This is a genomic window from Pseudomonas sp. R25(2017) (genome assembly GCF_002112565.1).
Lineage (GTDB): Bacteria > Pseudomonadota > Gammaproteobacteria > Pseudomonadales > Pseudomonadaceae > Aquipseudomonas > Aquipseudomonas ekonensis.
Genome location: NZ_NEHZ01000003.1, coordinates 225,915 through 341,257, shown reverse-complemented (window position 1 = coordinate 341,257; position 115,343 = coordinate 225,915). Strand labels below are relative to the sequence as shown.

Annotated in this window: 100 protein-coding genes and 1 pseudogene (2 of these 101 cut by a window edge); 45 read left to right on the top strand and 56 right to left on the bottom strand. The window is 65.5% G+C overall.

Annotated features, from left to right (window positions below):
* Together ptsP and nagE are read left to right on the top strand one after the other, a co-directional pair.
* Positions 1-103 carry the final stretch of a phosphoenolpyruvate--protein phosphotransferase gene (ptsP, locus tag CAG31_RS06020; protein WP_085578868.1) on the top strand. 2,414 nt of this gene lie to the left of the window's left edge, so the window shows 103 of its 2,517 coding nt (coding positions 2,415-2,517); the start codon falls outside the window, past its left edge; its stop codon occupies positions 101-103.
* Positions 104-126: 23 nt separating this feature from the next.
* A complete protein-coding gene (gene nagE / locus CAG31_RS06015; RefSeq protein WP_085578866.1) occupies positions 127-1,842 on the top strand; it encodes an N-acetylglucosamine-specific PTS transporter subunit IIBC in 1,716 nt (571 codons plus the stop codon).
* A 25-nt stretch (positions 1,843-1,867) separates the two neighbouring features.
* Here nagE and CAG31_RS06010 read toward each other — a convergent pair whose 3' ends face one another.
* From CAG31_RS06010 to purL, 3 genes are all read right to left on the bottom strand, one after another.
* A complete protein-coding gene (locus CAG31_RS06010; RefSeq protein WP_085578864.1) occupies positions 1,868-2,164 on the bottom strand; it encodes a hypothetical protein in 297 nt (98 codons plus the stop codon).
* Between the two features lie 292 nt (positions 2,165-2,456).
* The gene (locus CAG31_RS06005; RefSeq protein WP_085578862.1) at positions 2,457-2,768 is read right to left on the bottom strand and encodes a YqfO family protein; all 312 of its coding nucleotides are present in this window, start codon (positions 2,766-2,768) and stop codon (positions 2,457-2,459) included.
* Between the two features lie 4 nt (positions 2,769-2,772).
* Positions 2,773-6,669, bottom strand: a complete 3,897-nt coding sequence (gene purL, locus CAG31_RS06000) for a phosphoribosylformylglycinamidine synthase (RefSeq protein ID WP_085578860.1) — start codon at positions 6,667-6,669, stop codon at positions 2,773-2,775.
* A 286-nt stretch (positions 6,670-6,955) separates the two neighbouring features.
* Between purL and mltF the strand changes: the two genes are divergently transcribed.
* Positions 6,956-8,416, top strand: a complete 1,461-nt coding sequence (gene mltF / locus CAG31_RS05995; protein WP_085578858.1) for a membrane-bound lytic murein transglycosylase MltF — start codon at positions 6,956-6,958, stop codon at positions 8,414-8,416.
* Between the two features lie 243 nt (positions 8,417-8,659).
* Here mltF and pdxJ read toward each other — a convergent pair whose 3' ends face one another.
* The 8 genes from pdxJ to lptF form a co-directional block, all read right to left on the bottom strand.
* A complete protein-coding gene (gene pdxJ, locus CAG31_RS05990; RefSeq protein ID WP_085578856.1) occupies positions 8,660-9,403 on the bottom strand; it encodes a pyridoxine 5'-phosphate synthase in 744 nt (247 codons plus the stop codon).
* 47 nt (positions 9,404-9,450) lie between these two features.
* Positions 9,451-10,140: a DNA repair protein RecO gene (recO, locus tag CAG31_RS05985; RefSeq protein WP_085578854.1), complete on the bottom strand. Its 690-nt coding sequence runs from the start codon at positions 10,138-10,140 to the stop codon at positions 9,451-9,453.
* 167 nt (positions 10,141-10,307) lie between these two features.
* The gene (era, locus tag CAG31_RS05980; RefSeq protein ID WP_085578852.1) at positions 10,308-11,210 is read right to left on the bottom strand and encodes a GTPase Era; all 903 of its coding nucleotides are present in this window, start codon (positions 11,208-11,210) and stop codon (positions 10,308-10,310) included.
* Positions 11,203-11,892, bottom strand: a complete 690-nt coding sequence (gene rnc / locus CAG31_RS05975; protein WP_085578849.1) for a ribonuclease III — start codon at positions 11,890-11,892, stop codon at positions 11,203-11,205. The genes era and rnc overlap by 8 nt, the downstream gene beginning before the upstream one ends.
* Before the next feature lie 182 nt (positions 11,893-12,074).
* Positions 12,075-12,929, bottom strand: a complete 855-nt coding sequence (gene lepB, locus CAG31_RS05970; RefSeq protein ID WP_085578847.1) for a signal peptidase I — start codon at positions 12,927-12,929, stop codon at positions 12,075-12,077.
* 9 nt (positions 12,930-12,938) lie between these two features.
* The gene (gene lepA / locus CAG31_RS05965; RefSeq protein ID WP_085578845.1) at positions 12,939-14,735 is read right to left on the bottom strand and encodes a translation elongation factor 4; all 1,797 of its coding nucleotides are present in this window, start codon (positions 14,733-14,735) and stop codon (positions 12,939-12,941) included.
* Between the two features lie 172 nt (positions 14,736-14,907).
* Complete coding sequence (gene lptG, locus CAG31_RS05960) at positions 14,908-15,969, bottom strand: LPS export ABC transporter permease LptG (RefSeq protein ID WP_085578843.1); 1,062 nt, start codon at positions 15,967-15,969, stop codon at positions 14,908-14,910.
* Complete coding sequence (lptF, locus tag CAG31_RS05955; RefSeq protein ID WP_085578841.1) at positions 15,962-17,083, bottom strand: LPS export ABC transporter permease LptF; 1,122 nt, start codon at positions 17,081-17,083, stop codon at positions 15,962-15,964. Before lptF ends, lptG begins: the two co-directional genes overlap by 8 nt.
* Before the next feature lie 310 nt (positions 17,084-17,393).
* On the opposite strand from lptF, the gene CAG31_RS05950 reads away from it, so the two are divergent.
* From CAG31_RS05950 to rlmF, 5 genes are all read left to right on the top strand, one after another.
* Positions 17,394-18,884, top strand: coding sequence for a leucyl aminopeptidase (locus CAG31_RS05950; protein WP_085578839.1), 1,491 nt, complete (start codon positions 17,394-17,396; stop codon positions 18,882-18,884).
* 60 nt (positions 18,885-18,944) lie between these two features.
* Positions 18,945-19,373 carry a DNA polymerase III subunit chi gene (locus tag CAG31_RS05945; protein ID WP_085578837.1) on the top strand — a complete coding sequence of 143 codons (429 nt, stop codon included), beginning with the start codon at positions 18,945-18,947 and terminating at the stop codon, positions 19,371-19,373.
* A gap of 8 nt (positions 19,374-19,381) precedes the next feature.
* Positions 19,382-19,792, top strand: a complete 411-nt coding sequence (locus tag CAG31_RS05940) for a DNA polymerase III subunit chi (RefSeq protein ID WP_085578835.1) — start codon at positions 19,382-19,384, stop codon at positions 19,790-19,792.
* A gap of 194 nt (positions 19,793-19,986) precedes the next feature.
* Positions 19,987-22,833, top strand: a complete 2,847-nt coding sequence (locus tag CAG31_RS05935; RefSeq protein ID WP_085578833.1) for a valine--tRNA ligase — start codon at positions 19,987-19,989, stop codon at positions 22,831-22,833.
* A gap of 264 nt (positions 22,834-23,097) precedes the next feature.
* Positions 23,098-24,129, top strand: coding sequence for a 23S rRNA (adenine(1618)-N(6))-methyltransferase RlmF (gene rlmF, locus CAG31_RS05930; protein ID WP_085578831.1), 1,032 nt, complete (start codon positions 23,098-23,100; stop codon positions 24,127-24,129).
* A gap of 71 nt (positions 24,130-24,200) precedes the next feature.
* Here rlmF and CAG31_RS05925 read toward each other — a convergent pair whose 3' ends face one another.
* Complete coding sequence (locus tag CAG31_RS05925; RefSeq protein WP_003221909.1) at positions 24,201-24,482, bottom strand: HU family DNA-binding protein; 282 nt, start codon at positions 24,480-24,482, stop codon at positions 24,201-24,203.
* A gap of 396 nt (positions 24,483-24,878) precedes the next feature.
* Here CAG31_RS05925 and yejK point away from each other — a divergent pair, with 396 nt between their 5' ends.
* Both yejK and CAG31_RS05915 read left to right on the top strand, forming a co-directional pair.
* Positions 24,879-25,883 (top strand): nucleoid-associated protein YejK, encoded by a 1,005-nt coding sequence (gene yejK / locus CAG31_RS05920; protein WP_085578829.1) that lies wholly within the window; start codon positions 24,879-24,881, stop codon positions 25,881-25,883.
* On the top strand, positions 25,883-26,233 hold the full coding sequence (locus CAG31_RS05915) for a glutaredoxin family protein (protein WP_085578826.1): 351 nt from the start codon (positions 25,883-25,885) through the stop codon (positions 26,231-26,233). Before yejK ends, CAG31_RS05915 begins: the two co-directional genes overlap by 1 nt.
* Positions 26,234-26,320: 87 nt before the next feature.
* Here the strand turns inward: CAG31_RS05915 and CAG31_RS05910 are convergent, their stop codons facing one another.
* From CAG31_RS05910 to CAG31_RS05870, 9 genes are all read right to left on the bottom strand, one after another.
* Positions 26,321-27,256 (bottom strand): glutathione S-transferase family protein, encoded by a 936-nt coding sequence (locus tag CAG31_RS05910; protein WP_085578824.1) that lies wholly within the window; start codon positions 27,254-27,256, stop codon positions 26,321-26,323.
* A gap of 84 nt (positions 27,257-27,340) precedes the next feature.
* Entirely contained in the window at positions 27,341-27,643 is a 303-nt protein-coding gene (locus CAG31_RS05905) for a GIY-YIG nuclease family protein (protein WP_085578822.1), read from the bottom strand.
* A 40-nt stretch (positions 27,644-27,683) separates the two neighbouring features.
* Entirely contained in the window at positions 27,684-28,154 is a 471-nt protein-coding gene (locus CAG31_RS05900) for a nuclear transport factor 2 family protein (protein WP_085578820.1), read from the bottom strand.
* Between the two features lie 248 nt (positions 28,155-28,402).
* Positions 28,403-29,707 carry a CynX/NimT family MFS transporter gene (locus CAG31_RS05895; protein WP_085578818.1) on the bottom strand — a complete coding sequence of 435 codons (1,305 nt, stop codon included), beginning with the start codon at positions 29,705-29,707 and terminating at the stop codon, positions 28,403-28,405.
* Complete coding sequence (locus CAG31_RS05890) at positions 29,697-30,356, bottom strand: FadR/GntR family transcriptional regulator (protein ID WP_085578816.1); 660 nt, start codon at positions 30,354-30,356, stop codon at positions 29,697-29,699. The genes CAG31_RS05895 and CAG31_RS05890 overlap by 11 nt, the downstream gene beginning before the upstream one ends.
* A gap of 323 nt (positions 30,357-30,679) precedes the next feature.
* A complete protein-coding gene (locus tag CAG31_RS05885) occupies positions 30,680-31,444 on the bottom strand; it encodes an amino acid ABC transporter ATP-binding protein (RefSeq protein ID WP_085578814.1) in 765 nt (254 codons plus the stop codon).
* Positions 31,445-31,457: 13 nt separating this feature from the next.
* Positions 31,458-32,555 carry an amino acid ABC transporter permease gene (locus CAG31_RS05880; protein ID WP_085578812.1) on the bottom strand — a complete coding sequence of 366 codons (1,098 nt, stop codon included), beginning with the start codon at positions 32,553-32,555 and terminating at the stop codon, positions 31,458-31,460.
* Between the two features lie 10 nt (positions 32,556-32,565).
* Complete coding sequence (locus CAG31_RS05875; protein WP_085578810.1) at positions 32,566-33,747, bottom strand: amino acid ABC transporter permease; 1,182 nt, start codon at positions 33,745-33,747, stop codon at positions 32,566-32,568.
* Between the two features lie 66 nt (positions 33,748-33,813).
* On the bottom strand, positions 33,814-34,845 hold the full coding sequence (locus CAG31_RS05870) for an amino acid ABC transporter substrate-binding protein (protein ID WP_085578808.1): 1,032 nt from the start codon (positions 34,843-34,845) through the stop codon (positions 33,814-33,816).
* Positions 34,846-35,314: 469 nt separating this feature from the next.
* Between CAG31_RS05870 and CAG31_RS05865 the strand changes: the two genes are divergently transcribed.
* From CAG31_RS05865 to CAG31_RS05845, 5 genes are all read left to right on the top strand, one after another.
* Positions 35,315-35,971: an alpha/beta hydrolase gene (locus CAG31_RS05865; protein ID WP_085578806.1), complete on the top strand. Its 657-nt coding sequence runs from the start codon at positions 35,315-35,317 to the stop codon at positions 35,969-35,971.
* A 136-nt stretch (positions 35,972-36,107) separates the two neighbouring features.
* Complete coding sequence (rhlB, locus tag CAG31_RS05860; protein ID WP_085578900.1) at positions 36,108-37,559, top strand: ATP-dependent RNA helicase RhlB; 1,452 nt, start codon at positions 36,108-36,110, stop codon at positions 37,557-37,559.
* A gap of 124 nt (positions 37,560-37,683) precedes the next feature.
* On the top strand, positions 37,684-38,628 hold the full coding sequence (locus CAG31_RS05855) for an ornithine cyclodeaminase family protein (RefSeq protein ID WP_085578804.1): 945 nt from the start codon (positions 37,684-37,686) through the stop codon (positions 38,626-38,628).
* 110 nt (positions 38,629-38,738) lie between these two features.
* A complete protein-coding gene (locus tag CAG31_RS05850; RefSeq protein ID WP_085578802.1) occupies positions 38,739-39,866 on the top strand; it encodes an FAD-binding oxidoreductase in 1,128 nt (375 codons plus the stop codon).
* A 93-nt stretch (positions 39,867-39,959) separates the two neighbouring features.
* Entirely contained in the window at positions 39,960-40,601 is a 642-nt protein-coding gene (locus tag CAG31_RS05845; RefSeq protein WP_085578800.1) for a transcriptional regulator, read from the top strand.
* Between the two features lie 126 nt (positions 40,602-40,727).
* On the opposite strand, the gene CAG31_RS05840 is transcribed toward CAG31_RS05845, so the two are convergent.
* From CAG31_RS05840 to CAG31_RS05815, 6 genes are all read right to left on the bottom strand, one after another.
* Positions 40,728-41,504: an ABC transporter substrate-binding protein gene (locus CAG31_RS05840; protein ID WP_085578798.1), complete on the bottom strand. Its 777-nt coding sequence runs from the start codon at positions 41,502-41,504 to the stop codon at positions 40,728-40,730.
* 406 nt (positions 41,505-41,910) lie between these two features.
* Positions 41,911-42,363, bottom strand: coding sequence for a molybdopterin synthase catalytic subunit MoaE (gene moaE / locus CAG31_RS05835; protein ID WP_085578796.1), 453 nt, complete (start codon positions 42,361-42,363; stop codon positions 41,911-41,913).
* Positions 42,364-42,366: 3 nt separating this feature from the next.
* Positions 42,367-42,609 carry a MoaD/ThiS family protein gene (locus tag CAG31_RS05830; protein WP_085578794.1) on the bottom strand — a complete coding sequence of 81 codons (243 nt, stop codon included), beginning with the start codon at positions 42,607-42,609 and terminating at the stop codon, positions 42,367-42,369.
* A complete protein-coding gene (gene moaC, locus CAG31_RS05825; RefSeq protein ID WP_085578792.1) occupies positions 42,606-43,079 on the bottom strand; it encodes a cyclic pyranopterin monophosphate synthase MoaC in 474 nt (157 codons plus the stop codon). The genes CAG31_RS05830 and moaC overlap by 4 nt, the downstream gene beginning before the upstream one ends.
* Positions 43,080-43,399: 320 nt before the next feature.
* The gene (locus tag CAG31_RS05820; RefSeq protein WP_085578790.1) at positions 43,400-44,794 is read right to left on the bottom strand and encodes a PhoH family protein; all 1,395 of its coding nucleotides are present in this window, start codon (positions 44,792-44,794) and stop codon (positions 43,400-43,402) included.
* A gap of 350 nt (positions 44,795-45,144) precedes the next feature.
* Entirely contained in the window at positions 45,145-46,269 is a 1,125-nt protein-coding gene (locus CAG31_RS05815; RefSeq protein WP_085578788.1) for a polysaccharide deacetylase family protein, read from the bottom strand.
* Positions 46,270-46,434: 165 nt separating this feature from the next.
* Between CAG31_RS05815 and yaaA the strand changes: the two genes are divergently transcribed.
* From yaaA to CAG31_RS05745, 13 genes are all read left to right on the top strand, one after another.
* Entirely contained in the window at positions 46,435-47,214 is a 780-nt protein-coding gene (gene yaaA / locus CAG31_RS05810; RefSeq protein WP_085578786.1) for a peroxide stress protein YaaA, read from the top strand.
* Between the two features lie 808 nt (positions 47,215-48,022).
* Positions 48,023-49,339, top strand: coding sequence for a nucleotide sugar dehydrogenase (locus CAG31_RS05805; RefSeq protein WP_085578784.1), 1,317 nt, complete (start codon positions 48,023-48,025; stop codon positions 49,337-49,339).
* 65 nt (positions 49,340-49,404) lie between these two features.
* Positions 49,405-50,886 (top strand): mannuronan synthase, encoded by a 1,482-nt coding sequence (alg8, locus tag CAG31_RS05800; RefSeq protein ID WP_170929985.1) that lies wholly within the window; start codon positions 49,405-49,407, stop codon positions 50,884-50,886.
* A gap of 35 nt (positions 50,887-50,921) precedes the next feature.
* A complete protein-coding gene (locus tag CAG31_RS05790; protein ID WP_085578780.1) occupies positions 50,922-52,091 on the top strand; it encodes an alginate biosynthesis protein Alg44 in 1,170 nt (389 codons plus the stop codon).
* A gap of 15 nt (positions 52,092-52,106) precedes the next feature.
* Positions 52,107-53,612, top strand: coding sequence for an alginate biosynthesis TPR repeat lipoprotein AlgK (algK, locus tag CAG31_RS05785; RefSeq protein ID WP_085578777.1), 1,506 nt, complete (start codon positions 52,107-52,109; stop codon positions 53,610-53,612).
* Positions 53,609-55,090 (top strand): alginate export family protein, encoded by a 1,482-nt coding sequence (locus CAG31_RS05780; protein ID WP_085578775.1) that lies wholly within the window; start codon positions 53,609-53,611, stop codon positions 55,088-55,090. Before algK ends, CAG31_RS05780 begins: the two co-directional genes overlap by 4 nt.
* 26 nt (positions 55,091-55,116) lie before the next feature.
* Positions 55,117-56,688, top strand: a complete 1,572-nt coding sequence (algG, locus tag CAG31_RS05775; protein WP_085578773.1) for a mannuronan 5-epimerase AlgG — start codon at positions 55,117-55,119, stop codon at positions 56,686-56,688.
* A 10-nt stretch (positions 56,689-56,698) separates the two neighbouring features.
* Positions 56,699-58,147, top strand: coding sequence for an alginate O-acetyltransferase (locus CAG31_RS05770; RefSeq protein ID WP_085578771.1), 1,449 nt, complete (start codon positions 56,699-56,701; stop codon positions 58,145-58,147).
* A gap of 8 nt (positions 58,148-58,155) precedes the next feature.
* Positions 58,156-59,280 (top strand): mannuronate-specific alginate lyase, encoded by a 1,125-nt coding sequence (locus tag CAG31_RS05765; RefSeq protein WP_085578769.1) that lies wholly within the window; start codon positions 58,156-58,158, stop codon positions 59,278-59,280.
* A gap of 225 nt (positions 59,281-59,505) precedes the next feature.
* Positions 59,506-61,071: an MBOAT family protein gene (locus tag CAG31_RS05760; protein ID WP_085578767.1), complete on the top strand. Its 1,566-nt coding sequence runs from the start codon at positions 59,506-59,508 to the stop codon at positions 61,069-61,071.
* A gap of 10 nt (positions 61,072-61,081) precedes the next feature.
* Complete coding sequence (locus tag CAG31_RS05755) at positions 61,082-62,257, top strand: alginate O-acetyltransferase (protein ID WP_085578765.1); 1,176 nt, start codon at positions 61,082-61,084, stop codon at positions 62,255-62,257.
* 14 nt (positions 62,258-62,271) lie between these two features.
* A complete protein-coding gene (locus CAG31_RS05750; protein WP_085578763.1) occupies positions 62,272-62,928 on the top strand; it encodes an alginate O-acetyltransferase AlgF in 657 nt (218 codons plus the stop codon).
* Positions 62,929-63,137: 209 nt separating this feature from the next.
* Positions 63,138-64,589 carry a mannose-1-phosphate guanylyltransferase/mannose-6-phosphate isomerase gene (locus CAG31_RS05745; RefSeq protein ID WP_085578761.1) on the top strand — a complete coding sequence of 484 codons (1,452 nt, stop codon included), beginning with the start codon at positions 63,138-63,140 and terminating at the stop codon, positions 64,587-64,589.
* A gap of 92 nt (positions 64,590-64,681) precedes the next feature.
* Here CAG31_RS05745 and CAG31_RS28070 read toward each other — a convergent pair whose 3' ends face one another.
* A complete protein-coding gene (locus tag CAG31_RS28070) occupies positions 64,682-66,205 on the bottom strand; it encodes a hypothetical protein (RefSeq protein WP_139831350.1) in 1,524 nt (507 codons plus the stop codon).
* Between the two features lie 349 nt (positions 66,206-66,554).
* On the opposite strand from CAG31_RS28070, the gene CAG31_RS05735 reads away from it, so the two are divergent.
* Both CAG31_RS05735 and CAG31_RS05730 read left to right on the top strand, forming a co-directional pair.
* Positions 66,555-67,019: a multidrug transporter gene (locus tag CAG31_RS05735; protein WP_085578759.1), complete on the top strand. Its 465-nt coding sequence runs from the start codon at positions 66,555-66,557 to the stop codon at positions 67,017-67,019.
* 45 nt (positions 67,020-67,064) lie between these two features.
* Positions 67,065-67,889: an SDR family oxidoreductase gene (locus CAG31_RS05730; protein ID WP_085578757.1), complete on the top strand. Its 825-nt coding sequence runs from the start codon at positions 67,065-67,067 to the stop codon at positions 67,887-67,889.
* Between the two features lie 181 nt (positions 67,890-68,070).
* On the opposite strand, the gene CAG31_RS05725 is transcribed toward CAG31_RS05730, so the two are convergent.
* The 4 genes from CAG31_RS05725 to CAG31_RS05710 form a co-directional block, all read right to left on the bottom strand.
* On the bottom strand, positions 68,071-68,934 hold the full coding sequence (locus CAG31_RS05725; RefSeq protein WP_085578755.1) for an HlyD family secretion protein: 864 nt from the start codon (positions 68,932-68,934) through the stop codon (positions 68,071-68,073).
* Positions 68,935-68,959: 25 nt separating this feature from the next.
* The gene (locus tag CAG31_RS05720) at positions 68,960-69,160 is read right to left on the bottom strand and encodes a DUF1656 domain-containing protein (RefSeq protein ID WP_003221811.1); all 201 of its coding nucleotides are present in this window, start codon (positions 69,158-69,160) and stop codon (positions 68,960-68,962) included.
* The gene (locus CAG31_RS05715) at positions 69,150-71,342 is read right to left on the bottom strand and encodes an FUSC family protein (RefSeq protein WP_085578753.1); all 2,193 of its coding nucleotides are present in this window, start codon (positions 71,340-71,342) and stop codon (positions 69,150-69,152) included. The genes CAG31_RS05720 and CAG31_RS05715 overlap by 11 nt, the downstream gene beginning before the upstream one ends.
* 138 nt (positions 71,343-71,480) lie before the next feature.
* The gene (locus CAG31_RS05710) at positions 71,481-72,980 is read right to left on the bottom strand and encodes an efflux transporter outer membrane subunit (RefSeq protein WP_085578751.1); all 1,500 of its coding nucleotides are present in this window, start codon (positions 72,978-72,980) and stop codon (positions 71,481-71,483) included.
* A gap of 284 nt (positions 72,981-73,264) precedes the next feature.
* Here CAG31_RS05710 and CAG31_RS05705 point away from each other — a divergent pair, with 284 nt between their 5' ends.
* From CAG31_RS05705 to CAG31_RS05690, 4 genes are all read left to right on the top strand, one after another.
* Positions 73,265-74,233: a LysR family transcriptional regulator gene (locus CAG31_RS05705; protein WP_085578749.1), complete on the top strand. Its 969-nt coding sequence runs from the start codon at positions 73,265-73,267 to the stop codon at positions 74,231-74,233.
* A gap of 297 nt (positions 74,234-74,530) precedes the next feature.
* A complete protein-coding gene (locus CAG31_RS05700) occupies positions 74,531-74,893 on the top strand; it encodes a DUF6124 family protein (protein ID WP_085578747.1) in 363 nt (120 codons plus the stop codon).
* Between the two features lie 1,009 nt (positions 74,894-75,902).
* Positions 75,903-76,877, top strand: a complete 975-nt coding sequence (locus CAG31_RS05695; RefSeq protein ID WP_085578745.1) for a D-glycerate dehydrogenase — start codon at positions 75,903-75,905, stop codon at positions 76,875-76,877.
* Between the two features lie 195 nt (positions 76,878-77,072).
* A complete protein-coding gene (locus tag CAG31_RS05690) occupies positions 77,073-77,576 on the top strand; it encodes a DUF2165 domain-containing protein (protein ID WP_085578743.1) in 504 nt (167 codons plus the stop codon).
* A gap of 10 nt (positions 77,577-77,586) precedes the next feature.
* Here the strand turns inward: CAG31_RS05690 and CAG31_RS05685 are convergent, their stop codons facing one another.
* Positions 77,587-78,489 (bottom strand): DMT family transporter, encoded by a 903-nt coding sequence (locus CAG31_RS05685; RefSeq protein ID WP_085578741.1) that lies wholly within the window; start codon positions 78,487-78,489, stop codon positions 77,587-77,589.
* Positions 78,490-78,627: 138 nt separating this feature from the next.
* On the opposite strand from CAG31_RS05685, the gene CAG31_RS05680 reads away from it, so the two are divergent.
* Positions 78,628-79,503, top strand: a complete 876-nt coding sequence (locus CAG31_RS05680; RefSeq protein ID WP_085578739.1) for an AraC family transcriptional regulator — start codon at positions 78,628-78,630, stop codon at positions 79,501-79,503.
* Between the two features lie 60 nt (positions 79,504-79,563).
* Here CAG31_RS05680 and CAG31_RS05675 read toward each other — a convergent pair whose 3' ends face one another.
* The 8 genes from CAG31_RS05675 to CAG31_RS05640 form a co-directional block, all read right to left on the bottom strand.
* Positions 79,564-81,993, bottom strand: a complete 2,430-nt coding sequence (locus CAG31_RS05675) for a TonB-dependent receptor (RefSeq protein WP_085578737.1) — start codon at positions 81,991-81,993, stop codon at positions 79,564-79,566.
* Positions 81,994-82,362: 369 nt separating this feature from the next.
* Positions 82,363-83,352 (bottom strand): FecR family protein, encoded by a 990-nt coding sequence (locus tag CAG31_RS05670; protein WP_085578735.1) that lies wholly within the window; start codon positions 83,350-83,352, stop codon positions 82,363-82,365.
* Complete coding sequence (locus tag CAG31_RS05665) at positions 83,349-83,909, bottom strand: RNA polymerase sigma factor (RefSeq protein WP_085578733.1); 561 nt, start codon at positions 83,907-83,909, stop codon at positions 83,349-83,351. The genes CAG31_RS05670 and CAG31_RS05665 overlap by 4 nt, the downstream gene beginning before the upstream one ends.
* A 1-nt stretch (position 83,910) precedes the next feature.
* The gene (locus tag CAG31_RS05660; RefSeq protein ID WP_085578731.1) at positions 83,911-84,237 is read right to left on the bottom strand and encodes a DUF3325 domain-containing protein; all 327 of its coding nucleotides are present in this window, start codon (positions 84,235-84,237) and stop codon (positions 83,911-83,913) included.
* Positions 84,238-85,827 (bottom strand): PepSY domain-containing protein, encoded by a 1,590-nt coding sequence (locus tag CAG31_RS05655; protein ID WP_085578729.1) that lies wholly within the window; start codon positions 85,825-85,827, stop codon positions 84,238-84,240.
* Positions 85,824-86,129, bottom strand: coding sequence for a DUF3649 domain-containing protein (locus tag CAG31_RS05650; protein WP_085578727.1), 306 nt, complete (start codon positions 86,127-86,129; stop codon positions 85,824-85,826). The genes CAG31_RS05655 and CAG31_RS05650 overlap by 4 nt, the downstream gene beginning before the upstream one ends.
* Positions 86,130-86,420: 291 nt before the next feature.
* Entirely contained in the window at positions 86,421-86,828 is a 408-nt protein-coding gene (locus CAG31_RS05645) for an HPF/RaiA family ribosome-associated protein (protein ID WP_085578725.1), read from the bottom strand.
* Positions 86,829-87,029: 201 nt separating this feature from the next.
* Positions 87,030-87,977 carry a LysR substrate-binding domain-containing protein gene (locus tag CAG31_RS05640; protein ID WP_085578723.1) on the bottom strand — a complete coding sequence of 316 codons (948 nt, stop codon included), beginning with the start codon at positions 87,975-87,977 and terminating at the stop codon, positions 87,030-87,032.
* A gap of 135 nt (positions 87,978-88,112) precedes the next feature.
* Here CAG31_RS05640 and CAG31_RS05635 point away from each other — a divergent pair, with 135 nt between their 5' ends.
* The 3 genes from CAG31_RS05635 (at position 88,113) to CAG31_RS05625 (ending at position 91,411) form a co-directional block, all read left to right on the top strand.
* Positions 88,113-89,489 carry an L-serine ammonia-lyase gene (locus CAG31_RS05635; RefSeq protein WP_085578721.1) on the top strand — a complete coding sequence of 459 codons (1,377 nt, stop codon included), beginning with the start codon at positions 88,113-88,115 and terminating at the stop codon, positions 89,487-89,489.
* Positions 89,490-89,575: 86 nt separating this feature from the next.
* Positions 89,576-90,877, top strand: a complete 1,302-nt coding sequence (locus CAG31_RS05630; RefSeq protein WP_085578719.1) for a serine/threonine transporter — start codon at positions 89,576-89,578, stop codon at positions 90,875-90,877.
* A 216-nt stretch (positions 90,878-91,093) separates the two neighbouring features.
* On the top strand, positions 91,094-91,411 hold the full coding sequence (locus CAG31_RS05625; RefSeq protein WP_085578717.1) for a DUF3509 domain-containing protein: 318 nt from the start codon (positions 91,094-91,096) through the stop codon (positions 91,409-91,411).
* Here CAG31_RS05625 and CAG31_RS05620 read toward each other — a convergent pair.
* Together CAG31_RS05620 and CAG31_RS05615 are read right to left on the bottom strand one after the other, a co-directional pair.
* Positions 91,408-91,908, bottom strand: a complete 501-nt coding sequence (locus CAG31_RS05620) for a phosphate-starvation-inducible protein PsiE (RefSeq protein WP_085578714.1) — start codon at positions 91,906-91,908, stop codon at positions 91,408-91,410. The genes CAG31_RS05625 and CAG31_RS05620 overlap by 4 nt on opposite strands.
* 485 nt (positions 91,909-92,393) lie before the next feature.
* Positions 92,394-93,077 carry an autoinducer binding domain-containing protein gene (locus CAG31_RS05615; RefSeq protein WP_256575505.1) on the bottom strand — a complete coding sequence of 228 codons (684 nt, stop codon included), beginning with the start codon at positions 93,075-93,077 and terminating at the stop codon, positions 92,394-92,396.
* 190 nt (positions 93,078-93,267) lie between these two features.
* Between CAG31_RS05615 and CAG31_RS05610 the strand changes: the two genes are divergently transcribed.
* From CAG31_RS05610 to CAG31_RS05590, 5 genes and pseudogenes are all read left to right on the top strand, one after another.
* On the top strand, positions 93,268-93,822 hold the full coding sequence (locus CAG31_RS05610) for an acyl-homoserine-lactone synthase (protein ID WP_085578710.1): 555 nt from the start codon (positions 93,268-93,270) through the stop codon (positions 93,820-93,822).
* Positions 93,823-93,948: 126 nt separating this feature from the next.
* Positions 93,949-95,187, top strand: a complete 1,239-nt coding sequence (locus CAG31_RS05605; protein ID WP_085578896.1) for an AfsA-related hotdog domain-containing protein — start codon at positions 93,949-93,951, stop codon at positions 95,185-95,187.
* Positions 95,184-96,332 carry an NADH:flavin oxidoreductase gene (locus tag CAG31_RS05600; protein ID WP_085578708.1) on the top strand — a complete coding sequence of 383 codons (1,149 nt, stop codon included), beginning with the start codon at positions 95,184-95,186 and terminating at the stop codon, positions 96,330-96,332. Before CAG31_RS05605 ends, CAG31_RS05600 begins: the two co-directional genes overlap by 4 nt.
* 10 nt (positions 96,333-96,342) lie before the next feature.
* Positions 96,343-97,113, top strand: coding sequence for an SDR family NAD(P)-dependent oxidoreductase (locus CAG31_RS05595; RefSeq protein WP_085578706.1), 771 nt, complete (start codon positions 96,343-96,345; stop codon positions 97,111-97,113).
* Positions 97,114-97,288: 175 nt separating this feature from the next.
* Positions 97,289-97,546 (top strand): annotated as a pseudogene (locus CAG31_RS05590) (YebG family protein); the annotation flags it as partial.
* 170 nt (positions 97,547-97,716) lie between these two features.
* Here CAG31_RS05590 and CAG31_RS05585 read toward each other — a convergent pair.
* Positions 97,717-98,736 (bottom strand): Glu/Leu/Phe/Val dehydrogenase dimerization domain-containing protein, encoded by a 1,020-nt coding sequence (locus tag CAG31_RS05585; RefSeq protein WP_085578702.1) that lies wholly within the window; start codon positions 98,734-98,736, stop codon positions 97,717-97,719.
* A 184-nt stretch (positions 98,737-98,920) separates the two neighbouring features.
* On the opposite strand from CAG31_RS05585, the gene CAG31_RS05580 reads away from it, so the two are divergent.
* Positions 98,921-99,724, top strand: a complete 804-nt coding sequence (locus CAG31_RS05580) for a SirB1 family protein (RefSeq protein ID WP_085578700.1) — start codon at positions 98,921-98,923, stop codon at positions 99,722-99,724.
* A 66-nt stretch (positions 99,725-99,790) separates the two neighbouring features.
* Here the strand turns inward: CAG31_RS05580 and CAG31_RS05575 are convergent, their stop codons facing one another.
* The 4 genes from CAG31_RS05575 to hmgA form a co-directional block, all read right to left on the bottom strand.
* Positions 99,791-101,161, bottom strand: coding sequence for an aromatic acid/H+ symport family MFS transporter (locus tag CAG31_RS05575; RefSeq protein ID WP_085578698.1), 1,371 nt, complete (start codon positions 101,159-101,161; stop codon positions 99,791-99,793).
* A 163-nt stretch (positions 101,162-101,324) separates the two neighbouring features.
* Positions 101,325-101,960, bottom strand: a complete 636-nt coding sequence (gene maiA, locus CAG31_RS05570; RefSeq protein ID WP_085578696.1) for a maleylacetoacetate isomerase — start codon at positions 101,958-101,960, stop codon at positions 101,325-101,327.
* Between the two features lie 12 nt (positions 101,961-101,972).
* The gene (fahA, locus tag CAG31_RS05565; protein WP_085578694.1) at positions 101,973-103,277 is read right to left on the bottom strand and encodes a fumarylacetoacetase; all 1,305 of its coding nucleotides are present in this window, start codon (positions 103,275-103,277) and stop codon (positions 101,973-101,975) included.
* A 3-nt stretch (positions 103,278-103,280) separates the two neighbouring features.
* Positions 103,281-104,576, bottom strand: coding sequence for a homogentisate 1,2-dioxygenase (hmgA, locus tag CAG31_RS05560; protein WP_085578692.1), 1,296 nt, complete (start codon positions 104,574-104,576; stop codon positions 103,281-103,283).
* Between the two features lie 163 nt (positions 104,577-104,739).
* Here hmgA and CAG31_RS05555 point away from each other — a divergent pair, with 163 nt between their 5' ends.
* Complete coding sequence (locus CAG31_RS05555; RefSeq protein ID WP_085578690.1) at positions 104,740-105,534, top strand: IclR family transcriptional regulator; 795 nt, start codon at positions 104,740-104,742, stop codon at positions 105,532-105,534.
* Positions 105,535-105,581: 47 nt separating this feature from the next.
* Here CAG31_RS05555 and CAG31_RS05550 read toward each other — a convergent pair whose 3' ends face one another.
* From CAG31_RS05550 to CAG31_RS05520, 8 genes are all read right to left on the bottom strand, one after another.
* Positions 105,582-108,137 (bottom strand): LuxR C-terminal-related transcriptional regulator, encoded by a 2,556-nt coding sequence (locus CAG31_RS05550; protein WP_085578688.1) that lies wholly within the window; start codon positions 108,135-108,137, stop codon positions 105,582-105,584.
* Between the two features lie 139 nt (positions 108,138-108,276).
* Complete coding sequence (locus CAG31_RS05545) at positions 108,277-109,644, bottom strand: DUF1329 domain-containing protein (protein WP_085578686.1); 1,368 nt, start codon at positions 109,642-109,644, stop codon at positions 108,277-108,279.
* Positions 109,645-109,668: 24 nt separating this feature from the next.
* The gene (locus tag CAG31_RS05540) at positions 109,669-111,462 is read right to left on the bottom strand and encodes a DUF1302 domain-containing protein (protein WP_085578684.1); all 1,794 of its coding nucleotides are present in this window, start codon (positions 111,460-111,462) and stop codon (positions 109,669-109,671) included.
* 34 nt (positions 111,463-111,496) lie between these two features.
* Positions 111,497-111,643, bottom strand: coding sequence for a hypothetical protein (locus CAG31_RS28395; RefSeq protein WP_170929984.1), 147 nt, complete (start codon positions 111,641-111,643; stop codon positions 111,497-111,499).
* Positions 111,644-112,218: 575 nt separating this feature from the next.
* Positions 112,219-113,130, bottom strand: a complete 912-nt coding sequence (locus CAG31_RS05535; RefSeq protein ID WP_085578682.1) for an SDR family oxidoreductase — start codon at positions 113,128-113,130, stop codon at positions 112,219-112,221.
* Between the two features lie 175 nt (positions 113,131-113,305).
* Positions 113,306-114,208 (bottom strand): alpha/beta fold hydrolase, encoded by a 903-nt coding sequence (locus CAG31_RS05530; protein WP_085578680.1) that lies wholly within the window; start codon positions 114,206-114,208, stop codon positions 113,306-113,308.
* Positions 114,208-114,990, bottom strand: a complete 783-nt coding sequence (locus CAG31_RS05525; RefSeq protein ID WP_085578678.1) for a class II aldolase/adducin family protein — start codon at positions 114,988-114,990, stop codon at positions 114,208-114,210. The genes CAG31_RS05530 and CAG31_RS05525 overlap by 1 nt, the downstream gene beginning before the upstream one ends.
* 131 nt (positions 114,991-115,121) lie before the next feature.
* Positions 115,122-115,343 carry the 3' portion of an LrgB family protein gene (locus CAG31_RS05520; RefSeq protein ID WP_085578676.1) on the bottom strand. The gene runs 465 nt beyond the window's last position, so the window shows 222 of its 687 coding nt (coding positions 466-687); its start codon lies beyond the right edge, outside the window; its stop codon occupies positions 115,122-115,124.

The following is a 115,343-nucleotide window of genomic DNA, read 5'->3' as shown; positions in this document are numbered from 1 at the left end:
GGTGCAAGAAACCGAATGCCGACGCCTCGCCCACGACCTGCTCAAGCTGAGTAGCGCCGCGGCGGTGCGCCATGCCTGTCATCAACATTGGCCGCTGCGCTGACAACAACAAAAAGGACAAACGCCATGTACCAACTCTTCATCGAAGGCCTGCAACGCCTGGGCCGCGCCCTGATGCTGCCGATCGCGATCCTGCCGATCGCCGGCCTGCTGCTGCGCCTGGGCGACACTGACCTGCTGAACATCGCGATCATCCACGACGCCGGCCAAGTGATCTTCGCCAACCTGGCGATGATCTTCGCCATCGGCATCGCCGTCGGCTTCGCCCGCGACAACAACGGCACGGCGGGGCTGGCCGGGGTCATCGGCTATCTGGTGATGGTCTCGACCCTCAAGGTGCTCGACCCGAGCATCAACATGGGCATGCTTGCCGGGATCGTCAGCGGCCTGATGGCCGGCGCGCTGTACAACCGCTTCAAGGACATCAAGCTGCCGGAGTACCTGGCGTTCTTCGGCGGACGGCGCTTCGTGCCGATCGTCACCGGGTTCGCGGCGGTGGGCCTGGGCGTGCTGTTCGGCTATATCTGGCCGCCGATCCAGCACGGTATCAACGCCTTCGGCAGCCTGATGATGGAAAGCGGCAGCTTCGGCGCGTTTGTGTTCGGCGTGTTCAACCGCCTGCTGATCGTCACCGGCCTGCACCACATCCTCAACAACATGGCGTGGTTCGTGTTCGGCAACTTCACCGACCCGGCCACCGGGGCGCTGGTCACGGGCGACCTGTCGCGCTACTTCGCCGGCGACCCGAAGGGCGGCCAGTTCATGACCGGCATGTTCCCGATGATGATCTTCGGCCTGCCCGCCGCGTGCCTGGCGATGTACCGCAACGCCCTGCCGGAGCGGCGCAAGGTGATGGGCGGGATCTTCCTGTCGATGGCCCTGACCTCGTTCCTGACCGGCGTCACCGAGCCCATCGAATTCGCCTTCATGTTCCTCGCCCCGCTGCTGTACCTGCTGCATGCGCTGCTGACCGGGCTGTCGATGGCGATCACCAACGCGCTGAACATCCATCTGGGCTTCACCTTCTCCGGCGGCTTCATCGACATGGTGCTGGGCTGGGGCAAGTCAACCAACGGCTGGCTCGTGGTGCCGGTAGGGCTGGCGTATGCGGTGGTGTACTACGCCGTGTTCGATTTCTGCATCCGCCGCTTCAACCTGAAGACGCCGGGCCGTGAGGACGCGGTCGCCACGGACAAGGCGGCGATCGGCGAGAACGAGCGGGCCGGGGCCTACATCAAGGCGCTCGGCGGCGCTGCCAACCTGCTGACCGTCGGCGCCTGCACCACCCGCCTGCGCCTGGAGATGGTCGATCGCGACAAGGCCTCGGACGCTGACCTGAAGGCGCTGGGCGCCATGGCCGTGGTGCGTCCGGGCAAGGGCGGCAGTCTGCAGGTGGTGGTCGGGCCGCTGGCCGACAGCATTGCCGATGAGATCCGCCTGGCGATGCCGGCCTCCGGCTCTGGCCGGATGGCCGCTGCGGCAGCGGCCGTCGAGGCCCCTAGGCCCGTGGCCGTGGCCCCCGCTGAAGCCCTGCAATGGCTGGATGCCGTGGGCGGCAGTGACAATGTGCTGCAGCTGGACTGCATCGCCCTGACCCGGATCCGCCTGCAACTGGCCGACGGCAAAGGCTTGTCCGAGATCCGCCTGAAGGAACTGGGGTGCCTCGGGGTCAGCCAGTTGGAGGACGGCGTCTGGCATTTGCTGGCCGGGGAACGGGCGCCGGGCTTGAGCAAGGCGATCGAAGCGCTGGTCAGCCGCAGCGAGGTCAGCGCAAGGGTCTGAACCGGCGGCACTCAGGTGCGGTGCATCACGGGGAAGCCTTGACGACGAACGGCCTGGCCGGCGAGGCGCCCGTCGCGCTTTTCGCGGTCACGCTGTGCCGCCCCGCATCGAGCCCGGACAGACGGCACGACCACAGCCCGTTGATGCCGGCAAAGGCTTTCCCGGCCAGCACCTGGTTGTCGAAGATTCTGATGAGTTCGCTTCTGGCGCCGGTGCCATGGACGGTCACCACCGAGCGCAGGACTGCGTCCCCGTGCCCGATCTCATTGCCGTTGACGTCCTTCACCGACGTGATGGTGGGTGCCGAATGATGTGAAGCCATCACAGAGCTCCTTCTGGCCGACGTAGAGGAACGTCCATCAGACACGCTAACCGGCGAATGCGCCACTGTCAGAAATTACAGGTCGCCGGCTGAAACCGGCCGCCGCGTCGCGATTTCAATCTGGGCATCGCCTTCGCCAGACAGATCCATGAGGGCCCGATGCGCCCGCAACCTGAACCTGAGAGGCCTGACAGCCTTACGCCAGCCTCCATGGGGATCCGACCTTTGCCGCAGCAACAAAAAACCCGCTGAACGGACGTTCAGCGGGTTTTTCGTTTCGACCGCCAGAGGATCAGAAATCCTCCAGCCGCCACACCTCATAGGCCGGTGTCTCGTAGGGATGGCTGCCCTTGAGCGCCGCGACTGCGGCGTGGATCAGGTCATCCGCCACCACCAGCTCGACTTTCCATTCCTCGACCGTTTCGACCTGGCCCACCTGCCCGATGAACGGCCGGCTGCCGTCCAGCGCACGGAACTGGCCCCGGCCCAGCACTTGCCAGGCGCAGCTGTCGTACTGGCCGATGCGCCCGCCGCCGGCTGCGAAAACGGCGGTTTTCACCGTTTCCACATGGCTGTCGGGCACAAAGAAGGCGAGCTTGTGCACGGCCTCAGTTCACCCAGACGCGGGCGTTGCGGAACATGCGCATCCATGGCGCGTCTTCGTTCCAGTCGTCCGAACGCCACGAGTTCTGCACGGCGCGGAACACGCGTTCCGGGTGCGGCATCATGATCGTCACGCGGCCGTCGCGGCTGGTCAGGCCGGTGATCCCGCGCGGCGAGCCGTTCGGGTTGGCCGGGTAGGCTTCGGTGACCTTGCCGTGGTTGTCGACGAAACGCATGGCCACGCAACCGGACAGGTCGGCTTCGAGCAACGCCTCTTCGCTTTCGAATTCGGCATGGCCTTCGCCGTGGGCGATGGCGATCGGCATGCGCGAACCGGCCATGCCCTGCAGGAAGATCGAGTTCGACTCCTGGACCTGGACCATGGCCACCCGCGCCTCGAACTGCTCGGAACGGTTGCGCACGAAGTGCGGCCAGAACTCGCTGCCCGGAATCAGCTCGTGCAGGTTGGACATCATCTGGCAACCGTTGCACACGCCGAGGGTGAAGCTGTCGTTGCGCTCGAAGAAGCCCTGGAACGCGTCGCGGGCGCGGCTGTTGAACAGCGCCGACTTGGCCCAGCCTTCGCCGGCGCCCAGCACGTCACCGTAGGAGAAGCCGCCGCAGGCCACCAGGCCCTTGAACTCGTTCAGGTCGACGCGGCCGGCGAGGATGTCGCTCATGTGCACGTCGATCGCGCTGAAGCCGGCACGGTCGAACGCCGCCGCCATCTCCACCTGACCGTTGACGCCCTGCTCACGCAGCACGGCGACTTGCGGGCGGATGCCTTTCTTGATGTAAGGCGCGGCGATGTCCTGGTTGACGTCGAAGCTCAGCTTGACGCTCAGGCCCGGGTTGTCCTCTTCCAGCAGCGCGTCGAATTCCTGGTCGGCGCAGTCGGCGTTGTCGCGCAGGCGCTGGATCCGGTGGCTGGTCTCGGCCCACTGGCGCTGCAGCAGGCGGCGCTGGCCTTCGAACACGGTCTGGCCGTTGAACACGATGTTGACCTGGCCGTTGTTGATCGGCTGGCCGATCACCGACACGCAGTCGCCAAGGCCCGCGGCGCTGAACTGGGCGAGGATGTCGGCGGTGGCGTCCTGGCGCACCTGGATCACGGCGCCCAGCTCTTCGTTGAACAGGATCGCCGGGATTTCCGCCGCGGATTCGGCGACGCTGTCCAGGTTCAGGTTCAGGCCGCAGTGGCCGGCGAAGGCCATTTCCATCACGGTGGTCAGCAGGCCGCCGTCGGAGCGGTCATGGTAGGCCAGCAGGTGACCGTCGGCGTTGAGGCCCTGGATCACCGCGAAGAAGGCCTTGAGGTCTTCGGCGTCGTCGACGTCCGGCGCCTGCTTGCCGAGCTTGGCGTGCACCTGGGCGAGGATCGAGGCGCCCATGCGGTTCTGGCCGCGGCCGAGGTCGATCAGGATCAGGTCGGTGGTGCCCTTGTCCATACGCAGCACCGGGGTCAGGGTCTGGCGGACGTCGAGCACCGGGGCGAAACCGGTCACGATCAGCGACATCGGCGAGGTGACGGTCTTGTCTTCGCCGTTGTCCTTCCAGCGGGTGGCCATGGACATGGAGTCCTTGCCCACCGGGATGGTGATGCCCAGCTCAGGGCACAGCTCCATGCCGACCGCCTTCACGGTGTCGTAAAGGCGGGCGTCTTCGCCCGGATGGCCGGCGGCGGACATCCAGTTCGCCGACAGCTTGATGTCGGACAGCTTGCCGATGCGCGAGGCCGCGAGGTTGGTCAGGGTTTCGCCGATGGCCATGCGGCCCGACGCCGGAGCGTCCAGCAGGGCCAGCGGAGTGCGCTCGCCCATCGCCATGGCTTCGCCGGTGTAGACGTCGAAGCTGGTGGCGGTGACGGCCACGTCGGCCACCGGCACCTGCCATGGGCCGACCATCTGGTCGCGGGCCACGAGGCCGGTGATGGTGCGGTCGCCGATGGTGATCAGGAAGCTCTTGCTGGCCACGGCCGGGTGATGCAGGACGCGCTCGATGGACTCGGCGACGTCGAGGGTCGACGGATCGAAGTCATCGCCCAGCTCAGCCTCGCGGGCCACCGAACGGTGCATGCGCGGCGGCTTGCCCAGCAGCACTTCCAGCGGCATGTCCACAGGGCTGTTGCCGAAGTGGCTGTCGGTGACGGTCAGTTGCGGTTCGGCGGTGGCTTCGCCGACCACGGCGAACGGGCAGCGCTCGCGCTCGCAGATCGCCTGGAAGCGATCGAAGTCGGCAGGGCCTACGGCCAGCACGTAACGCTCCTGGGACTCGTTGCTCCAGATTTCGTGCGGGGCCATGCCCGGCTCGTCGTTCGGGATGTTGCGCAGTTCGAAGCGGCCGCCGCGGCCGCCGTCGTTGACCAGCTCAGGGAAGGCGTTCGACAGGCCGCCCGCGCCGACGTCGTGGATGAAGCTGATCGGGTTCTTGTCGCCCAGTTGCCAGCAGCGGTCGATGACCTCTTGGCAACGGCGCTCCATTTCCGGGTTTTCCCGCTGCACGGAAGCGAAGTCCAGGTCCGCCGAGCTGGTGCCGGTGGCCATGGAAGAGGCCGCGCCGCCGCCCAGGCCGATCAGCATCGCCGGGCCGCCGAGCACGATCAGCTTGGAGCCGACCACGATCTCGCCCTTCTGCACGTGCTGCTCGCGGATGTTGCCCATGCCGCCGGCCAGCATGATCGGCTTGTGGTAGCCGCGCACTTCGTCGCCGTGAGGCGTGGCGATCGACTGTTCGAAGGTACGGAAGTAGCCGGTCAGGGCCGGACGGCCGAATTCGTTGTTGAACGCGGCGCCGCCCAGCGGGCCTTCGATCATGATGTCCAGGGCGTTGACGATGCGCTCAGGCTTGCCGTACGGCACTTCCCACGGCTGTTCGAAGCCCGGGATCTGCAGGTTCGACACGGTGAAGCCGGTCAGGCCCGCCTTCGGCTTGGCGCCGCGGCCGGTGGCGCCTTCGTCGCGGATCTCGCCGCCGGAGCCGGTGGACGCGCCCGGGAACGGGGCGATCGCGGTCGGGTGGTTGTGGGTCTCGACCTTCATCAGGATGTGCACCGGCTCCTGCACCGCGCCGTAGCGGCGGGTCTCAGGATCGGGGAAGAAGCGGCCAGCCACGCTGCCGACGATCACCGAGGCGTTGTCCTTGTAGGCCGACAGGACGCCTTCGCTGTGCATCTGGTAGGTGTTCTTGATCATGCCGAACAGGCTTTTTTCCTGGCTCTCGCCGTCGATGTCCCAACTGGCGTTGAAGATCTTGTGACGGCAGTGCTCGGAGTTGGCCTGGGCGAACATCATCAGTTCGATGTCGTGCGGGTTGCGCTTGAGGCCGACGAAGGCGTTGACCAGGTAGTCGATCTCGTCTTCGGCCAGGGCCAGGCCCAGCTCGGTGTTGGCTTTCTCCAGCGCGGCGCGGCCGCCGCCGAGGATGTCGACGGCGCTCAGCGGCTTGGGCTCGGCGTGGCTGAACAGACCGGCAGCCTGCTCCAGGTTGCCCAGGACGATCTGGGTCATGCGGTCGTGCAGGGCGTCCGAGATCAGCTGCGCCTCGGCGTCGTTGAACTGGCCGGCCACGTAGAACGCGATGCCGCGCTCCAGGCGCTGGACCTTGCCCAGGCCGCAGTTGCGGGCGATGTCGCTGGCCTTGCTCGACCAGGGCGAGATGGTGCCGAAACGCGGCAGCACCAGGAACAGACGGCCGGTCGGCTCTTGTACCGGAACGCTTGGGCCGTATTTCAGAAGGCGCGCAAGCACCTGCTGTTCGTCGCCGGTCAGGACGCCGGTGACTTCGGCGAAGTGAGCGAATTCAGCATACAGGCCACTGACAGCCGGAACCTTCTGGCTCAGTTGCTCAAGGAGTTTGCTGTGGCGAAAGGCAGAAAGGGCAGGAGCGCCGCGCAGGATCAACATCTTCGGGACAGCCTCGGGAAGGGGTGTGCTTTGAGGCCGTGCATTCTAGCCTAAAACCGCCTCCAACATCACCCGAAACGCTACACACGGTAGCACCCGTGAAAAGCCCGCCGTTCCTGCCTTCGAGGTCAAATTCCGGCATGGCGGGACACGCCCCCACCCATGCTGTAACAAATTGCCGCAAGAGCCCGTTCCCGTGGGGCTGCGGGCGGTTTTCAGGGCTCTATCAGACAACCCTTCGACTGTCGAGATATGGCGCTCACGGTCCTTTGCGTATACTGCGCACATGTTTTTCCCAACGGCTTTGCGTCCGCGATACGCCAAATGGCTGATCGCCACCGGACTCTTCCTGATGCTCAGTGGCTGTGTTGACAAACCCAACACCCTGGAGCGCGTAAAGGAGGACGGCGTGCTGCGGGTCATCACCCGTAACAGCCCCGCCACCTACTTTCAGGATCGCAGCGGTGAAACCGGCTTCGAATACGAGCTGGTGAAGCGCTTCGCCGACGATTTGGGGGTCGAGCTGAAGATCGAGACCGCCGACAACCTCGACGACCTGTTCGACCAGGTCGGCAAGCCCAACGGCCCGGTGCTGGCCGCCGCCGGCCTGGTCAGCAGCGAACAGCGCACCAAGCAGGTGCGGTTCTCCCATCCCTATCTCGAAGTCACCCCGCAGGTCATCTACCGCAACGGCCAATCGCGCCCCACCGAACCGGGCGACCTGGTCGGCAGGAAGATCATGGTGCTCAAGGGCAGCACCCACGCCGAGCAATTGGCCGAGCTGAAGCGCAAGTACCCCGGCATCGAATACGAAGAGTCGGACGCCGTCGAGGTGGTCGATCTGCTGCGCATGGTCGACGAAGGCCAGATCGACCTGACCCTGGTCGACTCCAACGAAGTGGCGATGAACCAGGTGTACTTCACCAACGTGCGCGTGGCCTTCGACCTGGGCGACGCCCGCAGCCAGAGCTGGGCGGTGGCGGCCGGCGAAGACAACAGCCTGCTCAACGAGATCAACGCCTACCTCGACAAGGCCCAGAAGAACGGTACCCTGCAGCGCCTCAAGGACCGCTACTACGGCCACGTCGACGTCCTCGGCTACATGGGCGCCACCACCTTCGCCCAGCACCTGCAGCAGCGCCTGCCCAAATACGAACAGCACTTCAAGACCTACGCCAAGAAAGAGAAGGTCGACTGGCGCCTGCTGGCCGCCATCGGCTATCAGGAATCGCTGTGGCAACCGGCGGTCACCTCCAAGACCGGCGTGCGCGGCCTGATGATGCTGACCCAGAACACGGCCCAGGCCATGGGCGTGTCCAACCGCCTGGATCCCAAGCAAAGCATCATGGGCGGCGCCAAGTACCTGGCCTACATGAAGGACCAGCTCGACGAATCGATCCAGGAACCGGACCGCACCTGGTTCGCCCTGGCGGCCTACAACGTCGGCATCGGCCACCTCGACGACGCGCGCAAGCTGGCCTCCCGCGAGGGCCTGAGCCCGGACAAATGGCTGGACGTGAAGAAGATGCTGCCGCGCCTGTCGCAGAAGCAGTGGTACAGCAAGACCCGCTACGGCTACGCCCGGGGCGGCGAGCCGGTGCACTTCGTGGCGAACATCCGCCGCTACTACGACATCCTCACCTGGGTGACCCAGCCGCAGCTTGAAGGCACGCAAGTGGCCGAGGGCAACCTGCACGTGCCGGGCATCGACAAGTCCAAGCCGGCGCAGGAACCTGCGCCGCTCTGACCCCAATCTGATGCGACAGCGGCGCCTCGACTGACGCAATCGCCTGCAGGCTGGCTCCCACCTTGTCTTGCTGTCACCGCAGACTCTGCATCCACCCTAGCCCCCCTGTAGGAGCCAGCCTGCTGGCGATTGCAGCCACCTTGTCTTGCGGCTACCGCAGACTCTGCCTCCACCCTAGCCCCCTGTGGGAGCCAGCCTGCTGGCGATTGCGGCCAGCGCAAGACAAGGCAGGAACGGCGGTGCTCAGGCCTTGGCGGCAGCCAGGATCAGCGCCTTCATTTCGGACACGGCGGACTTGAAGCCGACGAACAGCGCATGGGCCACCAGCGCATGGCCGATGTTCAGCTCGTTGATGCCCTTGATCGCCGCGACCGCCTCGACGTTGTGGTAGTGCAGGCCGTGGCCGGCGTTGACGATCTGCCCCTGGGCCAGACCGAACGCTACGCCGTCGGCCACGCGCTTGAGCTCCTCGGCCACATCCGCCGGGGTTTCGGCGTCGGCATAGCGCCCGGTGTGCAGTTCGATGGCCGGTGCGCCCACCCGCTTGGAGGCGGCGATCTGCCGCTCGTCGGCGTCGATGAACAGCGACACTTCGCTGCCGATCTTCGACAGGCGCTCCACCGCCGCCTTGATCCGCGCCTCTTGCCCGGCCACATCGAGGCCGCCTTCGGTGGTCAGTTCCTGGCGGGTTTCCGGCACCAGGCAGATGTGCGCCGGACGGATGCGCTCGGCGAACGCCATCATTTCCTCGGTGACGCCCATTTCGAAGTTCATGCGGGTCTGCAGCACGTCCTTGAGCAGCAGCACGTCGCGCTCCTGGATGTGTCGGCGGTCTTCGCGCAGGTGCACGGTGATCCCGTCGGCGCCCGCCTCTTCCGCGTCCAGCGCCGCCTTGACCGGATCCGGGTAACGCGTGCCCCGGGCCTGGCGCAGGGTGGCGACGTGGTCGATGTTCACGCCGAGAAGAATGCGATTGCTGGTGGTCACGGATGCGCTCCTGAATTGAGGGATTCGGCGCACAGCATACGGGCTGATCAGGACTTGCGAAACAGCTCGCGGCTGACCAGGGGACGGCCGCCCAGGTGAACGGCCAGGGCCTGGCGCATCAGGCGCTTGGCGGCCGACAGCGCACCGGGCGCCGACCAGTCGGCGTCGGCCATGGCCAGCAGTTCGGTGCCGTTGAACAGCCCCGGCTGCAGCAGGTGCACCTGTTCGAGACCGGCGTCCACCTGCAGGCGGTAGAGCCCGTCCGGGGCGATAGGCTCGCCGTGGATGTCGGTGTTCAGCGCGAAGCCGTAGCCCAGGTCATCCAGCAGGCGCCACTCGAACGAACGCAGCAGCGGCTCCAGCGGCCGGCCTTCGGCCAGGGCCAGCAGCGTGGCGGCGTAGTGATCGAATACCGACGGATGCGGGTCTTCGGCGGGCAGCAGGCGGATCAGCAGCTCGTTGAGATAGAGGCCGCTGAACAGCGCCTCGCCGTTGAGCCAGACGGCGGTGCCGGCGCTCTCCATGCGTCCGACGTTCTTCAGCTCACCGCGCCCGCGGAACTCGACCTCCAGCGGCACGAACGGCCGCGCCAGCGTGCCGGCCTTGCCCCGCGCACCGCGCAGCACCGCCCGCAGCCGGCCTTGCGGCGTGAGGAAATCCACCAGCGCGCTGGTTTCGCGGTAGGCGCGCGAATGCAGGACGTAGGCAGGCTGGGCGGGAGGCGGAGTGTGCGACATGGGGACCTTATGCGAAAACGCGGTTGTTCACATGGCCAAAATCACTGTGGGAGCGAACTCGCCCGCAAATGCAGCGTATCAGTCGACCGACGCTTTGACTGATCCATCGCATCCGCGGGCAAGCCCGCTCCCACAGAAGGGGTTGCGGCGCAGCGCAAGCCCAGGGCTTACAGGTCGCCGTAGCCCAGCGAACGCAGTGCGCGCTCGTCGTCGGACCAGCCGCCCTTCACCTTCACCCACAGGTTGAGCATGACCTTGGAGTCGAACAGCAGCTCCATGTCCTTGCGCGCCTCGGTGCCGATGCGTTTGATGCGCTCGCCCTTGTCGCCGATGATGATTTTCTTCTGGCCGTCGCGCTCGACCAGAATCAGGCCGTGGATGTGCAGGGTCTTGCCCTGCTGCTTGAACTCTTCGATCTCCACGGTGATCTGGTACGGCAGCTCGGCACCCAGCTGACGCATGATCTTCTCGCGGATCAGCTCGGCGGCGAGGAAACGGCTGCTGCGGTCGGTGATCTGGTCTTCCGGGAAGAAGTGATCGTTTTCCGGGAGGTGGTCGGCGATGACCTTTTCCAGCGCGTCGAGGTTGTGCCCGTGCTGCGCCGAGATCGGGATGATCTGCGCATTCGGCAGCTGTTCCTGCAGCCAGGACAGGTGCGGCATCAGCTCGGCCTTGTCCTCGATGCGGTCGGTCTTGTTCAGCGCGACGATCAAGGGGCCGGTCACGAACTGCACGCGTTCGAGCACCATCTGGTCCTCTTCGGTCCACTTGGTGCGGTCGACCACGAAGATCACCACGTCGACGTCTTTCAACGCCGCCGAGGCGGTCTTGTTCATGTAGCGGTTCAGGGCCTTTTCGCCGCCCTTGTGCATGCCGGGGGTGTCGACGTAGATCGCCTGCACGTCACCCTCGGTCTTGATGCCGAGCATGTTGTGGCGGGTGGTCTGCGGCTTGCGCGAGGTGATCGCCAGCTTCTGGCCGAGGATGTGGTTGAGCAGCGTGGACTTGCCCACGTTGGGGCGGCCGACGATGGCGACATAGCCACAGCGTGTTGCGGTTGATTCAGTCATTGCCATTCTCCACGCCCAGGGCGATCAGTGCGGCGGCGGCGGCCACCTGTTCGGCGATCCGGCGGCTCACGCCTTGCCCGCGGCTCTTTTCGTTCAACAGGACAACTTCGCACTCGACGAAGAAGGTTCGGCAGTGCGGCTCGCCCTGGATGTCCACCACCTCGTAGCGCGGCAGTTCGCAGCTGCGCGACTGCAGGAATTCCTGCAGACGGGTCTTGGGATCCTTGTTGGTGTCCACCAGCGTCAGGCCCTCGAACTCGCCGGCCAGCCAGGCCAGCACGCGCTCGCGGGCCGTTTCCATGCCGGCGTCGAGGTAGATCGCGCCGATCAGGGCTTCGAGGGCGTCGGCCAGGATCGATTCGCGGCGGAACCCGCCGCTCTTCAGCTCGCCGGAGCCCAGGCGCAGGTAGTCGCCCAGGTCGAAGCCGCGGGCCAGCACGGCCAGGGTCTCGCCCTTCACCAGCCGGGCGCGAAGACGCGACAGCTGGCCTTCACGGGCCAGCGGGAAGCGCTCGAACAGCGCCTCGCCTGCGACGAAGTTGAGGATCGCATCGCCGAGGAATTCCAGACGCTCGTTGTTGCGTCCGGCAAAGCTGCGGTGCGTGAGGGCCAGGACCATCAGTTCCTGGTCCTTGAAGGTGTATCCGAGCTTGCGCTCCAGACGGCTCAAAGAAACGCTCACGGTTTACCCACGCTGAGTTCGTGGCTGGACTCCACCGCCATCGCCGGATTGCGGCGCAGGCCTGGAACAATTAACGCTGTGTTCAAATATAACGTCCTGACTATCGTTGGCTTCATGCCCCGGGCCGATTGTGCCGGCGCCAGAAATGCATTCGGCGCTGTGGTCAACAGCGCCGTGTGTGATTACTTGATCAGGCCGACCCGCGAGAAGTTCGGCAGGTGGCTGAGTTTCGGTTCCGGCCAGCTCATCCAGACCGCGAAGGCCTTGCCGACGATGTTGCGGTCGGGGACCATGCCCAGGAGATCCTTCGGAATGCTCGGATCGTCCCAGTAGCGGCTGTCGTTGGAGTTGTCGCGGTTGTCGCCCATCATGAAGTAGTGCCCGGCCGGCACGGTCCACGAACGGTCCGGCGTGGCGCGGTAACGGCTCATTTCCTTGCGGATCAGGTGCTCGGCGGCACCGAGCTTTTCCTTGTACAGCTCGGCGCTGCCCAGGGTGCCCGGCTCGGAGCCGACCAGTTGCTCGGCCACCGACTCGCCGTTGACGAACAGGCGCTTGTCGGCGGTGTAGCGCACCGTGTCGCCCGGCAGGCCGACCACACGCTTGATGTAGTTGACGTTCGGGTCGCTCGGGTAGCGGAACACCATCACATCGCCCCGCTGCGGGTCGCCGACCTCGATGACCTTCTTGTCGATCACCGGCAGGCGGATGCCGTAGGAGAACTTGTTCACCAGGATGAAGTCGCCGACGTCCAGGGTCGGTTTCATCGAGCCGGACGGGATCTGGAACGGTTCCACCAGGAACGAACGCAGCACCAGCACGATGAACAGCACCGGAAAGAACGACTTGCCGTACTCGACCAGCAGCGGCTCCTTGTTCAGCTTCTCCAGCACCACACCGTCAGGCTGGCTGACGCTGCCCTGGTAGGAAGCGATGGCAGCACGCCGACGCGGTGCCAGGATCAACAGATCGAGCAACGCCAACAGGCCGCAGACGAACACGGCGATGACCAGCAACAGCGGGAAATTTAGTGACATAGGACCTGATTATTCCAACCTGAGCACGGCGAGGAAGGCATCCTGCGGAATCTCCACGTTGCCGACCTGTTTCATGCGTTTCTTACCGGCCTTCTGCTTCTCCAGCAGCTTCTTCTTACGGCTCACGTCACCGCCGTAGCATTTGGCCAATACGTTCTTCCTGAGTGCCTTGACGGTTGTCCGGGCAACGATCTGGCCGCCAATGGCGGCCTGGATGGCCACGTCGAACATCTGCCGCGGGATCAGCTCTTTCATCTTCTCGGTCAACTGGCGACCTTTGAAGTGCGAATTGTCACGGTGCACGATCAGCGCCAGGGCGTCGACCTTGTCGCCGTTGATCAGCACGTCCAGCTTCACCAGATTAGCCGATTGGTAACGATCGAAATGGTAGTCCAGCGAAGCATAGCCGCGGCTGGTGGATTTCAGGCGGTCGAAGAAGTCGAGCACCACTTCGTTCATCGGCAGGTCGTAGGTCACTTGCACCTGGTTGCCGAGGAACAGCATGTCGACCTGCACGCCGCGCTTTTCGATGCACAGGGTGATGACGTTGCCCAGGTGCTCCTGCGGCACCAGGATGTTGGCCCGCACGATCGGCTCGCGCATGTCTTCGATGGCCGAGACGTCCGGCAGCTTCGACGGGTTGTCGACGTAGATCGTTTCGCCGGTCTTGAGCACCAGCTCGAAGATCACCGTCGGCGCCGTGGTGATCAGGTCCAGGTCGTATTCGCGCTCCAGGCGCTCCTGGATGATCTCCATGTGCAGCATGCCGAGGAAGCCGCAACGGAAGCCGAAGCCCAGGGCGTCGGAGCTTTCCGGGGTGTACTGCAGCGACGAGTCGTTGAGGGTCAGCTTCTGCAGCGCTTCGCGGAAATCCTCGAAATCGTCGGAGCTGACCGGGAACAGACCGGCGTAGACCTGCGGCTGGATGCGCTTGAAGCCCGGCAGCACTTCGACGTCCGGGGTCGAGCTGAGGGTCAGGGTGTCGCCGACCGGGGCACCGTGGATGTCCTTGATGCTGGCGATGATGAAGCCCACTTCGCCGGCCTTCAGGTCCGCGGTGGCGGTGTGTTTCGGGTTGAACACGCCGACGCTGTCGACCAGGTGCACCTTGCCGGTGGATTTCACCAGGATCTTGTCGCCCTTCTTCACGCGGCCGTGACGCACGCGCACCAGGGAGACGACGCCCAGGTAGTTGTCGAACCAGGAGTCGATGATCAGCGCCTGCAGCGGCGCGTCGATCTCACCGGTCGGCGCAGGGATGGTGTTCACCAGGCGTTCGAGCACGTCGTCGACGCCCAGGCCGGTCTTGGCGCTGCAGGTGACGGCGTCGGTGGCGTCGATGCCGATGATCTTCTCGATCTCGTCCTTCACGCGCTCAGGCTCGGCCTGCGGCAGGTCGATCTTGTTCAGGACCGGCATGACCTCCAGGCCCTGCTCGATGGCGGTGTAGCAGTTGGCCACGGACTGGGCCTCGACGCCTTGGCCGGCGTCGACCACCAGCAGCGCGCCTTCGCAGGCCGCCAGGGAACGGCTGACTTCGTAGGTGAAGTCGACGTGGCCCGGGGTGTCGATGAAGTTCAGCTGATAGGTGACGCCGTCTTTGGCCTTGTAGTACAGGGTGACGCTGTGGGCCTTGATGGTGATCCCGCGCTCACGCTCCAGATCCATGGAATCCAGCACCTGGGCTTCCATTTCGCGGTCGGCCAGGCCGCCGCACATCTGGATGAAACGATCGGCCAGCGTCGACTTGCCATGGTCAATGTGGGCGATGATGGAGAAATTGCGGATATGACTCAAATCACTCACGGATCAACACTCAAAAAGGCTGCAGGCTTGGCCCGCCGAAAAATAGCCGGGAATTGTACCTGATACACGGCGCAAGCGTCACGTTCGCCTGTCACTCCGATTGCATGCAAAAACGCCCCGGTCTGTCGACCGGGGCGTCCTCTTGGCTAAAGCGCGGATGAAACCTCGTTCATCAACCGGCCCGACGCAGCAGCCAGACGCCCGCCAGGGCACACACGCCCGCCGGCACCAGCACCGCGAACAGCGGCGAGAAACCGAACACCAGGCTCGACGGGCCCAGCAGGTCCTGCACGATGCGGAAGGTGAAGCCCACCAGCACGCCGGTGAACACCCGCTGACCGAGGGTCACCGAACGCAGCGGGCCGAAAATGAACGAGATCGCCATCAGCACCAGCGCGGCGGTGACCAGCGGCTGCAAGACCTTGACCCAGAACGCCAGCCAGTAACGGCCGTTGCTCAGCCCCTGCTCGGCTAGGTAGTGGATGTAGCCCCACAGGCCGGAGATCGACAGCGATTCCGGCGCCATGACCACGGTGCTCAGCAGTTGCGGGCTCAGGGACACGTCCCAGCGTTCGGTCGGCGTGTTGACGACTTCGGTGCTGCGCTCGTGGAACAGCGTGGTGGTCACGTCGGTGAGCTGCCAGTGGTCGCCGTCGAAATCCGCACGCTTGGCGAAGCTGGAGCTGAGCAGGTGGCGCTCCTTGTCGAAGTGGTAGCGCGTCACGCCATACAGCAGACCGTTCGGCTGCACGGCGTTGATGTGGATGAACTCATCCCCCTGACGGTGCCACATGCCGTGCTTGGCGCTCTGCGCGTCGCCGCTGCCCTGGGCCAGGGAACGGTTGGCCTGGGCCATGCTTTCGGTGGCCGGCGCGACGTACTCGCCGATCAGCACGCCGGCCAGCATCAGCACCAGCATCGGCTTCATGACCGCCCAGACGATGCGCCCGATGGACACGCCCGCCGCCCGCATCACGGTCAGCTCGCTGCTGCTGGCCAGGCTGCCCAGACCGATCAGGCAGCCGATCAGCGCCGCCATCGGCAGCATGTCGTAGAGCCGGCGCGGTGCGGTCAGCAGCACGAAGCTGAGCACGTCGACCAAGGTGTAGGTGTCGGTGACGTCGCTCATCTCATCGATGAACGCGAACAGGGTGGCCAGGCCGAGGATGATCGCCAGCACCGCGATGATCGCGATGAACACGCTGCTGCCGATGTAGCGGTCGAGCTTAACCACGGGCCACCTCCAGCGCAGCGGCGCGGCGGCTGGCCAGCTTCAGGCGCAGCGGCTCCCAGTACAGCAGGCCGAGGCCGATGATCAGGAAGATGGCATGCACCCACCACAGGCCGAGGGCCGGCGGGATCTTGCCTTTTTCGAGGGCGCCGCGGGCGGCGATCAGGATGGTCAGGTAAGCCATATAAAGGAGGATCGCCGGCAGCAGCTTGAGGAAACGCCCTTGACGCGGGTTGACCCGCGACAGCGGCACCGCCATCAGGGTGACGATGAACACCAGCAGCGGCAGCGACAGGCGCCATTGCAGTTCGGTGCGCGAACGGATGTCGTCGCTGCCCAGCAGGCTCGAGGTCGGCATCGCGTCACGGTCGGTGACCTCTTCGCTGACGTCGGGCTTGGGCAGCAGCACGCCGTAGGTTTCGTAGTGGATGGCGCGGTAGTCGGCCTGGCCCGGGCTGCCGTCGTAGCGGTAGCCGTTGTCGAGGATCAGGTAGCGGTTGCCGTCCGGGCGGATTTCCTGACGGCCCTTTTCGGCCACCAGCACGGAAATCCCGCGGTCCTTCTGGTTGGCGCCGAGGTTCTTCTGCGAGATGAACACGCTGCCGAGGTTGACCCGGTCGTCGCTCAGGGTTTCGGTGTAGGTCACCCGGGTGCCGTCGCGCAGCGCCTGGAAGCGGCCCGGCTCAAGGGTGTCGAACTCGGTCAGGGCGTCCTGCTTGTTCAGCAGCAGCTGGAACTGGTTGGCGCCCTGGGGAGCCAGGCTCAGGCTCAGCCATGCGACCACCAGCGCCACCAGCGTCGCCGGGAACAGGGTCATGCGCAGCAGGCGCTGCTGGCTCATGCCGGTGGCCGACAGCACGGTCATTTCGCTTTCCAGGTACAGCCGGCCGTAGGCCAGCAGGATCCCCAGGAACAGGCCCAGCGGCAGGATCAGCTGCAAAAAGCCCGGCAGGCGGAAGCCCATGATCAGGAACAGCGATCCCGGATCGAGCTGGCCGGCGGCGGCCTGGGCAAGGTATTTGATGAAGCGCCCGCTCATGATGATGACCAGCAGCACGGCGCTCACCGCACTCAGGGTCAACAGGACTTCGCGGGACAGATAACGGAAGACGATCAAACCAGACACTCCAGGGTTGTCAGGCTAAGGCGGCCGAACAAGCGAACGTATCGGGCGGCCCGCCAGGCAGAGCCGCCGAAAAAAGATGCGGCATTATCCTGTGATTGGGCGCGCCTGTCACTGCGCGCACTCACGCAAGCGCGCAATCGGTTGAAGATTGCGTCCGCCGAGGGTTGTCAGGCGAAGGGAGCGAGGTTCAAACTGCCGCCTTCGCCGCAGGCACAGGCCTGCGCCCTTTCTATCCGAAAGGCAGGCGGCTGCGGACATCGCCGGACGCCTGCATGTTGACCATTCATTCAGGGATCCAGACATGGAACTGGTTGTAAAAAGCGTTAGCCCGGAAACGTTGAAAACCGCCACCCTGGTGGTTGCCGTCGGCGAAGGCCGCAAACTCGGCGTCGCCGCCCGGCAGGTCGACGAACTGAGCGGCGGCGCCATCAGCGCCGTCCTCAAGCGCGGCGACCTGGCCGGCAAGGTCGGCCAGAGCCTGCTGCTGCACAGCCTGCCGAACCTGAAGGCCGAGCGCGTGCTGCTGGTGGGCGTGGGCAAGGACGAAGAACTGGGCGACCGCCCGTTCCGCAAGACCGTCGCCGGCATCCTCAACACCCTCAAGGGCCTGGGCGGCAGCGACGCCGCGCTGGCGCTGGACGAAATCATCGTCAAGGGCCGTGACAGCTACGGCAAGACCCGCCTGCTGGCCGAGACCCTGATCGACGGCGGCTACACCTTCGACCAGTTCAAGAGCCAGAAGGCCGAGCCGCGCGCACTCAAGAAAATCACCCTGCTGACCATCAAGGCCGCCCAGGCCGAAGTGCAGCGCGCCGTGACCCACGCCACCGCGATCGCCAACGGCATGGCGTTCACCCGCACCCTGGGCAACCTGCCGCCGAACGTCTGCCACCCGGTGTACATGGGCGAACAGGCCAAGAGCCTGGGCAAGGAGTTCAAGGACCTGAAAGTCGAAGTCCTCGACGAGAAGAAGATCAAGGCGCTGGGCATGGGCTCGTTCTACGCCGTCGGCCAGGGCAGCGCCCAGCCGCCGCGCCTGATCGTCATGCAGTACAACGGCGGCAAGAAGTCCGAGAAGCCGTATGCGCTGGTGGGCAAGGGCATCACCTTCGACACCGGCGGCATCAGCCTGAAGCCGGGCGCCGGCATGGACGAGATGAAGTTCGACATGGGCGGCGCCGCCAGCGTGTTCGGCACCCTGCGCGCCGTGCTTGAGCTCAAGCTGCCGATCAACCTGGTGTGCATCCTGGCCTGCGCCGAGAACATGCCGAGCGGCACCGCCTCGCGTCCGGGCGACATCGTCACCACCATGAGCGGCCAGACCGTGGAGATCCTCAACACCGACGCCGAAGGCCGCCTGGTGCTGTGCGACGCCCTCACCTACGCCGAGCGCTTCAAGCCGCAGGCGGTGATCGACATCGCCACCCTGACCGGCGCCTGCGTGGTCGCCCTCGGCGCCCACACCTCGGGCCTCTTGGGCAACAACGACGAGTTGATCGGGCAACTGCTGAGCGCCGGCCAGGCCGCCGACGACCGCGCCTGGCAACTGCCGCTGTTCGACGAGTACCAGGAGCAGTTGGACAGCCCGTTCGCCGACATCGCCAACATCGGCGGGCCGAAGGCCGGCACCATCACCGCCGCGTGCTTCCTGTCGCGCTTCACCAAGAACCTGAACTGGGCGCACCTGGACATTGCCGGCACCGCCTGGACCAGCGGCGGCAAGGACAAGGGCGCCACCGGCCGTCCGGTGCCTCTGCTGACCCAGTACCTGCTGGACCGCGCCAAGGCCTGAAACCGATGACGCAAAGCGGCGTCCCAGCACCGGGACGCCGCCCTGCGCTCAGGAACCGCAATGACCAAAGTCGACTTCTATATCCTGCCCAGCGCCGATCCCTCGGCCCGCCTGGACTTCGCCTGCAAGCTCACCGAAAAGGCCTGGCGCATGGGCCACCGCATTTACCTGCATTGCAGCGATGCCGCCCAGCGCGATGACCTCGACGCGCGCCTCTGGGCGTTCAAGGGCGAAACCTTCGTGCCCCACGGCCCCGCCGACAGCGAACCGGACGGCGCGATCGTGCTGGGGCTGGGCGACGACTGCGGCCAACACCAGGACTTGCTCGTCAACCTGGACCTGAAAGTCCCGGCCTTCGCCGCCCGCTTCGCCCGCGTGGCGGAAGTGGTGGTGGAGGATCCGGCGATCCGCCAGGCCGCGCGGGAGAGTTTCCGCTTCTACCGCGAACAGGGCTATCCTCTGCAAGACCACCGTTTACAGCGACTCTGAGTACGCCGATGGACACTCCAAAACCGCTGCAAAAGCCTGCGCACCTGCTGGACGACCTGGAGTCGATCCGTCAGTTGCTCGGCGACGACAACCTGCAGCCGCCGCTGCTGACCGAGACGGTCACCGAAAGCGCACAGGAACAGATTCCGATGCTGTTCGAGGCCGTGGCCCCTGCGCCTGAAGCCATCGAGCCGCCACCCGCTCCAACGCCGGCTCCGGCGCCAACCCCAGCGCCCGCTGCTCCGGCCGCCCCCGCCGCCAAGGGGCCGGACGCCCTGCTGCACCTGGACAGCGAACTGCGCGCCGCCGCGCAGCTGATCATGCAGGACGTGATCGACGACTTCGCCCCGCACATCGAAACCGAAATCAAGCGCCGCCTCGAGGCGCGGATGGAACGGCTGCTCAACCAGTACGAATGACCGCCACCCTGTGGGAGCCAGCCTGCTGGCGATAGCATCGCCTCGGGCTTCCCGAAAACCTCGGTGCCAGCATCGCCGGCAGACCCGCTCCTACATTTTGCCCCGCCGCTCCCCGGCCCCGCTCGCCCTGCGCCCCTCGCCCCGCTATACTTCCCGGCTTTTCCTGAATAAATGCCAATAGGGTCCCGCCGCGCATGGATAAGACCTACCAGCCGCACGCCATTGAAACTTCCTGGTACAACACCTGGGAGTCCGAGAACTACTTCGCCCCGCAAGGCGCGGGCGACTCCTACACCATCATGATCCCGCCGCCGAACGTCACCGGCAGCCTGCACATGGGTCATGGCTTCAACAACGCGATCATGGACGCCCTGATCCGTTTCCGCCGCATGCAGGGCCGCAACACCCTGTGGCAACCGGGCACCGACCACGCCGGCATCGCCACCCAGATGCTGGTGGAGCGCCAGCTCGAAGCCACCGGCCAGAACCGCCACGACCTGGGCCGCGAGAAATTCCTGGAGAAGGTCTGGGAATGGAAGGAGCAGTCCGGCGGCAACATCAGCCGGCAGATCCGCCGCCTGGGCTCGTCCGTGGACTGGAGCCGCGAGCGCTTCACCATGGACGACGGCCTCTCGGAAGCGGTCAAGGAAGCGTTCGTGCGCCTGCACGAAGACGGCCTGATCTACCGCGGCAAGCGCCTGGTCAACTGGGACACCAAGCTGCACACGGCGATCTCCGACCTCGAAGTGGAGAACCACGACGAGAAAGGCTTCCTGTGGAACCTGAAATACCCGCTGGCCGACGGCGCGAAGACCGCTGAAGGCAATGACTTCCTGATCGTCGCCACCACCCGTCCGGAAACCATGCTCGGCGACTCCGCCGTGGCCGTGAACCCGAACGACGAGCGCTACAAGGCCCTGATCGGCAAGTTCGTCGAGCTGCCGCTGGTCGGCCGCCGCATCCCGATCATCGCCGACGACTACTGCGACCCCGAGTTCGGCACCGGCTGCGTGAAGATCACCCCGGCCCACGACTTCAACGACTACGAAGTCGGCAAGCGCCACAACCTGCCGCTGCTCAACATCTTCGACAAGAACGCCCACGTGCTGCCGGCAGCCCAGGCGTTCAACCTCGACGGCACCCTGAACGAGACCGTCGACGGCAAGATCCCGGCCGAATACGCCGGCCTTGAGCGCTTCGAGGCGCGCAAGCAGATCGTCGCCGCGTTCGACGCCGCCGGCCTGCTGGTCAGCGTCGACGACCACAACCTGAAAGTGCCGAAGGGCGACCGCTCCGGCACCGTCATCGAGCCGTGGCTGACCGACCAGTGGTACGTCTCCACCAAGCCTCTGGCCGAGCCGGCGATCGCCGCCGTGGAAGACGGCCGCATCCAGTTCGTGCCCAAGCAGTACGAAAACATGTACTTCTCGTGGATGCGCGACATCCAGGACTGGTGCATCAGCCGTCAGCTGTGGTGGGGCCACCGGATCCCGGCCTGGTACGACGAGTCGGGCAAGGTCTACGTGGGCCGCGACGAAGCCGAGGTCCGCGCCAAGCACAACCTGGGCGCCGACGTCGCGCTGCAGCAGGACAATGATGTGCTGGACACCTGGTTCAGCTCGGGCCTGTGGACGTTCTCCACCCTGGGCTGGCCGGAGAAGACCGAGTTCCTGAAGAAATTCCACTCCACCGACGTGCTGGTCACCGGCTTCGACATCATCTTCTTCTGGGTCGCCCGGATGATCATGCTGACGATGCACCTGATCAAGAACGAGGACGGCACGCCGCAGGTCCCGTTCAAGACCGTGTACGTGCACGGCCTGGTGCGTGACGGCCAGGGCCAGAAGATGTCCAAGTCCAAGGGCAACGTCCTGGATCCTCTGGACATCATCGACGGCATCGAGCTCGAAGCCCTGGTGCAGAAGCGCACCTCCGGCATGATGCAGCCCAAGCTCGCCAAGAAGATCGAGAAGCAGACCCGCGACGAGTTCGCCGACGGCATCGCCAGCTACGGCACCGACGCCCTGCGCTTCACCTTCTGCTCGCTGGCCTCCACCGGCCGCGACATCAAGTTCGACATGGGCCGCGTCGAAGGCTACCGCAACTTCTGCAACAAGATCTGGAACGCCGCACGCTACGTGCTGGACAAGGGCGAAGACTGCGGCCAGAACGGCGAAGCCTACGAACTGTCGCTGGCCGACCGCTGGATCATCTCGCAGCTGCAGCGCACCGAAGCCGAAGTGACCCGCCAGCTGGACCAGTTCCGTTTCGACCTCGCGGCGCAAGCGCTGTACGAGTTCATCTGGAACCAGTACTGCGACTGGTACCTGGAGCTGTCCAAGCCTGTGCTGTGGGACGAGAACGCGCCGGTCGAGCGTCAGCGCGGCACCCGTCGCACCCTGGTGCGCGTGCTGGAAGTGGCCCTGCGCCTGGCCCACCCGTTCATGCCGTTCATCACTGAAGAGATCTGGCAGCGCATCGCGCCGCTGGCCGGCATCCAGGGCAAGACCATCATGCTGCAGGCTTGGCCGGTGGCCAACGAAGCGCGCATCGATGCGGCGGCCGAAGACGACATCGAATGGCTCAAGGGCCTGATGCTCGGCACCCGCAACATCCGTGGCGAGATGAACATCGGCCCGGGCAAGCCGCTGCCGATCTACCTGAAGAACGTCAGCGCCGAAGACCGGCGCCGCCTGATCGAGAACGAAGCGCTGCTCAAGAAGCTGGCGCGCCTGGAATCGATCACCGTGCTGGCCGAAGGCGAAGAGGCGCCGCTGTCCGCCACCGCGCTGGTGGGCGAGATGGAAGTGCTGGTGCCGATGGCCGGCCTGATCGACAAGGACGCTGAACTGGCGCGCCTGGACAAGGAAATCCTGCGCCTGCAAGGCGAAGTCCAGCGCGTGGGCGGCAAGCTGTCCAACGCCGGTTTCGTCGACAAGGCCCCGGCCGAAGTCATCGAGAAGGAACGCGCCAAGCTGGCCGAGGCCGAACAGGCCCTGGGCAAGCTGGCCGAGCAGCACGCGCGGATCGCCAGCCTGTAACGGCAGACCGCACCGAAAAAGGGAGGCCCGCAACGGCCTCCCTTTTTTTCGCCTGCTCGTTATCTGACTGCCAATGAATATCCCTGTGGGAGCGGGCTTGCCCGCGAATGCGGTGTGTCAGCCATCAACTGCGTGACTGACACTCCCTCTTCGCGGGCAAGCCCGCTCCCACAGAGGATTTGTGTTGCCTCGGGATTGGGTTCACACCCTCCGGATATGGGACAATGCCCACCACTTTCAGCCTTATCCGAATCGATTTCGCCCATGACCGCTCCACGTCCACCCAAGCCAGCGCGCAAGAAGCCTGAAGCCAAGCCACCGGCCGCCAACGGCGCGCCCAAGGAAAAGGCCAGCCTGCACCCGCGCAACCGCCACCAGGGCCGCTACGACTTTCCGGCGCTGATCAAGAGCACGCCGGAGCTGGCGAAGTTCGTGATCATCAACCCGTACGGCAAGGAAAGCATCGACTTCGCCAGCCCCGACGCGGTGCGGGTGTTCAACCGGGCGCTGCTCAAGTCGTTCTACGGCATCGCCCATTGGGACATTCCCGCCGATTTCCTCTGCCCGCCGGTGCCGGGGCGCGCCGACTACGTGCATTTCCTCGCCGACCTGCTGGCCGAAGGCAATGACGGCACGATCCCCCGCGGCGCCTCGGTGAAGGTGCTGGACGTGGGCGTGGGCGCCAACTGCATTTATCCGCTGATCGGCCACAGCGACTATCGCTGGCACTTCACCGGCTCGGACATCAACGCCACCGCCCTCGGCGCTGCCCGGGCGATCATCCAGGCCAATGGCCTGGCCAAGGCGATCCAGGTCCGCCCGCAGGCCAACCCGAAGCACATCCTGGCGGGCCTGCTGGCGGCCGACGAACGCTTCGAGCTGACGATGTGCAACCCGCCCTTCCACGCCTCCATCGAGGAAGCCACCCGCGGCAGCTCGCGCAAATGGCGGGCGCTGGGCAAGGCCGATCCGAAGCGCAAACTGCCGGTGCTGAACTTCGGCGGCCAGGCGGCGGAACTGTGGTGCGAGGGCGGCGAGGCGCGTTTCGTCACCCAACTGATCAGCGAGAGCGCCCAGGTGGCGCAGCAGGTCCTGTGGTTCAGCACGCTGGTGTCGAAGGCGTCGAACCTGCCGGCGGTGCAAGCGGCGCTGAACAAGGCCGGCGCCCTGCAAAGCCGGGTGGTGGAAATGGGCCAGGGGCAGAAGCAGAGCCGCTTCGTCGCCTGGACGTTCCTGACCCATGAGCAGCATCAGGCCTGGCGCCGGGCGCGCTGGAGCCAGGCCCCGGCGCACTAGCGCTTTTGCGCCGCCCACAAAAAAACCGTGCCCGGATCGCTCCGGCGCACGGTTTTTTTTATCGCTGCGTCTTACTTGTTCACAGCGTCGGTCAGGCCTTTGGCCACAACCAGCTTGATCACTTTCTTGGCAGGGATTTCGATGGCTGCGCCAGTCGACGGGTTACGGCCGGTACGGGCAGGACGCTCGGTCACTTTCAGCTTGCCGATGCCTGGCAAGGTGATTTCGCCGCCGTTTTCCAGCTGATCGGCAACGATTTGGCCCAGCTGGTCCAGAGCGTTGCGCGCGGTGGTTTTCGGCGCGTCGATAGCTTCGGCGATGTCGGCGATCAGTTGGTCTTTAGTAAGAGCCATTTGGTGTTCCTTCCCTATCAAATTCATATGGATTGCAGAGTGCAGTGTCAGCCATCGAGCCCGATCTTCTGGATCCGGCACCCTCGGCGATAACCACGACGAGTCGGGGTTATAGATGCCGAAATCAAGGTTTGGTTCGACCTGACAAAAGCTGAATGCATGCTTGTCGCGGTGACTTCGCGAAAGACCGGGCAAAACTAGCACAGAGACAAGGAAATATCCGCCTCTAGCTAGCCAAATGGTCAGGTTTATTGCGCTAAATCGGTAAAAAAATGCATAAGGGCCGTCCGATGGCCCGGATTTACCCTGCACCCCGCGCCAAAAGCGGCGGTTGGGGTACACTGGGCGCTTTTTCGGGGGCGCCCGCCCGCCTCCCCTCCAACAGCCGAGAAGCCCATGCCGATCCGTCACTGCATCGTCCACCTGATCGACAAAAAACCCGACGGCACCCCCGCGGTCCTGCATGCCCGCGACTCCGAACTGGCGGAGTCCGCGGCCATCGAGAACATGCTCGCCGACCTCAACGAAAGCTACAACGCCAAGCAAGGCAAGGCCTGGGGTCTGTTCCATCCGGAGTCCGGGGCGTTTCCGTTCAGCGGCTGGCTGAAGGAGTACCTCGACGGCGGCCAGGACTTCACCGCATTCAGCCGGGTGGCGGTGGAGCACCTGCAGAAGCTGATGGAAGAATCCAACCTGTCGGTGGGCGGCCACGTGCTGTTCGCCCACTACCAGCAAGGCATGACCGACTACCTGGCCATCGCCCTGCTGCACCACAGCGAAGGCGTGGCGGTGACCGACGAGCTGGACGTGACCCCCTCGCGCCACCTCGACCTGGGCCAATTGCACCTGGCGGCGCGGATCAACGTCTCCGAGTGGCAAAACAACAAGCAGTCCAAGCAGTACATCTCGTTCATCAAGGGCAAGAACGGCAAGAAGGTGTCGGAATACTTCCGCGACTTCATCGGCTGCCAGGAAGGCGTCGACGGCCCGGGCGAGACCCGCACCCTGCTCAAGGCCTTCAGCGACTTCGTCGAAAGCGAAGACCTGCCCGAAGACTCCGCCCGCGAGAAGACCAAGGCCCTGGTGGACTACGCCAGCAGCCAGGCCAAGCTCGGCGAGCCGGTGGGCCTTGAGGAACTCTCGGAGCTGATCGACGAAGACCGTCCGAAGGCGTTCTACGACCACATCCGCAACAAGGACTACGGCCTGTCGCCGGAGATCCCGGCGGACAAGCGCACCCTCAACCAGTTCCGCCGCTTCACCGGCCGCGCCGAAGGCCTGTCGATCAGCTTCGAGGCGCACCTGCTGGGCTCCAAGATCGAGTACGACGAAGAAGCGGGCACCCTGGTGATCAAGGGCCTGCCGACCTCGCTCACCGATCAGTTGAAGCGGCGCAACTGATGCTCGGCAATGTGCTGAAGAAAGTCCTGCTGGTGCTGCTGGTGGTCGTGGCCTACCAGAACTGGGGCAAGATCGAGCGGGTGTTCAACCCGTCGCAGATGCTCCCGGAGCAGGTTCGCGCCAACGCCCGGGTCGTGCTCTATTCCACCGACTGGTGCGGCTACTGCAAGCAGACCAAACGTTTTCTCGACGGCAAGGGCATTGCGTTCACGGAGTTCGACATCGAGAAGGACGCCGAGGCGCGCAAGGCCTATGAAGCCTTGGGCGGGCGCGGGATTCCGCTGATCGACGTCAACGGCACGCTGATCCGCGGCTTCGACCCGGACGAAATCCTCGCCGCCCTGAAGTAGACAGACAGGTGGGAGCCAGCCTGCTGGCGATGACGTCAGCCGAGGCGCCTCAGGGCGGTCAAGGCAGCCGCTCCCGCACCGGGAACCTCAGCGGGCCTCGATGCGGAACCCCAACCGCGGAAAGTGCACATGCACCACCCCGGCCCGTGCGTCTTCGCGGCGCAGGATCAGTTCTTCGAGGCCGGCGAACACCAACTCCCCTTCCACCGGATCCACCCCGTAATCCGTCGCGGCAATCGCCACCCGCTGTCCGGCCACGAATCCGTTCGGATCGGCGAACGCCTCATCCGGCAACGCAGCCGGCGTCGCATTGCGCGCGACCTCCAGCGCCTCGTCGGCGCTCATCTCGCTCGCCGCGCCGTGACCGAAGCCCAGCACCCGCCCCAACCATGCGGCCACAGCCGGATAGGCGTCCACCAGCGGCGCCGTCACATGCGTAGCCTTGAGGAACCACAGCGGATGCGCCAGGGCGAAGTCCGCTACCGACGGTTCGCCGAACAGGAAGTCGCCCTGCTCGCGCTGCAATTGCTGCTCCAGGCGCGCCATGAGGGTCGGCCACTGATGCTTGGCCTGCTCGGCAGGCAGCCTCGTCGCGCTGCCGCCGCTGAACAGCCCGGCCCGGTCGGCCATGAACGCCTTGATCGCCTCCGGCGGCAACTTGCCGAAGCGCGCCGCCACCGACTCCGGCTGGAACACCAGGCTGACCGCATGCGGAAACACCACCGAATCGGCCCACGCGGCGAACCCGGCGACGACCATTTCCTGCCCCTCGGGGAAAAACGCCGGCAAGGCCTTTTCCTGCTCCAGGCGCCGGGCGATCAGGGCGGTGTCGCAATAGATGTCCGCACCGACCTGCAGCACCGGCGTCTTGCGGTAGCCGCCGGTGAGCGCGGTCAGGTCCGGCTTGGGCATCACCGGCGAGATGTGCACCGAACGCCAGGACAATCCCTTGAAACCCAAGAGCAGCCGGGCCTTTTCGGCGAATGGGGACGCGGGGTAATGGTGAAGGATCAACTCGGACATGCTCGGCTCCGCCGCACAGTAGGTGAATCCGCAGCTTAGCCTGCATTTGGATGGCAGCCTACGGATGCGGGCGACGGGAACCGATCAGTCAGATTGATAAGACGCCACCAGGTATTCCTTGGCGCTTTTCCTGAGTTTCTTGATCAGCCGCTCCTGGCGCAGCGCATCGCCCTTGTCCCGGCAGCGTTCGGTGTAGACCAGCGCCATCGCCGGGCTGGACAGGAAGAACCGCGCGCCCTTGCCGCTCTGGTGCTTGGCGAAGCGGCGCACGGGATCGTCGCTGATCCCGCAGTACAGCGAACCGTTGGCCGCGCGGACGAGGTAGACGAACCAGGCCTTGGCCGCAGGCGCATCGGTGTCGACAGGGTTTTCGCTCAAGGTGGTCACGGGGCGGTCGCAGGCGTGTGGGAAACAGCCCGCGATCTTATCAGCGGCCGGCCTGGAATGCCTTCAGCCCTTTGAGCGCCTGCGCGCGCACGGCGTTGGCCACCAGCGGCGTCCAGCCCAGCAGCAGGCCCTTGAAGCCCAAGGCCTGGCGCGACCAGCGCCACAGGTCGAAACGGTCGTGGTGCTCGCAGATCTTGCCGTCGCGGAACACGAAACGCGCCTGGATGTCGTTGACCACCGTGTTGCCGGTCTGGCTGAACAGGTAGGTCGCCACCCAGTGGGCGCCGCCGCTGCGCTCGTCGGCGCGGACGTTGTCGAAGGTCAGGGAGAAATCCTTGGCGCGGGTGGTGAGCATGCGCCACATGTCGCCGGCGTCGCGCCCGCGCAGTTCGCCGAAGGCCGGATCGCTGAACACCACGTCGTCGGTGTAGCAGGCGGCCATGGCCTCGGCGTCGAGGCGCTGGAAGGCCTGGTAGAAACGGGTGATCACGGCGCTGTTGGCTTCACTCACGGGCAAACTCCATGCTTAAGGACACAATGCCAGCACGATAATCCGCAAACGGTCGAAACACTATCGGCATTCGCACGCCGAATACTGGCAAAACACCTGCAGGAGCGAGCCTGCTGGCGATGAAGCCGCCAGCCTGCCCCCCGTCATCGCGAGCAGGCTCGCTCCTACAGGGGCTTGCGGCGCGGCGGGAACGGTGGGAGCCGGCCTGCCGGCGATGGTGTCCGTGAAGACGCCGCCGGCCCCAGGGTTCAGACCTTCTCGCTCTGCACCTGCACATACAGCGCCCGCCCGGCACCGAGGCCGGCGAGGATGGCGCCCGCGCCGACGATGCCGAAGATCCAGCCCACCGCGTTCCAGCCACCGGTCCAGTCATGCACCACGCCGACCGCGAACGGCCCCATCGACGCCAGGGTGTAGCCGAAGCCCTGGGACATGCTCGACAGGTTGGCCGCCACGTGAGAATCGCGCGAGCGCAGCACGATCAGCGTCAGCGCCAGGCTGAACGTGCCGCCCTGCCCCAGGCCCAGCAGGATCGCCCAGCCCCACAGGCCTTCGATCGGCGCATAGAGGCAGCCGAACAGGCCGCCGAGGGTCAACGCCATCACCACCACGATCGCCAGGCGCTGATCCTTGCCGCGGGTGGCCAGCCACGGCGCGGCCAGGGAGCTGGCGAGCTGGATGATCACCGAACCGGACAGCACCAGGCCGGCCTGGGTCGGCGTCAGGCCGCGGCCGATCAGGATCGACGGCAGCCAGCCGAACACGATGTAGGCCAGCGACGATTGCAGGCCCATGTAGAGGGTCACCTGCCAGGCCAGCGGATCGCGCAGCAGGCCGCGCACCCGGTAGGCGACGTGGTGCGCCCCCTGCTTCTGCCCCACCTGCGGCAGCCAGAACAGCGCCGCCGCCAGCGCCGGCACCACCCAGATGCCCAGCCCCAGCGCCCAGCTGTCGCCGAAGTGCTGGCTCAGCGGCACGGTCGAGCCCGCCGCCATCGCCGCCCCCAGGCACAGCGCCATGGTGTACACGCCGGTCATGGTGCCGGCGTGCTTGGCGAAGTCGCGCTTGACGATGCCCGGCAGCAGCACGCCGATGATGCCGATGCTGGCGCCGCCCAGCACGCTGCCGGTGAACAGGCCGACGGCACCGAAGTTGCTCCGCAGGATGATGCCGCAGGCCAGGGTCAGCAGGATCCCCAGCACCACCCGCTCGGCGCCGAACCTCCGGGCCAGCACCGGCGCCAGCGGGGCGAACAGCCCCAGGCACAGCACCGGCAAGGTGGTCAGCAGCCCGGCCTGGGCCGCTGACAGGCCGAGGCTTTTCGACACCTCGCCCAGCAGCGGCGCCATGCTCGACAGCGCCGGGCGCAGGTTCAGCGCCACCAGGATCAGCCCCAGCAGCAACAGCCACGGACGACGCACCAGCGGATGGCTCTGCTGCACCTGCGCGTCATCGGCTTCGGCGTCGATCAGCAGCTCTTCGAGCTCGGCCGTGCGTTTGGAGGGTGTGGACAACTCGCTGCGGGACATGGGCTTCTCGGTTTCAAGGTTCATTGATCAACTGCCTCGACAAGGCTTTGGCCCGTTCCGGGTCGCGCTGTTCGACGGCATCGAGCAAGGCGATGTGCAGGTCGAACACTTCCTGGCGGCGCGGGACGATGTTCAGGGTCTGGCGCAGCTGCGCGCCGACGATGCTGGAGAAATAGCGGTACAGCTCGCTGAGGGTGGGGTTGTGCGCGGCGTCCACCAGACGGCGGTGGAACACCAGGTCGCAGGCGATGTAGGTGTCCAGGTCGCCGTGGTAGTGGCAGCCGCTGACGCCGAGCGCCTCGCGCAGGGCCGTCAGGTCTTCGTCGGTGCGGCGCAGGGCCGCCAGGCCGATGGCCTCGACTTCCAGGATGTGCCGGGTTTCCCGGGCCTGATCCAGGGAGCAGCGCGACAGCGCCTTGAGCGCGTCCAGCGGATCGACCGCCGCCCGCAGGTAGCTGCCGTCGCCTTGGCGGATCTCGATCAGCCCGGAGAACGCCAGCACGCGCATGGCCTCGCGCACCGTGTTGCGGCTGATGCCCAGCTCGGCGCACAGCTCAGGTTCGGTCGGCAGGCGCTGGCCCACCGTCCACACGCCATCGTTGATGCGCTGGCGCAATTGATCCACGGCCTGGTCGACCAGGGAACGCTTGATCAATGGAGAAGTGTCTGACATGGAATTCGCCCTGTCATCCAATCATCGGATGAATTTTTCGGACATGGTAATGAACCGTCTCCGAGAGGACAACCCTTGATCCAGCCCGGTGGTGCCCTCACCGACGCCATCGCCAGGAGGATGGCTCCCACAGTTTTTTACGGTGAACAGAGAATCTGCCAGCACCGCAATTCCCTGTGGGAGCGGGCTTGCCCGCGATGAGGCCGGTACATCCGACACCCCGGCGCCTGCCCCACTGCCATCGCCAGCAGGCTGGCTTCCACAAACACCGGGCAAAAATAAACCCGGAACAGGTCCGGGTTCATTTCACCGCCAGCCGTCGATCAGTGCAGGATCTGGCTGAGGAACAGCTTGGTGCGGTCATTCTGCGGGTTGTCGAAGAAGTCGTTCGGCGCGGCCTGTTCGACGATTTCGCCCTTGTCCATGAAGATCACCCGGTTGGCCACGGTGCGGGCGAAGCCCATTTCGTGGGTCACGCAGAGCATGGTCATGCCGTCTTCGGCCAGGCCGATCATGGTGTCGAGCACTTCCTTGACCATTTCCGGGTCGAGGGCCGAGGTCGGTTCGTCGAACAGCATGATCTTCGGCTTCATGCACAGGGCGCGGGCGATCGCTACACGCTGCTGCTGGCCGCCGGACAGCTGCCCCGGGTACTTGTTCGCCTGCTCCGGAATGCGCACGCGTTCCAGGTAGTGCATGGCGATTTCCTCGGCCTTGCGCTTGGGCATCTTGCGCACCCACATCGGCGCCAGCGTGCAGTTCTGCAGGATGGTCAGGTGCGGGAACAGGTTGAAGTGCTGGAACACCATGCCGACTTCGCGGCGGATCGCTTCGATCTGCTTGAGGTCGTTGGTCAGTTCCGTGCCGTCGACGACGATGCGGCCCTGCTGGTGCTCTTCCAGACGGTTGAGGCAGCGGATGGTGGTGGACTTGCCCGAACCGGACGGGCCGCACAGCACGATGCGCTCGCCCTGCCGCACGTTGAGGTTGATGTCCTTGAGCACGTGGAACTGGCCGTACCACTTGTTCACGCCCTGCATCTGGATGATGCCTTCGGCGCCCGCAGGCTTCTTGATTGCTTCGCTCATTTACACAGAACTCCTAACGCTTGTGGCCGGTGTCGAGCTTGCGTTCCAAATGCATGGAATAGCGCGACATGCCAAAACAGAAAATCCAGAACACCAGGGCGGCGAACACGTAGCCTTCGGTGGCCATGCCCAGCCATTTCGGATCGGCGGCGGCCTGCTTGACGCTGTTGAGCAGGTCGAAGAGGCCGATGATGATCACAAGGCTGGTGTCCTTGAACAAAGCGATGAAGGTGTTGACGATGCCGGGGATCACCAGCTTCAGGGCCTGCGGCAGGATCACCAGGCCCATCGCGCGCCAGTAGCCCAGGCCCATCGCGGCCGCGGCTTCGTACTGGCCCTTAGGGATCGCCTGCAGGCCGCCCCGCACCACCTCGGCCACGTAGGCCGACTGGAACAGGATCACGCCGATCAGCGCCCGCAGCAGCTTGTCGAAGTTCATGCCTTCGGGCAGGAACAGCGGCAGCATCACCGAGGACATGAACAGCACCGTGATCAGCGGCACGCCGCGCCAGAACTCGATGAAGGTCACGCAGACCACACGGATCGCCGGCAAGTTGGAACGCCGGCCCAGCGCCAGGAGGATCCCCAGCGGCAGCGCGCCGGCGATGCCGACGGTGGCGATCACCAGGGTCAGCATCAGGCCGCCCCACTGGCTGGTGGCGACGGTGGTCAGGCCGAACACGCCGCCGTGCAGCAGGCACCAGGCGATGATCGGGTAGACGACCAGGAAGCTCAGGCCGTAGATCGCCTTGCGCGGGAAGCGCGAGATGAACAGCGGCGCCACGCCGATGACCGCCAGCCACACGGTCAGGTCCACGCGCCAGCGCAGCTCGGCCGGGTAGTAGCCGTACATGAACTGGCCGAAGCGCTGCTGGATGAACACCCAGCAGGCGCCTTCCTTGGTGCAGTCGGCGCGGGTGGTGCCGACCCAGTTGGCGTCCAGGATCGCCCAGTTGATCAGCGGCGGCACCACGAGGTAGATCAGGTAGAACGCGAACAGGGTCAGCAGGGTGTTGAGCCAGCTGGAGAACATGTTGGCGCGCATCCACGCCACCACGCCGATGCTGCTGCTCGGCGGGGGCATGTCAGGTTTGAAGGTATGAGTGCTCATGCGCTTTTCCTTACCGCTCGATCAGCGCAATGCGCTTGTTGTACCAGTTCATCAGCAGGGAAATGCTGATGCTGATCGCCAGGTACACGCTCATGGTGATGGCGATCACCTCGATGGCCTGGCCGGTCTGGTTGAGGACGGTGCCGGCGAACAGCGAAACCATTTCCGGGTAGCCGATGCCGGCCGCCAGGGACGAGTTCTTCGCCAGGTTCAGGTATTGGCTGGTCAGCGGCGGGATGATCACCCGCAGCGCCTGGGGAATGATCACCTTGCGCAGGGTCGGGCCGTTGCGCAGGCCCAGCGAACGGGCCGCTTCGGTCTGGCCGTGGCTGACCGACTTGATCCCCGAGCGCACGATCTCGGCGATGAACGCCGCGGTGTACACGGTCAGGGCCAGGGTCAGCGCCAGCAGTTCAGGGATCAGCACCCAGCCGCCGACGAAGTTGAAGCCCTTGAGCTGCGGCATCTCCCAGTGCAGCGGAGCGCCGAAGACCAGCGTGCACAGCGCAGGGATCACCAGGAACAGGGCCAGGCCGACCCAGAACTTGTGGAACGGCTCGCCGGTTTCCTCGAAGCGCTTGGTGGCCCAGCGGCTCATGAACACGATGGCGACGATGGCCACCACGATGCTGACCGCGAACGGCCAGAAGCCGTCGGCGATCTGCGCCGCCGGCATGTTCAGGCCCCGGCTGCTGACGAAGAAGGTGTCGCCGAAGTTGTGGCTGTTGCGCGGCCCCGGCATGGTCAGGAACACCGCGAAGTACCAGAACAGGATCTGCAGCAGCGGCGGGATGTTGCGGAAGGTTTCCACATACACGGTCGCCAGTTTGCTGATGATCCAGTTCGGCGACAGCCGCGCCACACCGATGATGAAGCCCAGCAGCGTCGCCAGGATCACGCCGATGAAGGTCACCAGCAGGGTGTTGAGCAGGCCGATCACGAACACCCGTGCGTAACTGTCCGCTTCGGTGTAGGAGATCAGGTGCTGAGCGATGCCGAAACCGGCGCTGCGCTCGAGAAAGTCGAAACCGGAGGTGATGCCCCGGTGTTGAAGGTTGGTCTGGGTGTTGTCGAACAGGTACCAGCCCATCGAGACCACCGCCACTACGGTGATGATCTGAAACAGCCACGCACGCACTCGTGGATCGCTGAGGCTGAGCCTCTGCTTTGGTGCGCCGATTGAATTTTGCATGAAGTGCCCCGGAAAAAACTGAAACAGAACGTCACCCGGCGGTTGGCCCGCCGGGTGACAGAACCATTAGCGCACCGGTGGTGCGTACTGAATGCCGCCGGCGTTCCACAGCGCATTCAGGCCACGGTCGATTTCCAGCGGGGTGCTCTTGCCGAGGTTTTTCTCGAAGATCTCACCGTAGTTGCCGACCTGGGAAACGATCTTGACGACCCAATCCTTAGGCAGCTTCAGGTCCTTGCCGTACTCGCCGTCGGCACCCAGCAGGCGGGCGACGTCCGGGTTCTTGGTGGACTTGGCTTCTTCCAGCACGTTTTTCGAAGTGACGCCGGCCTCTTCGGTGTTGAGCAGCGCATAGCCGACCCAACGCACGATCGCCAGCCACTCGTCGTCGCCGTTGCGCACGACCGGGCCCAGAGGCTCCTTGGAGATGGTTTCCGGCAGCACCACGTAGTCCTTCGGCGAAGCCAGCTTGCTGCGCTGGGCGAACAGCTGGGACTTGTCGGAGGTCAGCACGTCGCAACGGCCCGATTCCAGCGACTTGGCGCTTTCGTCGGAGGTGTCGAAGGTGATCGGGGTGTACTTCAGGCCGTTGGCGCGGAAGTAGTCGGACACGTTCAGCTCGGTGGTGGTGCCCGCCTGGATGCAGATGGTGGCGCCGTCCAGTTCCTTGGCGCTCTTCACGCCCAGCTTGTTGTTGGCCAGGAAGCCCACGCCGTCGTAGTAGGTGATGAAGCCCGGGAATTTCAGGCCCATGCCCGCGTCACGGGAGCTGGTCATGGTGGTGTTGCGCGACAGGATGTCGATTTCGCCAGACTGCAGCGCAGTGAAGCGTTCCTTGGCGTTCAACTGGCTGAACTTGACCTTGTTCGCATCGCCGAACACGGCCGCGGCCACCGCGCGGCAGACGTCGGCGTCGATGCCGATGATCTTGCCGGTGGAGTCCGGTACGGAGAAGCCCGGCAGGCCGTCGCTGACGCCGCACTGCACGAAGCCTTTCTTCTGCACCGCATCCAGGGTTGCACCCGCCTGAGCGAACCCGCTGACGCCGAGGACTGTCGCAGCAGTCACGACCGCCAGAGTGGTTTTCAACATCTTCATTCAAACCTCCAGTTTTGCTCTTGTTGTGTCGGAGCTTGAGTCTTGTCGCACCCTTTTGAGGCGTTGTTGACCCGTGTTGGCTTTTTGTGGGGTCAACCGACGTAGGACCTTAGCTATGAGTCTAGTAGGAGAAAATCCACATAATGGACAACCTCACGTCTCACCAGTCGGCCGAACGGGCTGTAGCCCTTTCACGTTCGCTAAGCCCGTAGCGGCCTCTGGCGAACATCCATCACCGGATTCTTTACTGTCCCCGTCCCCTTGCGTTCACTGATAGTGTTACCGCCGGGCCCGAGAACGATTGCACGTCTAGCTCATAGCAAAGCCCGTACCACACCGCCCTTTGAGGCGATGGAGCGACAGGTCAATAGCAAAACTTGTAACCTTGCGACATCTTCTTAACGGATAACCCTGGCGCGCACACGGATCACGCACCCGATGAGCGCGCCCGCACCCAATTGGAGCAGCCATGACCGAGCCCTTGATTCTTCAGCCCGAAAAGACCGCGGACGCCTGCGTGATCTGGCTGCACGGCCTGGGCGCCGACCGCTACGACTTCCTGCCGGTGGCCGAGGCCCTGCAGGAAACCCTGCTGACCACCCGTTTCGTCCTGCCCCAGGCGCCCACCCGCGCCGTGACGATCAATGGCGGATATGCCATGCCCAGCTGGTACGACATCAAGGCGATGACCCCGGCCCGGGCCATCGACCGCGACCAGCTGGAAGCGTCCGCCGACCATGTCATCGAACTGATCGAATCGCAGAAGGCCTCCGGAATAGACGCCTCGCGGATCTTCCTCGCCGGGTTTTCCCAAGGGGGCGCGGTGGTCTATCACACCGCGTTCCTGAAATGGCAGGGACCGTTGGGCGGCGTGCTGGCGCTTTCGACGTACGCACCGACCTTCAGCGGTGAACTGGAGCTGTCCGCCAGCCAGCAGCGCGTGCCCGTGCTGGCGCTGCACGGCCAGTTCGACAACGTGGTGCAGAACGCGATGGGACGCACGGCGTACGAGTACCTGAAGGCCCATGGTGTCACCGTGACATGGCAGGAATACCCAATGGAGCACGAAGTGTTACCCGAGGAAATCCGCGACATCGGCACCTGGCTGGGCGAACGCCTGCGCTGATCGATTCCGCGACTTCGACCGCACGCCGCGGCCCTTTGATCGCCCCACTACGCCGCGCCCGATTCTTGCATTACACTGGCCGGCGTACATTCCTTAACCAATTGATGAGACGACCGTGCTCAAAGCACTCAAGAAAATGTTCGGCAAAAGCGAGGCTGAGCAGCTCGCGCCTGCCGCCGGCGCACCGTCGCCCGCCTCCGGCCCCCGCGGCGACCTCCGCCCGGCCGACCGCCCCGCTCCCGCCGCGGCCGCCAAACCCGAACCGAAACCTGAGGCCCCTGCGGCCAAGGCCGGCGAACCGGCCCCAAGCCCTGAGCCTAAACCGGCCAGGCCCCGCCGCGAACCCAAGCCCAAGGCGCCGGTGATCCCCTGGAAACTCGAGGACTTCGTCGTCGAACCCCAAGAAGGCAAGACCCGCTTCCACGACTTCAGGCTCGCCCCGGAACTGATGCACGCCATCCAGGACCTGGGCTTCCCTTACTGCACGCCGATCCAGGCCCAGGTGCTGGGTTTCACCCTCGCCGGCAAGGACGCCATCGGCCGCGCCCAGACCGGCACCGGCAAGACCGCCGCGTTCCTGATCTCGACCATCACCCAGCTGCTGCAGACCCCGCCGCCGAAAGAGCGCTACATGGGCGAGCCGCGGGCGCTGATCATCGCCCCGACCCGCGAACTGGTGGTGCAGATCGCCAAGGACGCCCAGGACCTGACCAAGTACACCGGCCTGAACGTGATGAGCTTCGTCGGCGGCATGGACTTCGACAAGCAGCTCAAGCAGCTCGAGGCGCGCCACTGCGACATCCTGGTCGCCACGCCGGGCCGCCTGCTGGACTTCAACCAGCGCGGCGACGTGCACCTGGACATGGTCGAAGTGCTGGTGCTGGACGAGGCCGACCGCATGCTCGACATGGGCTTCATCCCGCAGGTGCGCCAGATCATCCGCCAGACCCCGCCCAAGAGCGAGCGCCAGACCCTGCTGTTCTCCGCCACCTTCACCGACGACGTGATGAACCTGGCCAAGCAGTGGACCACCGACCCGGCCATCGTCGAGATCGAAGCCGAGAACGTGGCCAACGCCAACGTCGAACAGCACATCTATGCCGTCGCCAGCGCCGACAAGTACAAGCTGCTGTACAACCTGGTCAACGACAACGGCTGGGAACGGGTGATGGTGTTCGCCAACCGCAAGGACGAAGTGCGGCGCATCGAGGAACGCCTGGTGCGCGACGGCGTCAACGCCGCCCAGCTGTCCGGCGACGTGCCGCAGCACAAGCGCATCAAGACACTGGAAGGCTTTCGCGAAGGCAAGATCCGCGTGCTGGTGGCCACCGACGTGGCCGGCCGCGGCATCCACATCGACGGCATCAGCCACGTGATCAACTTCACCCTGCCGGAAGTGCCGGACGACTACGTGCACCGCATCGGCCGCACCGGCCGGGCCGGCGCCGACGGCGTGTCGATCAGCTTCGCCGGCGAGGACGACTCCTACCAGTTGCCGTCCATCGAGGCGCTGCTGGGCCGCAAGATCAGCTGCGAAATGCCGCCGACCCACCTGCTGCGGGCGGTCGAGCGCAAGCGGCCGCACTGAGCGACCCCATGAGAAAGGCGCAGCCGGCGACGGACTGCGCCTTTTTTTTCGCCCGGAGATTGCCGACAAGATATAAAAGTCCATAATGGACAAATTAGTTTAATAACAATCCCCGGAGCCCGACATGACCTGCACGCCCCATGTGATCGACCAAACCCAGGCCCGCGCGCTGCTGGCCCGGCTCGACGTGCCGCAGATCATGCGCAAGCTGTTCCGCGACCTCGCCGCCGGGCAGGCGGTGCAGCCGGCCCAGCAACTGGTGGAGTTTCCCCAGGGCGCGGGGGATTTCATCAACTACCTGGGCGTATTGGCCGAGGACGGCGTGTACGGGGTCAAGACCTCGCCGTACATCGTCCGCGAACAAGGCCCGCTGGTAACGGCCTGGACGCTGCTGATGTCGATGCAGACCGGCCAGCCCCTGCTGCTGTGCGACGCCGGTGAGCTGACCACCGCCCGCACCGCCGCCACCACCGCCGTGGCGGTCGACGCCCTGGCCCCGGCGGACGCCCGGCGCCTGGCGATCATCGGCAGCGGCAAGGTGGCCCAGGCGCATCTGGAATACGTCAAGGCGCTGCGCGACTGGCAGCACATCAGCCTGTACGCGCCGAGCCTCGCCGAAGAGCCAGACACCGTCGCCCGCTTCAAGGCCCTGGAACCGCGCCTGACCGTGGCCGACAGCCGCGAAGCCGCCGTCGCCGGGGCCGACGTGATCCTGCTCTGCACCTCGTCTGCAGGACCTGTGATCGATCCGGCCAGCCTGAGCAAGCCGGCGCTGATCACCTCGATCAGCACCAACGCGCCCCGCGCCCACGAGGTGCCGCCGCACAGCCTCAACGACATGCAGGTGTTCTGCGACTATCGCCAGACCACACCGGGTTCGGCGGGCGAAATGCTGATCGCCGCCGAACGGCACGGCTGGGACCGCACCCGGATCGTCGGCGACCTGGCCGACCTGCTCAGCGGCCAGGCGCAGCGTCCCGACTATGGGCGCCACGTGTTCTTCCGCTCCATCGGCCTGGGGCTGGAGGACATCGCCGTGGCCAATGCGATTTATCGCCTGCATCCCTGACACCGCAATCCCTGTGCTTCGATGCGGCGGTTGCGCCACCATCGCCAGCAGGCTGGCTCCCACAGGGCTCTCGGCATCCTTCAATAATTGCGTCAATACTGGAGACTTTCATGAGCCAGGCAGACTTCATCATCATCGGCGGCGGCATCGCCGGCGCGTCCACCGGTTTCTGGCTGTCGCCCCACGCCAAGGTGGTCGTGCTGGAGCGTGAGTCGCATCCGGCCTATCACTCCACCGGCCGCTCCGCCGCCCTGTTCACCGCCGCCTATGGCACTCCGCAGGTGCGGGCGCTGACCCTGGCCAGCCGTGACTTCTTCGACACCCCGCCAAGCGGCTTCTGCGAGCATCCGCTGCTGACCCCGCGCGGCGAAATGACCGTGGACTTCACCGGCGACCCCGCCGAACTGAACAACCAATACCTCAGCGCCAAGGCCACGGTGCCGCAGATGCAACTGCTCAGCGCCGACGAGGCCTGCACGCGGCTGCCGATCCTGCGCCGGGAGAAAGTCCACGGCGCGCTCTACGACCCCACCGCCAGCGACATCGACACCGACGCCCTGCACCAGGGCTACCTGCGCGGCATCCGCCGCAACAACGGCCAGGTGCACACAGACTGCGAGGTGCTGGGCCTCACCCGTGGCGCCGACGGCCTGTGGCAGGTGCAGACCCAAGGCGAAACCTTCAGCGCCCCCGTGGTGATCAACGCCGCCGGGGCCTGGGCCGACAAGATCGGCGCTCTGGCCGGCGCCGCGCCGCTGGGCCTGCAGCCCAAACGCCGGGCCGCGTTCATCTTCGCCGGCCCCGAAGGCGTGGACATCCACCACTGGCCGATGCTGGTCAGCCTCGACGAGTCGTTCTACATGAAGCCCGACGCCGGCATGTTCCTCGGCTCGCCGGCCAACGCCGACCCCGTCGAACCCCACGACGTGCAGCCCGAAGAGCTGGACATCGCCATGGGCATCTACCAGATCGAGGAAGCCACCACCCTGACCATCCGCCGCCCGACCCGCACCTGGGCCGGCCTGCGCAGCTTCGTGGCCGACGGCGACCTGCTGGCCGGTTTCGACCCGCAGGTGCCGGGGTTGTTCTGGGTCGCGGCCCAGGGCGGCTACGGCATCCAGACCTCGCCGGCCATGGGCCAGGCCAGCGCGGCGCTGGTGCGCGGCCTGCCGTTGCCTGAGCAACTGGGCCGGTTCGGCCTGACCGCCGCCATGCTGTCCCCCGCCCGCCTCGCCTGACCGGCCGTGCGGATGACGCGCCCGACGGATTGCGGCACACTCGCAGCGCCCCCTGCCCACGGGGGCGTTGACGTTGCCTGGAGCTCCACTGACATGACCGCCCCCGAACCTTCACCTGTGCCGAACGACGCCGCGATGGACAACTACCGCGCCATCGCCGACGCCATCGCCACGCTGTTCTTCCCCCACGCCGAAGTGGTGCTGCACGACCTGCGCACGCAGAAGGTCGACTACATCGCCAACAACCTGTCGAAGCGGGACATCGGCGACGATTCGGCGCTGGAGGACATGCTCGGCGACGACGCCGGCGAGCGGAACATCGGCCCGTACGAGAAGCTCAACTGGGACGGCCAGAAGATCCGCAGCCTGAGCACGGTGCTGCGGGACGGCCAGGGCCAGCCGCTGGCGGTGCTGTGCATCAACCTGAACATTTCCCTGTTCGAGAACGCCAAGGCGGCGCTGGACCTGTTCCTGTCGCCGAGCAAGCTGATCCCGCAGCCGGACTCGCTGTTTCGCGACGACTGGCAGGAGCGGATCAACACTTTCCTGCACAGCTGGCTGCGCGAGCGGCAACTGAGCCTGAACGTGCTGACCCGCGACCACAAGCGCGAGCTGGTGCTGGCCCTGCACGCCGAAGGCGCGTTCAAGGGCAAGAGCGCCTCGAACTACGTGGCCAATGTGCTGAACATGGGGCGGGCGACGGTGTACAAGCACCTGAAGGAACTGAAGGGCTGAAGACCTGCGGCGGCTGTGCCGCCTCATCGCTTGCGGGCAAGCTCCCACGGGGTTTTGCGGTGAGCCCAGATTCTGCGAACACCGCAGATCCCCTGTGGGAGCCAGCCTGCTGGCGATGGTGGACGGTCAGTCGCCGTAGATGTCGGACTTGAAGTACTTCTCGGAAATCTTCTGGTACTCGCCGCTGGCGCGGATGCCGTCGATGGCGCTGTTCAGCTGACTGACCAGTTCGGCATTGCCCTTGCGCACCGCGATCCCCGCGCCCTCGCCCACGTATTTCGGATCCTTGAGCTCCGGCCCGACGAACGCATAGCCCTTGCCGCGCGGCATCGACAGGAAGTCGGTCAGCGGGATGGTGTCGGCGAAGATCGCGTCGAGGCGTCCGGCCGCCAGGTCCATGTAGATCTCTTCGTTGTTGCCGTAGCGCTTGACGGTGATGCCCTTGGGCTCGAACACCTCGGTGGCGTAGCGGTCGGTGGTGGTCGCGCGCTGCACGCCGACGGTCTTGCCCTTGAGGCTGGCGTACTGGTCATCGACGACCGCGCCTTCCTTCATCACCAGCCGCGAGGAGGTGAAGTAGTACTTGTGGGTGAAGTCCACCGACTTCTTGCGGTCTTCGTTGATGGTCATGGACGACAGCGCCATGTCGATCTTCTTCACTTTCAGCGAAGGGATCAGGCCGTCGAATTCGCCCTCGACCCACACGCACTTGACCTGCATCTGCGCGCACAGCGCATTGCCGATGTCGTAGTCGAAACCGACGATCTCGCCCTTGTCGGTCTTGGAGGCGAACGGCGGGTAGGCGGCCTCGATGCCGATGCGCAAGGTCTTCTCGGCGGCGAACGCGCTGGTGCACGCCAACAGGCTCAGCGCCAGACCGGTGATGAGGGGGAGTTTCTTCATGTTCGTTCTCTCGCGGTTGTTGTTGGTTTGGCAAGACAGGAGAAAGAGCTGAAACAGGGGGGAACGCCTTTTTTGTACTTATGAATCCATACTGGACTTTTATGTACAGAGCGTCAATCGGGCAGAAGGGGTCGCATCCGCCCGGCGGTCGGGTGGTGAATCAGAGGTAATGGGGGGTGCTGCACAGGGCGCCATCGCCAGCAGGCTGGCTCCCACAGAGGATTCCGGTTGTCCGCAGCATCCCTGCACACCACAAAACCTTGTGGGAGCTTGCCTGCAAGCGATGAGGCCAGCACTGCCGACATCTCTGTTGCCTGACCTACCGCCATCGCTGGCAAGCCAGCTCCCACAGGGGAACGCATTCCAGAGCCTGCTTGCGATGGCGGATGGAAGAGCGGCGCCGGAGCTATTTTTTCCAGCGCTCGACCGCCGCATGGTCGCTGGCGCGCCCCTCGACCCAGCGCGGGCCTTCGGCGGTGTTTTCTTTTTTCCAGAACGGGGCGCGGGTCTTGAGGTAGTCCATGACGAAGGCGCAGGCGTCGAACGCCGCCTGACGATGGGCGCTGGCGGCGCCGACGAACACGATCGGCTCGCCCGGCTCCAGCGCGCCGATGCGGTGCAGCACCTCAAGCTTCAGCAGCGGCCAGCGCTGCGCGGCCTCGTCGGCGATCTTGGCCAGGGCCTTTTCGGTCATGCCCGGATAGTGCTCCAGGAACATCCCGGCCACGTCGAGCCCGTCGTTGAAGTCACGCACGTAGCCGACGAAGCTCACCACCGCACCGACGCCGACGTTGGCCGCATGCATCGCGTTGACTTCGGCGCCCGGGTCGAACGGTTCGCACTGCACACGGATGCCCATGGCTCAGCCTCCGGTCACGGTAGGGAAGAACGCCACTTCGTCGCCCTCGGCCACCGGCTCGTCGAGCTGGCAGAGGTCTTCGTTGCGCGCGCACATCAGGTTCTGTTCGCCCAGCACCTCGAAGCCGTCGCGCCGGGCCAGCAGTGCCCGCACGTCATCGACGGTGCCGAAGTCGCCCTCGACCCTGATCGAGTCCTCGCCGACCGCTTCGCGGTAGCGGGCAAAAAACTTCACGGTCAGGTTCATGGCTGCTCCGCCCGGTAGTGGCCGCTCTTGCCGCCGAGCTTTTCCAGCAGGCGCACGCTTTCGATGGTCATGCCGCGGTCCACGGCCTTGCACATGTCGTAGATCGTCAGCGCGGCGACGCTGGCGGCGGTCAGCGCCTCCATCTCGACGCCGGTCTGGCCCGACAGCTTGCAGCGGGCTTCGATGCGCACGGTATCGTCGCCTTCGGCGCTGAGTTCGACCTTCACGCCGGTCAGCATCAGCGGATGGCACAGCGGGATCAGATCGCTGGTCTTCTTCGCCGCCTGGATGCCGGCGATGCGCGCCACGGCGAACACGTCGCCCTTGGGGTGGCCGCCGCTGACGATCATCCGCAGCGTGTCGGGCAGCATGCGCACCAGCGCTTGGGCCGTCGCCTCGCGGAACGTCACGGCCTTGTCGGTGACGTCGACCATGTTGGCGCGGCCTTGGGAATCGAGATGGGTCAGCACGGGAATACTCCTGATCAGGAGCGTCGATTGTAAACCTGAGGGTCAATTTTCCGCGAGCGCGATGACAGCCCTCGCACAAATCACTGTGGGAGCGGCGGTGCGATTTGCCTGCGCAGACGCCGGCTCAGTCAAACTCGATGTCGCCTGACCTGACGCCTTCGCGGGCAAGCCCGCTCCCACAGGGTTCTGCAGCGGTCGACGAGACGGCATTCCAGCGGGCAAACACTGTGGGAGCCAGCCTGCTGGCGATGGCCTTCGCGAAGACCCCGCCGAGCCATGAAGAAGCGGACGGCCCGGAGGCCGCCCGCTGCGGGGGAAGGTTACAGATGCGATTCGGCGTATTCGGCCAGAATCGAGCGAGGCACCCCTTGCAGGGTGATGTGCACACCGTTGGGGAAGTCCTTGAAGCGTTCGGTCAGGTAGGTCAGCCCGGAGCTGGTCGCGGACAGGTAAGGGGTGTCGATCTGCGCCAGGTTGCCCAGGCACACCACTTTGGAGCCGGCGCCGGCCCGGGTGATGATGGTCTTCATCTGGTGCGGCGTGAGGTTCTGGCATTCGTCGATCAGGATCAGGCTCTGCTGGAAGCTGCGCCCCCGGATGTAGTTGAGCGACTTGAACTGCAGCGGCACCTTGCTGAGGATGTAGTCGACGCTGCCGTGGGTGCTTTCGTCATCCATGTGCAAGGCTTCGAGGTTGTCGGTGATGGCGCCCAGCCAAGGCTCCATCTTTTCCGCTTCGGTGCCCGGCAGAAAACCGATCTCCTGGTCCAGCCCCTGCACGCTGCGGGTGGCGATGATGCGCCGGTAGCGCTTGCTGACCATGGTCTGCTCGATGGCGGCCGCCAGCGCCAGGATGGTCTTGCCGGAACCGGCGGCGCCGGACAGGTTGACCAGGTGGATGTCCGGATCGAGCAACGCGTACAGCGCCAGGCTCTGGTAGATGTCCCGTGGCTTGAGGCCCCAGGCTTCCTGATGCAGCAGCGGTTCCTGGTGCAGGTCGAGGATCAGCAGCTTGTCCTCGTCGATCTCCTTGATCCAGCCGACGAACCCCTGCTCGTCGATGATGAACTCGTTGACGTGCACCGCCGGCAGGTTGTCGATCAGTTGCACCTGATGCCAGGTGCGGCCGTGGTCCTGGCGGGTCTCGACCTTGCTCACGCGGTCCCAGAAGGAGCCGGTCATGTTGTGGTAGCCGTTGGGCAGCAGCGACACGTCGTCGACCAGCTGGTCGGTGCTGTAGTCTTCGGCCGCGATCCCGCAGGCCCGCGCCTTGAGGCGCATGTTGATGTCCTTGGTGACCAGCACGACCGGTTTCTTCGGGTCGCGGGTGTGCAGGTCGATCAACTGGTTGATGATTTTGTTGTCGTTCAGGTGCTCCGGCAGAATCAGGTTCGGCTCGGCATGTTTGCTCATCAGAATCGACAGCAAGCCCTTGGGTCCGCTCTTGCCGCGCTGGATCGGCACTCCCTGTTCAACGTCCTCCGGTGAAGCGTCCCCCAGGGTCTTGTCGATCAGCCGGATGGCCTGACGGCATTCGGCGGCCACGCTGTGATGCCCGCTCTTGAGCTTGTCCAGCTCTTCAAGCACGGTCATCGGGATCGCGACGTGGTGTTCTTCGAAATTCAGGAGGGCGTTTGGATCGTGAATCAATACGTTGGTATCGAGTACATAAAGGATTGGCTGGTTGGAAGAAGGGCTACGTCCGTGATCATCCATACTCGGTCACCTTTGTGGGAGCCATTCGACGCAATACCTGGGCGGTGCTGCGCCTCGAAGTGACTGCCGAGCCCGTCCGCGCGCCCCTTGATCGGAAGGCCGGACGAACTGCACACAAATGGGTCTTGGGAGACGCCACCTGTGTCGCAGGTTTCGGCGGTCTGAGTTCGTAATACTCCAAAACCTGTGACAGAAAAAAGCACTTTGACGATTTTTTGAAGTTTATTTTGCAAAGTGACGAAAAGCCCTTGGCGGACCGCCCTGCCCCCGTTAGAGTCGGAAGTCCGCCTGCTGCAAAATCCTTCGAATTTCTTCCCCGCGCCCAATGTTTACGGGGCTTTCGTGCCTTGTCAGCGAAACGCGTCCTGACAGTCTTCCCAGCCGATGCCACTTTGCGCGGTCTGAGTGATGAGCCACGGCAACGCCGTCTTCACCGCATCCTGCTTCATGTTGAAATTGATCACCCCGTGACGCCACAGCAGCATCAGGGTCAGCACCCGCTGCGCGCTCTGGCTGCCCTTGAGCTTGCCGGCGCCGTCCTGGGCGTCGATGTCCCACAGCGCCACTTGCAGGCCCTGGGCGTTGAAGAACGCCTGCGCATCGCTGCGCCGCTGACCGTCCGGCGGGCGGAACAGCGGCACGTAGTTTTCCGGCAGCTTGCCTTTGACCAGGTCGGCGCTGCGGCGCACCGAGTCCTGCCAGTCCTGCCAGTGGCTGTGGGAGCGGAACTCCCAGCCCTGCACGCCGACGCACTGCTGCGAGAACGTCGCTTGCAGGCTGGCGACCGAACGCTCCGCCAGCCGCGCCTGGACATCCTTGCCCAGCACGAAGAACGTGCCGCTCAGGTTCGACTTGCGCAGGTATTCGGCCAGCCAGTCGGTGTTGTCCGGCTGCAGGTTGGCGGCGCTGTCGAAGCTCAGCAGGAACAGCCGGTCGTTCATCTCGTCGCCGTTGCGTTCGTAGTCGCCGAAACGGTCGATCTCGCTGCCGGTCTGCGGAAACAGCGCAGCTTTGCGCAGCAGCTCGTCCAGGTACTGGGCATGGAAAGCGCGGCTCGGCTCGGCCCACTTGATGTAGTAGCTCTCCTCGCCGAGCTGGAACTTGCCGGCCTGCTCGCGCAGGGTCGGCACGTCTTCGACCAGGAAGCAGAACGAGGCGTCCTGGTCGCAGCTCTGCTGGGCATGGTCGTAGCCGTTGAACAACCGTTGCCAGAGCCGCTCGCGCAGGCGGTTGACGGCGTCCATGTTGACCGTGCGCAGCCCCAGGCGCTGGGCCAGCGCGGCCTCGTCCAGCGCTTCGCTGGCCAAAAGGCCCCGGGCGAAGGTCAGGATCTCCGCCCGCGAGGCCACGTCGAACAGGGTCGGATTCTTCAGTTGCTCCGGCCAGGTGCTGCGGTCCAGCGTCGCCGGATCGCCGGGCGCCGCCAGGGCCCCGAGGCTCAACAGCCACGCCCAAAGGAATAGAACGATACGCAAAGGGATGTCTCCATAACAAAACCCGCGCGGCACTATAGCCGATAAGGCGGTAGCGGCGGTTCCCCGTGGGATGGCGGGCAACCATCGATCAACTATCGGACTCATAGCTGGAGTCAACCCGGCCAACCCCCTAGAATCGCCGCCACGATCAAAGGAGACGACTGCATGCTGATGGTGATTTCCCCCGCCAAGACCCTCGACTACGAAACGCCGCCGGCGACCTCGCGCTTCACCCAGCCGCAATACCTCGACCATTCCCAGGCGCTGATCCAGCAACTGCGCGAACTCAGTCCGGCGCAGATCAGCGAGCTGATGCACGTCTCCGACAAGATCGGCGGCCTCAACGCCGCGCGCTTCGGCAGCTGGACGCCGGCCTTCACCCCGGACAACGCCAAGCAGGCGCTGCTGGCGTTCAAGGGTGACGTCTACACCGGGCTCGACGCCCAGACCTTCAGCGAAGCCGATTTCGACTATGCGCAACGGCATCTGCGCATGCTGTCCGGCCTCTACGGCCTGCTGCGCCCGCTGGACCTGATGCAGCCGTACCGGCTGGAGATGGGCACCAAGCTGGCCAACGCCCGGGGCAAGGACCTTTACGCCTTCTGGGGCACGCGCATCAGCGAGTGGCTCAACGAAGCGCTGGCCGACCAGGGCGACGACGTGCTGCTCAACCTGGCGTCCAACGAGTACTTCTCGGCGGTCAAGCGCTCTGCCCTGAACGCGCGGATCATCAACACCGAGTTCAAGGATCTGAAGAACGGCCAGTACAAGATCATCAGCTTCTACGCCAAGAAGGCCCGAGGCCTGATGAGCCGCTTCGTGATCCAGGAACGCATCAACGATCCCGGTGCCCTGAAGCAGTTCGATGTCCAGGGTTACCGCTACAGCGCCGAACAGTCGAAACCGGACAATCTGGTGTTCCTGCGCGACCACGCCCCCGAATGAAGCATGCGCGGTGCACGACTCTTTATTGAAGACGTCGTGCACCGCGCACGACGTCAAAAATCCCCCGCCTTTTTTCGCCATTTCATTGGCGCCATAAAAACATTGCCCCTCTCCCTAACGTTTGTTTCACTCGACAGGTGTCATTTTTTTCAGTAGTGGCACGCACTTTTTTTCAAAGTAATGGCACAAAACCATCCCCCGCGATTATCCGCCTATATATAAAGGGCGAAATGGAAAGTGCTATCAATATGAAAGCAGTGCCATCTTTTTCAATATTTCAAGAAATTTCAGATTTCGGGATGAACGGGCCGGAACTTCGTCCTGATGCGTAGCTCATACCACCGGTAACGATTCTCGCCGATTCTGTACGAGATAACTTACGCAGATGAACGATCGCTGTAACCAAGTTGCCACAGTAACTTTCACAGCGACTTCACTTGTTTAGGCAAAGATCAAAGACGGGAAATACGCACCCTGAACATTCCCTGCAAGGCCGAGGCTGCGCCCCTGCCACCGCGCTCACCAGAGCGCTGAACCGCCCGGATTGCGGGCAGTTGGCCTGACATCGTGCAGGCATGTCGACTGAGCGGCCCTCCTTCGGACGAAGGTCATGCCGCCTGTCGGGGCAAGTCACAACAATAAGGCCTAGTTGCGCACAACTTGAGTGCACTTATTTAGCCACTCGAAACTTACATTGCCGGAACACGGCATTGTCGTGCCTGCAAGACGCACTTTCGAGTGCACCATGACCGCTGGAACCATTAACTCCGGCCATCTAATGGCTTGATAAAACACAGAGGTAATTGCGATGCGCATCAGCATTTTTGGTTTGGGTTACGTCGGCGCCGTATGTGCCGGTTGCCTGTCTGCACGGGGCCACGACGTAGTGGGCGTCGATGTCGCCAAAGACAAGATCGACATGATCAACGCCGGCAAATCCCCCATCGTCGAACCGGGCCTGGGCGAACTGCTGGCGCAGGGCATCCAGACCGGCCGCCTGCGCGGCACCACCGACTTCGCCGAGGCGATCCGCGCCACCGACCTGTCGATGATCTGCGTCGGCACGCCGAGCAAGAAGAACGGCGACCTGGAACTGAACTACATCGAGGCGGTGTGCCGCGAAATCGGTTTCGTGCTGCGCGAGAAGTCCACCCGCCACACCATCGTGGTGCGCAGCACCGTGCTGCCGGGCACCGTCGCCAACGTGGTGATCCCGATCCTCGAAGACTGCTCCGGCAAGAAGGCCGGCGTCGATTTCGGCGTGGCGGTCAACCCCGAGTTCCTGCGCGAGAGCACCGCGATCAAGGACTACGACTTCCCGCCGATGACCGTCATCGGCGAGTTCGACGCCGCGTCGGGCGACGTCCTGCAATCGCTGTACGAAGAGCTCGACGCGCCGATCATCCGCAAGGACATCGCCGTCGCCGAGATGATCAAGTACACCTGCAACGTCTGGCACGCCACCAAGGTGACCTTCGCCAACGAGATCGGCAACATCGCCAAGGCCGTCGGCGTCGACGGCCGTGAGGTGATGGACGTGGTCTGCCAGGACAAGACCCTCAACCTGTCCCAGTACTACATGCGTCCGGGCTTCGCCTTCGGCGGCTCGTGCCTGCCCAAGGACGTGCGCGCCCTGACCTACCGCGCCGGCTCCCTGGACGTGGAGGCGCCGCTGCTCAACTCGCTGATGCGCAGCAACGAATCCCAGGTGCAGAACGCCTTCGACATCGTCGAAAGCCACGACAAGCGCAAGGTCGCCCTGCTCGGCCTGAGCTTCAAGGCCGGCACCGACGACCTGCGCGAAAGCCCGCTGGTGGAGCTGGCCGAGATGCTGATCGGCAAGGGCTACGACCTGAGCATCTACGACAGCAACGTCGAGTACGCCCGCGTCCACGGCGCGAACAAGGACTACATCGAGTCGAAGATCCCCCATGTGTCGTCCCTGCTCAACGCGGACTTCGACTCGGTGATCGACAACTCCGACGTGATCATCCTGGGCAACCGCGACGAGAAATTCCGTTCCCTGGCCCAACAGGTGCCGGACGGCAAGCAGGTCATCGACCTGGTGGGCTTCATGTCCCGGGCCACCCGCGCCGGCAGCCGCACCGAAGGCATCTGCTGGTAAGGCAGCCCCAAGCTCCGGGCCGCCTGCGGCCCGGAGCCTCCTTCACCTTCGGATGAATGACGGTCATGTCCAAGCTCAATCATTTTTTTCTGCAAGCGGCCGGTTGGCTTTTGTTTCTGGGCCTGCTGATGGGCCTGGCCCTGATGCTGCCCGTGTCCACGTTCGACGCCGAGTCGAAGGACTTCATTTTCCTGATCGGCGCCGTGGGCATCTGGCGCTATTCGATGGGCGCCACCCACTTCGTGCGCGGCATGATTTTCCTGTACATCGTCTACCCGCACCTGCGGCGCAAGGTGCGCAAGCTGGGCGAGGCGGCCGATCCGTCCCACGTGTTCCTGATGGTCACCAGCTTCCGCATCGACGCGCTGACCACCGCCCAGGTCTACGGCTCGGTGATCCGCGAGGCCATCGACTGCGGCCTGCCGACCACCGTGGTCTGCTCCATCGTCGAGATGTCCGATGAACTGCTGGTCAAGAGCCTGTGGGCGCGGATGAACCCGCCGGAGCGGGTCAAGCTCGACTTCGTGCGTATCCCCGGCACCGGCAAGCGCGACGGCCTGGCCTACGGTTTCCGTGCGATCTCCCGCCACCTGCCGGACGACCGCGCCGTGGTGGCCGTGATCGACGGCGACACCGTGCTGGGCGAAGGCGTGGTGCGCAAGACCGTGCCGTGGTTCCAGCTGTTCGGCAACGTCGGCGGCCTGACCACCAACGAATTCTGCGAAGTGCGCGGCGGCTACATCATGAGCGAATGGCACAAGCTGCGCTTCGCCCAACGCCACATCAACATGTGCTCGATGGCCCTGTCCAAGCGCGTGCTGACCATGACCGGGCGCATGTCGGTGTTCCGCGCCAGCGTGGTCACCAACCCGGAGTTCATCGCCGACGTCGAGAGCGACTCGCTGCAGCACTGGCGCCTGGGCCGCTTCAAGTTCCTCACCGGCGACGACAAGTCGAGCTGGTTCAGCCTGATGCGCCTGGGCTACGACACCTTCTACGTGCCGGACGCGGCGATCAACACCGTCGAGCATCCGCCGGAGAAGAGCTTCATCAAGGCCAGCCGCAAACTGATGTTCCGCTGGTACGGCAACAACCTGCGGCAGAACTCCCGCGCCCTCGGACTGGGCATCCGCCGCCTGGGGCTCTTCACCTCGGTGGTGCTGTTCGACCAGCGCGTGTCGATGTGGACGTCCCTGCTGGGCCTGACCGTGGCGGTCATCGCCAGCGTCAAGTACGGCACCGCGTTCATCCTCGTGTACCTGCTGTGGATCGGCATCACCCGCCTGATCCTGACCCTGCTGCTGTCGTGCTCCGGCCACCGGATCGGCCCGGCCTACCCCGCGATCCTCTATTACAACCAGATCGTCGGCGCGCTGGTGAAGATCTACGTGTTCTTCCGCCTCGACCAACAGTCCTGGACCCGCCAACCCACCTCGCTGTCCCGTGACCTCGCCAGCTTTCAACGTTGGTTCAACACCTGGTCGTCTCGGACCATGACCTTCTCCGCCGGCAGCATTTTCGTCGCCGTGCTGCTGATGATGGTCTGACCCGCCTCTCTTGGATTAACAAGGAAACCGCTCCCATGAATACCGCCGTCAACGTCAACGTAGTCCATGAATCCGAAGCCCAGCGCCAGCATGCGCGGGTGAAGATCCCGGCCAAGCTGCGCTTCTTCGGCCCCGACCGCACACCGGTCGAGGCGCGGGTCATCGACCTGTCGGCCGGCGGCCTGGCGTTCAACGCCGGTCAGTTGCCGCTCAAGGTCGGCGACGTGCACAAGGCGCGCCTGCAGTTCGTCATCGACAACCTCGGCCTGGCGATGGACGTCGAGATGCAGGTGCGCTCCCACGACCGCCAGACCGGCCGCACCGGCTGCCAGTTCCAGAACCTGGAGCCGCGGGACATCGCCACCCTGCGCCACCTGATCACCTCGCACCTGGCCGGCGACATCGTCAGCATCGGCGAAGTGCTGGCGACCCTGCAGCGCGACAACTTCACCAAGGCGCGCAAGACCAAGGACGGCGGCCACGGCATGACCCCGTTCGGGCGCCTGAAGGCGGTGACCTTCAGCCTCGGCGTGTTCGTCGTCGGCCTGGCCGCGTTCGGCTTCGTCGCCAAATCAGTGTACGGCATGTACTTCGTCAGCCACGCCCAGGCCGGCCTGGTCAGCGTGCCGGCCATGAACATCACCATGCCCCGCGACGGCACCGTGCAGAGCCTGGTGAAATCCGACGGCGTCGCCGCCAAGGGCGCGCCGCTGGCGACCTTCAGCACCAGCATGCTCGACGTGCTCAAAGGCCACCTGGACGAAGACCAACTGCAGCCGGCCAAGGTGGAAGAACTGTTCGGCAAGCAGATGACCGGCACCCTCACCTCGCCTTGCGACTGCACCGTGGCGCGGCAACTGGTGGCCGACGGTCAGTACGCCAGCAAAGGCGACGTGATCTTCGAACTGGTGCCGCGCAACACCCAGGCCACCGTCGATGCGCGCTTCTCCTACCGCCAGTTCGGCGACGTGCGTCCGGGCACCCCGGTGAGCTTCCAGATCGCCGGCGACGACAAGGTCCGCAGCGGCAAGATCGTGCGCAGCGCCAGCCTCAAGAGCGAAGACCTGTCCTCGGACATCCGCGTGCAGATCCAGCCGGACGAGCCGCTGGACAGCACCTTCGCCGGCCGCCCGGTGGAAGTGAACAGCGACCGCGGCCCGAACCTGAACTGGCTGATCGACAAAGCCATGGCCCACGGCCTTTAAGTCGAGGACACGCCTGTGACCACTCCAACTCTCCCGAACACGCCGCAGTCCCTGTGGGAGCTGGCTTGCCAGCGATTGCATCAACGCGGTCTGCCTGATGCACCGAGCCGCCCGCATCGCCAGCAGGCTGGCTCCCACAAGGGCCTGATGGTGTGCTCGCTGGCGCTGGCGGTCTCCCTGGCCGGTTGCGCCGGCCTGCCCGACCAGCGCCTGGCCAACGAAGCCCTCAAGCGCGGCGACACCGCGACCGCCGCGCAGAACTACCGGGCGCTGGCGGACCTGGGCTACAGCGAGGCGCAAGTGGGCCTTGCCGACATTCAGGTCGACAGCCGCGACCCCGAGCAGATGAAACAGGCCGAAGCCACCTACCGCGCCGCGGCCAGCGTTTCGCCGCGGGCCCAGGCGCGCCTCGGCCGCTTGCTGGTGGCCAAGCCCGGCGCCACCGAAGCCGAGCACCAGGAGGCCGAAAGCCTGCTGAAGAAAGCCGCCGCCCAAGGCGAAGGCAATACCTTGATCCCGCTGGCGATGCTGTATCTGCAATACCCACACAGTTTCCCGAACATCGACGCCCAGCAGCAGATCGATCAATGGCGCCAGTCCGGCTACCCGGAAGCGGGCCTGGCCCAGGTGCTGCTGTACCGCACCCAAGGCACCTACGACCAGCACCTGGATGACGTGGAAAAGATCTGCAAGGCCGCGCTCAACACCACCGACATCTGCTACGTCGAACTGGCCACGGCCTATCAGAAACGTGCACAGCCAGAGCAACAGACCGAACTGATCAAACAACTGCAGGCCGGCCACAGCCGCGGCACCGTCAGCGCGCAACGGGTCGATTCCGTCGCCCGGGTGCTGGCCGACCCGACCCTGGGCAAGACCGACGAGAAGACCGCGCAAGCGCTGCTCGAACCCATCGCTCCGGGCTATCCGGCGTCGTGGGTGACCCTGGCGCAGCTGCTCTACGACTTCCCGGAACTGGGCGACACCGACCAGATGATGAAGTACCTGGACAACGGCCGTGCCGCCGATCAGCCCCGCGCCGAACTGCTGCTGGGCAAGCTCTACTACGAAGGCAAACTGGTGCCGGCCGACGCGAAGGTCGCCGAGCAGCACTTCGAGAAGGCCGTCGGCCGCGAAGTGGCCGCCGACTACTACCTCGGCCAGATCTACCGCCGCGGCTACCTGGGCAAGGTCTATCCGCAGAAGGCCCTCGACCACCTGCTGACCGCTGCGCGCAACGGCCAGAACAGCGCCGACTTCGCCATCGCCCAACTGTTCTCCCAAGGCAAGGGCACCCGGCCCGACCCGGTCAACGCCTACGTGTTCAGTCAGTTGGCCAAGGCCCAGAACACCCCGCAGGCCGATGAGCTGGCGACCACCCTCGCCGCGCAGCTGCCCCCCGAACGCCTGGCTCAGGCCCAGCGCCTGCTGCAACAGGAACAGGCCAGCCGCGGCGCCCTGAACCGCAATGCGCTGCCGCTGCATGCCCTGCCAGAAGAAGAAGGCGAGGAATCCCTATGAAGTTGAATCCATTCGTGAAGGCCGGCATCGGCCTGTCCTTCGCCCTGATCTGGTCGTGCCCGACGCTGGCCGCGATCACCGAAACCAAGAATTTCGGCCTGGAAGTGAAGATCACCGGCCAGTCCGAGGACGACCGCGACCTGGGCACCGCCCGCGGCGGCGACGTCAACGGCGTGGGCCTCGACCTGCGCCCGTGGGTCTACGGCGAGAGCGGCGCGTGGAGCGCCTACGCCATGGGCCAGGCCGTGACCTCCACCGACATCATCGAGACCGACACCCTGCAGCAGTCCGACGGCGCCCAGGCCACCGACAGCGGCGACCGCCAGACCAAGAAGAACTACCTGGCCATGCGCGAGTTCTGGGTCGGCTACAGCGGCTTCACGCCCTACCCCGGCGAGATCCTCAAGTTCGGCCGCCAGCGCCTGCGCAACGACGACGGCCAATGGCGCGACACCAACATCGAGGCGCTGAACTGGACGTTCGACACCACCCTGCTGCGGGCCAACGCCGGCGTCGCCGAACGCTTCAGCGAATACCGCACCGACCTCAAGGAACTGGCGCCCAAGGACAAGGACCGCCTACACGCCTACGCCGACGCCGCCTACCAGTGGACGCCGGGCCAGTGGGTCGGCATCCGCGGCCACCACACCCACGACAACGGCAAGCTCGACTACGCCGAGCCGGGCGTGCCCCGCGACACCCTGGACAAGACCGAGAACGGCGACATCAGCTGGCTCGGCCTGACCGCCGACAGCGACGCCTACAACTGGCGCAACACCAACACGGTCAACTACTGGGGCAGCATCACCGGCATGAGCGGCGACCGCGACAAGGTCAACCCGCTCAACGCCGACGGCAGCCGCCCGGCCGAGGCCAAGCGCAGCGACAGCGTCAACGGCTGGGCCACCGACCTTGGCGTGCGCCTGCGCCTCGACCCGCAATGGCAGGTCGGCGCCGCCTATGCCCGCGCCAGCGCCGACTACGAACAGAACGGCCTGGAAAGCAACCGCTCGAACTTCACCGGCACCCGCTCGCGGGTGCACCGTTTCGGCGAAGCGTTCCGCGGCGAGATGAACAACTTGCAGACCGCCACCCTGTTCGGCTCCTGGATGCTCAACGACCAGTACGACGCCAGCCTGATCTACCACAAGTTCTGGCGCGTGGACGGCAACAAGCCGGTGGGCAGCAACGGCATCAACGCCGTCGAGAACAACACCGACGACGTGACCGGCGCGATCCTGTCCAGCACCTCCCTGCCGCTGGACGACGGCAAGAAGGACATGGGCCAGGAGATGGATCTGGTGGTCACCAAGTACTTCAAGCAAGGCCTGCTGCCGGCGGCGCTGAGCCAGTCCATCGACGAGCCGTCGGCGCTGGTGCGCTTTCGCGGCGGCGTGTTCAAGCCCGGCGATGCCTACGGCAGCCAGGTCGATTCGTACATGCACCGCGCGTTCATCGACGTGATCTGGCGCTTCTGATGCGGACCGCCAAGGGAGTGCCCGACATGAACAACTCAAGGAAAGGCTCGCTCAGCCTGTTGGCCGGCGCCCTGCTGCTGGCCAGCGCCGGCGCCTTCGCCACGGTCGAGCCGGCGAAGCCGGTGACCCTGGCCAAAGGGCTGCAGCAGGCCAAGACCTACACCGTCAGCAGCGCCCCGACCGAGGCGCTGGAGCTGGCCGAACCGAAGCTGCCCGACCTCTCCGGCTACACCGCCGAGGCCGCCGCCGCGAAGATCGTGCGCAGCAAGCCGGGCAAGGTCAGCGTGCGCCGGATGATGCAGGAAGACGCCCTGAAGGACTTCATCGGCGGCGACAACAAGATGGCCGAATGGGTGGTGCGCCAGCACGGCATCCCCCAGGCGATCTTCGTCGACGACGGCTACCTGAACCTCAAGGAGCTGGCGCAGAAGCTGCCCAAGCAGTACTTCAGCGAAACCGCGCCCGGCGTATACCTGGCCAAGCTGCCGATCGTCGTCGGCCGCAAAGGCATCCTCGAGATCGACGGCCAGACCCAGGAGCTGCGCCTGTCCCAGGAGGCCGGCTCGTTCCTGGTCAACGACGGCCAGCTGTTCGTGCGTGACACCAAGGTCACCGGCTGGCGCGAGAAGGACAACGGCCCGGCGACCTTCCGTTCGCCCAAGGAATTCCGTCCGTTCCTGCTCGCCTGGGGCGGCACCGAGACCTACATCGTCAACAGCAAGATGGCCAGCTTCGGCTACGCCAACAGCAAGTCCTACGGCGTGAGCATTTCCCAGTACACGCCGAACATGGCCAAGGTGCTCAAGCGCCCCGAGCCGACCGGCTGGATCGTCGGCTCCGAGTTCTCGGACATGTGGTACGGCTTCTACTGCTACGAGACCCGCGACTTCGTGGTCAAGGGCAACACCTACAAGGACAACATCGTCTACGGCATCGACCCCCACGACCGCTCCCACGGCCTGGTCATCGCCGAGAACACCGTCCACGGGACGAAGAAGAAGCACGGGATCATCATCTCCCGCGAAGTGAACGACAGCTTCATCTTCAACAACAAGAGCTTCGACAACCACCTCTCGGGGCTGGTGATCGACCGCAACAGCGTGAACAACGTGATCGCCCACAACGAGATCTACCGCAACCACACCGACGGCATCACCCTCTACGAGTCCGCCGACAACCTTTTGTGGGGCAACAAGGTCATCAGCAACAAGCGTCACGGCATCCGCATCCGCAACAGCGTGAACATCCGCCTGTACGAGAACGTCGCCATGGCCAACGGCCTGACCGGCGTCTACGGCCACATCAAGGATCTGACCGACACCGACCGCGACATCAAGCTCGACCCGTTCGACGCCCAGGTCTCGCTGATCGTGGTCGGCGGCGAACTGGCGGCCAACGGCAGCGGCCCGATGGCCATCGACTCGCCGCTGAGCGTAGAGCTGTACCGCGTCTCGATGCTGGCGCCGACCAAATCCAGCGGCATCAGCTTCAACGGCGTCCTGGGCGAGCGCCAGGACGAAATTCTCGACCTGCTGGTGCGCCAGCAGAAAGCCGTGCTGATCGACCCCGTCGAACGCCAGACCGAACTGCGGGACTGAGGACCTCTTTATGCACCCACACCTGATCAAACTGCTCAGCCTGTCGGCCCTGACCGTGGGCATCCTGGCGGCCAGCGACGGCGCCGGCGCGGACCAGGCCCAAGCCCCCGCGTTCACCGCCGAGCCGTGCTGCAGCCTGTGCCCCGCCGCCCACGACCCGAAGAACTACACCACCCGCTACCAGCAGAACTTCACCACCCTGGTGCAGGCCCAGGGCGACTGGCTGTTCCGCACCCGGGAAGACCTGCGCACCGAGTTCGACACCACCCCCGCCGGCTACCGCCGCCTGCAGCAACTGCACGATGCGTTCAAGAGCAAGGGCGTGGAACTGGTGATCGTCTACCAGCCGACCCGTGGCCTGGTGAACCGCAACAAGCTCAACCCGCAGGACAAGGCCGCCTTCGACTACGAGAAGGCGCTGGGCAACTACAAGACCATGCTCGGCCGCTTCGCCAAGATGGGCTACGTGGTGCCGGACCTGTCGCCGCTCACCAACGAATCGCTGCCCGAGACCCTGCCGGCCCACGACTTCTACTTCCGCGGCGACCAGCACTGGACGCCCTACGGCGCCCAGCGCACGGCGAAGATCGTCGCCGAGCAGGTCAAGCGGATCCCGGCCTTCGCCGACATCCCCAAGCGCGAGTTCGAGACCAAGCGCTCCGGGCGCATGGGCAAGACCGGCACCCTGCACAACATGGCCGGGCAACTGTGCGGCACCAGCTACGCGATCCAGTACATGGACCAGTTCACCACCGAGCCCAAGGGCGAGGCCGGCGACGGCGACCTGTTCGGCGACAGCGGCAACCCGCAGATCACCCTGGTGGGCACCTCCCACAGCGGCAAGAACTACAACTTCGCCGGCTTCCTCGAAGAGGCCATCGGCGCCGACATCCTCAACGTCGCGTTCCCCGGCGGCGGCCTGGAAGGCTCGATGCTGCAGTACCTGGGCAGCGACGAGTTCCAGAAGTCGCCGCCCAAGATCCTCATCTGGGAGTTCTCGCCGCTGTACCGCCTCGACCAGGAGACCATCTACCGCCAGATGATGGCGCTGCTGGACAACGGCTGCGAGGGCAAGGACGCGCAGATGAGCGCCAGCGCGACGCTCAAGCCGGGCAAGAACGAACTGCTGGTCAACAGCAAGAACCTGAACCTGCAGAACAACGGCCATCAGGTCGACATCCGCTTCGCCGACACTTCGGTGAAGACCCTGCACGCCACCCTCTGGTACATGAACGGCCGCCACGAGGACATCAAGATCGAGAAACCGGAAACCTCCGACACCGACGGGCGTTTCGCCTTCGAATTGCGCACGGACGAGGACTGGGCCACGCAGAACCTGCTGGCCGTCGAAGTCCAGGGCCCGGACGCGGGCGCCGAGCCGCAGAAGGTCGAAGCGAAAATCTGCAAACGCAACGTATTCCCGGGCGCTGGGCCGCAAACCGCCCAGCTCGGGCAATGAGGTCTGCCATGCGAAACCGAACGATCAAACACCTGCTTGCGCCGTCCCTGCTGACCCTGGCGATGTTCGCCGGGGCCACCCAGGCCGCCGCGCCGCTGCGTCCGCCCCAGGGCTACTTCGCGCCTGTGGACAAGTTCAAGACCGGCGACAAGAGCGAAGGCTGCGACGCCATGCCGGCGCCCTACACCGGCCCGCTGCAGTTTCGCAGCAAGTACGAAGGCTCGGACAAGGCCCGCGCCACCCTCAACGTGCAGTCGGAGAAAGCCTTCCGCGACAGCACCGCCGACATCACCAAGCTTGAGCGCGGCACCGCCAAGCGGGTGATGCAGTTCATGCGCGACGGTCGCCCGGAGCAGCTCGACTGCACGCTCAACTGGCTGACGTCCTGGGCACGGGCGGATGCGTTGATGTCCAAGGACTTCAACCACACCGGCAAGTCGATGCGCAAATGGGCGCTGGGCAGCATGGCGTCCTCGTACATCCGCCTGAAGTTCTCCGACTCGCACCCGCTGGCCCAGCATCAGCAGGAGGCCCGGGAGATCGAGGCCTGGTTCGGCAAACTGGCCGACCAGGTGGTGAGCGACTGGGACAACCTGCCGCTGGCGCAGACCAACAACCACTCCTATTGGGCCGCGTGGTCGGTGATGGCGACGGCCATCGCCACCGACCGCCGCGACCTGTTCGACTGGGCGGTGAAGGAATACAAGGTCGGCGCCGGCCAAGTCGACGCCGACGGCTACCTGCCCAACGAACTCAAGCGCCAGCAGCGCGCCCTGGCGTACCACAACTACGCCCTGCCGCCGCTGGCGATGATCGCCAGCTTCGCTCAGGTCAACGGCGTGGATCTGCGCCAGGAGAACAACGGCGCCCTCAAGCGCCTGGGCGACCGGGTGCTGGCCGGCGTGAAGGATCCCGACGCCTTCGAGGCGAAGAACGGCAAGAAGCAGGACATGACCGACCTGAAGGAGGACATGAAATTCGCCTGGCTCGAACCGTTCTGCAGCCTCTACGCCTGTGCGCCGGATGTGCTGGAGAAGAAACACGGCATGCAGCCGTTCAAGACCTTCCGCCTGGGCGGCGACCTGACCAAGGTCTACGACCCGTCGCACGAGAAGGGCAACAAGGGTTCGTAAGGCAGAACACGAACCCCTGTGGGAGCTGGCTTGCCAGCGATTGCAATCTGACATTCAACACTGATGTCGACTGACCCGACGCTATCGCTGCGGTGCGGCGACCCGACAAGCCAGCGCCCACAAGGGTTGCGGTGAATCTGGATGCAATACATCCCCCGGACTTTTCGTGGGGGGTTTGGGGGGGCCTTGGCCCTTGACTGTGGCTTCAAACATGGAGAAACCGGGATGGTCTTTTCATCCAACGTGTTCCTGTTCCTGTTCTTGCCGATCTTCCTCGGCCTGTACTACCTGAGCGGGCAACGCTACCGCAACCTGCTGCTGCTGATCGCCAGCTACGTGTTCTACGCCTGGTGGCGGGTGGACTTCCTGGCGCTGTTCGCCGGTGTCACCCTGTGGAACTACTGGATCGGCCTGAAGGTCGGCGCCGCCGGCGTGAGGAGCAAGCCGGCCCAGCGCTGGCTGCTGCTCGGCGTGGCAGTGGACCTGTGCATCCTGGGCTACTTCAAGTACGCCAACTTCGGCGTCGACAGCCTCAACGCGATCATGACGTCGTTCGGCCTGGAGCCGTTCATCCTCACCCACGTGCTGTTGCCGATCGGCATCTCGTTCTACATCTTCGAGTCCATCAGCTACATCATCGACGTGTACCGCGGCGACACCCCGGCCACCCGCAACCTGATCGACTTCGCGGCGTTCGTGGCGATCTTCCCGCACCTGATCGCAGGCCCCGTGCTGCGCTTCCGTGACCTGGCCGACCAGTTCAACCACCGCACCCACACCCTCGACAAGTTCTCCGAGGGCTGCACCCGGTTCATGCAGGGCTTCATCAAGAAGGTGTTCATCGCCGACACCCTGGCGGTGGTCGCCGACCATTGCTTCGCCCTGCAGCACCCGACCACCGGCGACGCCTGGCTCGGTGCGCTGGCCTACACCGCGCAGCTGTACTTCGACTTCTCCGGCTACAGCGACATGGCCATCGGCCTGGGCTTGATGATGGGCTTTCGCTTCATGGAGAACTTCAAGCAGCCCTACGTCAGCCAGTCGATCACCGAGTTCTGGCGGCGCTGGCACATCAGCCTGTCCACCTGGCTGCGCGACTACCTGTACATCACCCTGGGCGGCAACCGCCGCGGCACGCTGATGACTTATCGCAACCTGTTCCTGACCATGCTGCTGGGCGGCCTGTGGCACGGCGCGAACATCACCTACATCGTCTGGGGCGCCTGGCACGGCATGTGGCTGGCGATCGAGAAAATGCTCGGCATCAACACCTCGCCGCGCCGCCTCAATCCGGTCCGCTGGGCCCTGACCTTCCTGCTCGTGGTCATGGGCTGGGTGATCTTCCGCGCCGAGAACCTGCACGTGGCCGGGCGCATGTACGGCGCAATGTTCAGCTTCGGCGACTGGTCGCTGTCGGAACTCAACCGCGCCAGCCTCACCGGCCTGCAAGTGGCGACCCTGGTGGTGGCGTACGCAACCCTGGCGTTCTTCGGCCTGCGCGACCTGTACACCAGCACGCCACCGGTCAAGACCAAACCTTGCGCCGACGCCGGGCAAGACGGCCCGGCCGGCGCGCAGCCCGGCCTGATCAAGGCCGCCCCCGGCGAAAACCCGGCGGCCATCCGCGAGCCCGGCTACACCGTCGGCGCGCCCGCCCAAGTGCAGCCGGCCTACTGGAGCGCCGACTGGCCACGCTACGCGATGCGCGCCCTGGTGCTGCTGCTGTTCATCGCCTCGATTCTCAAACTCTCGGCGCAGAGCTTCTCGCCGTTCCTTTACTTCCAGTTCTGAGGGATCTGCCATGACCCGCTCATTACGCATGTTCTACATCGCCCTGTTTCTGCTGACCCTGCTGGTGCTCGGTGTGTGGTCGCTGCGCAGCTTCTTCGGCTTCAGCACCAACGCCGACGCCACGGTGCTCAACGGCCGCTGGACCAAAGCCGTGGAAACCCACTACGACGACGAGTTCCCGATCAAGCGCCTGGGCACCAATCTGTGGGCCGCTCTGGACTTCAAGCTGTTCAACGAAGGCCGTCCGGGCGTGGTGCTCGGCCGTGACCAGTGGCTGTACAGCGACGAGGAATTCAACCCGATCGTCAACGAAGAGCTGAACCTGCAAGGCAACTACGCGCTGGTCGAAGGCGTGCGCCAGACCCTCAAAGCGAAAGGCGTGAAACTGGTGATGGCCATCGTGCCGGCCAAGGTGCGCCTGTACCCGGAACACCTGGGCGAAGTGAAGCCTGCGAGCATCCACGCCAACCTGTATCAGGACTTCCACGCCCGCGTCGCCGCGGACAAGATCCTCGCCCCCGACCTGCTCGGCCCGCTGCAGAAGGCCAAGCAGAACGGTCAGCAAGTGTTCTTGCGCACCGACACCCACTGGACCCCGGAAGGCGCCGAGATCGCCGCCGACACCCTGGCCAAGACCATCGCCGACAAGTTCCCGCTCAGCGGTGAGCCGCAGCGCTTCGTCACCACGCCGGCCGAGCAGGTCACGCACAAGGGCGACCTGCGCCTGTTCCTGCCGCTGGATCCGCTGTTCGAGAACCTGATGCCGGCCAAGGAGCCGCTGCAGAAGCGCAACACCGTGGCCGCCGACGCGCAGCCGGCCGGCGACGACGCCCTGTTCGCCAGCCGCGAAGTGCCGGTGGCGCTGATCGGCACCAGCTACAGCGCCAACCCCAACTGGAACTTCGTCGGCGCGCTCAAGCAGGCGCTCAACAGCGACGTGGTCAGTTACGCCGAAGACGGCCACGGCCCGATCCTGCCGATGCTCAGTTACCTGAAAAGCGACGACTTCAAGAACAGCCCGCCCCAGGTGCTGATCTGGGAGTTCCCTGAACGATATCTGCCTGTGAACAACGAAATCGGCGACGCCGACCCGCAGTGGGTCGCAGAGCTCAAACAAGCCGGCGCGCGCCAACAGAACGTAGCTGTGAACACTTCATCCGAGACGCCCGACCGGGCGCAAAACTGAAAGAGAGGTACACCATGACTTTCACTCCAACTCCGCGTCGTCTCGCCCAACGCCTTGCCCTGGTCGCCGGCCTGAGCGTGCTGTCGGTGCAGGCATTCGCCGGCGGCGACGCCGCGCTCTACGGCCCGACCGCGCCCAAAGGCTCGACCTTCGTGCGCGTCTACAACGCCAGCAACGCCGAAGTCAGCGCCACCGTCGGCAGCACCAGCCTGAGCGACGTCGCCCCGCTGGCCAGCAGCGACTTCAGCTTCATGCCCGGCGGCGACTACAGCGCCAAGGTCGGCAGCCAGACCCTGCCGGTGAAACTGGCCGGCGACCACTACTACACCCTGGTCAACAACGCCTCCGGTGCGCCGCAACTGATCGAAGAGCCGCCGTTCAAGAACAAGCAGAAATCCCTGGTGCGCGTGCAGAACCTCAGCGACAAGCCGCTGACCCTCAAAACCGCCGACGGCAAGACCGAGGTGGTGCCGAACGTGGCCGCCAAGGGCCGCGGCGAACGCGAGATCAACCCGGTGAAGGTCAGCCTGGCGCTGTACGAAGGCGACAAGAAGGTCGGCGACGTGAAGCCGGTCGCCCTGGAGCGCGGCGAAGCGGCGGTGCTGTACGTCACCGGCACGGGCAGCAGCCTGTCGCCGGTGTGGGTGAAGCGCCCGGTGTCGACCCGCTGACACATTTCCCGAACTGACCCGAATCCCTGTGGGAGCCGGCTTGCCGGCGATGCGGACAACTCGGTTGCGCAGATACACCGAGGTGATGCGATCGCTGGCGAGCCAGCTCCCACAGGAACCGAGGCGGGCATTCGGACACGAGACAACAACAAGAGTGAAACGACGCAGGTTCGTGGCTCTAACCCAATTGATTTTATGGAGTAAACATTATGATTCCGGTGATCTTGTCAGGTGGTAGCGGTTCCCGTCTCTGGCCGCTTTCGCGCAAGCAGTTCCCCAAGCAGTTCCTCGCCCTGACCGGCGAACACACCCTGTTCCAGCAGACCGTCGAGCGCCTGGTGTTCGACGGCATGGACACCCCCATCGTGGTCTGCAACAAGGAGCACCGCTTCATCGTCAACGAGCAGTTGGCCAACCGCAGCCTGGAGGCCCAGCGCATCCTGATGGAGCCGTTCGGCCGCAACACCGCGCCGGCGGTGGCGCTGACCGCGATGATGCTGGTCAACGAGGGCCGCGACGAGCTGATGCTGGTGCTGCCCGCCGACCACGTGCTGGAAGACCGCAAAGCCCTGCAGCGCGCCCTGGCCCTGGCCACGGTGGCGGCGGAAAACGGTGAGATGGTGCTGTTCGGCGTGCCGGCCACCAAACCGGAGACCGGCTACGGCTACATCAAGTCGGTCAGCGATTCGCTGCTGCCCGAAGGCGTCAGCCGCGTCTCGCACTTCGTGGAGAAACCCGACGTCAAGCGCGCCACCGAATACGTCGAGTCCGGCGGCTACTACTGGAACAGCGGCATGTTCCTGTTCCGCGCCAGCCGCTTCCTCGAAGAGCTGAAAAAGCACGACCCGGACATCTACGACACCTGCCTGCTGACCCTGGAGCGCAGCGTCCAGGATCCGGACACCATCACCTTCGACGAAGCCACCTTCGCCTGCTGCCCGGACAACTCCATCGACTACTCGGTGATGGAAAAGACCCAGCGCGCCTGCGTGGTGCCGCTGACCGCCGGCTGGAGCGACGTCGGCTGCTGGTCGTCGCTGTGGGAGGTCAACGAGAAGGACGCCAACGGCAACGTCAGCAAGGGCGACGTGGTGATCCAGGACAGCAAGAACTGCATGATCCACGGCAACGGCAAGCTGGTGTCGGTGATCGGCCTGGAGAACATCGTCGTGGTGGAAACCAAGGACGCCATGATGATCGCCCACAAGGACAAGGTCCAAGGCGTCAAGCAGATGGTCAACACCCTCAACGAACAGGGCCGCAGCGAGACCCAGAACCACTGCGAGGTCTACCGTCCGTGGGGTTCCTACGACTCGGTGGACATGGGCGGCCGGTTCCAGGTCAAGCACATCTCGGTCAAGCCGGGCGCGTGCCTGTCGCTGCAGATGCACCACCACCGCGCCGAGCACTGGATCGTGGTCAGCGGCACCGCCGAAGTCACCTGCGACGAGAACGTGTTCCTGCTCACCGAGAACCAGTCCACCTACATCCCGATCGCCTCGGTGCACCGCCTGCGCAACCCGGGCAAGATCCCGCTGGAGATCATCGAAGTGCAATCGGGCTCGTACCTGGGCGAGGACGACATCGAACGCTTCGAAGACATCTACGGCCGCTCCACCCCGGTCGAGCGCGGCGTGTCGGTGAAGACCATCGCACAGTGACCTTCCTGTGACAAAAAGCCCCCGTCCGACCTGCTGCGTCCCCTATCCGCGGCAGGCCAGGCGGGGGCTTTTCGTCTGCCCCCCCCGCGGGCTCAAGGGCTGCGTGACACCGCCACCGAACAGAGCCGCCAGGCCGCAGGCCGCCGATGGGCGTAGCCCAGGGTGACCGCCGCCGTGGCGTAGTCTCCCGCCGAGGCAGCCTGAGCCGTCCAGTACTCGGGGATCGAACGGTCGTAGTTGTGGGCGGCGTCGAACGCCCCGGTCGGCCAACCGTACCCGCGCACCAAGTCGCCCCATTCCGGGTACAGCGCCCCCGGATACCGCAGCAGGTAGCCACCGTTGAGTTCCGGCGGCCTGGGCAGCGCCACGCCGTGACCGTTCGCATAGCGCTCCGCCGAAGCCCAATCCATATGGCACGCCAACGCGGTGAACCAGAGCGTCGCCTGGGGCTGCGTGTACTGCACGCTCTGGCCCCCGGCATCCTTGATGGTGAACGTCACCGGGCCATGCCCCCTGAGCGTGACCTCGCCGGTGCCGGCGCCGATCTCGGCCCGGCCCGGCTCGGCGCTGCTGAACGCGAACGGGGGCGTCCCGCCGGCCATGTTCAGCCTGTAGCGCGCACCGCTGAAGCCGGTGCGGGGAAACCCGCTGTCCGCCGCGAAGGTGAAGGCATCGGCCTGAGGCGAGGCGGTGAGTGAAGCGACCCGCAAGACCTTGCTCTGCGGATCGAACACCTGATCGGCGGGATCGAACACGAACCGCGCCTGGTGCGCCGGCGTCTGCGGCAGCTCGATGCGGATGATCGGCAGCCTCAGTCCGCTGCGGTCATAGAAGTCCTGCTGGTCGTACTGAGCCGACGTCAAGCCGCCGCCGGTGTAGTACAGCGCCTGGATCGGCAACTCCCCGGGGATGTCCTGCGGCCAGGTCGCCAGCATCAGCTCGTTGCGGCTGTGGAAGGCCACATCCTGGTGCAGGGTCATCACGCGCAAGGCCTGGTAGAACGCGTCCGCCGCCGCGTCGTTCATTTGGTCGCGCACATCGAAACTGCACTGGTAGTGGCCCTGCGCGACGCCGGGCCGCACCGTGTGGGCCATCCATTGCTCGGCGGTGGTGATGCCCTGCGACTGGCAGCGCCGGCTCTGCTGCGGGTAGGCGCGGTGGGCACCGCAGCCGGGGTTTTCGCGGTCGAACGTGGCGCCGTCGATGGGAAACACGCAAAGCACTTCGATGTGACGCTTGCCGACCGGCGTATCCAGGATCGGGTGGAAAACGAAACCGTGGTCGTAGGTGGAATCGATCTGCCGGTACTGCGAGTCGCGCCGCAGGTACGAAAACGACAGCCCCCCCTTCTCCACGGCAATCGGGCTGGGGTTCCAGAAGTGGTATTGGGTGGAATGGATCGTGCCCCGGAACAGAATGCCGGCGCACAGGAACGCCGGTTTCGAGGCGCTGCCGCAATCCTTTCGGGTGTCGGCGTACCGGTCGGCCAGCGCCGTTGCCACGGCCTCGCCCTGCTTCTGGAAAGCCGAGCGAGGGTCGGAAGACAGTCCGTCGAGCGTCGAGGACTGGCAGGCTGCCAGCAGCAGACAGGCCCAACAGATCAGATAGCGTCCCATACGTCCTCCGGTACCGGCCGTGTACGCTATCCAACACCGGCTCCGCCGCGACGGCCACTGTCAGAAATTACAGTCCCGACCGGTGGCGCTCCCGTTGTCGATCCGAAAGGGGTGTCGTTCCAGCCTCTTCGTCGGGTCGATGCCCGGAGAAACGTTCCTGGTCAGGTCCTGCGCAGCCTCGACCGGCGCCATCGCCAGCAGGCTGGCTCCCACCGGGAATCTCGGCCGAATGCTGCCTCCTTGGCCTGCCCGCGAAGGGGCCGGACCTGGCGCCGCACACCACTTGCCAATCGCCAACCCCCTCTACGCTTAGGTAGGATGGCCTTCCATCCCTGCGAGGTTGCGCGACATGTTCATCGGCGTCCTGCTGGTCATCACCTGGCTGATCCTGCTGCTGCGCTATCCCGCCAAGGCCTTGCCGGTGTCGGCGGCGGCGGCCGTCGGCCTGGGGCTGGTGGCGATGTGGGTGGTGTGGCTGGACAACCGCGAGGTCAAGCAACTGGCGCGCCTGGAGCTGCGCATCGCCTATGCCCCCGAACAGTGTCCCGCCGACCGTCCGTTGCAGCTCAAGATGAACAACGGCAACGACGTGCCGCTGACCGAGCTGCGTTGGCGCATCGCCGCGTATGCGCCGGGCGACACGGTCAACCTGGCCGACAACCAGTACACCGCCCCGCGCTACCGCGGCCCCGGCGAACTGCAGCCCGGCGGCAACTGGGAAGACTGCCTGCCGCTGCCGCCGCTGCGTCCCGGCTACCGCCCGCAGACCCTGGAGTTTCGCGCCGAGCGGTTGCAGGGTAGTTTCTCCGACTGATCCCCTTCACGTCTGCCTCCTTCACCTCTGCATAAGGAATGCGCCATGCCCGTTGCACTGATCACCGGTTGTTCCAGCGGCATCGGCCGCGCCCTCGCCGACGCCTTCAAGGCCGCCGGCTATGACGTCTGGGCCAGCGCGCGCAAGGCCGAGGACGTCGCCGCGCTGAGCGCCGCCGGCTTCACCGCCGTGCAGCTGGACGTCAACGACGGCGCGGCGCTGGAGCAGTTGAGCGAGCGGCTCAACCACGAGCGCGGCGGCCTCGACGTGCTGATCAACAACGCCGGCTACGGCGCCATGGGCCCGCTGCTCGACGGCGGCGTGGCGGCCATGCAGCGCCAGTTCGAGACCAACGTGTTCTCCATCGTCGGCGTCACCCGCGCACTGTTCCCGGTGCTGCGCCGGGCCAAGGGGCTGGTGGTGAACGTCGGCAGCGTGTCGGGTGTGCTGGTCACGCCGTTCGCCGGCGCCTACTGCGCCTCGAAAGCAGCGGTGCACGCCCTGAGCGACGCGCTGCGCATGGAGCTGGCGCCGTTCGGCGTGCGGGTGATGGAGGTTCAGCCGGGCGCCATCGAATCCAGCTTCGCCAAGAACGCCGGGCATGAGGCCGAGCAACTGATCACCGAACAGTCGCCGTGGTTTCCGCTGCGCGAAGGGATCCGGGCGCGGGCCAAGGCATCCCAGGACAAGCCGACCCCGGCCCGGGACTTCGCCGCCGAACTGCTCAAGGCCGTGCAACAGGCCAAGCCGCCCCGGCTGATCCGCATCGGCAACGGCAGCCGGGCGTTGCCGTTGCTGGCGACCTGGCTGCCCAAGGGTCTGCTGGAATCGACGCTGATGAAGCGGTTCGGGTTGCGCGCAAGCCTCTGACGGCGGCCGGCGAAATGGCCGAACCGGCCGGCCCAGACCGTCGACCCGGCCCTGGCGCTCATCAACACATCTTACTGTCCCCTGTGGCGAGGGCGCTTGCTCCCGCCGGGCTGCGCAGCAGACCCGTTTTTAGGGCCGCTGCGCGCCCTAGCGGAAGCAAGCACCCTCGCCACACAACGGATCATTGGCCGTCGGTCTGCTTCACCACCACCGTGCAGGTAATGCCCGCCGCCAGCAGCACCCCTTCCGGCACCTCGTCGATGTGAATCCGCACCGGCACCCGTTGGGCCAGGCGCACCCAGTTGAACGTCGGGTTGACGTCGGCGATGAGCTCGCGGCTTTCCGGGTTGTCGCGGTCGTAGATGCCGCGGGAAATGCTCTCTACATGGCCCTTGAGGACTTCACCGCTCATCAGTTGCATGTCGGCCCGGTCGCCCACGCGCACGTGGGGCAGCTTGGTCTCTTCGAAGAAGCCGTAGACCCAGAACGAGTTCATGTCGACCACGGCCATCTTCGCTTCGCCGATGCGTGCGTAGTCGCCGCGGTGAACGTTGAGGTTGGTCACGTAGCCGTCCACCGCCGCCCGCACTTCGGTGCGTTTGAGGTTGAGCTCGGCGGCCTCCAGCTGCGCCTGGGCGTGCTGGTAGTCGGCCAGGGCCGAGTCGGCGATGTTGCTGGCGTCGTCGCGGTTTTCCTTGGAGATCACCAGGTTGTCCAGGTCGGCGCGGCGGTGGGCGTTGACCTTGCGCATCTCCCACGTCGCCTTGCGCGAGGCCACCAGGGCCTGCGCCTGCTTGACCGCCAACCGGTAGTGCTCGGGGTCGATCTGCATCAGCAGGTCGCCCTTCTTCACCAACTGGTTGTCGCGCACCGGCACATCGACCACCTCACCCGTGACGTCGGCGGCGACGTTGATGATGTCCGCCCGCACCCGGCCGTCGCGGGTCCACGGGGTGTTCATGTAGTGCTCCCACAAGGTGCGGCCGATCCACAGCGCCAGAGCCAGCACCAGCAGGGTCGCGAGCAGGCTGAAAAACTTTTTCATCAAGACCTTCTTCAGAGTTGGAGAGTCAGCGGTAGACGGTCAGCGCCATCGCGCCGAACAGACAAGTGAACAGGCTCAGGCGCAGCAGCGCCGGGTGCCAGAAGAAGCGGTACAGGTCGAACCCCGACAGGAAGCGGTCTAGCGCCCAGGCCAGTGCCGCGGCGACGAAGAACATCAGGGTCATGGTCGGCATGTACACGCCGTGGAAGGCGATTTCACGGGGCATGGGCAAGTCCTTCGGGCTTGGCGGCCGCGTAGGCGGCGAGCGGTGATTGCGGGTCGAGCAAGGAAGTGCGGATGAAGTGCAGGTAGCTTTTCACCCGGCGCAGCGCCGAGGTGTCGAAGTGCGGCGCGAACGGTTCGTCGGTGGCGGCGACACGGCCAATCGCGTGATCGACCGCCACCAGCGCCCGCTCCAGGTTGCTGGCGTTGGGTTGCAGGAACAGCCGCACCAGCGCCCGACCCATCACGCGGATCGACTGGCGCCACGGCTGGGACTCGGCGTACGCCGGGTGCACCGGCAGGATCGCCTGCTCCTTGCGCAGCTCGATGATCGCGTGGCCGACCTCCAGCACCACGAACATCCAGCGCAGCAGTTTTTTCTGCACCAGCGGCTGACCGGTCGCCAGGCCGTAGGCCTGGTGCATCAGATCGCGGGTGCGGCTTTCGAAGCCCGAGGCCAGGCCCTTGAGCTTGCCGCTGATCGCGTACACCACTTGGCCGCGCAGGTCCTGCTCCAGGCGCTTCCACAGCCAACGGCTGTTGGGCGGCAGGATGATCGCCCCGGCGGCAGCGCACACCAGCATGCCCATGACCATGGCGATGTAATCGTTGATGAAGGTGTACGGGTTGTAGATGGTCAGGTTGTCCGGCACCGAACCGGTGCTGAAAAAGATCAGCAGCCCGAGGCCGACCCCGGCGTACTGCGGGCGCGACGCCAGGAACGAGCCGAGCACGATCACCGGGGCCAGCATCACGCACAAGAGCGGGAAACCGTCGATCCACGGGAAGATGAAGAACATCTCGACGAAGCCGATCAGCGCCCCGAGGAACGTGCCGCAGGCCATCTGGAACGCCATGCGCTTGGGGTTCGGCGTGGCAGCGGACAAGCCCACGGTGGCGGCGGCGATCAGGGTCATGGTCGCGCCGCTCGGCCACGCGGTGGCCACCCAGTAGCTGCCCAGCACGATCAGGATGAACGAGGCGCGGATCCCCGAAGCGGCCGCCGCCCACCAACTGGTCTGCGGGGTGAACGGCTCGTCCCAGCGCTCGCGTTCGTGGCGGTGGTCGGCCAGGGACGCGTGGGTCTGTGCATAACTGTGCAGGTCGTCGACGAAGCGGTAGAGCAATTCGTACGCAGTGTGGAAATCCAGCAGCTCGGCCTCGCTCGGGCCGGTCTCCTGGAACGCCGTCCGCAGGCTGCGCACCCGTGTCGGCAAGCCTTCCTTGTAGGCTGCGAGCGCCGTCGCCAGGCGCGCCGCATCGGGGCTGGTCAGGGACCTGCCGCTGAAGCCGTCGAGCACTTCGGCCAGGTCCTGCAGGCCCGGCCTGATCGCCGCCACGACGTGTTCCTCGCCGTTGCCGCGCAAGCGCTCAAGCAACTGATGCAAGGCGTTGAAGCGGGTGGTGATGCCCATGAATTCGCTGTTCAGGCGGCTCAGCCGGCCGTTGCGCCGGCGCATGTGCGGGTCTTCGAACACGGTCACGCTGCGCAGGCCTTCCAGGCCCACGGCCTCGGCGATGAAGCGCACGTTGCTGGCCTCGAACGACTCAGGCTTGCTGCGCCCGCGCAGGCCGTCGGTGACGAACAGGGCGAACACGCCGAAGCGCTGGTACAGCGCGTTGCGCATGGCGGCGCTGGCGGTCTGCGGCAGGATCGCGGCGCTGACCAGGGTGGAGCAGAGAATCCCCAGGGAGATTTCCAGCACCCGCCACACCGCCGCCATGAACGCGCCGTCCGGGTGCGCCAGCGCCGGCAGGCCGACCATCGCCGCCGTGTACCCGGCCAGCACGAAACCGTAGGCGCGGAAGTTGCGGCAACGGGCGGCGCCGGCCGAGCAGATGCCGACCCAGATCGCCAGCGAACCCAGGAACAGTTCGGTGTTCTGGGCGAACAGCGCGATCAGCGTGACCATCATCGCCGACCCGGCCAACGTGCCGAGGAACCGGTAGAAACTCTTGGCGAACACCTGGCCGCTCTGCGGCTGCATGACGATGAACACGGTGATCATCGCCGTGCGCGGCTGCGGCAGTTCCAGGCGCATCGCCAGCCACAGGGTGAGGAACGCGGCGATCAGCACCTTGAAGATGTAGACCCAGGTCACGCCGTCGCTGCGTGCCCAGTCAAAGAAGCCCCGGCGCCATTCCAGGGAGTGCAGCCAGCGCAGGGGGGCGGGCATGGGAGTCATTCGAATACGCTCAAGAAATCAGTCTGGACTCAGAACCTGTGGGCGCTGGCTTGCCAGCGAAGACGGCGTCACGTTCAACAGTGAGGTCGCCTGATCCACCGCCTTCACGGGCAAGCCCGCTCCCGCACCGAGGTGTGTTCACCGCAGCAGCGCCGGGGTTTTCGGGGCCTGGGTCTGCGCAGCCGTCGGCACATCGTTGCCCGCACCGAGCCCGCCGCCCAACGCCGTCACCAATTGCGCATGGGCGCTCAGGCGCGCCGCCTGCACCTGCTGCTGCACCTGTTGCTGCTTGAACAGCAGGGTCTGGGCGTTGAGCACGTTGAGGTAGTCGGTGAGCCCCCGCCGATAGGCGACCATCGCGATGTCGTAGGTCTTCTGCGCGGCGGCCACGGACTCGGCGGCGAAGGTCTGCTGCTTGTCCATCGACTCACGGCGGATCAACTGGTCGGAGAGGTTCTTCAGCGCGTTGACCAGGGTCTGGTTGTAGTGCGCCACGGCGATGTCGTAGCCGGCGGACGCCTCACCCAGTTCCGCCCGCAGCCGCCCGCCGTCGAAGATCGGCAGCGAGATCGCCGGCCCCACGGTGTAGTTGAGCTTCTTGCCGGTCAGGAACTCCAGCGCCCCGCCGCCGGTGGCCATGTAGCCGAGGCTGCCGACCAGGTCGACGTTGGGATAGAACCCGGCGTGCGCCACGTCGATGCCCCGGGCCTGCGCCGCCACCTGCCAGCGGCTGGCGACCACGTCCGGACGCTGGCCGAGCAGTTCGGCGGGCAGCGCCGACGGCAGCTTCAGCGCCGTGCCCAGGGACAGGGTCGGCCGCTGCAACTGCGCGCCCTCCCCCGGCCCCTTGCCGGCCAGCGCGGCGATCTGGTTGCGGCTCAGGGCGATGGCTTCGTCCAGCGCATCCAGTTGCCGGTGGGTTTCCGGCAACGGCGTTTCGGCCTGGCTGACTTCGAAATGGGTGCCGATCCCGCCGTTCAGGCGCTTCTGCGCCAGGTCCAGAATCTGCTGTTGCTGGGCCAGCGTCGCGGCGACGATGTCGCGCTGGGCGTAGTGCAGCGACAGCTCGATGTAGGCCAGCACCAGGTTGTTCTGCAGTTCGAGCCGGGCCTGCTGCGCCTCGGCCGCCGTCATGTGCGCCAAGTCCACCGCCCGTTCCGTGCTGTTGCGGTCGCGGCCCCAAAGGTCCAGGTCGTAGCTGAAGCCCAGCGCGGCGTTGTTGTCCCAGGTGGTGGTGTTGGCCAGGTCGCCCGGGCCGTAGAACGGATCGGTCGGCCAGTTGTGGCGCTTGAGCGTGGACTGGCCGTTGACCTGCAGCGACTCGGCGGCTTCGGCCGCACCGGCCATGGCCTTGGCCTGGCGCACCCGCGCGGCGGCCATGGCCAGGCTCGGGCTGCCTTGCACGGCGAGGTCGATCCAGCGGTTCAGTTGCGGGTCGCCGAAGGCTTGCCACCATTGCGCGGCGGGCCAGTTTGCGTCACGGGCGGCGTGGGCGATGGCCTCGTCGGTGGCCAGTGCGTTGGCCTCCAGCGCCTTGCCCTGCGGGGCGATCCCGCCGGTTCCGATGCAGCCGCCAAGACCCAGGGTAAAAGCCAGAACACTGAGCGGCAAAAGCGCTCTGTTGATGCGACGCGGCACTGCTGCGACTTCCTGAAAGAGGGGAAAAGCGGGGAACCTGTGGGAGCGGCGACGGAGCGGTCGCCTGCCGGTGCGGTAGCACACCCGAGCGCCGGATCCGTTGACCTGGCGCATGCGCAAGCACGCCCCATTCCCACTTCGGCGCAATTCTATGAGGGCGCCCGGACCGCGATAAGCTGGGATTCCTGTGAATCTTTGTTACCGTTAACGAGATAATCCCTAAGTCGGGGGTCTCGCCTTTGAAACTTCATGTCACAATTTGCCATCTCCCTTGAGAGCACCCCATGGACACATTGCAAAACATGCGTGCCTTCAGTTGCGTGGCCGAGGCCGGCAGTTTCACCGCCGCCGCCGTGCAGCTCGACACCACCACGGCCAACGTCTCGCGCGCGGTCTCCAACCTTGAGGCCCACCTGCAAACCCGCCTGCTCAACCGCACCACCCGGCGCATCGCCCTGACCGAGGCCGGCAAGCGCTACCTGCTGCGCTGCGAGCAGATCCTGGCCTACGTGGAAGAGGCGGAAGCCGAGGCCAGCGACGCCCACTCGCGCCCGGCCGGGCAGCTCAAGGTCCACACCATGACCGGCATCGGCCAGCACTTCGTCATCGACGCCATCGCCCGCTACCGCAAGACCCACCCGGACGTGACCTTCGACCTGACCCTGGCCAACCGCGTGCCGGACCTGCTCGACGAGGGCTACGACGTGTCCCTGGTGCTGGCCAGCGAACTGCCGGACTCCGGCTTCGTCTCCCAGCGCCTCGGCATCACCTACAGCATCGTCTGCGCCTCGCCCGCCTACGTGAAAGCCAACGGCTGCCCGCAGAAGCCCAGCGACCTGCTCAACCACGCCTGCCTGCGCCTGGTGAGCCCGGTCATCCCCCTGGAGAAATGGGCCTTCGACGGCCCGGAAGGCCAGGAGATGGTGACCATCAACAGCTCGCCGTTCCTGGTGAACTCGGCCGACGCGATGAAAACCGCGATCATCAGCGGCATGGGCATCGGCGTGCTGCCGGTGTACGCCGCCATCGAAGCGCTGCGCAACGGCTCGCTGGTGCGGGTGATGCCCAACTACCGCTCCCAGGAGCTGAACCTCTACGCCATCTACCCGTCGCGCCAGTACCTGGACGCGAAGATCAAGACCTGGGTCGAGTACCTGCGCGGCTCGCTGCCGGAAATCCTCTCGGCGCACCAGGCGGAACTGGCGGCCTATGAAATGAGCGGCAGCCTGGGCGGCGTGCGGTTGGCGAACTGAGTTCGGCGTCCTACAGACGGGGTGTTTTTGGCGGATGTTTCCGACAGGTTTTGACGGTTGTCGGTCGGAAATGCGCTGGATAGGCTTTGGGGGTCGCTGACAGATTCAGTGACCGGGCTTGGTCGTCCGGGTTTAGAATGGCGCGCTTTTCAGCCTGCTTAATGGCGAGCTGTGCGTGGGAGGGCTAACGGCCCTGCCGGGTTTCCATTCCCTGGTCGACCAACCCGCGTACGGTTCGCCACCCCACTGCTTGGTCGCGGTGCGTGGCGGACTCCACATCCCGAATGGAGCTTCACCATGTTCAAACCCACACCGAACCCACCTGCCGCCGACAGCACCTCCCCCTACGAATCCACCGATTCGCGAAAACTCCACGACGCCGCCGAACGTGCGCTCGACCACTACCTCAACCCCACCCAGCCTTCCGCCCGCCGTCCGGGCCGGATGTTCATGGTCGACCCGGCCATGGACGACGAAAGCCTGCTGGTGCACGCCAGCGCCTCCCTGGCCTCGGCGGGCACCCTGACCAGCCAACTGGCCGAGCAACTGGGCACGGCGCAGCGCGACACGATCCTGGCGATCCAGCAGGTGATCATGCTGGCCGGGCTGTCGGTAAACCGGGTGCTGGACAATGTGAAGGTTCAGCCGGGGCACAGTTGATTCACCCTTGTGGGAGCGGGCTGTGCACATCAGGTAGAGATTGGTTGGTTGCCAGGCCGTCATCGCCAGCAGGCTGGCTCCCACAGGGGACTGAGGTGGTCTGGGAGGAATTGGACGGCTGTCAGGCCGCCATCGCTGGCAAGTCGAATTGTCGCACCGCAGCTCCCACAAATATCCCGGTGCCCACAAAATCCAGGCACACCACAAAAACCTGTGGGAGCCGGCTTGCCGGCGATGGCGGTGGGTCAGTCACCACAGATGTCGGCAGTGCCGGCCCCATCGCTGGCAAGCCAGCTCCCACAGGGATTGAGGTGAGCTGGGAGGGATTGGTCGGCTGTCAGGCCGCCATCGCCAGCAGGCTGGCTCCCACAAGCATCCCGGTGCCCACAAAATCCAGGCACACCACAAAAACCTGTGGGAGCCGGCTTGCCGGCGATGGCGGTGGGTCAGTCACCACAGATGTCGGCAGTGCCGGCCCCATCGCTGGCAAGTCGAATCGTCGCACCGCAGCTCCCACAGGGAATTGTGTCGGGCAGTCAGAAACAGGTCGGCTGTCAGGCCGCCATCGCGCACGTATCAAAAGGCCGAGTGTCAGCTCGCCTCGCTTTTGATCTTGATCTGCCGGCCCCTTCGGAAGGCTGAGCGGAGGGGTTCATCCGGGGGTGGGCGCGCAGCGCCGTTTGGCGCAGCCAAACACATCGGAAGGAGGTGCAGCGAAGCAAACCGTAGCCGATGCCCCCGGATGAATCCCGGAGCGAAGGAACCCCGAGCCTCAGCGAGGGGCCGAACGCCGGGGCCAGCGTTTTTGGTTACTTTGGGCTGGGCCGGCATTCCGGCGTTTGCCAAAAGTGACCCGCCGTAAGGGCGGAACCGCCAGCGGCAACACCCGCAGAAACGGATATTCACCCAAACCCAAAACCCCAAACGCCCAGCCCCCAGAGCCCTCCAAGACAACCCAAAACAGAAATGTTAGCGTGCTCAGCAATCCCGCCCCGCCGAGCCCGAAGCAATGAAAAAAACCGTCCTGGCCTTCAGCCGCATCACCCCGCCCATGATCGAACGCCTGCAACAGGACTTCGACGTCATCGTGCCCAACCCGAAGAACGGCGACATCGCCGCCCAGTTCAACGAAGCCCTGCCCCACGCCCACGGCCTGATCGGCGTCGGCCGCAAGCTCGGCAAGGCCCAACTGGAAAACGCGGCGAAGCTGGAAGTGGTCTCCAGCGTGTCGGTCGGCTACGACAACTACGACCTGGCCTACTTCAACGAACGCGGGATCATGCTCACCAACACCCCGGACGTGCTCACCGAAAGCACCGCCGACCTGGCCTTCGCCCTGATCATGGCCAGCGCCCGCCGCGTCGCCGAACTCGACGCCTGGACCAAGGCCGGCCAGTGGCAGGCCAGCGTCGGCGCCCCGCTGTTCGGCTGCGACGTGCACGGCAAGACCCTGGGCATCGTCGGCATGGGCAACATCGGCGCCGCCGTGGCCCGGCGCGCACGCCTGGGCTTCAACATGCCGATCCTCTACAGCGGCAACAGCCGCAAGACCGCGCTGGAACAAGAGCTGGGCGCGCAGTTCCGCAGCCTGGATCAACTGCTCGCCGAAGCCGATTTCGTCTGCCTGGTGGTGCCGCTCAGCGACCAGACCCGCCACTTGATCAGCCACCGCGAACTGGCGCTGATGAAGCCGGGCGCGATCCTGGTCAACATTTCCCGAGGCCCGGTGGTGGACGAGCCGGCGCTGATCGAGGCGCTGCAGAACAACCGCATCCGCGGTGCGGGGCTGGACGTCTACGAAAAGGAACCGCTGGCCGAATCCCCGCTGTTCCAGCTGAAAAACGCCGTGACACTGCCGCACATCGGCTCGGCCACCCACGAAACCCGCGAGGCGATGGCCAACCGTGCGCTGGCCAACCTGCGCAGTGCGCTTATGGGCGAACGGCCGCAGGATCTGGTGAATCCGCAGGTCTGGAAAGGCTGACGGCCGCCGCCAGGGCCTGCGCGCAAGCGTCACGCCCTGGCATCACCGGCTCATCGGATGGGCAACTATCGATTTGAACCGAACAATGACCCACACAACTTGAAAATCACTCCTTCCCCTTTGCGATTTGCGCCCCGATAGACTTCCGCCCATCAGCCTTACTTATGAAAGGCACAATGAACGGAGAATAAAAAAGTGGGAACCCTTACAACCTCGCAAATCATCAGAAGAAGCAAAGTTGCCATAGTCTTCATGGTCGGTGCCTTTGGCGTGCTGATCGTCTTCAGCAACTTGACCGACTACCAGTCCAACTACATCTTCCTCGGCCATATCCTCAGCATGGACACCACCGGCAGCCACCTGACCTACCGGGCGATCACCTCGGACATGATGCACCACCGGATCTACTGGATGATCATGACGCTGGAGACCATATTCACGTCGTCCTGCCTGCTGGGCTGCTATCAACTTTTCCGACAGTTGAACGCCTCGCCGGAACAGTTTCACGAAGCCAAGAAATACGCCGTGCTCGGTTTCCTCGTGGCACTGTTCGTTTATTACTTTTGCCTTCAGGTAGTTGGCAACGAGTGGTTCGACATGGATCAGTCCAATGATTGGAACGCCATGATGTGGGCGCAAAGCATTGTCGACTTTCTGATACCGGCGTTGATCTATCTGGTATTGAAAGTCGACAGTTGAAGCGGCTGTTTCAATGCGCAGGCTTGGCGAACCCGACACTCACAGGCTTGGGTTTGCGAAACACCAGCACGTTGCCCAGCATCACCAGCACCAGGCCGGCCAGCGCCGGCGCCGTCCACTGGTAGCCTTCGGCAAACGCCGAGACGTTCAGCGCCACCACCGGGAACAGCACCGTGCAATAGGCGGCGCGTTCCGGGCCCATGCGGCCGACCAGCGTCAGGTAAGCGGTGAAGCCGATCACCGAGCCCGGGATCACCAGGTACAGCAGCGCGCCGATGTAGCGCGGCGTCCACTCCATGTCGAACGGGATGCCCTTGACCAGACACCACAGCGACAGCATCGCCGCGCCATAGGCCATGCCCCAGGCGTTGGTGGTCAGCGGTTTGAGGCCGGCCTTCTGCTGCAGGCTCGACAGCATGTTGCCCGCCGAGAAGCACAAGGTGCCGCACAGGGCCAGCCCCAGGCCGAGCAAGGTCTGCGGGCTGGCGTGGTGGCCGGCCAGTTCCGGCCAGAACAGCAGCCCCAGCCCGAACAGGCCGAGCCCGCCGCCCATCAGCACGTTGCGGGCGATCCGCTGGCCGAAGAACACCCGGGCGTTGAGGGCGTTCCACAGGGTCGCGGTGGAGAACACCACGGCGACCAGGCCGCTGGGGATCCATTGGCTGGCCGTCAAAAAGCACATGAAGTTGACGCAGAACAGGCACAGACCCTGCGCCACGCAGATCAGATGCCCGCGCCGGTTCATCGGTTGAAGGCGGCGGCTGAGCAGCAGCAGGACGAACAGCACCAGTGCCGCCAGGCCGAAGCGATAGACGATCGACACCGGGATCGCCACCACGCCCAATTGCCATTTCAAGGCAATCCAGGTGGTGCCCCAGATCAGCACGGTGAGCAGGTACAGCGAAAGGTTCATGGCGGACTCTCCTCGGTGGGCGTTCAGTGTCCGCCCCGCCCTTGACCGGCGCTTGCATAAACTTGCGCTTTTGTCCGGCGACGGGCTGGCAGCGCCGGCGCCACGGAGTAGGATGCAAGGCGTTGGAGAGAACCGAACATGGCCGCACTCGATACCCTGCAAGTCTTCAAAGCCCTCAGCCGCTCGCCGAACGCTCGCCTGGAGCACAGCGCCGAGCTCGGGGACGGCTTGTCCGCCGCGCTGTGGAGCAATCACCACGACGCCCAGGAATACGAGGCGCCCAGCCACCACACCCTGTCCTGCTACATCGCCGGCGGCACCGGCACCTTCCGCCGCGGCCAGCCCGGCAACAAGGGCGCACCGGACAAACTGTGCATCCTGCCGGCCGACCACGAGTCCGGCTGGGTGATCAACGGCGACATCCGCCTGGCCCACCTGTATTTCAGCGCCGAACAGTTCGCGTTGGGTTGCGTCACCCTGCTCGACCGCGAGCCACGGGAGATGCAGCTGCGCGAGCAGACCTTCCTGGACGATCCGCAGCAAGCCCTGCGCTTTCGGCAATTGCTCACCCTCGACTGGGACGAGCCCGGCGAGCGCCTGCTGACCAGCAGCCTGGCCCACGAACTGATCAGCCACACCTTGCTCAGCCAGGTCGGCGCGCGTTCTGGGCTGCGGCTCAAGGGCGGGCTGGCGCCGCATCAGCGGCGGCTGCTGGTGGGCTTCATCGACAGCCACCTGGGCGACCCCATCAGCCTCGGGCAACTGGCGGGGCTGTGCGCCTTGTCCGAATACCACTTTGCGCGGATGTTCCGCACCAGCTTCGGCCTGCCGCCGCACCAGTACGTGCTGGCGCGGCGCCTGGGCCGGGCACGGGAACTGCTGCGGGGGACAGGGTTGCCGCTGGGCGAGATCGCGCTGGCGTGCGGTTTCGCCAGCGCCAGCCACTTCACCAACCGGTTCCGCCAGGTGATCGGCGCAACGCCGGGTGAGTACCGTCAGGCGTTCTTGCGTTAGGCGGTGGAGGGCCGTTGCCTGAGCGAGCCTGCTCGCGATGAACGATGACGCGGTCGCGGATCAGAACTCCAGGGTGCTCGACAGCGAGATCTGCCGCGAATCCCCCATCGACACAAAGAACCGGCTCGCCGCCGAGGTGTAGTAGGTGCGATCGAACAGGTTCTTCACGTTGAGCTGGAACTTGACCTTCTGCCCGTCCAGTTGCGTGTCGTAGGTGGCGAAGGCATCGGCCACGGTGTAGCTCGGCAGTTCGAAGTCGTTCACCGCGTTGCCCGCCCGCTCGCCGACGTACCGCGCCCCGGCGCCGACCCGCAGCTGGTCGCCGCCGATCACGCTGCCGAAGTCGTACACCGCCGACAGCGACCCTGTGTTCTTCGCCACATTCTGCAGGCGGTTGCCTTGGTAGTCCGGGTCCTTGGTGACCTCGGCGTCGGTGTAGGCAAAGCTGCCGATCAGGCTCCAGCGGTCGTTCAGCTGACCGGTCAGGTCCACTTCCAGCCCCCGTGAGCGCACTTCGCCGGCGGCGCTGTAGATCGTGGTCGGGCCTTCGGCGTTGGCCACCAGCACGTTGCGCTTCTTGATGTCGAACAGCGCGACGTTGCCGGTGATGCGGCCCGGCATGTCAAGGCGCGCGCCCAGCTCCCAGGACTTGGCCTGTTCCGGCGCGATGCTGCCGTCGAGCACGGTGCTGCTGCCGCTCAGCGGGGCGATGGTCGAGTTGGGCTTGAACGATTCGGTGTAGCTGCCGTAGAACGACAGCGCGTCGGTGTAGCGGTACACCAGCCCGGCGCGCGGCACCCATTTCTGGCCGTTGCTGTCGGTGTTGGCCTTGAACGGCACGCCTTTGCCGGCGTACTGGTCGTAGGTCTGGAAGCGCCCGCCGGCCACCAGGATCCACTGGTCGTCGAGGTGGATCGAGTCCTGCACGAACGCCGAATCGCTGCGCAGCAGGTCGGTCTGGGCCGAGTCCGCCGGGCTGACGGTGGTGCCCGCGACCTCGCGGCCGTACACCGGGTCGACGTAGCTGAAGGTGCTCCGGCTTTTCTGGCGGATCAGGTCTTCGCGGTAGATCTTGCGGTACTCGTCGTCGACGCCGAACACCAGGTCGTGCTGCAGGCCCAGCACGTTGACCTTGCCTTCGAGGCTGGCGGTGGCGAAGCGGTCGGTGCTGATCGCGTTCTGGGTGCCGTCCATGCTGCGGGTCAGCGTGCCTTTCCTGGTGTCGATGGCGGTCACGCGCACTTGGCTGGCGTCGTAGGTCTCGCGGTTCCAGCTGTAGCCGAAGTGGGCTTTCCAGTCGTCGTTGAGCTCGTGGTCGGCCTCGAAGTGGTAGAGATCGGAGCGGCCTTCCATGTTGTTGAACGGCTCGTCCAGACGCTCGTTGCGCGAGATGTCCAGCGGGTGGTTGGTGCGCGGGTCGATCAGCGTGCCGCGGTCGAACGGGGTGAGGAATTCCCGGTGCTCGTAGGCGAACAGCAGCTTGGTGCGCTCGCCGAACCAGGCCAGCGACGGCGCGATGAGGGTTTCGCGGTGGGTGCCGAAGTTGCGCCAGTAGTCTTCGTCCTCATGGTCCAGCACCATGCGGTAGGCCAGGCCCGACTCGCCCAGCGCGCCGGTGCTGTCGAAGCCGCCGCCGCTGCCGTTCTTGCCGTCGCCGTAGGTGGAGCCGCGCAGGGTCAGGGCGTTGTACGGCGTCAGCTCCGGTTTCTTGCTGACCAGGTTGACCACCCCGCCCGGATCCTGAATCCCGTACAGCAGCGAGGCCGGCCCCTTGAGCACTTCGACCCGGTCCACCGTGGCGTTCATGCCGCGCCCCTGCACCAGCGGCATGCCGTCGCGCATGATCGAGCCGTTGCGGTTGTCGCCGAAGCCACGGGTCATCACCGAATCCTGGGTGCTGCCCAGGGTATTGCCCTGGGTGATGCCGCTGACGTTGGCCAGCGCGTCGTCGAGGTTGCGCGGCGCCTGGTCGCGGATGACCTGGGCCGGGATCACGTTGACGGTCTGGGGAATCTCCTGCAGCGACGCGGACGAGCGCATCACCGAGCTGGTGGCCGGCGGCTGGTAGCTCATCGGCTGGGCCGCCACCGAGGTGATGGTGGTGGCGCCGAGGTTCAGTGCGCCTTCGGTGGGCGCAGGCTCCAGCGCCAGGGTGTGGCTGTCGGTGCGGCGCAAGGTCATGCCGGAGCCGCTGAGCAGGCGTTGCAGGGCCTGTTCGGCGCTCATCCGGCCGTTGACCGCCGGCGCGGTGAGGCCGTAGGGCGCCTCATCGGTGTAGACCACGCTCTGCCCGGTGAGGCGGCTGAAGTCGCTCAAGGCCTGGGGCAGCGGCTTGGCCGCCAGGTTGAAACTGAACAACGGCTGCGCTTGGCTGCCGACGGCCTCGGCGGCCAGCGCCACACCCGAAGGCAGCAAGGCCAATGCCGAAAGACTCAATGCAGACACGCTGAACCACTGTTTGACCGAACCCGACTTTGCCCTGGACTTCATTGCTCATGACCTGTGTAGAACCGCAACGGATGCGAATGACTCGCAGTTTCTGTCACTACACGGTTGCTGCCCGGAATTACCTCACCGGTTTCTTGAAAATATTTTCTGAGAAGGTGTTGGCCGTGCTGCCGCCATCGCCAGCAGGCTGGCTCCCACCGTTTTTGGTGGTGTGCATAGATCTTGTGAACACCCGAGATACTTGTGGGAGCTGGCTTGCCAGCGATGGCGGTGGATCAGGCAACAGAGATGCGGGCATTACCGGCCTCAGCGCTGGCAAGCCAGCTCCCACAGGTTTTCCCGGCGCCCGCAAAATCCAGGTACACCGCTGAACCTGTAGGTGCTTGCCTGCAAGCGATGAGGCCGGTGGCTTCAGCGCAGGATGATCAGTTGCCCCAAGATCCGGTGCTGCTCGAACCCCAGCACCCCTTGCAGGGAGTCGAGCACCGCCTGCGGATCCTTGCCGGGAAAGCTGCCGCTGACCTTGCGCGCCGCCAGCCCGTCGTTGAGCAACAGGATCCGCCCGGGGTAGTAGCGCCGCAGGTCCTGCACCACGTCAGCCAGGCTCGCCTTGTAGTAGTTGAGCCAACCCTGACGCCAGGCCAGTTGCGCTTCGCTGTCCACCGCCCGCAGGGGCTGGGCGGTGCCGTTGGCGTAGGCCGTTTGCTGGCCGGCGGTGAGGATCTGCTGCGGCGCCTCCCCGCCTGCCGTCACGCCGACCCGCCCGGACAGCACCGTGACCTGCGCGCCATGGGGTTGCAGGCGCACTTCGAACTGGGTGCCGAGCACCCGCGCCTGGCCTTTTTCGGCGTCGACCACGAACGGCTCGCCGGTGTGGGTCACGCTGAAGAACCCGGCGCCCCGGCGCAGCTGCACATGCCGTTCGCCCTGGCTGAAATCCACGGCGATGGCGCTGTCGGCGTCCAGGGTCACTTGCGATTGGTCGGCCAGCGTCACCGTGCGGATCTCACCGGGGGCCGAGACATAATCCGCGCCCAGGTCATCGACCCAACGCTGCGGCTGCCAACCGCTGCCCAGGCCGACCATCAGCACCAGGCACGCGGCCAGCGCCAGCGCGGGGGCCCAACGCCGCAGCGGCGCACGGCGCGGGCGGTCCATGGCGTCGAGATAGCCCTGCAGCGCCAGCGCCTCCTCATCGGCCAGCGTACGCGCCGGCCCCTCGCTCATTTCCCAGACCACCTGCGCCCGGGCATAGGCCTCGGCGTGGGCGGGGTCGGCGCGCAGCCACTGGCTGAACGTGAGTGGGTCGCCGGTGCTGGGGCGGTCATGCAGCAGGCTCAGCCAGGCAAGGGCCGTCTGTTCCTGCTCGGGCGTCGGCGTGACGCGGTCGTTGGGGTTCACGGTGCATTCCCTGGCGTGCGTGGCGCGGGTTCGCGCAGGCTGGCCTTGCAGGCCTCGAGGGCGCGCATCATATGTTTTTCCACGGCGCTTTGGGACAGGCCCATGGCTTTGGCGATCTCGGCGTACTTGCGCCCGTGGATGCGGTTGAGCAAGAAGATCTGCCGGGTGCGCTCGGGCAAGGCGCGCAACGCCGCCTCGACATGGCGCAGGTCGTTGCCCGCCTCCAGCGCCGCCTGGGGCTCGCTGCCGGTCGCCTCTTCCGGCTGCCAGCCTTCGCTGTGCCGCAGCCGCGCGCCCTCGCTGCGCAGATGGTCGATGGCGATGTTGCCGGCGCAACGCAGCAGGTAGGTGCTCAGCTCCTCGACCTGCACCAGGGGCCGGCGCCAGAACCGCAGGAACAGATCCTGCACCAGGTCTGCCGCCGTGGCCCGGCAGCCGACGCGCCGGTTCACCAGCGCTTCCATCTGCGAACGCTGGGACAGGAACACCTGAAGAAAATGCGCACGCGCCCCGCGCGGCTCATCGTCGCGGGACTCCGGCGGCAGGCTGACCAGCATCTCAGCTCAGACCCCAGACGGCGGCCGGGCTGGCGAGCAGGCCGAAGGCGGCCAGCGCCAACGCCAAACGCGGGCGATAAGGCAGAAGAAACACCAGCGCCAACCCACTGGCCATCAGCACGGCGAACCAGTCCACCAGGCCGAAGCCCCAGCCCTTGCCGGCCACCGCCGACCAGAGCGACAGGCCCAGCAGCCCCCAGCCGGCGAGCTTCAGGCCCCGGCGGCGGCGCAAGGACGGTTTGCGGCCGAGCAGATCGTCATGGTGACGCGCCATCGACAGGCACAGGGCCGTGAAGCCGCCGTAGCACAGCAGGAACGTCGCCAGCATTCAGTGCGCCCCCGGTTCGAGGACGGCCGGGCGCACCGTCTCGCGACGGGGCCGGCCGGCCTTCGCGGCGAGCCCGACGCGTTGCGTTTTCCTGGCGGCCCAGGCCAGGAACAGGCCGGCGACCAGGCAGGTGAGGTCGAACCCGACCAGCGTCCAGTCGCCCTGCTCCAGCGCGGCAATCTGGTAACGGCCGGCGGTGCCCCAATCGAGCAGCGGCAGCGCGGCGAACAGCACGGCGGCCGCGCTCAATTGCTCGACCCAGGCCTGGCGCCCGCAACGCAGCGCCGCATGCGCCACACTCAAACCCCAGACGATGAAGAAGGCATTCACTTCCCAGCCGGCCCTGGCGGGCAGATCCAGCGGCAACGCCCGGTTGGCCCAGAAGAACGCCGCCACCGCCGTCACCAGACCGGCCATGCCGGCGATGTTCAGCACCTCCACCAGCCGCAGCCCGAACGGCGCGGTGCCCTTCTTGGCATGCTGGAGTTGGCGCTTGCCGAACCAGATCATCAGCCCGGTGCCGATCATCGCCGTGCCCGCCAGTCCGCAGAAAAAGTACAGCCAGCGCAGCGGCGCCCCGGCGAACCGGCCCATGTGCAGGCCGTAGAAGCCGCCGGCGACCGCCATCGGCAGCGACTGCTCCGGCGTCTGGCCGAGCAGTTGCCCGGTGACGCCGTTGAAGCTCAGCTCACGCCCATAGTCATACACCACGCGGTCGCGGCTGGAGCGCGTCATCACCACGGCGGCGTTCGCATCGCCGGGGTTGTCCACCGTCACCCGCGCCACCTGCCCGCCCGGCCAATATTCGCCGGCCCGGGCCAGCAGCGGCGCCAGCGCTGGCAGCGTGGCCGGCTGGCCGGCGTGTTCGGGGAGCGGCACCTGCGGAAACACCTCTTGGTAAAACGCGCTGACGTCCTTGCCGTAGGTGGCCAGGATGCTGGCCGGCATCACCATCGACATGAAGATCACCAGGCTGCTGTAGGTGATCATCAGATGGAACGGCAGCACCAGCACGCCCACCGCGTTATGGCCGTCGAGCCACGAGCGCTGGCCCTTGCGCGGGCGGAAGGTGAAGAAGTCCTTGAAGATTTTCTTGTGGGTGACGATGCCGGTGATCAGGGCGATGAACATCACCATGGCTGCGGCGGTCGCCAGCCAGCGGCCCCAGGGATAGGGCATCTGCAGCTGAAAGTGGAAACGGTAGAAGAACTCGCCGCCCGCGCTCTCCCGGGGCTGCACGGCGGCACCGGTCTGCGCGTCCAGGGTCGCCCGGGTGAAACGGCCGCGCTCGCCGGGAGCCGCCGGCGCCTGTTGCCAGCGCACAGTCAGGCCGGGATCCCGGGCGTCGGGCAGATCGATCACCCAGCGCGAGGCGTCGGCGGCGTGGCGTTGCAGGTAGTGCTGGGCCTGGGTCAGGCTCGCCTCGGCGTTGAGCGCGCGCACGGGGATTTCCGGCTGCATCCAGCGGCTGGTCTCGTCCTTGAAGTAGGCCAGGGTGCCGGTCAGGAAAATCGCGAACAGCAGCCAGCCGAACACCAGGCCGCTCCAAGTGTGCAGCCAGGCCATCGACTGCCGGAAACCTTCCTTCATACGTAGCCCAGGCCCCGGGCCACGCCGGTGACGGTCGCCAGGATCACGCTCGGCGCCAGCAGCCCGACCCATGCCGACCACGCCGTGCGGCAGGCGAAGCACCAGAGCACGGCCACCAGGTAGACGAGGAACGAGACGGTCATGCCGGTCACCACGGCTTCGCCGCGCTCCAGCGGCAGCCACAACGTCAGCGTGACGCTGGCCAGCGCCGCGACCAGATAGCCGCCCAACACCGCCGCCAACACCCTGGAGGTGACGGCCAGACGATAGGACATGGGAAGTGCGGCGAATTTGCCTTTCATGTTTCGACCCTGAAACGAAAACGTCCGACCGAAAGGCCGGATCAATGGCGAGCAATATTAATGATAAATATTCTCATGTGCAAAGGAGGTCGATTTCCGTGTGGCGGACTTCAGTCGTCCGACAGGGTGATTGCACATGGACGGGATCGGGGCTGCTGCGCTTCCCAGCCGCAGCAACCGCCCTCGCCACGGTTCATGGCCAGGCAGCCGTTTGCCCTGACAGACAGGGCAAAAAAAACGGGCCTGCAATCGCAGGCCCGTTTTCGTTGGGTGGATAGGTGAATCAGCGGATCAGCCGTTGATCGCTGCCTGTTCGTTCTCCAGGAATTCTTCCTCCAGCAGCCGGTCGGCATGGGTGCCGCGTTCGAGCCTCACCACATTGGCGCGTTTGGCCCGCAGCTTGCCGTACAGGTGCTCCAGTGCATGTTCCAGTTTGGTGCTGGCCCCTTCGATCGCCTGTTCCAGCGTATCGGCTTTGTGGGTCACGGAAATCGGTTGATGGCCTTTTGGCCGCGCTTCCAGTTGGCAGCGCATGTCATGGGGACCGGGCTTGTCGCCGTTCTCGTCGCCCAGATGGACTTCGACGCGGGTCAGGTCTTCCTCATAACGTTCGAGCGTGCTCTCAATGGTTGTACGTACCCACTCCTCCAGTCGCTTGCTGCTTTGAACATGGTTGTCGCTGTTGACTTGGATTTGCATAGTTCATCCCTTATTTCAGCTTGCTCTCAAGAGGCCCGGAACAGGATTTCCGTGACCTCTTGATGACAACAATCGGCCCGTGCGCCGAACATTTCAACCCCCTGAAAAAGATAAATATCCGTACGCAAAAAAAGCCGGACAACGGGCAAAAGCACTGGTATGGTCGGGAATTGCCTCGACCCGCCTTGCTGAAAAATCCGGTCACAAACTCCCGTCGCTCAACGGGTGCAGGCCCCGGAAAATGCCCGCCTCCTCCACCAGCCAGTCATGCACCGCACGCACGCCCGGATGGCTCAGCGCCCCCGGCGCGTAGAGCAGCACATAACGTTTGTGGTTGGGCACCGACTGGCCGAACGGCACGATCAGCGTGCCCCGCTCCAGCTCGTCGTTGAGCAAGGTGCGCCGGGCGATGGCCACCCCCATACCGGCGATGGCCGCCTCGATGGTCAGGTGGTTGCGGTTGAACGTATGCCCCCGCCTCACATCGGCGCCCTCGAAGCCGATCGCGTCGAGGTAGAACTCCCATTCCGCGTATTCGTAGCTGCCGCGCCAGGCGGTGATGTCGTGCAGCAGCGGAAAATGCACCAGGTCCGCCGGACCGTGCAGCGGCGGCCGCCCGCGCAGCAGGCCCGGCGCGCACACCGGAAAGATCTGCTCGTCGAGCAGGGCTGTGGACAACAGCCCCGGATAGCTGCCGTCGTTCAGGTCGATGGCCAGGTCGAAATCCCCCTCGTGCAGCGGCACGCTGCTGTCCTCCGCCACCAGCCGCAGCTGGATGTCCGGGTAGCGCTGCTGCAGGCGCGGCAGGCGCGGCGTCAGCCATTTGCTGAGGAACGAAGGAATCGAGCGCACCCGCAGGATCCCGCTGATCATGCCCGCATCGAGCCGCCGCAACTCCGCGTCGATGCTGCCGTAGGCCTCGTTGACCGTCATCGCCAGCCGCTGGCCCTCGGCGCTGAGCTCCACGCCCCGGGCCCGGCGATGGAACAGGCGCAGTCCCAGGCGTTCCTCCAGTTGGCGGATCTGCTGGCTCACCGCCCCCGGGGTGATGTGCAGTTCCTCGGCGCAACGGGTGAACGACAGGTGCCGGGCGGCACAGGAAAACACCTGCAGCCAGACGTAAGTCTGGGCATGCAATTGACGACTCATGGTTTAGTCCTGCTAAAGGCTTTCTTAGGAAGTTTCGTTGGTCACGTTGAACCTAGGTAGGCAGTATCGCCGACATTGCGCTTGTCCTACAAAAAATGGCAGCGATTCCTACTCCATTGCTTGTAAGGGTTTAGCATGGCTATCAGTGTTTTCGATCTGTTCAAAGTCGGCATCGGTCCGTCCAGTTCCCATACCGTCGGCCCGATGCGCGCCGCCGCGACCTTCGTCCAGGCCCTGACCGACCGCCGTCTGCTCAACGATGTCGAGCGTGTGGAAGTGCGCCTCTACGGCTCGCTGTCCGCCACCGGCGTCGGCCACGCCACCGACCGCGCCAGCGTCATGGGCCTGATGGGCGAATGGCCGGACAGCATCGACCCGACCACCATCGAACCGCGCATCCAGCGGCTGCGCGAGACCGGCCAACTGCCCCTCGCCGGCCAACGGTCGATCGCCTTCAACTGGCAACACGATCTCCTGCTGCTGGACGAGAGCCTGCCCTACCACCCCAACGCCATGTCGCTGACAGCCTTTGCCGCGACGGGCGAGCTGTTCAGCCAAACGTACTATTCGGTGGGCGGCGGTTTCATCGTCGAAGCAGCCGAAGTCGAGTCCGGCGCGGCGGCGGCCGGCGAGGTGACCCTGCCCTACGACTTTTCCAGCGCCGTCGAACTGCTGGCCCTGTGCAAGCAGCACAACCTGCGGGTGTCCGAGCTGATGATGGCCAACGAACGGGCCTGGCGCAGCGACGCCGAGATCCGCCAGGGCCTGCTGCACATCTGGTCGGTGATGCGCGAATGCGTCGAGCAAGGGCTGAGCCACGAAGGCGTGCTGCCCGGCGGCCTGAACGTGCCCCGCCGCGCGGCGAAACTGCACCGCAGCCTGCTGGAGATCGGCAAGCCCAACGTGATCAGCTCGACGCTGTCGGCGATGGAATGGGTCAACCTGTTCGCCCTCGCCGTCAACGAAGAGAACGCCGCCGGCGGGCGCATGGTCACCGCGCCCACCAACGGCGCGGCGGGGATCATTCCCGCGGTCCTGCACTATTTCATGAAATTCAATCCGCAGGCGTCGGACGACGACGTGGTCGCGTTCTTCCTGGGGGCCGCCGCCGTCGGCATCCTGTGCAAGAAAAACGCTTCGATCTCCGGCGCCGAAGTCGGCTGCCAGGGCGAAGTGGGCTCGGCCTGCGCCATGGCCGCCGCAGGCCTGGCCGAAGTGCTCGGCGCCACCCCGGAGCAACTGGAGAACGCCGCCGAAATCGGCCTGGAGCACAACCTCGGCCTGACCTGCGACCCGGTCGGCGGCCTGGTGCAGGTGCCGTGCATCGAGCGCAACGCCATCGCCGCCGTGAAGGCGATCAACGCCACGCAGATGGCCCTGCGCGGCGACGGCAAACACTTCATTTCCCTCGACCGGGTGATCCGCACCATGCGCGACACCGGCGCCGACATGCATGACAAATACAAAGAGACTTCACGGGGCGGCCTGGCCGTGAGCTGGGTGGAGTGCTGACGCGCCTTTCCTGACCGCCCCGGCCGGCCGCCTCGCGCGGCCGGCCAACCGTGAGCCCGAGCAAGAATAATAACGAGGCAAAAACGATGACCGATGTACGTACACCCGCTGCCGAAAACCCCTCCGCAGACCTTACCCGCGTCAACGACGCCACCCGCCAGGGCTGGAGCAAGGCCGACACCACCTGGATGCTGGGCCTGTACGGCACGGCGATCGGCGCCGGCACGCTGTTCCTGCCGATCAACGCCGGCGTCGGCGGTTTCTGGCCGATGCTGATCCTGGCGTTGCTGGCCTTCCCGATGACGTTCTTCGCCCACCGCGGCCTGACCCGCTTCGTGCTGTCGGGACGCTCCGGCGACATCACCGAAGTGGTGGAAGAACACTTCGGCACCGGGGCCGGCAAACTGATCACCCTTCTGTACTTCTTCGCGATCTTCCCGATCCTGCTGGTGTACAGCGTGGCGCTGACCAACACCCTGAGCAGCTTCCTCGAACACCAGCTGCACATCGCCCCGCCACCGCGCGCGGTGCTGTCGCTGGCGTTGATCCTGGGCCTGATGGCCATCGTGCGCTGCGGCCAGGGCGTGATCGTCAAGGCCATGAGCGTGCTGGTCTATCCGTTCGTCGCCGCGTTGCTGCTGCTGGGCCTGAGCCTGATCCCGAACTGGAACGGCGCGTTCTTCGCCAGCGCCCAGGACGCCATGCCGATGTCGGTGTTCCTCAAGACCCTGTGGCTGGCGATCCCGGTGATGGTGTTCTCGTTCAACCACTCGCCGATCATTTCCGCCTTCGCCCTCGACCAGAAGCAGCGCTACGGCGCCCAGGCCGAACGCAAGAGCAGCGGCATCCTGGCCATGGCCCACGGCATGATGGTGGTGACGGTGATGTTCTTCTGCTTCAGCTGCGTGCTGGCGCTGTCGCCGGCGGACCTGGCGGCGGCCAAGGCGCAGAACATCTCGATCCTGTCGTACCTGGCCAACCACTTCCAGACCCCGGTCATCGCTTACGCCGCGCCGCTGATTGCGCTGGTGGCGATCACCAAGTCCTTCCTCGGCCACTACATCGGCGCCAGCGAAGGCTTCCAGGGCATGATCGTCAAGAGCCTGCGCGGACGCGGCCGGGCGGTGTCGGCCGGTTGGCTGAACCGCGCGACCGCACTGTTCATGATCCTCAGCTGCTGGGCCGTGGCGACGTTCAACCCGAGCATCCTGGGAATGATCGAAACCCTCGGGGGGCCGGTGATCGCCTGCCTGCTGTTCCTGATGCCGATGTACGCCATCCGCCGCGTGCCGGCCTTGCGCCCGTACTCGGGCCAGGCCTCGAACGTGTTCGTGGTGCTGGTCGGCCTGATTGCACTGTCGGCGATCATCTTTTCGTTCCTGACCTGAAACGGGCCACCCAAAAAGAAGGCGAGCCCCGGGCTCGCCTTCTTTTTGCCCGCAAACCGCGTTCGGCACGCGTTCCGGCATGTCCCTTGCTACCGCCCTTGCGCTGCAAACGGACTTTGCAAACGCAAGCGAGCGACAGGCCGACGGTCTGGCCGGGCGAACCAACCCGACCCCGGCCGGTCAACAACTGCACGTTCAATCAGGCGGTGACGCATCATGGACAATCCTTTTCAGATCATTACCGATGCCTTCGCGCCGGACTATCAGATCAACCTGAGCATTCAGGGCCTGGACGGCAGCATCATGCTGACCCTCTCCAAAAACGGCCGGGTCGCGGCCAAGCGCATGATCAGCGCCGAGCAGCGCAACGACCCCAAACGCCTCGCGCGTCTGGTGCAGAGCATTCAGTTCGGCATCGCCATCGAGCAGGGCCACAGCGCCCTGGCCATCCTCGAAGCGATGACCCACGGCGACGCCCTGCCTGCGCCGCCGCCCCGCAGCAATGGCCCGGCGCGGCCGGCGAGCCGGCTTTAGAGCTCGCCCTTCTCGACTTCCGGATGTTCGCCGGAACCCGCGCCGGTCTTGCGGTGCGGGTGCTCGATCTTCACCGACGGGAACTGCGAAGAGGCGTAGCGCACCACCAGGATCGAGAACGCCAGCAGCAGGATCCCGCCGCACAGGTAGATGATGCCCATGTCCGGCGGGTTGTGGTGCGAGACGTTGGAGATCAGCAACCGGGTCAGCGCGGTGATCGCCACGTAGATCAGGAAACGCACCGGCATGTGGTTGGTCTTGAAGTAAATCCCGACCATCGCCCCCAGTTCCAGGTAGATGAACAGCAGCAGGATGTCGTCGATCTTGATGTGCCCCTCTTCGACCATCGTCAGAAACTCCATCACCGCCGCCCAGGCGGTTACCGCGCCGATGGCGAACAGCGCCAGGTAGTGGAACGTCTCGACGAACAGGTTGCCCAGGGACTCGGCCAGTTGATGCACGTTCTGCCGCAGTTTTTCGGCCCAGTTGATTTTCACGGTGAAGGTTCCTTAGCCCGGTACGAGCGGATGATGCGGGGTCGACATGACGGTTTTTCTGCACGCGGCCCCAGCCATGCAGAAACAGGGCCACGCATCATGGCGAGCGGCGGGCAAACCCGCGCCGTGGCGTTTGGTCGCACCGGGCCTGGCCGAGGCGAAAGGCGTGGCGGGAAGAGGAAAATGGGGAGGGCCGAACATTGCGCCGCGCACGGCAAACATGTGCAGCGAACTTGAACCGGCGTTCGGCGCAACACCGGTTCCCATTACAAATATTTACAGAGAAACGGGCCTGATTAATTGTGAAGCTGTAACTTCATCCGGCTTACGGTTACATGACATCCGACAGCCAATACGATTACGGCATAAGTTTATTCAATAAAAAACTGATCAAGCGTCCAATACTTAGTTTCGCCATGCACCGATATGACGCAGAGGGAAGATCACACTATCGGCGCTGCCATAAAACTGTGCGGCACTTAACATTAGTTCCATAACAATCCCATGAGCGAGGCCTTGACCGCCGCCGCGATCTTGTTCTGGCAACCCAGCTTCTTGAGGCAGTGGTTGATGTGGAAATTGACCGTTCGCTTGGAGATGCCGAGGATGATGGACACGTCGTCCGACGACTTGCCGTCGGCGGTCCACTGCAGGATTTCCTTCTCCCGCTGCGACAGTTCGATGGGCACCGGCTGCACCGATTCGGCGCCCAAAAGCTGCAGCCGGGTGAGGCCCAGGTGGGTGATCTGCGCCAGCCAGGACAGCTCGGCCTGCTTGGTCTGAAGCTCTAGCGCGCTGATCGGCTGGCTGCCCCGGGCGAATGTCACCAGCCCCTGGGCCTCGCTGTTGAGCAGCGTTTGCCCCCACCCTTCCGAGAGCCCGTGGCTGTGCGCCTCCTGCCAGAAATCCGGCGCCCGGGCCTTGAGTTCGGCGTCCCACAGCACCGGCTTCACGCTTCTGAGCGCGCGGATGACGTACGGGTCGATCTCCAGGTAACGATTGTCCGAATAGGCAGCCTGCCAGGCGGGCGAATAGTTGTTGACGAGAAAAAGACGGGGTTTGGTGATCGGGAAAAGTCTTCTGGAACCATACGCCAGATAATCGAATTCCAACTGTCGGGCCACGCTGGTTAGATTGTCGAACAATACTTCGACATCCGTGGCGGACATAGCCTTTTCCAACAGTTCAGCCTGCCAGTGCGACATAGAGATTCCTTTCTCATACTTATTGCAAGCGGCTTCGTGCCGGCGCCCATAACATATTTCAAAATATTGCGATAGCTGTCAAGGGTGACAGGTAGTTCGTGAACTCGCTGTGCCTTCTAATTAACTCCAGCCCAATCACTAAAAGGAAACTGTGATGGATTACTTGTCCGGACGTTACGACCAATTGACGCCCGCCGGGCGTCAGCGCCTGGCGCACTATCGGTATCAGGTGTTTGTGGAACGGCTCGGCTGGGACTTGTCGACGCCCGCCGACTTCGAGTTCGACCAGTTCGACCACAGCGGCACCCACTACATCGTCGCCGAAGAGGAGGACGGCAACATCAAGGGCTGTGCCCGCCTGTTGCCCACCACCCAGCCGTACCTGCTGAGCGAGGTGTTCACCTCGTTGCTGGACGATGTGCCCGCACCGAGCCGGGACGACATCTGGGAGCTGTCGCGCTTCACCTCCCTGGACCTGGACACCCAGACCGGCCGGGACGAACAGATGATGTCCGACGAGAACACCGTGGGCCTGTTCATGGCCACCTTGGACTACGCCCGCACCTGCGGCGTTTCCCAATTGGTGTCGGTGTCCCCGCTTGCCGTCGGGCGCCTGCTGCGGCGCGGCGGCATCGACTTCAAATGGCTGGCGCCGCCCCGGGCGGTCGACAACCGGATCCTGGGCGCCTGCTGCATCACGGTGCAGTGAGGCCCCGAGTCAACAAGAAACCCAGCAAGCCGCTGTAACGAGCCCAACGGTTCCTGTCGGTGTGGATCGAACTTGCGACATGGATAGCAACTGCCGAAAACCTACGTTCAACACTGAGGGATGATCATGATCGACATGGAAAGGAAAGTCGCAAAGGACATCGTGCACAAGGGCCACGATGACGACGTGCTGATATACGACGCCCGCCACCTGCTGCCGGCCTGGCTGGATGCCGGGATCGTCGCACGGGCGAACCTGGGGCCGGCGCAGAGCGAGGCCGTGGACCTGGCGTACCGCGCCGACAGCGACCGGCTGGTGCTGCGCTCGCTGCCGACGGTGGTCGGCCTGGACGAGCTGGAGCAGGCCGGCCTGTCGGCGGAACTCCCGGAGCTGCTGCTCCATTACGAGAAGGCCACCGACCACCTGATCCTGACGGGCGTCTGGATACCGGAAAGCACCGAAGCCAAACTGGCGCAGTTGCCGGGCTGCGAGGCGCCGCTGGACGTCGGCCAGAAGCGGCGGGTGCATGACGTGCTCAAGCAGCTGGACGGCTGTCCGCAGCAAGGCTTGCAGTGCTTCACCCTGTTCAACGACACCGCCAACTACTTCTTCTACCGCAAGCACCACGAGCACGTGCCCGGCCTGATGCTGATCGAAGTCGCCCGGCAGGCCATGTACGCGCACTTCTACGAGCACAGCGGCTATGCCCGGGGCGAGGTGTCGATCTCCATCGTCGACCTGATATCCAGCTTCCCCCGCTACACCGAGTCGTCCTTCCAGGTCGACGTGCTGGTGGGCGACTACGACGGGCTCGCGCCGGCCCGGGCGCGCAAGGTCGACAAGCGCGCGCGGTTCTACCAGCGCGGCGAACTGGTGGCCGACATCCGGCTCCACGGCGAAGTCATCAAGATGCCCGTGTTCAAACGCATGCGGAACATCCAAATCGACCCGTCCCTGTGGTTCCGGCCGCTCAAGGGCATCCGCCAGGAAGTGCTGGTGCGCCTGGAGTCCGGCCGCCACCTGACCGGACGCCTGGAGCTGCTGTCGATGGGCGGCCTGCAAGTGCGCAGCGACAGCCCGATCGACGCTCCCGCACAGGGCCACGCGTACCTGTACCTGGAAAACGAAGGCATGGTCTGCCTGCCGGTGCAGACCGTCAGGGCCCACGCGGCCTCGACGGACGGACTGCTGCGGCTGCAGCTGGCGGAGCTGGATTCCCAGCTGCGGTTCAAGTGGCGGGAGGTGCTCAAGCAGTTCACCTACTTCTCCCATGAGGAAACCGTGGCGCCCGCCGAGTTCGGGCAACCGCTGTGGATGAACCTGAACCCGACGTCGGCGATGCCCGAGCAGAGGACAGAGCCATGACCGTCCACTACCCCAACGTGCTAGAACCGCTGCACCTGAAGGGCGGGCTGACGCTGCGCAACCGGCTGTTCTTCGCCTCGATGGGCGTGGACCTGGCCGACCGCAGCGGCTGCGTGACGCCCGCCATGGTCGAGTTCTACCAGGGCATCATGGAGGGCGGCTGCTCGATGGCGTTCCTGTGCAACGCCACGGTGTCGCCCCAGTCGCGCCTGCAAAGCACCGGCCTGGCCCTGTTCGAGCCGCACCAGGGCGAATCGCTCAAGGCCATGTTCGAGATGGCCGAACGCGTCGGCACTCCGGTGGGTGTCCAGCTCCAGCACTACGGCGGCCAGGGCACCACGACCAACACCGGGGTGCCCGTGCTGACGCCCAGCGGCGTGCCTTGTCCGCGGGTGTCCAAGCTCGATCCGGATTACCGGGTGCGGGTCATGGACGAAGCGGACATCGCCCAGGTGATCGAGCAGTTCGCCCACTCGGCCTGGCTGGCCTGGATCAACGGTGCGCAATTGGTGCAGTTGCAGGCGTCCAACGGCTACCTGCTGAGCAGCTTCCTGTCGCCCCACACCAACAAGCGCACGGACCGCTACGGCGGCAACCAGGAAAACCGCGCGCGCCTGCTGCTCGACGTGGTCCGCGCCATCCGCGAGCGCACCCAGGGCAAGCTGATCGTCACCATCCGGCTGGGCATCGACGACCAGTTGGGTGACGAGGGCCTGCAATACCCGGACATCAAGGAAACCGTCCAGGCCCTCTGCCAGGCCGGCGTGGCGGCGCTGGAATGCTCGATGTGCATCGGCGCGACCTTCGGCCAGTTGATCCATCACTCCTCGGCCATGGACGACTACCTGCAGGCCGGGGTCAAGGCGATCAGGGCCGTGTCGACGGTGCCGGTGGGCTACGCCGGGTTCACCGACGGCCTGGACAAGGCCGAACGCCTGCTGGGCGAAGGCGTGTGCGACTGGGTGGGGATGTCCCGCGCGCTGTTCGCCGACAACGACCTGATCAACAAGACCCTGCAGGGCCGTTCGGCCGAGATCCACAGATGCCGCTGGGACAGCCAGTGCTTCAGCGACAAGAGCAATCCGCGCCTGGACCGGGTGTATTGCTGCGTGAACCCCAAATACTTGAGGCCTTCGTTGGCATAAGGACGTGACCATGTACGACTTCACAGCAAAAGTGTGCCTGGTGACAGGCGGGACCAGCGGGATCGGCGAAGCCGTCAGCGAACGCCTGATCAAGGCCGGCGCCGAAGTGATCGTGTTCGGCCGGGACGAGGAAAAGGGGGCGCAGGTGGCGGACCGGCTGGGCGAGCGTTGCCGCTTCATCCCGTGCGACGTCGCCGACCCGGCGCAGGTCGAACAGGCCTTCGGGCGCATCCGCACCCTCTACGGCCGGCTCGACTGCGCCTTCAACAACGCCGGCGTGACGGCCCGCTACGGCGCCGTGGCGGAGTCGTGCCCGGACGACTGGGCGAAAGTGATGAGCATCAACGTCAACGGCACCTACCACAGCCTGCGCCATGAACTGCGGCTGATGCTCGACCAGGGCCGGGGCTCCATCGTCAATACGTCGTCCTGCGCCGGCGTGGTGCCGATCGGCGGCCAGGTGGCCTATGTCGCCAGCAAGCAGGCGATCAACGGCATGACGCAGGTGGCGTCCATCGAAAACGCCCGGCTGGCGGACGGCGGGTGCATCCGCGTCAACGCGGTGGCCCCCGGCCCGATCCTCGGCGGCATGAACAGCGAGGCCCGCCTGCAGGCCGCGCCGGAGAACACCCAGCGCAAGATCAACGTCACCTCCATGAAGCGCTTCGGCACCGCCGACGAAGTGGCGAACGCGGTGCTCTGGCTGCTCAGCGACCAGTCGTCCTACGTCACCGGCGTGATCATGCCCATCGACGGAGGGTACGCCAGCGGCAAGTTCTGACCCGGCCCCTTCCTGCCCGACGACCCGCCCACGGCGGGTCGTTGCGTTTGCGCCCGGGAAAATCACCGGATCCGGTCTACATTGAAAAGCCACTACCCAAAGCGAAGGGATTCGCCTATCCTTTTCGCTGTATATAGATACAGTACAACCAACGTGAAGGCATGTGAGGTGGTGAATGGCCGTCGAAGTGGTATACCGCAGCAGCCGAGACCTGGAGCGCTTGTTCATGGATAAAGCCGAAGCTGACCGTCATGACAAGATGCTCGAACTGGCGGAACTGCTGTCCGAAGTGTTGCAGAAGGCCGTTCCGTCGTTGAACGAGCAGCAAGTGGAAGAAGTCGGGATCTACATGGCGAAGAACCGCGACGTGTTCGCCAAGGCGTTCAAGAGCCAGCCCGATGCGCTGTCGGAACTGATCAACGCGCCGGCGGCGCCCGCCGGGAAAGCCCCGGAGGCCGAACCGAGCGAAGCGGCCGAACCGGTGGAGACGCCGGCCAAGCCGGTCAAGGCAGCGAAGGCCGCCAAGTAACCGCAGCCCGAATTGAACAAGGCCCCCGGACCGAACGGTCCGGGGGCCTTTTCATGTCCGGGCAAACCCAAGCTTCAACGGTAGAGCACCCTTTCCGCCAGTTCGTCGGCCACCCGCGCCGGGGAGCGCTTTTCCGCCTGGGCGTGGGCGAACACTTCGGTCAGCCGCGAACTGATCTTCGACAGGTGCGCGGTGATGGTGGGCAATTCCTCGCCCCGGTGCTTGAGCGAGACGTAGATCAGCCCGCCGGCGTTGATCACGTAGTCGGGCGCGTACAGGATGCCCCGCCGCTCCAGCTGGTCGGCCATGTCCAGGTGCGACAACTGGTTGTTCGCCGAGCCCGCCACCGCCGAACAGCGCAGCTGCGGCACGGTGTGGCTGTTGAGCACGCCGCCCAGGCCGCACGGCGCGAGGATGTCGCACGGGGTGCTGAGCAGCGCGTCGTTGGCGATCGGATGGGCGTTGAGCTGCTCCATCGCCAACTGCACCTTGCCGTGGTCGATGTCGCTGACCAGCAGCTCCGCACCGGCGGCGTGCAGTTGCTCGGCCAGGGCGAAGCCGACATTGCCCAGCCCCTGGATCGCCACACGCAGGCCTTCGAGGTTGTCGCTGCCCAGCCGCGCCATGGCCGTGGCGCGGATGCCGGTGAACACGCCCATCGCGGCATGGGGCGCCGGGTCGCCGGCGGACGTGGTGCTGGTGACGTGCTGGGTGTGCTGGGCGATGCAGTCCATGTCCGCCACCGACGTGCCGCTGTCGATGGCAGTGATGTAGCGGCCGTCCAACTGATCGATGCAGCGGCCGAAGGCCTCGAACAGCGCGGCGCGGTTTTCCACATGGGCCGGCCGCACGATGACGGCCACGCCCCCGCCCTGGGCCAGGCCGGCCAGGGCGGCCTTGTAACTCATGCCCCGGGCCAGGCGCACGGCGTCCTCGACCGCGGACTCGTCGTTGGGGTAGGCCAAGTAACGGCACCCGCCCAAGGCAGGCCCCAGGCGGCTGTTGTGGATGGCAATCACCGCCTTCAACCCGGATTGCGGGTCGACGCTGAGGTGCAGCGATTCCAGGCGAGTGCTTTGCATGAGAGCGAACATCGACGGGCTCCCGAATCACTTGCGGTAGTCGCCAGTATAGGCTTGCGCCTGAAAATTGCTGAAGCGCGCCGGAATAAGCGCAGGCGTGCGCCGATGCTTCGCGGCATAACCCGGCGCCAGAGCGGCGGCGCACTGGACGAATGGCGAGGACGGGGCTACAACGAGGCATCCGACGGAGATTGTGATGAACCCGCGCCAACGTTTCTTCGACTGCCTGTACCGTTCGCCGCCCGCGCTGTTCGAAGCCGCGCTGTGGATCGCGGCCGAACACGACAACGGCGTCGATCCCCAAGCACTGCTGCGGGACTTCAGGGAGCTGCAGCAAAAGGTCGGCGCCGGCCTGCCGATGCTGCCGGCCGGCGAACTGGCACAGCCGCTGCTGCGGCGGATGAACGACCTGGGATTCGCCCAGGACGACTTCTCGCCGCTGCGCCCCCAGGCGGCGTTGCTGCACAAGGTGCTGCAGACCCGTCGCGGCCAGCCGCTGGCCCTGGCGTTGATCGCCCTGGAGCTGGCCCGCGGGCTGGGCATCCCGTTGGCCGGCGTCAACTTTCCCGGGCACTTCCTGCTGCGGGTGCCTGGCGCCGACCATTTGCTCGACCCCTGCGGCGGACGTCGGCTCTACCCCAACGATTGCCGCGACCTGCTGCACCGCCAGTACGGGCCTGAGATGAAACTGAACGCCGAGCACCTGCAGACCGCCGAGCCGCTGCAGATGCTGCAGCGTCTGTCGCGCAACCTGCGCCAGCTGCACCTGACCCACGACGACTTCATCGCCGCCCTGATCGACGCCGAACGCGTGCTCGAACTGGGCAACGCCAACGCCGCCGACTACTTGGCCCGCGCCAGCCTGTACCAGCGCCTCGACTGCCCCAACGCCGAGCGCTTCGACCTGGAGCGTGCGCTGCTGCTCAGCGACGACCCGATCCAGCGGCTGCGCCTGACCGAACGCCTGGGCCACCTGCCGCCCAACGCCATCGTCCACTGAACCCTATAGGCGCAAGCCTTTGTGGGAGCCAGCCTGCTGGCGATTCCAGGCGCCGCGGACTGTCAGTCAAACCGCGTTATCGTTCTTCGCCAGCAGGCGGGCTCCCACATCTGATCGGGTGGGCTCGGCGGGCGAGCGCACCTGGATGATCAGCAGTGCGGCGATCACCGCCGGCACCGCACAGAAGAAGAAAATCTGCTGCACCGGAATGTGCATCGCCAACAGCAGGCTGCCGAACAGCGGTCCTAGGATCGAACCGAAGCGCCCGACCCCCAGCGCCCAGCCGGTGCCGGTGGCGCGCACGTGCGCCGGGTAGAAGTTGCTGGCGAAGGCGTTGAGCGTCAGTTGCCCGCCGATGATGCAGAACCCGGCCGCAAAGACGAACGCCACCAGATAGCGGGGATTGTCGTGGTTGAGCCCCAGCAGCACCGTGCACAACGCCGCCCCGGCCAGCACGCCGGACAGCAGGCGCACCTTGCGCTTGAGGCGGTCGGCGAACCAGGCCATGCAGATCGCCCCCACGGTGCCGGCGAACAGGAACATCGACGTCACCAGGTTCGCCTCCTTGAGCGCCAGCCCGCTTTCCAGCAGCAGCGACGGCAGCCAGCTGATCATGAAATACAGCAGGATCAGACTGACGAAAAAGGTCGACCAGATCAGCAGCGTCGGCCGTGCATAGCCGTTGCGGAACAGCTCGACCACGGTCAGCTTGCTGCCCTGCTCGCGCTCGTTCTGTTCAACGGACGCCACCGGCGGCTGCCAGTCCGGGAGCATCCGCGCAGTGACCTTGCGCAGGCGTGCGTAAGGCGGCGCATCGCGCAGCAGCCGCGGCAGCGATTCGGGCAACAGCCACCACAGGAACGGGAACAGCAGCAATGGCGTCACGCCCCCGGCGAGGAACACCGCCTGCCAGCCGAAGCGGTCGATGAAGCCGGCGGCGACGAACCCGCCCGCCGCGCCGCCGAACGAAAAACCGCAGGCGGCCAGTGTCACCATCAAGGTGCGCAGGCGCGGCGGTGAATATTCGGACATCAGCGCCATGGCGCTGGGCATCGCCCCGCCCATGCCGATCCCGCAGATGAAGCGCGCGACCATCAGGGTGTCCAGGGAATCGGCGAACACCATCAGCACAGTCAGGCTGGCGTAGATCAGCACGCAGGCCAGCAGGATCCGCCGCACGCCGAAGCGGTCGGCCAAAGGCGTCACGGCCAGCGACCCCAGGGTGAGGCCGAGCAGGTTGGCGCTGAACACCGGGCCGAACGCGGCTTTCTCAAGCCCCCAGTCCTGGGCGAGCGCCGGCACCACATAGCCGAGCACCTGGGCGTCGTAGCCGTCGGTGACCAGCAGCAAGGCGAGCAGGATCAGGAGCGACCACTGGAAACGGGACACAGGACGGGCGTCGAGCGCCGCCCGGAAGCTGGCAATCTGGTTGTGCATCGCAAGGTACCTGTTTTGTTCTTATGGTTGTTTGCTGCGACAGAACCGGTGTTACTTGTGGGAGCCAGCCTGCTGGCGATGGCGGCATGTCAGTCATCCCGGATGAATCCGACAGGTCGCGATTGCCAGCAGATCGGCGCCTACGGCTGAGCGGCGCCAGGCCTCAAGGGGTGTCCGGCTGGTTCGCCGGATGGGCCTTGACGAACGCCGGATGCGCAGCGGCCAACGCCGCCACCCGGCGGATGCGCGGGTAAGCGTCGAGCGCGACGTTGAAGCGCTCGGCGGCGTACAGCTGCGGGATCAGGTACACGTCAGCCAGGCACGGCCATTCGCCGAAGCAGAAGCCTTCGTCACCGATCAGTTGCTCCACCGTCGCCAGCCCCTGGCCGATCCAGTGGCCGATCCACTCCGTCACCTGGGATTCGTCGTGACCCGACTGACGCAGCCGGTTGAGCACGCTGACGTTGTGCAGCGGATGCACGTCGCAGCCGATCACCGACGCCACGCCGCGCACGTGGGCGCGGGCGGCAAGGTTTTCCGGCAGCAGCGGCACCTGTGGATAACGTTCCTCCAGGTACTCGATGATCGCCGGCGACTGGATCAGCAGCTCGCCGTCATCGGTGCGCAAGGCCGGCACACGGCCCTGCGGATTGATCGCCAGGTACGCCGGTTGCCGGTGCTCGCCCCCCGGCGGCGCGATCAGGTTGACCGGCAGCGCCCGGTAGTCGAGCCCCTTGAGCGCCAGGGCGATGCGCACCCGGTACGACGAGGTGGAACGGTAGTAAGTGTAGAGATCCATGAGCCGCTCCTGTCAGCGTGCCGCCAGCACTTTGCCCCGGCACTCGCCGAAGCCGATGGAGGCGAAACCGTCACGGGCGCAACGGGCGCGCAGGATGATTTCGTCACCGTCCTCAAGGAACTTGCGCACTTCGCCGGTGGCCAGCTCGACCGGTTTCTTGCCGCCCTCGGTGATCTCCAGCAGGCTGCCGAACTGGCCGCTTTCCGGCCCCGACAAGGTGCCCGAACCGAACAGGTCGCCGGCCTGCAGCTGGCAGCCGTTGACGCTGTGGTGGGCGACCATCTGTGCGACGGTCCAGTACATGTATTTCGTGTTGCTCAGGGTCAGGCGGTGGGCCGGCAGGTTCTGCTCGCGCATGGCCTCGGTGAGCAGCAGCACTTCCAGTTCGATGTCGAACGCGCCGCCGGCCTGATCCCGATTGTCGAGCAGGTACGGCAGTGGCTGCGGGTCACCTTGCGGACGCGCCGGCTGCGCGGTGCGGAACGGCTCCAGCGCTTCGGCGGTCACCACCCACGGCGAGACGCTGGTGATGAAGCTCTTGGACAGGAACGGCCCCAGCGGCTGATATTCCCAGGCCTGGATGTCGCGGGCCGACCAGTCGTTGAGCAGGCAGAAACCGGCGATGTGCTCGGCGGCGTCGCCGATGGCGATCGGCTCGCCCATCTCGTTGCCCTGGCCGATCCAGATGCCCAGCTCAAGTTCGTAGTCCAGGCGGGCGCAAGGGCCGAAGGTCGGCTCGCTGGCGCCGGCCGGCAGGGTTTGCCCTTTCGGACGGCGCACATCGGTGCCGGAGGCGCGGACGGTGGACGCCCGGCCGTGGTAGCCGATCGGCACGTGCTTGTAGTTGGGCAGCAGCGGGTTGTCCGGGCGGAACAGCTTGCCGACGTTCTGCGCGTGCTCGATGCCGACGTAGAAGTCGGTGTAGTCGCTGATCCGCGCCGGCAGGTGCATCTGGCAGTCGGCGGCCAGCGGCAGCAGCTTGGCGCCCGGGGCTTCGATCTTCGCCTGCAGGGCGCTGCCTTCGCTGAACAGCTCCAGCAGGCGTGCGCGCAGGGCGACCCGTGCCTCGCGGCCGAGGGCGAAGAAGGCGTTCAACTGGCCGCCGCGGGTGGCTTCGGCCGCCGCGCGGGCGGCGCCTTCGAACAGGCCGGCGTCCAGCGCCGCCTCCAGGTCGAAAATGCGGTCGCCGATGGCCACGCCGCTGCGCGGGGCCGAACCGTCGGCGCTGAACACGCCCAGCGGCAGGTTCTGCAGCGGGAAGTCCGCGTGGCCGTTGGCCGAGGCGACCCAGCTGCGGGCGATGGAAGTCTGAGTCATGGGTTATCTCCGGGTCGGGTCGAACGTGACAGGCAGCGTAGCCCAGCAGGCGTCGTAATTGGATTGCAGTTGCGGACAGTCGAGGGCGAAACGGCTCGGGCGCAGCACCTGGCTGGTCTCGAACATGAACGCCATGGTGTTGTCGATCTTCGCAGGCTTGAGGTCAGCGTTGATGGCCTTGGTGCAGGTCTCGCCGTCCGGGCCGTGGGCGCTCATGCAGCTGTGCAGGGACGCGCCGCCGGGCACGAAGCCTTCGGCCTTGGCGTCGTACTCGCCCTGGATCAGGCCCATGAACTCGTTCATCAGGTTGCGGTGGAACCACGGCGGACGGAAGGTCTTCTCGGCCACCATCCAGCGCGGCGGGAAGATCACGAAGTCGAGGTTGGCCAGGCCGTGCACGCTGGTCGGCGAGGTCAGCACAGTGAAGATCGACGGATCTGGGTGATCGAAACTGACCGTGCCGATGGTGTTGAACCGGCGCAGGTCATATTTGTACGGCACGTTGTTGCCGTGCCAGGCGACCACGTCCAGCGGCGAGTGTCCGAGCTCGGCGCCCCACAGCTGGCCGAGGAACTTCTGCACCAGGGTGGTCGGCTGCCGAAGGTTCTCGTAGGCCGCGACCGGGGTCAGGAAGTCACGAGGGTTGGCCAGGCCGTTGCTGCCGATCGGCCCCAGGTCCGGCAGGCGCAGCGGTGCGCCGTGGTTCTCGGCGACGTAGCCGCGGGCCTGGGCGTCCAGCAGCTCGACGCGGAACTTCAGGCCCCGCGGCAGCACGGCGATCTCCAGCGGCTCGACCTCAAGCACGCCCAGTTCGGTGGCGATGCGCAGGCGCCCCAGTTGCGGCACCAGCAGCAGCTCGCCGTCGGCATTGAAGAACACCCGCTCCATCGAGCGGTTGGCGGCATAGCTGTAGATGCTGATGCCGGCCGGTTTTTCGGCGCCGGCGTTGGCGGCCATGCTCACCAGGCCGTCGATGAAATCGGTGGGGGCGGACGGAATGTCCAGCGGGTTCCAGCGCAGGCGGTTGGGCGTGACCTCACCCAACGGGCCGCCGGCCAGTTGCCGCTCCAGCTTGGCGAACGCCGGGTGATTGGCCGACGGGTTGATCCGGTACATCCAGGTGCGCCGCGCTTCGCTGCGGGCCATGGTGAAGGCGGTGCCGGAAAACAGTTCGGCGTAGAGGCCGTAGGGGGCTTTCTGCGGGGAGTTCTGGCCGACGGGCAAAGCACCCGGCAACGCTTCGCTGCTGAATTCGTTGCCGAAACCCGACTGGTACGCCAGGGCTGAATCGAGGTTCATGGAGCCTCCTGAACAGGGAGTCGGCATGGCCCGTCGCTCTGGATCAGAGGTGCTGGCACGCCGGGGTTGTTATTGTCGTAATTCGATTACGCATAACGTAATTTGCTCGCTATCCAGCGTCAAGCTATAAAGACGCCCATTCGATCCGGGACACGGCGCCACCATGGAAAAAACCAGCGACAGCAACGGCAAACAGAAAGTGCGCTCCGCCGAGGTCGGCACCGACATCCTCAAGGCGCTGGCCGAACTGTCGCCCGCCACGTCGCTGTCGCGCCTGGCCGAGCACGTGCAGATGCCGGCGAGCAAGGTGCACCGCTACCTGCAGGCGTTGATCGCCTCGGGGTTCGCCGAGCAGGATGCCGCCACCAACCACTACGGGCTGGGCCGCGAGGCGCTGCGTGTGGGCCTGGCCGCCCTCAACAGCATGGACGTGCTCAAGGTCGCCGCCCTGCCGCTGTCGGAACTGCGCGACGAACTCAACGAAACCTGCTTTCTGGCGGTCTGGGGCAACCAGGGCGCAACCGTGGTGCACATCGAGCCGGCGGTGCGGGCGGTGACGGTGGTGACGCAACTGGGCTCGGTGCTGCCGCTGCTCAGTTCCTCCACCGGCCTGGTCTTCAGCGCCTACCTGCCGCACCGCGAAACCGACGAACTGCGCGAGCGGGAAACCGCTGTCGATGAGCATCCGCTGGCGGATGAGAAGGCTTATGCGGACCTGTGCCAGCAGATCCGCGCACGGGGCCTGCACCACGTGCACGGCTTGCTGATGCCGGGGGTGGACGCGCTGTCGGCCCCGGTGTTCAACGCGGTCGGGCAGATCGCCGCCGTGCTGACCATCGTCGGCCCGACCTCGCTGTTCCACGCCGACGAAAACGGCCCGGCGGCCCGGCGGTTGCTGGCGGCGGCGCGGGCCGTGAGCTGGCGGATGGGCTATCAGGGCGACGGCCTGAAAGGTTGACTCAGCCTTTCAGCATCCGGCCACCGCCGCCGCAAAGGCTGGCCCGCTCATTGCCATAGCGCCGTCGACTTCGCCTTGGCCACCGCTTGCGTCCTGCGCTGAACCCCCAACTTGCCGTTGATTCGCCGGGCATGGGTCTTGACGGTGTGCAGAGAAATGAACAGCGCATCGGCAATCTGTTGATTGGAATGGCCGAGCGCGATCAGCTTCAGGACTTGCCGCTCCCGTTGGCTCAACGTGCCTGCCTGATCCGACAGCGCGTCGGTTTCCTCACCCCGCACTTCGTGGCAGGCCTGCAGCAATGCCGGTGCGCGCAGGCGCAGTTCGCTCAGCGCCTGCTGCCCCTGGTACTTGGTCACGCTGTCCATCCCTTCGTGCAGCCGCGCTTTCGCGTCGGCCGGGCGACCCTCCAGCCACAACAGTTCGGCCGTCGCCAACTGCAGCTCGGTGAACAGCGCCCACATGCCCCGCGCCTGCGCCCGGTTCATCAGGCCTTCCAGTTGCGCCGCCGCATCGCTCGGTGCCGACAGCGATCTGGCCATGGCGAGGATCAGTAAATACTCGATCCGCGCAATCAGCTCCAGCGTCGCCGGCGGAGCCTGCAATGCCTGCGGGCCGCGATAGTGCCTGAGCACCCGGCTCAAGGCTTCGCACGCCAGCTCCGCCCGCCCCTGCTGCAACCAGAAATGGCTGCTGACCTGCAGCAGCGCGCCGCGGTAGACCGTGTCCGGAATCTGCCGCTGCTGCATCAGCCGTTCCGCGTCGCGCAATCGTTCGAAGGCCTGGGCATAGTCCCCACCGTTGGCGGCCAGTTGCGCCTGGCCGAGAAAGCCATACAGCACGCGTTTGTCGTGGCTGCGCAGGCAATCGTCCAGCCCTTGCCGGAAGCATTCGGCGGCCTGCGCCTGCTGCCCCATGCCCAGCGCCAACCGCCCCCGCCGCAAGGCGATGCGCCCCAGCAAGGGCGTCGGACGTTCGTCCCGCGCGCTCAACAATTGCTCCATCTGCGCCAACAGGCTGTCGGCACGTCCCGGCGCGCCGCGCTGCTCCAGCCATTGGGCGTGATCGAGCTCAAGCAAGCCCTCGAACAGCAGTGACCCGCAGGCCCGGGCCAGACGCAGGGCCTCGCGGTTGATCGCCTGCGCCCGGTCCATCTCGGCGCACAGCAGCGCCTGTTGCGTCTGCCCGGACAGGCACAGCAAGCGCGCCGGCCAGGCGTCATCCGCCAACGCCGCCAACGCTTGCTCGAAATGTTCGCGGGCGGCGTCCATGTGCCCCTGCAAGTGCAGCAGCCACCCTTGCTGCGCCTGCCAGCGGGCGATCAATTGCTGCTGGCGCACCGCCGACGGTTGGGGAAGGAAGCGCCCCAGATGCCCGATCCAGGCCGTCGCCTGGCTGAATCGCCCGGCAAACAGCAAGGCGGCGGTCATCAGGCCGATCAGTTGCGGCGAGCCGAGCATCAGCGCCTCGCCCTGGCGCTCGTGCAGGCTCAGCAGGAGCACCACGGCCCGGTCCTCGAACAGGTGCTCGAAGGTGAAATGCTGCAACAGGCTGACCGCCACCTCGAACTCCTCGGCGAGCAACGCCTGTTCGAAGGCCGACTTCCAGTCCTGTTCGGCGGCGAACCACTGACAGGCCCGCCGATGCCACGAACGCCCCTGGGGCCAGTGCTCGTCAATGATCAACCGGGACAGCGCCGGGAACACCTGCAGCCAGTCGGCCGAGCCCTGCCAGGGTTCGATGAAGCAACCGAGCGCCTGCAAGTCGCTCAGGTACTGCGTGCCTTCCCCGGCGCCGAACAAGTGATCGCAGAGCCCGGCATTGAACCGTGGAAAATGCGCCAGCACCCGCCAGGCTTCGGCCAGCTCGGGGGTGAGGCCACTGAACAGTTCGCGCTGCAGGTAATCGAGCAAGGTGTCGGCACGCTGCTGCGGCAGTTCCCGTTGCGACCAGTCGCACTTCTGCAGCAACGCCATGCGCACGCCGGCACACCAGCCGCCGGTGCGCCGCACGATGCGCTCGGCCGCCAGCCCCGCCTGCTCCGGCGGCAGGTGCCGCAGCACCGGGGCCAGTTCCTGCGGCGTGAGCGCCAGCGCCGCCGCCTCGCACTCATGCAACGCGTCGTCGAGCAGCAGGCGCGGCCAATTGCAGGACGGACGCCGGCGGGTGCCGATCCACCAGATCAGCGTCGGGGCGCTGGCCGCCAGCAAACGGTCGAGCAAGGCGTCCAGCAACGGATCCGGCTGGCGGCAATAGTCATCGATCATCAGCCAGGCCGGCGACCGCCAGCGGGCCAGTTCCTCGGTGAGCGCAGCCTCGTCCGAACCCTGCGCGCCCAGCGCCTGGGCCAGCCGCCGACAGAACCCCTCGACAGACAACGCCGCGCCCGCCAGCGGCAGCCAATGCACCGTGCAGCCCGCCGGCACCTGCAGGAGGCATTCGGTCATCAACGCCGTCTTGCCGCTGCCGGGCGGCGCGCAGAGCAAGCGGATGCGTGCCGTGGTCTCCAGCAGCGGCCCGCTCAGACGGCTGCGCAACTGGTGATGGGCAGACAGCCTGGGCAGAAAACGGGGCGAATCCAGACACGGCGTCATGGCGGTCATCGTGCGAGCCTTCTTATCGTTGTGCCGTCACCCTAGCCCTGTCTCGCGCGCTTGTTGATAAGTATTCAAGCGGCTGATCGGCCCCCATAAAAAAGGCGACCGCCCGGTCGCCTTTTGTACGCCTTGTGTATCGCGACCGTTACCGGACGCCCTCCGAACGCAGGGCCGACGGCGTGTAGTCGGCGGCCTTGGCGTCGAAGCCGAACTCGAAACTGTGCTTCTCTTCGTTCTTCATGCCCAAGGCGATGTAGCGGCCGGCGATGATGTCGTAGAGCGCTTCGAGGGTGTACGCCTGGGCCTGGTGATCGTAGTAGTACTGGGCGTGCCCCTCGGCCACCCGCCACAGCTGGCCGCGACCGTCGTAGTGGTCGACCAGCGCCACCTGCCAGCTGTCCTCGTCCAGGTACATGTGGCGCTTGGCGTAGATGTGCCGCTCGCTCGGCTTGACCGTGCCGACCACCTCCCAGACCCGGTGCAGCTCATAGCGGGTCAGGTCCTGGTTGATGTGCCCGGCCTTGATGATGTCGTCGTACTTGAGGCTCGGCGAATCGAGCTTGTAGCTGTTGTAGGGGATGTACATTTCCTTCTTGCCGATCAGTTTCCAGTCGTAGCGGTCCGGCGCCCCGGAGAACATGTCGAAGTTGTCCGAGGTGCGCAGGCCGTCCGCCGCCGTGCCCGGCCCGTCGTAGGCCACCTGCGGGGCGCGGCGCACCCGGCGCTGGCCGGCGTTGTAGATCCAGGCCAGGCGCGGCTCCTTCACTTGGTCGAGGGTCTCGTGCACCAGCAGCACGTTGCCCGCCAGCCGCGCCGGGGCGGTCACCGACTGCTTGAAGAAGGTCAGCACGTTGGCCGCCTTCTCCGGATCCAGATCCTTCATCAACTGCGGCACCGCAATCTCTTCCTCGAAGCGGATCGGCGTGTAGCTGCCGTTGGTCTGCGGCGTCACCTGGGTGATGATCCGCCGCAGGTTGCCGCCGTGGTATCGGGTGATGTGGTTCCACAGCACCTCGACGCCGTTTTTGGGGATCGGGAAAGCGTAGTAGCGGTTGCCGGTGAAGTTGGCCAGGCCGTTGCCGTCGTTGATGGCGGTGACGTTCAGCGCGCTGCGCTTGGCCGACTCGTAGATCTCCGGCGGCGCGGCGACGGTGCGGTGGGTCGGGTAGACCGGAATTTTGTAGGTTTCGGGGTAGCGCTTGAACATCGCCACCTGGCCGTCGGACAGTTTGCCCTTGTACTGCTCGACGTTGGCGGCGGTGATGGTGAAAAGGGGTTTCTCGCCGGCGAACGGATCGGCCAAAAACCCTTTGCTGTCCACCGCCCCGGCGTTCTTCGGGATGCCGCCGGTCCACGCCGGAATCGAGCCGTCGGCGTTGCCGGCCTTCTCGGCGCCCAGGGGCGTCAGGCTGGTGCCGAGCTTGTTCGCCTCTTCCGGCGACACCGCCGCGATCACGTTGGCCGCCAGGAGGCTCAAGGCCAGGGCGCCGCACTGCAGAATCATCTTGCGCATCGGATTCATCCTTATTCGGGCAGGTCAGAAGTTCACGCCGAAGCTCAGGGCCACGAAGTCACGGTCTTCGAGGACGTTGTAGTCGCCGCCGAAAAAGTCGGTGTAGCTCAGGCTCGCGGTGTAGGTGTTGCGGTAGTCGGCATCGACCCCGACGCTGACCGCCTTGGCCCCTTCGTTGAACAGCCCGTTGGGGCCGTACCCGGCGACGTCGTGGGACCAGGACAGGTTGGGCTTGAGGTTGATGCCGCCGATCACGTTGGCGTAGTCGAGGATCGCCCGGGCCCGGTAGCCCCACGAGGTGGACGTGACGAAGCCGCCGGTGTCGCCGCCGAAACCGTACTGGCCGTACACCGAGTCGCGGCCGTAACGCAGCTTGCTGCGCGGCTCCAGCCCGCCGACCCGCACCACCGCCGCCTCGCCGACCACGGTCAGGCGTTCGGCGCCCAGCACCTGGTCGAAGAAATGAGTCAGGGTGCTCTGCACCTGGGTCACTTCCTTGCGCCGGTAGCCTTTGTTGTCGGCGCCGGGGCGGGTGGCCAGCGGCGACGCCGCGCCGCCGGCGATGGGGTTGAGCATCGCCAGGGTCAGGTCGTTGGTGTTGACCTGCACCGGGGCGTTGGGCCGGTAGCTGATCTCGCCGGTCCAGGCGGTGCCGGTGGGCAGCGTGGTGGAAAAGCTCGCGCCGTAGAGGCGGATGTCTTCCGGGTATTCGAGGTAGTACTGGCCGCGGCCGAGCATCACGCTCTGGGCCAGGCCAGAGCCGGCGCCCGGCGCGATGCCGTTGGCGATCCCGACCATCCCCGGCAACGCCGCCAGGGTCGAGAGCCCGGCGGTGGTGGTGCCGACGGTCGGCGTGCGGCTGTGGTAGTTCATGAAGTACAGGCCGTACTCGGTGTCTTCGCCGAGCCAGCGCAGCGCCGTGCCCCACTGCCCCGAGTCCCGCGCGTCGCGGTCGCCGCCCCGGGGAATCACCACGCCTTCGCGGGTCACCTGGATCGGCTGCCCGAACGCCGCCGCCAACGGCGCCAGCGGCGCGATCGCCGGGTTGCCGACGGTGTAGCCGGTGGTGCAGCCGTCCGCCGCCACGTCGACGCCGAAGAACGTGCCGCAGTTGTCCAGGACCGTCTGATCCCACTCCAGCTGATAGAAGCCTTCGACCGTGAGCTTGTCGGTCAGGCCCTGGGAAGCGAACAGCATGTTCACCGGGATCAGGCCTTCCTTGATCTCCGCACCAGGGCGGCGGAACGCCGACACGTCGATGGGGTTGATGCTGTTGATCGAGTTGCCGATGAAGGTGCTCTCGCCCCAGCTCACCACCTGCTTGCCGGCGCGCACGGTGCCCGGCAGGTCGGCGATGGAATAGTTGTGGTAGACGAAGGCGTCGAGGATCTCGGCGCCCGAGGACTTGGCGCCCTCCTTGCGGCCCTTGTCGCTGATCGGCTTGAACTCGCGGTCCTCGTCCTTGAGCTCGAAGTCGTACCAGTACTTGCCGCGCACGAACACACCGGTGTCGCCGTACTTGAGCTCAAGGTCGTGGATGCCCTTGAAGATCTTGGAGAAGGTTTCGCCTTTCTTGAAGTTCAGGCGCCCGTCATCCCCGGTCGAGGACTGCCCCGTCCCGCCGTTGACCGTCCCCACCAGCGACTTGTCGGCATCGCGCAGGCCCCAGCTCGCACCGACCGACAGCGACGAGTCGAACGTGCCCTCGATTTCCCCGATGTTGAACGAAACCGCCTGCGCCTGGGCGCAGCATCCCATGGCCACCGCAACGGCCAACGCCTGCGGTGTGAAGATGGCGCGCATTGTTGTTTTTGTCATGCGTCTTCCCCGGTGAGTGACAGGAGGCTCCACCCTACTGCCCGGCGGCCGCGCCCGATAAGCGCACCAAGGAGGTATTCACGCTGTCGCCCGAAAGGATGAATGCCCTTGCCGGGCAGGCCTCTTCGCCGATCATGAACGGGCTGGATGGTCTACGATCAATGCCGGGCATGATGCTCATCGCGGTGCACCGGACTGTTGCATGCCCCGCAACAGTGCATGTCCGGAATCGGTATTTTTCCCACAGGCCCGTGCGCTTATTCTGAACGGGCTTTCACGGCGAACAGCCTTGAAGCCAGAAGTCCGTAGCCTGAGGGCCATCGGCAACCGTTTTCAGACGGTGCGCAACGCTTGCGCTCCCTCGACCCGCTGTTCACTGACGTTGATTTGTAGCTCCTTGATCCAACGTCTTACCTTGGCCGCTGCTGATGCAGCGGCCTTTTTTTTGTCTGCGGATCAGTCCTCCTGCCACACCGGACACGTTCGGTCCCGGTACCCGTCAGCAGGAATCGGTGTTGCGTTCAGGGAGGGGCTTGCCCTCTGCTGCGCCTTGGCGTCGCCGGACAGAATGTCCGGACGCCAACGGCACGAGGTCAATGCAAGCGGTGAACGGCTGAAAACCTACGCGACGCCTTTTGAGAAGGGTGCACAGGTCAGCGGGAGGGGCAGAACCGGACAACGCCAACATTCATGTTGAACGACCGGTACGCGCAACAGCAAACGGCCACCAGGGATCACCCCGGTGGCCGGCTTGGATCACAACGAATACTTCTGCAGATTCCCCATCATTTCCTTCAGCGCCTCGATGTTGTCCTTCGGGTGCGCCGCCCCTTCGAAGTCGCAGATCTGTTGCCAGTGCGCCGCGACATCCTCGGGCGAGAAGCCCGCGTTCGGATCGAACCCGGCACCCAGGCTGCGTTCCCAGCGCACCTTGCCCATCCAGCCGCCGCCGACCTCGAACAGGCCTGCGGTCTCCTGGCAGTTCTCGCTGGCCAGGTACACCACCAGCGGGCTGACCAGTTCGGGCTTGAGCTGGTCGAACACCTGCGGCGGAATCAGGCCCTCGGTCATGCGGGTGCCGCCGGTGGGGGCGATGGCGTTGACCAGGATGTTGTTCTTGCGGCCCTCGATGGCCAGGGTGCGGGTCAGGCCGTACAGGCCGAGCTTGGCCATTCCGTAGTTGGACTGGCCGAAGTTGCCGTAGATGCCGGAGGTGGACGCGGTGAAGATCACCCGTCCGTAATTCTGCTCGCGCAGGTGCGGCCAGGCAGCGCGGGTGACTTTGTAGGCGCCTTCGACATGGACGCGGTAGACCAGGTCCCAATCGGCGTCCTCCATCTTGTGGAAGGACTTGTCGCGCAGGATCCCGGCGTTGTTGACCACCACATCGACGCGGCCGAACGCATCCAGCGCGTTCTGCACGAGCTTGTCGCCGTCGGTGACCGAATCGTGGTTGGCCTCGGCGATGCCGCCGGCCGCGCGGATCTCCGCAACCACGCGGTCGGCCGCCGACGCGTTGGCGCCCTCGCCCTGGGTCGAGCCGCCGAGGTCGTTGACCAGCACCTTGGCGCCCTGCTTGGCGAACAGCAACGCGTGGGCCCGCCCCAGGCCGCCGCCGGCTCCGGTGACGATCACGACTTTGTCTTCGAAACGCACAGCTTCATTCATGGCAGGGACTCCAGCAGGCCTGAGGGACAGAGAGCCCGAGTGTCAGGCACAGGCGCTGCGGTCACAACGAACACGGCTGGCGCTGAATGGCGGCCGATAAGGCGCAAGGATGATCAGACGGGAGCGTTTGCGTTGCGGCGCAGCGAGCGGCAGCACGCGCGCCGCTGCGCGGCGTTCAGGAGCACGCGGCCTTGAGGGGCGGCAGCGCAAGGTGGTCGCGAAACGCCAGGTAGTGCTTGAGCACCAGCGCCGGCGCTTCGGTCTGGGGGTAATGGCCGATGCCCGGCAACAGCACCGCGTCCGCGTCCGGAATCAGCTGGCGGTAGCGCTCGACCATGTGCCCGCCGGAGATCGGATCGGTTTCGCCGTCGATCACTCGCAACGGGATGTCGCCGCGCTGCATGGCCGCGACCCAACGGTCGCGCTGCAGCCGTCGCTCGGGGATGTAGCCGATCAGCTTGTGCATGATCCGCCGCCCGCGGTTGCTCTCGATCAGGCTCCAGAAGTCATCCAGCTCGCTTTCGCTGGGACGGCTCTGCGGCCCGAAGATCTGCCGGAAGCTTTTCGCCAGGCCTTCGCGGCTGAACGCACGGCCGATCATCCAGCCCAACGGGCTGAGCAGCAGCTTTTGCATCAGCACCGGCCGGTGGGTCTCCGGGAACAGGCCGCCGTTGAGGAACACGCAACTGGCCACCTCGATCAGGCCGTCGCCGTGCCGGGCGAGCAATTCCTGGGCGACGCTGTCGCCGTAGTCGTGGGCCAGCACGTGGATCGGCTGTTCGACCTTCAGGTGCGCAAGCAGCGCCTGTTGCAGGTCGGCCTGCTCCAGCAGGCTGTAGGTGTGGTTCAGGGGTTTGGCCGAATCGCCGAAACCGAGCATGTCGCAGGCGATCACCCGGTAGCGCTGGGCCAGCGGCTGCCAGAGGTAATGCCAGTCCCAGCTGGCGGTCGGAAAGCCATGGATCAGCAGCAGCGGCTCGCCCTGCCCGCACGTCCAGTAACGGATCGGCTGGCCACGGAAGACAAACGTGCGGCTGCGCTTGCGCCAGACGCTCAGCGGAATCTCGGTCAGAGGCATCAGAGTCGGTATCCCGCGTCGTGTTGATCGAGTTTGCGCAGCAGCGCCGGCCAGGCCAGCGCGCCGCCCATGCCCTGGGCGCTCTTGGTGACGCCGGCGATCATCGCCCGGGCACCGGCCAGGATCTGCGGTTCGATGGGAATCAGCTCGGCGCCGCCGGCCTGGGCCATCACCTGGATGTCGCAGGCGCGCTGGAAGGTGAACATCATCAGGAAGGTATCGGCGATGGTGCCGCCGCAGGTCAGCAGGCCGTGGTTGTGCAGCATCAGGAAACTGCTGTCGCCCAGGTCGGCCTGCAGCCGGGCCTTTTCCTCGTGGTTCAGCGCCACGCCCTCGTAGGCGTGATAGCCCAGGCTGGACAGCACGAACAGCGACTGCTGGCTGATCGGCAGCACCCCCTGCCGCTGCGCCGACACCGCCACGCCGGACGCGGTGTGGGTGTGCAGCACGCAGGCCACGTCGTGCCGCACTTCGTGCACGGCGCTGTGGATGGTGTAGCCGGCGGGATTGATCTCGTAGGGGCTGTCCATGAGTTTGCGGCCGGCCAGGTCGACCTTCACCAGGCTCGACGCCGTGATCTCATGGAACATCAGGCCGAAGGGGTTGATCAGGAAATCTTCGGTGCCGGGCACCTTGGCGGAGATGTGGGTGAAGATCAGGTCATCCCAGCCATGCAGGGCGACCAAACGGTAACAGGCGGCAAGATCGACCCGGGTCTGCCACTCCGCGGCACTGACCTGGTCTTTGACATTCTGGGACGACGGGACGGGGGCTACGCTCACTGTATGCACCTCTGCGTTCTTATTGTTCTGCACGTGACAGCAGTCTAGTCAGCCGCCGAAGATCGTGTAGTTGCATTGGTAGCCAGCTTGATGACTGAGCGGGTCAGAAAGGCCAGGGCCTTGGATCCATGTCAAAGCACCGACGCCAGCAAAGGGGCGGCGAACAGATTGAGCAGCCCGGTCAGCACCATCACCAGCCCGGCCACGGAGCCCTCTTCACCCCCCACTTCCCGGGCCCGGCTGACGCCTGCGCCATGGGCGCCGACCCCGAACAGCGCACCGCGCGCCAGGGCGCTGCGCAGCGGCAGCCACTTGAGCAGCACGCCACCCAGCATGGCCCCGAACACCCCGGT

Bases quoted from the DNA above. Each gene is read 5' to 3' on its own strand.
- CAG31_RS05680 (WP_085578739.1), top strand. From the start codon at position 78,628: ATGGCCGCACTCGATACCCTGCAAGTCTTCAAAGCCCTCAGCCGCTCG.
- CAG31_RS05770 (WP_085578771.1), top strand. From the start codon at position 56,699: ATGCACCCACACCTGATCAAACTGCTCAGCCTGTCGGCCCTGACCGTG.
- CAG31_RS05585 (WP_085578702.1), bottom strand. From the start codon at position 98,736: ATGTTCGCTCTCATGCAAAGCACTCGCCTGGAATCGCTGCACCTCAGC.
- CAG31_RS05705 (WP_085578749.1), top strand. From the start codon at position 73,265: ATGGACACATTGCAAAACATGCGTGCCTTCAGTTGCGTGGCCGAGGCC.
- CAG31_RS05645 (WP_085578725.1), bottom strand. From the start codon at position 86,828: ATGCAAATCCAAGTCAACAGCGACAACCATGTTCAAAGCAGCAAGCGA.
- CAG31_RS05945 (WP_085578837.1), top strand. From the start codon at position 18,945: ATGACCAAAGTCGACTTCTATATCCTGCCCAGCGCCGATCCCTCGGCC.
- CAG31_RS05550 (WP_085578688.1), bottom strand. From the start codon at position 108,137: ATGACCGCCATGACGCCGTGTCTGGATTCGCCCCGTTTTCTGCCCAGG.
- algG (WP_085578773.1), top strand. From the start codon at position 55,117: ATGAACAACTCAAGGAAAGGCTCGCTCAGCCTGTTGGCCGGCGCCCTG.
- CAG31_RS28070 (WP_139831350.1), bottom strand. From the start codon at position 66,205: ATGGGACGCTATCTGATCTGTTGGGCCTGTCTGCTGCTGGCAGCCTGC.
- CAG31_RS05790 (WP_085578780.1), top strand. From the start codon at position 50,922: ATGAATACCGCCGTCAACGTCAACGTAGTCCATGAATCCGAAGCCCAG.
- CAG31_RS05730 (WP_085578757.1), top strand. From the start codon at position 67,065: ATGCCCGTTGCACTGATCACCGGTTGTTCCAGCGGCATCGGCCGCGCC.
- CAG31_RS05715 (WP_085578753.1), bottom strand. From the start codon at position 71,342: ATGACTCCCATGCCCGCCCCCCTGCGCTGGCTGCACTCCCTGGAATGG.
- CAG31_RS05745 (WP_085578761.1), top strand. From the start codon at position 63,138: ATGATTCCGGTGATCTTGTCAGGTGGTAGCGGTTCCCGTCTCTGGCCG.
- mltF (WP_085578858.1), top strand. From the start codon at position 6,956: ATGTTTTTCCCAACGGCTTTGCGTCCGCGATACGCCAAATGGCTGATC.
- CAG31_RS05765 (WP_085578769.1), top strand. From the start codon at position 58,156: ATGCGAAACCGAACGATCAAACACCTGCTTGCGCCGTCCCTGCTGACC.
- CAG31_RS05625 (WP_085578717.1), top strand. From the start codon at position 91,094: ATGGACAATCCTTTTCAGATCATTACCGATGCCTTCGCGCCGGACTAT.
- rhlB (WP_085578900.1), top strand. From the start codon at position 36,108: ATGTTCGGCAAAAGCGAGGCTGAGCAGCTCGCGCCTGCCGCCGGCGCA.
- CAG31_RS05695 (WP_085578745.1), top strand. From the start codon at position 75,903: ATGAAAAAAACCGTCCTGGCCTTCAGCCGCATCACCCCGCCCATGATC.
- nagE (WP_085578866.1), top strand. From the start codon at position 127: ATGTACCAACTCTTCATCGAAGGCCTGCAACGCCTGGGCCGCGCCCTG.
- purL (WP_085578860.1), bottom strand. From the start codon at position 6,669: ATGTTGATCCTGCGCGGCGCTCCTGCCCTTTCTGCCTTTCGCCACAGC.
- CAG31_RS05685 (WP_085578741.1), bottom strand. From the start codon at position 78,489: ATGAACCTTTCGCTGTACCTGCTCACCGTGCTGATCTGGGGCACCACC.
- CAG31_RS05865 (WP_085578806.1), top strand. From the start codon at position 35,315: ATGACCGAGCCCTTGATTCTTCAGCCCGAAAAGACCGCGGACGCCTGC.
- rlmF (WP_085578831.1), top strand. From the start codon at position 23,098: ATGACCGCTCCACGTCCACCCAAGCCAGCGCGCAAGAAGCCTGAAGCC.
- CAG31_RS05665 (WP_085578733.1), bottom strand. From the start codon at position 83,909: ATGCTGGTCAGCCTGCCGCCGGAGTCCCGCGACGATGAGCCGCGCGGG.
- CAG31_RS05805 (WP_085578784.1), top strand. From the start codon at position 48,023: ATGCGCATCAGCATTTTTGGTTTGGGTTACGTCGGCGCCGTATGTGCC.
- CAG31_RS05630 (WP_085578719.1), top strand. From the start codon at position 89,576: ATGACCGATGTACGTACACCCGCTGCCGAAAACCCCTCCGCAGACCTT.
- CAG31_RS05675 (WP_085578737.1), bottom strand. From the start codon at position 81,993: ATGAAGTCCAGGGCAAAGTCGGGTTCGGTCAAACAGTGGTTCAGCGTG.
- CAG31_RS05935 (WP_085578833.1), top strand. From the start codon at position 19,987: ATGGATAAGACCTACCAGCCGCACGCCATTGAAACTTCCTGGTACAAC.
- CAG31_RS05855 (WP_085578804.1), top strand. From the start codon at position 37,684: ATGACCTGCACGCCCCATGTGATCGACCAAACCCAGGCCCGCGCGCTG.
- CAG31_RS05555 (WP_085578690.1), top strand. From the start codon at position 104,740: ATGGAAAAAACCAGCGACAGCAACGGCAAACAGAAAGTGCGCTCCGCC.
- CAG31_RS05655 (WP_085578729.1), bottom strand. From the start codon at position 85,827: ATGAAGGAAGGTTTCCGGCAGTCGATGGCCTGGCTGCACACTTGGAGC.
- era (WP_085578852.1), bottom strand. From the start codon at position 11,210: ATGACTGAATCAACCGCAACACGCTGTGGCTATGTCGCCATCGTCGGC.
- CAG31_RS05600 (WP_085578708.1), top strand. From the start codon at position 95,184: ATGACCGTCCACTACCCCAACGTGCTAGAACCGCTGCACCTGAAGGGC.
- CAG31_RS05720 (WP_003221811.1), bottom strand. From the start codon at position 69,160: ATGCCCCGTGAAATCGCCTTCCACGGCGTGTACATGCCGACCATGACC.
- hmgA (WP_085578692.1), bottom strand. From the start codon at position 104,576: ATGAACCTCGATTCAGCCCTGGCGTACCAGTCGGGTTTCGGCAACGAA.
- alg8 (WP_170929985.1), top strand. From the start codon at position 49,405: ATGTCCAAGCTCAATCATTTTTTTCTGCAAGCGGCCGGTTGGCTTTTG.
- CAG31_RS05870 (WP_085578808.1), bottom strand. From the start codon at position 34,845: ATGAAGATGTTGAAAACCACTCTGGCGGTCGTGACTGCTGCGACAGTC.
- CAG31_RS05660 (WP_085578731.1), bottom strand. From the start codon at position 84,237: ATGCTGGCGACGTTCCTGCTGTGCTACGGCGGCTTCACGGCCCTGTGC.
- CAG31_RS05575 (WP_085578698.1), bottom strand. From the start codon at position 101,161: ATGCACAACCAGATTGCCAGCTTCCGGGCGGCGCTCGACGCCCGTCCT.
- CAG31_RS05940 (WP_085578835.1), top strand. From the start codon at position 19,382: ATGGACACTCCAAAACCGCTGCAAAAGCCTGCGCACCTGCTGGACGAC.
- CAG31_RS05615 (WP_256575505.1), bottom strand. From the start codon at position 93,077: ATGTCCGCCACGGATGTCGAAGTATTGTTCGACAATCTAACCAGCGTG.
- lepB (WP_085578847.1), bottom strand. From the start codon at position 12,929: ATGTCACTAAATTTCCCGCTGTTGCTGGTCATCGCCGTGTTCGTCTGC.
- CAG31_RS05605 (WP_085578896.1), top strand. From the start codon at position 93,949: ATGATCGACATGGAAAGGAAAGTCGCAAAGGACATCGTGCACAAGGGC.
- CAG31_RS05760 (WP_085578767.1), top strand. From the start codon at position 59,506: ATGGTCTTTTCATCCAACGTGTTCCTGTTCCTGTTCTTGCCGATCTTC.
- CAG31_RS05885 (WP_085578814.1), bottom strand. From the start codon at position 31,444: ATGAGCGAAGCAATCAAGAAGCCTGCGGGCGCCGAAGGCATCATCCAG.
- CAG31_RS05755 (WP_085578765.1), top strand. From the start codon at position 61,082: ATGACCCGCTCATTACGCATGTTCTACATCGCCCTGTTTCTGCTGACC.
- CAG31_RS05540 (WP_085578684.1), bottom strand. From the start codon at position 111,462: ATGACAAAAACAACAATGCGCGCCATCTTCACACCGCAGGCGTTGGCC.
- CAG31_RS05895 (WP_085578818.1), bottom strand. From the start codon at position 29,707: ATGAACCTTGAAACCGAGAAGCCCATGTCCCGCAGCGAGTTGTCCACA.
- CAG31_RS05845 (WP_085578800.1), top strand. From the start codon at position 39,960: ATGACCGCCCCCGAACCTTCACCTGTGCCGAACGACGCCGCGATGGAC.
- CAG31_RS05950 (WP_085578839.1), top strand. From the start codon at position 17,394: ATGGAACTGGTTGTAAAAAGCGTTAGCCCGGAAACGTTGAAAACCGCC.
- CAG31_RS05780 (WP_085578775.1), top strand. From the start codon at position 53,609: ATGAAGTTGAATCCATTCGTGAAGGCCGGCATCGGCCTGTCCTTCGCC.
- CAG31_RS05635 (WP_085578721.1), top strand. From the start codon at position 88,113: ATGGCTATCAGTGTTTTCGATCTGTTCAAAGTCGGCATCGGTCCGTCC.
- CAG31_RS28395 (WP_170929984.1), bottom strand. From the start codon at position 111,643: ATGAGCATCATGCCCGGCATTGATCGTAGACCATCCAGCCCGTTCATG.
- CAG31_RS05850 (WP_085578802.1), top strand. From the start codon at position 38,739: ATGAGCCAGGCAGACTTCATCATCATCGGCGGCGGCATCGCCGGCGCG.
- CAG31_RS05925 (WP_003221909.1), bottom strand. From the start codon at position 24,482: ATGGCTCTTACTAAAGACCAACTGATCGCCGACATCGCCGAAGCTATC.
- CAG31_RS05700 (WP_085578747.1), top strand. From the start codon at position 74,531: ATGTTCAAACCCACACCGAACCCACCTGCCGCCGACAGCACCTCCCCC.
- CAG31_RS05910 (WP_085578824.1), bottom strand. From the start codon at position 27,256: ATGTCCGAGTTGATCCTTCACCATTACCCCGCGTCCCCATTCGCCGAA.
- CAG31_RS05580 (WP_085578700.1), top strand. From the start codon at position 98,921: ATGAACCCGCGCCAACGTTTCTTCGACTGCCTGTACCGTTCGCCGCCC.
- CAG31_RS05610 (WP_085578710.1), top strand. From the start codon at position 93,268: ATGGATTACTTGTCCGGACGTTACGACCAATTGACGCCCGCCGGGCGT.
- CAG31_RS05750 (WP_085578763.1), top strand. From the start codon at position 62,272: ATGACTTTCACTCCAACTCCGCGTCGTCTCGCCCAACGCCTTGCCCTG.
- fahA (WP_085578694.1), bottom strand. From the start codon at position 103,277: ATGACTCAGACTTCCATCGCCCGCAGCTGGGTCGCCTCGGCCAACGGC.
- yejK (WP_085578829.1), top strand. From the start codon at position 24,879: ATGCCGATCCGTCACTGCATCGTCCACCTGATCGACAAAAAACCCGAC.
- CAG31_RS05880 (WP_085578812.1), bottom strand. From the start codon at position 32,555: ATGAGCACTCATACCTTCAAACCTGACATGCCCCCGCCGAGCAGCAGC.
- moaE (WP_085578796.1), bottom strand. From the start codon at position 42,363: ATGGGCATCCGTGTGCAGTGCGAACCGTTCGACCCGGGCGCCGAAGTC.
- CAG31_RS05875 (WP_085578810.1), bottom strand. From the start codon at position 33,747: ATGCAAAATTCAATCGGCGCACCAAAGCAGAGGCTCAGCCTCAGCGAT.
- CAG31_RS05545 (WP_085578686.1), bottom strand. From the start codon at position 109,644: ATGCGCAAGATGATTCTGCAGTGCGGCGCCCTGGCCTTGAGCCTCCTG.
- CAG31_RS05890 (WP_085578816.1), bottom strand. From the start codon at position 30,356: ATGTCAGACACTTCTCCATTGATCAAGCGTTCCCTGGTCGACCAGGCC.
- CAG31_RS05530 (WP_085578680.1), bottom strand. From the start codon at position 114,208: ATGCCTCTGACCGAGATTCCGCTGAGCGTCTGGCGCAAGCGCAGCCGC.
- CAG31_RS05840 (WP_085578798.1), bottom strand. From the start codon at position 41,504: ATGAAGAAACTCCCCCTCATCACCGGTCTGGCGCTGAGCCTGTTGGCG.
- CAG31_RS05820 (WP_085578790.1), bottom strand. From the start codon at position 44,794: ATGGATGATCACGGACGTAGCCCTTCTTCCAACCAGCCAATCCTTTAT.
- maiA (WP_085578696.1), bottom strand. From the start codon at position 101,960: ATGGATCTCTACACTTACTACCGTTCCACCTCGTCGTACCGGGTGCGC.
- CAG31_RS05735 (WP_085578759.1), top strand. From the start codon at position 66,555: ATGTTCATCGGCGTCCTGCTGGTCATCACCTGGCTGATCCTGCTGCTG.
- CAG31_RS05650 (WP_085578727.1), bottom strand. From the start codon at position 86,129: ATGAAAGGCAAATTCGCCGCACTTCCCATGTCCTATCGTCTGGCCGTC.
- CAG31_RS05830 (WP_085578794.1), bottom strand. From the start codon at position 42,609: ATGAACCTGACCGTGAAGTTTTTTGCCCGCTACCGCGAAGCGGTCGGC.
- recO (WP_085578854.1), bottom strand. From the start codon at position 10,140: ATGTCGCACACTCCGCCTCCCGCCCAGCCTGCCTACGTCCTGCATTCG.
- CAG31_RS05535 (WP_085578682.1), bottom strand. From the start codon at position 113,130: ATGAATGAAGCTGTGCGTTTCGAAGACAAAGTCGTGATCGTCACCGGA.
- CAG31_RS06010 (WP_085578864.1), bottom strand. From the start codon at position 2,164: ATGGCTTCACATCATTCGGCACCCACCATCACGTCGGTGAAGGACGTC.
- CAG31_RS05640 (WP_085578723.1), bottom strand. From the start codon at position 87,977: ATGAGTCGTCAATTGCATGCCCAGACTTACGTCTGGCTGCAGGTGTTT.
- CAG31_RS05915 (WP_085578826.1), top strand. From the start codon at position 25,883: ATGCTCGGCAATGTGCTGAAGAAAGTCCTGCTGGTGCTGCTGGTGGTC.
- yaaA (WP_085578786.1), top strand. From the start codon at position 46,435: ATGCTGATGGTGATTTCCCCCGCCAAGACCCTCGACTACGAAACGCCG.
- CAG31_RS05725 (WP_085578755.1), bottom strand. From the start codon at position 68,934: ATGAAAAAGTTTTTCAGCCTGCTCGCGACCCTGCTGGTGCTGGCTCTG.
- CAG31_RS05595 (WP_085578706.1), top strand. From the start codon at position 96,343: ATGTACGACTTCACAGCAAAAGTGTGCCTGGTGACAGGCGGGACCAGC.